The sequence below is a fragment of the Paramicrobacterium humi genome (assembly GCF_900105715.1).
Classification (GTDB): domain Bacteria; phylum Actinomycetota; class Actinomycetes; order Actinomycetales; family Microbacteriaceae; genus Paramicrobacterium; species Paramicrobacterium humi.
Genome location: NZ_FNRY01000001.1, coordinates 112,718 through 225,993, shown reverse-complemented (window position 1 = coordinate 225,993; position 113,276 = coordinate 112,718). Strand labels below are relative to the sequence as shown.

General features: G+C 65.6%; 105 protein-coding genes, 1 tRNA gene and 1 pseudogene (2 of these 107 running past the window's edge). 65 read left to right on the top strand and 42 right to left on the bottom strand.

Features of this window, described 5'->3' with window-relative positions; all coding sequences use genetic code 11:
* The 3 genes from rfbA to BLV49_RS01110 all read right to left on the bottom strand — a co-directional run.
* Positions 1-559 carry the 5' portion of a glucose-1-phosphate thymidylyltransferase RfbA gene (gene rfbA, locus BLV49_RS01120; RefSeq protein ID WP_091179001.1) on the bottom strand. 320 nt of this gene lie to the left of the window's left edge, so 559 of the gene's 879 nt are visible here — the first part of the coding sequence; the start codon lies at positions 557-559; its stop codon lies beyond the left edge, outside the window.
* Positions 560-656: 97 nt separating this feature from the next.
* Positions 657-1,841, bottom strand: a complete 1,185-nt coding sequence (locus BLV49_RS01115) for a MarP family serine protease (protein ID WP_091178999.1) — start codon at positions 1,839-1,841, stop codon at positions 657-659.
* Positions 1,842-1,908: 67 nt separating this feature from the next.
* Positions 1,909-4,173: a cell wall-binding repeat-containing protein gene (locus BLV49_RS01110; RefSeq protein ID WP_091178998.1), complete on the bottom strand. Its 2,265-nt coding sequence runs from the start codon at positions 4,171-4,173 to the stop codon at positions 1,909-1,911.
* A 143-nt stretch (positions 4,174-4,316) separates the two neighbouring features.
* On the opposite strand from BLV49_RS01110, the gene BLV49_RS01105 reads away from it, so the two are divergent.
* The 4 genes from BLV49_RS01105 to BLV49_RS01090 all read left to right on the top strand — a co-directional run bounded on the left by BLV49_RS01105 (position 4,317) and on the right by BLV49_RS01090 (position 9,409).
* On the top strand, positions 4,317-5,489 hold the full coding sequence (locus tag BLV49_RS01105) for a glycosyltransferase family 4 protein (protein ID WP_245723487.1): 1,173 nt from the start codon (positions 4,317-4,319) through the stop codon (positions 5,487-5,489).
* Between the two features lie 120 nt (positions 5,490-5,609).
* On the top strand, positions 5,610-6,542 hold the full coding sequence (locus BLV49_RS01100; protein ID WP_245723486.1) for a glycosyltransferase: 933 nt from the start codon (positions 5,610-5,612) through the stop codon (positions 6,540-6,542).
* Entirely contained in the window at positions 6,539-7,411 is an 873-nt protein-coding gene (locus BLV49_RS01095; RefSeq protein WP_091178991.1) for a glycosyltransferase, read from the top strand. Before BLV49_RS01100 ends, BLV49_RS01095 begins: the two co-directional genes overlap by 4 nt.
* Before the next feature lie 48 nt (positions 7,412-7,459).
* On the top strand, positions 7,460-9,409 hold the full coding sequence (locus BLV49_RS01090) for a DUF6541 family protein (RefSeq protein WP_091178989.1): 1,950 nt from the start codon (positions 7,460-7,462) through the stop codon (positions 9,407-9,409).
* Here BLV49_RS01090 and BLV49_RS01085 read toward each other — a convergent pair.
* Positions 9,406-9,771 (bottom strand): DUF2304 domain-containing protein, encoded by a 366-nt coding sequence (locus tag BLV49_RS01085; protein ID WP_091178987.1) that lies wholly within the window; start codon positions 9,769-9,771, stop codon positions 9,406-9,408. The genes BLV49_RS01090 and BLV49_RS01085 overlap by 4 nt on opposite strands.
* A gap of 8 nt (positions 9,772-9,779) precedes the next feature.
* Entirely contained in the window at positions 9,780-10,487 is a 708-nt protein-coding gene (locus BLV49_RS01080; protein ID WP_091178986.1) for a glycosyltransferase family 2 protein, read from the bottom strand.
* Between the two features lie 70 nt (positions 10,488-10,557).
* Between BLV49_RS01080 and BLV49_RS01075 the strand changes: the two genes are divergently transcribed.
* From BLV49_RS01075 to BLV49_RS01045, 7 genes are all read left to right on the top strand, one after another.
* The gene (locus BLV49_RS01075; protein ID WP_091178984.1) at positions 10,558-11,166 is read left to right on the top strand and encodes an acyltransferase; all 609 of its coding nucleotides are present in this window, start codon (positions 10,558-10,560) and stop codon (positions 11,164-11,166) included.
* Positions 11,163-12,263 (top strand): DegT/DnrJ/EryC1/StrS family aminotransferase, encoded by a 1,101-nt coding sequence (locus tag BLV49_RS01070; protein WP_091178982.1) that lies wholly within the window; start codon positions 11,163-11,165, stop codon positions 12,261-12,263. Before BLV49_RS01075 ends, BLV49_RS01070 begins: the two co-directional genes overlap by 4 nt.
* Complete coding sequence (locus tag BLV49_RS01065) at positions 12,263-13,255, top strand: Gfo/Idh/MocA family protein (protein WP_091178980.1); 993 nt, start codon at positions 12,263-12,265, stop codon at positions 13,253-13,255. The genes BLV49_RS01070 and BLV49_RS01065 overlap by 1 nt, the downstream gene beginning before the upstream one ends.
* A gap of 5 nt (positions 13,256-13,260) precedes the next feature.
* Entirely contained in the window at positions 13,261-14,424 is a 1,164-nt protein-coding gene (locus BLV49_RS01060) for a glycosyltransferase family 4 protein (RefSeq protein ID WP_091178978.1), read from the top strand.
* A 74-nt stretch (positions 14,425-14,498) separates the two neighbouring features.
* Positions 14,499-16,286, top strand: coding sequence for an ABC transporter ATP-binding protein (locus tag BLV49_RS01055; RefSeq protein ID WP_245723485.1), 1,788 nt, complete (start codon positions 14,499-14,501; stop codon positions 16,284-16,286).
* Between the two features lie 4 nt (positions 16,287-16,290).
* Positions 16,291-17,547 (top strand): glycosyltransferase, encoded by a 1,257-nt coding sequence (locus tag BLV49_RS01050; protein WP_143033922.1) that lies wholly within the window; start codon positions 16,291-16,293, stop codon positions 17,545-17,547.
* Positions 17,544-18,671, top strand: a complete 1,128-nt coding sequence (locus BLV49_RS01045; protein WP_143033921.1) for a glycosyltransferase family protein — start codon at positions 17,544-17,546, stop codon at positions 18,669-18,671. The genes BLV49_RS01050 and BLV49_RS01045 overlap by 4 nt, the downstream gene beginning before the upstream one ends.
* Here the strand turns inward: BLV49_RS01045 and wecB are convergent.
* The gene (gene wecB, locus BLV49_RS01040) at positions 18,668-19,735 is read right to left on the bottom strand and encodes a non-hydrolyzing UDP-N-acetylglucosamine 2-epimerase (RefSeq protein ID WP_091178973.1); all 1,068 of its coding nucleotides are present in this window, start codon (positions 19,733-19,735) and stop codon (positions 18,668-18,670) included. The genes BLV49_RS01045 and wecB overlap by 4 nt on opposite strands.
* 51 nt (positions 19,736-19,786) lie before the next feature.
* Between wecB and BLV49_RS01035 the strand changes: the two genes are divergently transcribed.
* Entirely contained in the window at positions 19,787-21,961 is a 2,175-nt protein-coding gene (locus tag BLV49_RS01035; RefSeq protein ID WP_091178970.1) for a glycosyltransferase, read from the top strand.
* On the opposite strand, the gene BLV49_RS16990 is transcribed toward BLV49_RS01035, so the two are convergent.
* The gene (locus BLV49_RS16990; RefSeq protein WP_218132578.1) at positions 21,953-23,752 is read right to left on the bottom strand and encodes a cell wall-binding repeat-containing protein; all 1,800 of its coding nucleotides are present in this window, start codon (positions 23,750-23,752) and stop codon (positions 21,953-21,955) included. The genes BLV49_RS01035 and BLV49_RS16990 overlap by 9 nt on opposite strands.
* A gap of 284 nt (positions 23,753-24,036) precedes the next feature.
* Here BLV49_RS16990 and BLV49_RS01015 point away from each other — a divergent pair, with 284 nt between their 5' ends.
* From BLV49_RS01015 to BLV49_RS00985, 7 genes are read left to right on the top strand one after another with little or no spacing between them, the layout of a single operon-like run.
* A complete protein-coding gene (locus BLV49_RS01015) occupies positions 24,037-25,935 on the top strand; it encodes a cell wall-binding repeat-containing protein (RefSeq protein ID WP_176980683.1) in 1,899 nt (632 codons plus the stop codon).
* Positions 25,936-25,970: 35 nt separating this feature from the next.
* On the top strand, positions 25,971-27,269 hold the full coding sequence (locus tag BLV49_RS01010; RefSeq protein ID WP_091178963.1) for a nucleotide sugar dehydrogenase: 1,299 nt from the start codon (positions 25,971-25,973) through the stop codon (positions 27,267-27,269).
* A 6-nt stretch (positions 27,270-27,275) separates the two neighbouring features.
* The gene (locus BLV49_RS16640) at positions 27,276-27,725 is read left to right on the top strand and encodes an RAD23 family protein (RefSeq protein WP_143033919.1); all 450 of its coding nucleotides are present in this window, start codon (positions 27,276-27,278) and stop codon (positions 27,723-27,725) included.
* 3 nt (positions 27,726-27,728) lie between these two features.
* Positions 27,729-28,763, top strand: coding sequence for a UDP-glucose 4-epimerase GalE (gene galE / locus BLV49_RS01000; protein WP_091178956.1), 1,035 nt, complete (start codon positions 27,729-27,731; stop codon positions 28,761-28,763).
* Positions 28,760-29,902, top strand: a complete 1,143-nt coding sequence (gene glf / locus BLV49_RS00995) for a UDP-galactopyranose mutase (protein ID WP_091178954.1) — start codon at positions 28,760-28,762, stop codon at positions 29,900-29,902. Before galE ends, glf begins: the two co-directional genes overlap by 4 nt.
* A gap of 8 nt (positions 29,903-29,910) precedes the next feature.
* On the top strand, positions 29,911-31,440 hold the full coding sequence (locus tag BLV49_RS00990; protein WP_143033918.1) for a class I SAM-dependent methyltransferase: 1,530 nt from the start codon (positions 29,911-29,913) through the stop codon (positions 31,438-31,440).
* Positions 31,437-31,646, top strand: coding sequence for a DUF6752 domain-containing protein (locus BLV49_RS00985; protein WP_091178950.1), 210 nt, complete (start codon positions 31,437-31,439; stop codon positions 31,644-31,646). The genes BLV49_RS00990 and BLV49_RS00985 overlap by 4 nt, the downstream gene beginning before the upstream one ends.
* 35 nt (positions 31,647-31,681) lie before the next feature.
* On the opposite strand, the gene BLV49_RS00980 is transcribed toward BLV49_RS00985, so the two are convergent.
* From BLV49_RS00980 to BLV49_RS00970, 3 genes are all read right to left on the bottom strand, one after another.
* On the bottom strand, positions 31,682-32,104 hold the full coding sequence (locus BLV49_RS00980; protein WP_245723682.1) for an acyltransferase: 423 nt from the start codon (positions 32,102-32,104) through the stop codon (positions 31,682-31,684).
* A gap of 11 nt (positions 32,105-32,115) precedes the next feature.
* The gene (locus tag BLV49_RS00975) at positions 32,116-32,442 is read right to left on the bottom strand and encodes a hypothetical protein (protein ID WP_091178946.1); all 327 of its coding nucleotides are present in this window, start codon (positions 32,440-32,442) and stop codon (positions 32,116-32,118) included.
* An 80-nt stretch (positions 32,443-32,522) separates the two neighbouring features.
* A complete protein-coding gene (locus BLV49_RS00970; protein ID WP_143033916.1) occupies positions 32,523-35,174 on the bottom strand; it encodes a bifunctional glycosyltransferase/CDP-glycerol:glycerophosphate glycerophosphotransferase in 2,652 nt (883 codons plus the stop codon).
* A gap of 235 nt (positions 35,175-35,409) precedes the next feature.
* Here BLV49_RS00970 and BLV49_RS00965 point away from each other — a divergent pair, with 235 nt between their 5' ends.
* A complete protein-coding gene (locus BLV49_RS00965) occupies positions 35,410-37,593 on the top strand; it encodes a bifunctional glycosyltransferase/CDP-glycerol:glycerophosphate glycerophosphotransferase (protein WP_091178944.1) in 2,184 nt (727 codons plus the stop codon).
* Positions 37,594-37,642: 49 nt separating this feature from the next.
* Here the strand turns inward: BLV49_RS00965 and BLV49_RS00960 are convergent, their stop codons facing one another.
* Both BLV49_RS00960 and BLV49_RS00955 read right to left on the bottom strand, forming a co-directional pair.
* On the bottom strand, positions 37,643-39,034 hold the full coding sequence (locus BLV49_RS00960) for a bifunctional cytidylyltransferase/SDR family oxidoreductase (protein WP_245723484.1): 1,392 nt from the start codon (positions 39,032-39,034) through the stop codon (positions 37,643-37,645).
* Positions 39,035-39,051: 17 nt separating this feature from the next.
* Positions 39,052-40,959: a glycosyltransferase gene (locus tag BLV49_RS00955; RefSeq protein WP_091178941.1), complete on the bottom strand. Its 1,908-nt coding sequence runs from the start codon at positions 40,957-40,959 to the stop codon at positions 39,052-39,054.
* 27 nt (positions 40,960-40,986) lie between these two features.
* On the opposite strand from BLV49_RS00955, the gene BLV49_RS00950 reads away from it, so the two are divergent.
* Both BLV49_RS00950 and BLV49_RS00945 read left to right on the top strand, forming a co-directional pair.
* Positions 40,987-41,997, top strand: coding sequence for an ABC transporter permease (locus BLV49_RS00950; RefSeq protein ID WP_091178940.1), 1,011 nt, complete (start codon positions 40,987-40,989; stop codon positions 41,995-41,997).
* A gap of 4 nt (positions 41,998-42,001) precedes the next feature.
* Positions 42,002-42,739, top strand: a complete 738-nt coding sequence (locus BLV49_RS00945; RefSeq protein ID WP_091178938.1) for an ABC transporter ATP-binding protein — start codon at positions 42,002-42,004, stop codon at positions 42,737-42,739.
* A 4-nt stretch (positions 42,740-42,743) separates the two neighbouring features.
* On the opposite strand, the gene BLV49_RS00940 is transcribed toward BLV49_RS00945, so the two are convergent.
* Positions 42,744-44,078, bottom strand: coding sequence for an O-antigen ligase family protein (locus BLV49_RS00940; RefSeq protein WP_091178936.1), 1,335 nt, complete (start codon positions 44,076-44,078; stop codon positions 42,744-42,746).
* Positions 44,075-45,412 (bottom strand): O-antigen ligase family protein, encoded by a 1,338-nt coding sequence (locus tag BLV49_RS00935; protein WP_091178934.1) that lies wholly within the window; start codon positions 45,410-45,412, stop codon positions 44,075-44,077. The genes BLV49_RS00940 and BLV49_RS00935 overlap by 4 nt, the downstream gene beginning before the upstream one ends.
* 163 nt (positions 45,413-45,575) lie before the next feature.
* On the opposite strand from BLV49_RS00935, the gene BLV49_RS00930 reads away from it, so the two are divergent.
* Positions 45,576-46,388 carry a DUF1206 domain-containing protein gene (locus tag BLV49_RS00930; protein WP_091178933.1) on the top strand — a complete coding sequence of 271 codons (813 nt, stop codon included), beginning with the start codon at positions 45,576-45,578 and terminating at the stop codon, positions 46,386-46,388.
* Between the two features lie 27 nt (positions 46,389-46,415).
* Here the strand turns inward: BLV49_RS00930 and BLV49_RS00925 are convergent, their stop codons facing one another.
* Together BLV49_RS00925 and BLV49_RS00920 are read right to left on the bottom strand one after the other, a co-directional pair.
* Positions 46,416-46,646, bottom strand: a complete 231-nt coding sequence (locus BLV49_RS00925) for a DUF2795 domain-containing protein (protein WP_176980682.1) — start codon at positions 46,644-46,646, stop codon at positions 46,416-46,418.
* Positions 46,647-46,834: 188 nt separating this feature from the next.
* The gene (locus BLV49_RS00920) at positions 46,835-48,013 is read right to left on the bottom strand and encodes an acyl-CoA dehydrogenase family protein (RefSeq protein ID WP_091178930.1); all 1,179 of its coding nucleotides are present in this window, start codon (positions 48,011-48,013) and stop codon (positions 46,835-46,837) included.
* A gap of 218 nt (positions 48,014-48,231) precedes the next feature.
* Between BLV49_RS00920 and manA the strand changes: the two genes are divergently transcribed.
* The 7 genes and pseudogenes from manA to msuE all read left to right on the top strand — a co-directional run bounded on the left by manA (position 48,232) and on the right by msuE (position 53,118).
* A complete protein-coding gene (gene manA, locus BLV49_RS00915; RefSeq protein WP_091178928.1) occupies positions 48,232-49,431 on the top strand; it encodes a mannose-6-phosphate isomerase, class I in 1,200 nt (399 codons plus the stop codon).
* A gap of 43 nt (positions 49,432-49,474) precedes the next feature.
* A complete protein-coding gene (locus tag BLV49_RS00910) occupies positions 49,475-49,678 on the top strand; it encodes an antitoxin MazE family protein (protein WP_091178926.1) in 204 nt (67 codons plus the stop codon).
* Positions 49,675-50,001: a type II toxin-antitoxin system PemK/MazF family toxin gene (locus BLV49_RS00905; RefSeq protein WP_091178924.1), complete on the top strand. Its 327-nt coding sequence runs from the start codon at positions 49,675-49,677 to the stop codon at positions 49,999-50,001. The genes BLV49_RS00910 and BLV49_RS00905 overlap by 4 nt, the downstream gene beginning before the upstream one ends.
* A 75-nt stretch (positions 50,002-50,076) precedes the next feature.
* A pseudogene (locus tag BLV49_RS00900) lies at positions 50,077-50,637 on the top strand (ribonuclease H family protein); the annotation flags it as partial.
* 78 nt (positions 50,638-50,715) lie between these two features.
* Positions 50,716-51,549: an aldo/keto reductase gene (locus BLV49_RS00895; protein WP_091178922.1), complete on the top strand. Its 834-nt coding sequence runs from the start codon at positions 50,716-50,718 to the stop codon at positions 51,547-51,549.
* 98 nt (positions 51,550-51,647) lie between these two features.
* On the top strand, positions 51,648-52,439 hold the full coding sequence (locus BLV49_RS00890) for a DUF1684 domain-containing protein (RefSeq protein ID WP_091178921.1): 792 nt from the start codon (positions 51,648-51,650) through the stop codon (positions 52,437-52,439).
* Between the two features lie 82 nt (positions 52,440-52,521).
* Entirely contained in the window at positions 52,522-53,118 is a 597-nt protein-coding gene (gene msuE, locus BLV49_RS00885; RefSeq protein WP_091178919.1) for an FMN reductase, read from the top strand.
* A gap of 97 nt (positions 53,119-53,215) precedes the next feature.
* Here the strand turns inward: msuE and BLV49_RS00880 are convergent, their stop codons facing one another.
* Positions 53,216-53,611, bottom strand: a complete 396-nt coding sequence (locus BLV49_RS00880) for a PIN domain-containing protein (protein WP_091178917.1) — start codon at positions 53,609-53,611, stop codon at positions 53,216-53,218.
* A 285-nt stretch (positions 53,612-53,896) separates the two neighbouring features.
* Positions 53,897-54,562 carry a TetR/AcrR family transcriptional regulator gene (locus BLV49_RS00870; RefSeq protein ID WP_091178914.1) on the bottom strand — a complete coding sequence of 222 codons (666 nt, stop codon included), beginning with the start codon at positions 54,560-54,562 and terminating at the stop codon, positions 53,897-53,899.
* A 49-nt stretch (positions 54,563-54,611) separates the two neighbouring features.
* On the opposite strand from BLV49_RS00870, the gene BLV49_RS00865 reads away from it, so the two are divergent.
* From BLV49_RS00865 to BLV49_RS00855, 3 genes are read left to right on the top strand one after another with little or no spacing between them, the layout of a single operon-like run.
* A complete protein-coding gene (locus BLV49_RS00865; RefSeq protein WP_218132577.1) occupies positions 54,612-55,349 on the top strand; it encodes a VC0807 family protein in 738 nt (245 codons plus the stop codon).
* Complete coding sequence (locus BLV49_RS00860; RefSeq protein WP_176980681.1) at positions 55,346-56,851, top strand: carboxylesterase/lipase family protein; 1,506 nt, start codon at positions 55,346-55,348, stop codon at positions 56,849-56,851. The genes BLV49_RS00865 and BLV49_RS00860 overlap by 4 nt, the downstream gene beginning before the upstream one ends.
* Before the next feature lie 4 nt (positions 56,852-56,855).
* On the top strand, positions 56,856-58,661 hold the full coding sequence (locus BLV49_RS00855; RefSeq protein WP_091178909.1) for a thioredoxin domain-containing protein: 1,806 nt from the start codon (positions 56,856-56,858) through the stop codon (positions 58,659-58,661).
* On the opposite strand, the gene BLV49_RS00850 is transcribed toward BLV49_RS00855, so the two are convergent.
* A complete protein-coding gene (locus tag BLV49_RS00850) occupies positions 58,662-60,017 on the bottom strand; it encodes an L-serine ammonia-lyase (protein WP_091178907.1) in 1,356 nt (451 codons plus the stop codon). It abuts the gene before it with no gap.
* 156 nt (positions 60,018-60,173) lie between these two features.
* On the opposite strand from BLV49_RS00850, the gene BLV49_RS00845 reads away from it, so the two are divergent.
* From BLV49_RS00845 to BLV49_RS00825, 5 genes are all read left to right on the top strand, one after another.
* A complete protein-coding gene (locus BLV49_RS00845; RefSeq protein ID WP_091178905.1) occupies positions 60,174-60,968 on the top strand; it encodes an SDR family NAD(P)-dependent oxidoreductase in 795 nt (264 codons plus the stop codon).
* A gap of 185 nt (positions 60,969-61,153) precedes the next feature.
* Positions 61,154-62,590 carry an HNH endonuclease signature motif containing protein gene (locus BLV49_RS00840; RefSeq protein ID WP_091178902.1) on the top strand — a complete coding sequence of 479 codons (1,437 nt, stop codon included), beginning with the start codon at positions 61,154-61,156 and terminating at the stop codon, positions 62,588-62,590.
* 296 nt (positions 62,591-62,886) lie between these two features.
* Positions 62,887-63,888: an ATP-binding cassette domain-containing protein gene (locus tag BLV49_RS00835; RefSeq protein ID WP_091178900.1), complete on the top strand. Its 1,002-nt coding sequence runs from the start codon at positions 62,887-62,889 to the stop codon at positions 63,886-63,888.
* The gene (locus BLV49_RS00830; protein ID WP_091178897.1) at positions 63,885-64,700 is read left to right on the top strand and encodes an ABC transporter permease; all 816 of its coding nucleotides are present in this window, start codon (positions 63,885-63,887) and stop codon (positions 64,698-64,700) included. The genes BLV49_RS00835 and BLV49_RS00830 overlap by 4 nt, the downstream gene beginning before the upstream one ends.
* Before the next feature lie 77 nt (positions 64,701-64,777).
* Positions 64,778-66,415 carry a cation:proton antiporter gene (locus BLV49_RS00825; RefSeq protein ID WP_091178895.1) on the top strand — a complete coding sequence of 546 codons (1,638 nt, stop codon included), beginning with the start codon at positions 64,778-64,780 and terminating at the stop codon, positions 66,413-66,415.
* Between the two features lie 7 nt (positions 66,416-66,422).
* On the opposite strand, the gene BLV49_RS00820 is transcribed toward BLV49_RS00825, so the two are convergent.
* Genes BLV49_RS00820 through BLV49_RS00805 form a run of 4 tightly spaced genes read right to left on the bottom strand, consistent with a single transcriptional unit; the run spans position 66,423 to position 70,227 of the window.
* A complete protein-coding gene (locus tag BLV49_RS00820) occupies positions 66,423-69,269 on the bottom strand; it encodes an ATP-binding protein (RefSeq protein WP_176980680.1) in 2,847 nt (948 codons plus the stop codon).
* The gene (locus BLV49_RS00815) at positions 69,217-69,549 is read right to left on the bottom strand and encodes an AfsR/SARP family transcriptional regulator (protein WP_176980679.1); all 333 of its coding nucleotides are present in this window, start codon (positions 69,547-69,549) and stop codon (positions 69,217-69,219) included. The genes BLV49_RS00820 and BLV49_RS00815 overlap by 53 nt, the downstream gene beginning before the upstream one ends.
* 23 nt (positions 69,550-69,572) lie before the next feature.
* Entirely contained in the window at positions 69,573-70,004 is a 432-nt protein-coding gene (locus BLV49_RS00810; protein WP_245723483.1) for a type II toxin-antitoxin system VapC family toxin, read from the bottom strand.
* Complete coding sequence (locus tag BLV49_RS00805) at positions 69,967-70,227, bottom strand: type II toxin-antitoxin system Phd/YefM family antitoxin (RefSeq protein WP_091178887.1); 261 nt, start codon at positions 70,225-70,227, stop codon at positions 69,967-69,969. Before BLV49_RS00805 ends, BLV49_RS00810 begins: the two co-directional genes overlap by 38 nt.
* A 241-nt stretch (positions 70,228-70,468) precedes the next feature.
* Here BLV49_RS00805 and BLV49_RS00800 point away from each other — a divergent pair, with 241 nt between their 5' ends.
* The gene (locus BLV49_RS00800) at positions 70,469-71,059 is read left to right on the top strand and encodes a class I SAM-dependent methyltransferase (protein ID WP_218132576.1); all 591 of its coding nucleotides are present in this window, start codon (positions 70,469-70,471) and stop codon (positions 71,057-71,059) included.
* Here BLV49_RS00800 and BLV49_RS00795 read toward each other — a convergent pair.
* The 3 genes from BLV49_RS00795 to BLV49_RS00785 all read right to left on the bottom strand — a co-directional run bounded on the left by BLV49_RS00795 (position 71,056) and on the right by BLV49_RS00785 (position 73,694).
* Complete coding sequence (locus BLV49_RS00795) at positions 71,056-71,643, bottom strand: CoA-binding protein (protein WP_091178885.1); 588 nt, start codon at positions 71,641-71,643, stop codon at positions 71,056-71,058. The two genes, BLV49_RS00800 and BLV49_RS00795, sit on opposite strands and share 4 nt — an antisense overlap.
* On the bottom strand, positions 71,640-72,938 hold the full coding sequence (locus BLV49_RS00790) for an O-acetylhomoserine aminocarboxypropyltransferase/cysteine synthase family protein (RefSeq protein WP_091178883.1): 1,299 nt from the start codon (positions 72,936-72,938) through the stop codon (positions 71,640-71,642). The genes BLV49_RS00795 and BLV49_RS00790 overlap by 4 nt, the downstream gene beginning before the upstream one ends.
* A 102-nt stretch (positions 72,939-73,040) precedes the next feature.
* Positions 73,041-73,694, bottom strand: coding sequence for a cyclodeaminase/cyclohydrolase family protein (locus BLV49_RS00785; protein WP_091178882.1), 654 nt, complete (start codon positions 73,692-73,694; stop codon positions 73,041-73,043).
* A gap of 69 nt (positions 73,695-73,763) precedes the next feature.
* Between BLV49_RS00785 and BLV49_RS00780 the strand changes: the two genes are divergently transcribed.
* Positions 73,764-75,005: a CynX/NimT family MFS transporter gene (locus BLV49_RS00780; protein WP_091178879.1), complete on the top strand. Its 1,242-nt coding sequence runs from the start codon at positions 73,764-73,766 to the stop codon at positions 75,003-75,005.
* Here the strand turns inward: BLV49_RS00780 and BLV49_RS00775 are convergent.
* A complete protein-coding gene (locus BLV49_RS00775; protein WP_091178877.1) occupies positions 74,995-75,561 on the bottom strand; it encodes a TetR/AcrR family transcriptional regulator in 567 nt (188 codons plus the stop codon). The two genes, BLV49_RS00780 and BLV49_RS00775, sit on opposite strands and share 11 nt — an antisense overlap.
* Positions 75,562-75,627: 66 nt before the next feature.
* On the opposite strand from BLV49_RS00775, the gene BLV49_RS00770 reads away from it, so the two are divergent.
* Positions 75,628-76,530 carry an alpha/beta fold hydrolase gene (locus tag BLV49_RS00770; protein WP_176980678.1) on the top strand — a complete coding sequence of 301 codons (903 nt, stop codon included), beginning with the start codon at positions 75,628-75,630 and terminating at the stop codon, positions 76,528-76,530.
* A 101-nt stretch (positions 76,531-76,631) separates the two neighbouring features.
* Here the strand turns inward: BLV49_RS00770 and BLV49_RS00765 are convergent, their stop codons facing one another.
* Positions 76,632-77,639 carry a YeiH family protein gene (locus BLV49_RS00765; RefSeq protein ID WP_434061445.1) on the bottom strand — a complete coding sequence of 336 codons (1,008 nt, stop codon included), beginning with the start codon at positions 77,637-77,639 and terminating at the stop codon, positions 76,632-76,634.
* A gap of 70 nt (positions 77,640-77,709) precedes the next feature.
* Positions 77,710-79,392, bottom strand: coding sequence for a dolichyl-phosphate-mannose--protein mannosyltransferase (locus tag BLV49_RS00760; RefSeq protein WP_245723482.1), 1,683 nt, complete (start codon positions 79,390-79,392; stop codon positions 77,710-77,712).
* Positions 79,393-79,450: 58 nt separating this feature from the next.
* Here BLV49_RS00760 and rsmI point away from each other — a divergent pair, with 58 nt between their 5' ends.
* Together rsmI and BLV49_RS00750 are read left to right on the top strand one after the other, a co-directional pair.
* Positions 79,451-80,266 carry a 16S rRNA (cytidine(1402)-2'-O)-methyltransferase gene (gene rsmI, locus BLV49_RS00755; protein ID WP_091178873.1) on the top strand — a complete coding sequence of 272 codons (816 nt, stop codon included), beginning with the start codon at positions 79,451-79,453 and terminating at the stop codon, positions 80,264-80,266.
* Positions 80,267-80,288: 22 nt separating this feature from the next.
* A complete protein-coding gene (locus BLV49_RS00750; protein ID WP_091178872.1) occupies positions 80,289-80,603 on the top strand; it encodes a hypothetical protein in 315 nt (104 codons plus the stop codon).
* A 5-nt stretch (positions 80,604-80,608) separates the two neighbouring features.
* On the opposite strand, the gene BLV49_RS00745 is transcribed toward BLV49_RS00750, so the two are convergent.
* From BLV49_RS00745 to BLV49_RS00735, 3 genes are all read right to left on the bottom strand, one after another.
* Positions 80,609-81,523, bottom strand: coding sequence for an MFS transporter (locus BLV49_RS00745; protein ID WP_091178870.1), 915 nt, complete (start codon positions 81,521-81,523; stop codon positions 80,609-80,611).
* A 70-nt stretch (positions 81,524-81,593) separates the two neighbouring features.
* Positions 81,594-82,115, bottom strand: a complete 522-nt coding sequence (locus BLV49_RS00740; RefSeq protein WP_434061444.1) for an ASCH domain-containing protein — start codon at positions 82,113-82,115, stop codon at positions 81,594-81,596.
* A gap of 9 nt (positions 82,116-82,124) precedes the next feature.
* The gene (locus tag BLV49_RS00735) at positions 82,125-82,982 is read right to left on the bottom strand and encodes an aldo/keto reductase (protein ID WP_091178868.1); all 858 of its coding nucleotides are present in this window, start codon (positions 82,980-82,982) and stop codon (positions 82,125-82,127) included.
* An 86-nt stretch (positions 82,983-83,068) separates the two neighbouring features.
* On the opposite strand from BLV49_RS00735, the gene metG reads away from it, so the two are divergent.
* From metG to BLV49_RS00705, 6 genes are read left to right on the top strand one after another with little or no spacing between them, the layout of a single operon-like run.
* Positions 83,069-84,649, top strand: coding sequence for a methionine--tRNA ligase (gene metG / locus BLV49_RS00730; RefSeq protein WP_091178866.1), 1,581 nt, complete (start codon positions 83,069-83,071; stop codon positions 84,647-84,649).
* An 11-nt stretch (positions 84,650-84,660) separates the two neighbouring features.
* Complete coding sequence (locus BLV49_RS00725; RefSeq protein WP_091178864.1) at positions 84,661-85,596, top strand: TatD family hydrolase; 936 nt, start codon at positions 84,661-84,663, stop codon at positions 85,594-85,596.
* The gene (rsmA, locus tag BLV49_RS00720; RefSeq protein WP_091178862.1) at positions 85,593-86,441 is read left to right on the top strand and encodes a 16S rRNA (adenine(1518)-N(6)/adenine(1519)-N(6))-dimethyltransferase RsmA; all 849 of its coding nucleotides are present in this window, start codon (positions 85,593-85,595) and stop codon (positions 86,439-86,441) included. The genes BLV49_RS00725 and rsmA overlap by 4 nt, the downstream gene beginning before the upstream one ends.
* On the top strand, positions 86,438-86,974 hold the full coding sequence (locus BLV49_RS00715) for a hypothetical protein (RefSeq protein WP_091178860.1): 537 nt from the start codon (positions 86,438-86,440) through the stop codon (positions 86,972-86,974). The genes rsmA and BLV49_RS00715 overlap by 4 nt, the downstream gene beginning before the upstream one ends.
* 35 nt (positions 86,975-87,009) lie before the next feature.
* A complete protein-coding gene (locus BLV49_RS00710) occupies positions 87,010-87,945 on the top strand; it encodes a 4-(cytidine 5'-diphospho)-2-C-methyl-D-erythritol kinase (RefSeq protein ID WP_091178858.1) in 936 nt (311 codons plus the stop codon).
* The gene (locus BLV49_RS00705) at positions 87,945-89,750 is read left to right on the top strand and encodes an ABC-F family ATP-binding cassette domain-containing protein (RefSeq protein ID WP_091178856.1); all 1,806 of its coding nucleotides are present in this window, start codon (positions 87,945-87,947) and stop codon (positions 89,748-89,750) included. The genes BLV49_RS00710 and BLV49_RS00705 overlap by 1 nt, the downstream gene beginning before the upstream one ends.
* Here BLV49_RS00705 and BLV49_RS00700 read toward each other — a convergent pair.
* The 3 genes from BLV49_RS00700 to BLV49_RS00685 all read right to left on the bottom strand — a co-directional run bounded on the left by BLV49_RS00700 (position 89,698) and on the right by BLV49_RS00685 (position 93,753).
* Positions 89,698-92,001: a heavy metal translocating P-type ATPase gene (locus BLV49_RS00700; protein WP_091178853.1), complete on the bottom strand. Its 2,304-nt coding sequence runs from the start codon at positions 91,999-92,001 to the stop codon at positions 89,698-89,700. The two genes, BLV49_RS00705 and BLV49_RS00700, sit on opposite strands and share 53 nt — an antisense overlap.
* 49 nt (positions 92,002-92,050) lie before the next feature.
* The gene (locus BLV49_RS00695; protein WP_091178851.1) at positions 92,051-92,260 is read right to left on the bottom strand and encodes a heavy-metal-associated domain-containing protein; all 210 of its coding nucleotides are present in this window, start codon (positions 92,258-92,260) and stop codon (positions 92,051-92,053) included.
* Positions 92,261-92,811: 551 nt separating this feature from the next.
* Positions 92,812-93,753, bottom strand: coding sequence for a GlxA family transcriptional regulator (locus BLV49_RS00685; RefSeq protein WP_091178849.1), 942 nt, complete (start codon positions 93,751-93,753; stop codon positions 92,812-92,814).
* 107 nt (positions 93,754-93,860) lie between these two features.
* Here BLV49_RS00685 and BLV49_RS00680 point away from each other — a divergent pair, with 107 nt between their 5' ends.
* From BLV49_RS00680 to BLV49_RS00660, 5 genes are all read left to right on the top strand, one after another.
* Positions 93,861-94,172, top strand: a complete 312-nt coding sequence (locus BLV49_RS00680; RefSeq protein ID WP_091178847.1) for a putative quinol monooxygenase — start codon at positions 93,861-93,863, stop codon at positions 94,170-94,172.
* A 594-nt stretch (positions 94,173-94,766) separates the two neighbouring features.
* Entirely contained in the window at positions 94,767-96,092 is a 1,326-nt protein-coding gene (locus tag BLV49_RS00675) for an ISL3-like element ISPfr2 family transposase (protein ID WP_091178846.1), read from the top strand.
* 220 nt (positions 96,093-96,312) lie between these two features.
* The gene (locus BLV49_RS00670; protein ID WP_091178843.1) at positions 96,313-97,317 is read left to right on the top strand and encodes an ABC transporter substrate-binding protein; all 1,005 of its coding nucleotides are present in this window, start codon (positions 96,313-96,315) and stop codon (positions 97,315-97,317) included.
* A gap of 21 nt (positions 97,318-97,338) precedes the next feature.
* Positions 97,339-98,346, top strand: coding sequence for an ABC transporter permease (locus BLV49_RS00665; protein WP_091178840.1), 1,008 nt, complete (start codon positions 97,339-97,341; stop codon positions 98,344-98,346).
* A 3-nt stretch (positions 98,347-98,349) separates the two neighbouring features.
* Positions 98,350-99,141: an ABC transporter ATP-binding protein gene (locus tag BLV49_RS00660; RefSeq protein WP_091178838.1), complete on the top strand. Its 792-nt coding sequence runs from the start codon at positions 98,350-98,352 to the stop codon at positions 99,139-99,141.
* Positions 99,142-99,162: 21 nt separating this feature from the next.
* On the opposite strand, the gene BLV49_RS00655 is transcribed toward BLV49_RS00660, so the two are convergent.
* A complete protein-coding gene (locus BLV49_RS00655; protein WP_091186529.1) occupies positions 99,163-99,381 on the bottom strand; it encodes a hypothetical protein in 219 nt (72 codons plus the stop codon).
* A 193-nt stretch (positions 99,382-99,574) separates the two neighbouring features.
* Positions 99,575-99,778, bottom strand: coding sequence for a cold-shock protein (locus BLV49_RS00650; RefSeq protein ID WP_091178836.1), 204 nt, complete (start codon positions 99,776-99,778; stop codon positions 99,575-99,577).
* 312 nt (positions 99,779-100,090) lie between these two features.
* Between BLV49_RS00650 and BLV49_RS00645 the strand changes: the two genes are divergently transcribed.
* The 3 genes from BLV49_RS00645 to BLV49_RS00635 all read left to right on the top strand — a co-directional run bounded on the left by BLV49_RS00645 (position 100,091) and on the right by BLV49_RS00635 (position 102,767).
* Entirely contained in the window at positions 100,091-100,990 is a 900-nt protein-coding gene (locus BLV49_RS00645) for a MetQ/NlpA family ABC transporter substrate-binding protein (protein WP_091178835.1), read from the top strand.
* A gap of 89 nt (positions 100,991-101,079) precedes the next feature.
* Complete coding sequence (locus tag BLV49_RS00640) at positions 101,080-102,108, top strand: methionine ABC transporter ATP-binding protein (protein ID WP_176980677.1); 1,029 nt, start codon at positions 101,080-101,082, stop codon at positions 102,106-102,108.
* A complete protein-coding gene (locus tag BLV49_RS00635) occupies positions 102,108-102,767 on the top strand; it encodes an ABC transporter permease subunit (RefSeq protein WP_091178833.1) in 660 nt (219 codons plus the stop codon). The genes BLV49_RS00640 and BLV49_RS00635 overlap by 1 nt, the downstream gene beginning before the upstream one ends.
* 10 nt (positions 102,768-102,777) lie before the next feature.
* On the opposite strand, the gene BLV49_RS00630 is transcribed toward BLV49_RS00635, so the two are convergent.
* Positions 102,778-103,278 (bottom strand): MarR family winged helix-turn-helix transcriptional regulator, encoded by a 501-nt coding sequence (locus BLV49_RS00630; protein WP_091178832.1) that lies wholly within the window; start codon positions 103,276-103,278, stop codon positions 102,778-102,780.
* A gap of 85 nt (positions 103,279-103,363) precedes the next feature.
* Here BLV49_RS00630 and BLV49_RS00625 point away from each other — a divergent pair.
* The 3 genes from BLV49_RS00625 (at position 103,364) to BLV49_RS00615 (ending at position 105,881) form a co-directional block, all read left to right on the top strand.
* Positions 103,364-103,435: transfer RNA gene (locus tag BLV49_RS00625), tRNA-Gln, on the top strand.
* A gap of 1 nt (position 103,436) precedes the next feature.
* Positions 103,437-104,867, top strand: a complete 1,431-nt coding sequence (gene glmU / locus BLV49_RS00620) for a bifunctional UDP-N-acetylglucosamine diphosphorylase/glucosamine-1-phosphate N-acetyltransferase GlmU (protein ID WP_091178830.1) — start codon at positions 103,437-103,439, stop codon at positions 104,865-104,867.
* A 36-nt stretch (positions 104,868-104,903) separates the two neighbouring features.
* A complete protein-coding gene (locus BLV49_RS00615; RefSeq protein ID WP_091178828.1) occupies positions 104,904-105,881 on the top strand; it encodes a ribose-phosphate diphosphokinase in 978 nt (325 codons plus the stop codon).
* A gap of 68 nt (positions 105,882-105,949) precedes the next feature.
* Here the strand turns inward: BLV49_RS00615 and BLV49_RS00610 are convergent, their stop codons facing one another.
* Positions 105,950-106,225, bottom strand: coding sequence for a hypothetical protein (locus tag BLV49_RS00610; protein WP_091178827.1), 276 nt, complete (start codon positions 106,223-106,225; stop codon positions 105,950-105,952).
* Between the two features lie 189 nt (positions 106,226-106,414).
* Here BLV49_RS00610 and BLV49_RS00605 point away from each other — a divergent pair, with 189 nt between their 5' ends.
* The 3 genes from BLV49_RS00605 to BLV49_RS00595 all read left to right on the top strand — a co-directional run bounded on the left by BLV49_RS00605 (position 106,415) and on the right by BLV49_RS00595 (position 109,839).
* A complete protein-coding gene (locus BLV49_RS00605; RefSeq protein ID WP_091178825.1) occupies positions 106,415-107,461 on the top strand; it encodes a D-2-hydroxyacid dehydrogenase in 1,047 nt (348 codons plus the stop codon).
* 14 nt (positions 107,462-107,475) lie between these two features.
* Positions 107,476-108,288 (top strand): IclR family transcriptional regulator, encoded by an 813-nt coding sequence (locus BLV49_RS00600; RefSeq protein WP_218132575.1) that lies wholly within the window; start codon positions 107,476-107,478, stop codon positions 108,286-108,288.
* Between the two features lie 135 nt (positions 108,289-108,423).
* Positions 108,424-109,839 (top strand): MFS transporter, encoded by a 1,416-nt coding sequence (locus BLV49_RS00595; protein ID WP_091178822.1) that lies wholly within the window; start codon positions 108,424-108,426, stop codon positions 109,837-109,839.
* Positions 109,840-110,063: 224 nt separating this feature from the next.
* Here BLV49_RS00595 and BLV49_RS00590 read toward each other — a convergent pair whose 3' ends face one another.
* Complete coding sequence (locus BLV49_RS00590) at positions 110,064-110,780, bottom strand: helix-turn-helix transcriptional regulator (RefSeq protein ID WP_091178820.1); 717 nt, start codon at positions 110,778-110,780, stop codon at positions 110,064-110,066.
* Between the two features lie 202 nt (positions 110,781-110,982).
* Between BLV49_RS00590 and BLV49_RS00585 the strand changes: the two genes are divergently transcribed.
* Entirely contained in the window at positions 110,983-112,320 is a 1,338-nt protein-coding gene (locus BLV49_RS00585; protein WP_245723481.1) for an MFS transporter, read from the top strand.
* A 59-nt stretch (positions 112,321-112,379) separates the two neighbouring features.
* On the top strand, positions 112,380-112,766 hold the full coding sequence (locus BLV49_RS00580) for a RidA family protein (protein WP_091178818.1): 387 nt from the start codon (positions 112,380-112,382) through the stop codon (positions 112,764-112,766).
* A gap of 58 nt (positions 112,767-112,824) precedes the next feature.
* On the opposite strand, the gene BLV49_RS00575 is transcribed toward BLV49_RS00580, so the two are convergent.
* Positions 112,825-113,232: a rhodanese-like domain-containing protein gene (locus tag BLV49_RS00575; RefSeq protein ID WP_176980676.1), complete on the bottom strand. Its 408-nt coding sequence runs from the start codon at positions 113,230-113,232 to the stop codon at positions 112,825-112,827.
* A 2-nt stretch (positions 113,233-113,234) separates the two neighbouring features.
* Positions 113,235-113,276, bottom strand: the end of a protein-coding gene (locus BLV49_RS00570; RefSeq protein ID WP_091178814.1) for a bifunctional 4-hydroxy-2-oxoglutarate aldolase/2-dehydro-3-deoxy-phosphogluconate aldolase. Its footprint extends 564 nt past the window's final position; 42 of the gene's 606 nt are visible here — the last part of the coding sequence; the start codon falls outside the window, past its right edge — the gene reads right to left on this strand; it ends in the stop codon at positions 113,235-113,237.

Genomic DNA, 113,276 nt, shown 5'->3' with positions numbered 1-113,276 from the left:
CGAGGTTCTCCGCGATGGCGACGACGTCGTTGTCGTAGAAGTAGAGGCCGGGCACGGCGAAGTGGCTCTTGGGGAACTCGGGCTTCTCCTCGATCGAGACGGCGTGCCCCGTGGCGTCGAACTCGACGACGCCGTACGCGCGCGGATCGGAGACCCAGTAGGCGAAGACGGCGGCCCCGTCGACCTCGGTGAAGGTCGTCAGCTGCTCGCCGAGCCCGCTGCCGTAGAACAGGTTGTCGCCCAGAATGAGAGCGACGTGGTCGTCGCCGATGAAGTCCTTGCCCAGCACGAACGCTTGAGCGAGGCCGTTCGGCTCCGGCTGCGTCACGTACGACAATGAGACGCCGAATTGCGAGCCGTCGCCGAGAAGCCGCTGGAACTGCTCGATGTCGTGCGGCGTCGTGATGAGCAGGATGTCCCTGATTCCCGCGTTCATGAGCGTGCACAGCGGGTAGTAGATCATCGGCTTGTCGTAGACGGGCATGAGCTGTTTCGACACACCGAGGGTGAGCGGATGCAGCCGGGTTCCTGAGCCGCCCGCGAGAATGATGCCCCTCATCTGACACCTCTCTAAACATGAGGAATAATCAGTTATGGGGCAACTATTGCACGATCCCTCACGTTTCGGTTACCCCCTCTCCGAGGGCAACCGCGGCTCAGTGCGCGGAACAGCTTCCGCTGGGCACGGCCGACGAGAACGAGCCGGCTTGCGCGAGCACCGGCGTGATCTCCTCCATCGACAAGGCGAAGCCGATGTCGTTTCCGCCCTCCGCGCGCGCGAAGATCATTCCCGCGACCGCCCCGTCCGAGGTCAGGAGCGGGCCGCCGGAGTTCCCCGGCTCGACGTGAGCGGCGAGGGAGGTGACCGAGCGGGTCACGTCCTTCTGATTGTAGATGTCCTGCACCTGGATCTCGCCCGTGCCCAGCACCCCTGCGCTTCGCGAGACGAACGGACCGCCGTACGGGTAGCCCTGGAAGAACGCCGTCGAGCCGGCATTCGGGTCAGGGGCGAACGGGAGAGCGGGGGCGTCGAGGCCTCGGACCGAGAGCACGGCGATGTCGTTCTCCGGATCGAAATAGACGAGGGATGCCGCTCGCGGGAGCTCGCCCGGAACCTCGACCACCGCGTCCGTGGCGCCCGCGACGACGTGCGCGTTCGTCATCACGAGTCCGTCGTCGATGACGAAGCCGCTGCCCGAGCTGCGCGTGCCGCACATGGGGGAGTTGGCCGTGATGCGCGTGACCGACTGCGCCGCCTTCCGGAGCGCCGGCGTGTTCGTGTCGGCATCCGGGATCTGCCCTTGCTGCGGTAGGCCGGCGGCGCCGAGCACCGTCGGGATGCCGTTGCTGATCACGAGCGCGCGGAAGCGGGCGATCCCGCCCTCGACGGGCGCCGGCGTGAGGCCCTCGAGCGTGCGCAGCACCGTCGAGGAGGCGACGGCCTGCGTGAGCGCTGGAACGCCGAGCCCGCTCGCGCTCGTCGCGAGCAGCAGCATGACGAGGAGAGCGACGACGCCGTTCGCGAGCGCGCCGAGCAGCCGGTCGACCGGACCGAGCTTGAGCTTCCGCACGGGCCGGCGCAGCAGGCTGCCGAACCAGGATCCGATGCTGACGCCCACCCCGACGATGAACAGCCCGACCAGCAGCGCGACGAGCACATTCCAGCCCGGCGCCGGAACGAACGACGCGACTACCGGCATGAGCAGCAGGGCTGCGAGCCCGCCCGCGACCAGCCCGATGAGCGAGCCGACCGTGCGCAGGAAGCCGCGCCGGAACCCCGCCACGATCGCGACGAGCAGCGCGACGACCAGCACGATGTCGAGGATGATTCCTGCGGTCACGGTGCTCCTCTCGCCCAGGCACTCAGCCTATGCGCTCGAGCCCAAGCGGAACCTTCGAGAACGAGCGTCAGCCGCAGATCTCCAGGCGTCCCACTTGGTCGCCGACGACGGCAGGCCCGCCGAGCAGCCGGACCGTCGTGGGCGACTGCTTGGTGATGGCGTTCTTGTTGCTTGCCGGGATGCAGGACTTTGTGGTGATGTACAACGGAGCACCGTCCGCTCCTGCTGCCGCACTGCCCGTGAGCGCATCAGCGAAATCCGTGCCTGTCGCGAAGTACGCGGCGTCCGCGGTCGGGAAGTACTTCGAGTTGATGGCCGCCGCCGTCGCGTACCGATCTGCACCGGAGAGTCGGGAGACGCCGTAGCCGGACTTGCTGAGCGCGGAGGAGATGCCAGAACTCACGACACCGGTTCCGCCGACGATCACGATGTTCTGCACCTTCAGCGTCTTCAGCACTTGCGACGTCTTCGCGTCAAGAGCGGACTTCTTGCCGTCCACGAGGATCACCGGGGCGCCCAGTGAGCCGGCGGCTGATCCGGCGGTCAGCGCGTCGGGGAAGTCCCAACCCGTGGAGATGAACGCCGTCTGAGCCCCCGCGGCGCCGAACTGCTTCGCGGTGTTGCGCGATGTCTCGAATCGATCGCTGCCCGAAATCCGTGAGACAGGCGCGTACGACTTCAGCGACTTCTCTACCGCGGAAGAAACCACGCCCGTGCCACCCACGATGACGATTTGCGAAGGTGCCAGCCGCTTGAGCTCTGAAGCAACCGTGCCGGGGACGGACGTCCTCGTCACGAGAAGCAATGAGGCGTCATTTTTACCCGCGAGGGCCGCCGCGCCGAGCGCATCCGGATAGTTCGCGCCCGTCGCAATGTAGACCTTGCCCTTTGTCTGCGCGGTCGAACGAGACACGCTCGCGCCCGTGGCGTAACGGTCGGCACCGTAGTGTCGAGTCGTGACGACGGGGCCGTGAGCGGAGGACCAATAGAGCGATCCGCTCTGGAACGTCTGCCCCGACATTCCATTCTTGAACGATCGCGTACTGTCAGTGGGGAAACCGAGTGCGCTCTTGACGCCGCCGAGCTTGTCGTACTCCGTCTTGATCTGCGCGCTCATGAAGTGAATGCCGAGCTTCGTCGAGTAGTACAGGGCACCCTTCACGAACGGCTGCATCGACATCCCGGTCCCGAGCGAGGACTCCGCATCCACCGGGTATCCGAGCTTACCGGAGGGGCCGCCCAGGGCGAGATACGACTTCAAGATCTGTCCGCTGAGGCGGTGGATGCTGTTGCCAGGGGACCAGTAGAGCGCACCCTTCTGGAACTGCTGGCTCAGACCGCCGCCCGTCTCGTTCTTGACGTCCCCTGTCGGGTATCCGAGAACTCCTTCAGGCCCCTTGAGGGTCGTGTACGACGTCAGGATCTGGTCCTGTGAGTAGTGCGCTCCGGTCGCCTTGCTCCAGTACGCCCAGCCGCGCTCGAAGGCCTGTGCGACACCCCCGTCCGCGTAGCGGATCGGGTTGCCCTGCGGCTTGCCGAGCTCAGAGTATTGCGATGTGTAGATTCCGGCGAGCTGGGGTGCGACGCCATCGTTCGTCCACGTCGAGCCGAACCATGCGTTGAAGTAATTGAAGAAGTTTCGGTTTCCGTAGCTCGAGCAGGTGTCGCCGGTGCCGTAGCCGGCGTTAAGGGCGGCGGTGTTCGGCGTGTATGGCGTGTAGTAGTACAGAGCAGCGGTAGCCTTCGTCTCGATGTAGACGGACTTCTTGCCGCAACTGGCATTCGGGTGATATTGGACTCCGACTGTTTTTCCAACAGGGAACCACGAGAAGTAACTGTCGACGGTGTACCTGTGAAGCTGTCGGGCAGCGTTGTAGACCTGATTGGAGAAGCCGTAGTACTTGGTGTCGCACGCAGCGGTGTCGGGGCATGCGTACCCCATCGCGATCCGGTACTTGCCCGCTGTCGGTGCCGTCGAGGTTACGAGCCCCTGCTCTTTCTGGAGGGTCACGAGGAGCACCTGAGGGTTCATTCCGCATGCACGCGCCACCTTGTAGATGATGCGGGCTGCGCTCTCGTTGCTTCCGCCGGTATAAGCCGAGCAGTACTTGTCCGAAGCGCGAGACTTCGTCGACTCCTTGTAGGACTTAAGGCAGGTGTAGCCGGACTTGCAGGTCGACACCTTTGAGTTCAGGAACGACTGGATCTCCGACTCAGTCATTGATGACGAATCGAAGAAGATCGCGTCGTCGATGATGCGTCCAGCGCTGAACGTCGCCGCATTCGCTTCGTCTTGCGTGAAGGGCAGTACCGAAATCACTGTCGCCGCCATTAACGCAATCGCGCCAATCGCCACAACGCGCAGACTTCTCCCCCTGGTTCGTGCCCCTGACATGCCCTCAATGCTATGTGCTGGCTCCGCGCGTATCGACCAGAAAGGCCAGATGGGGCCCAGATGTCCCGTAAATTAGGGTCATGCGTCGGTCCCTCGGCGCAGGAAGGGCTGTCGTTCTGATGACTACGCTTCGGGTGATCGTCGATCAGATGATTCCTCCTGTGCAAGGCGATTTGGGCGCCTACAGTCGTGACCTCGCTCGTGCTTTGATCCGGACCGCCCCGAGGGGCTGCGATGTCGAGGCGATCATCGCGGCGCACGGTGACGACGAAGTAGCGGACGTGCGTAAGCGCCTTGGCGGCCTCTCCGGTTTGCACAAGACGACGCTGAGGCGTCGTGAACTCTCGGCCGCGTGGCAACTGGGCGTTGCCTCGCCCCAGGTTTCGACAGGGCTCATCCATTCACCGACGCTCTTGGCCCCCCTGGTCAAGCACGATGTCGATCACGGCACTCAGATCACTGTTACCTTGCACGACCTCTTGCCGTGGACGCAGCCGAAGTCTCTCACGCCCGCGACGGTGTCGGGTCAGAAAGCACTGCTGAAACGAGCGCTGAAACACGCTGACGCACTCGTCGTTCCCACTCACGCACTTGCGAATCAACTCTCGGACATCGCCGATTTTGGGCAGCGAGTGCGAGTGATCCCCGGTGCCGCACCAAGCACGCTCCGCCTTCCCGTCAATCCCGACCAGCGTGCAAAAGAGCTCGGCCTGCCCCCTGATTACATCGTCGCCATGGGGTCTCTCGAGCCGCGGCGAGGAATCATCGAGCTGATCACAGCGATGGCGCGGTCCAACGCGCCGGACCTCCCACTGCTGATCATCGGTCCCGAGACATGGGGCGACGTCACGATCGAAGGTACAGCGGACGAGGCGGGCGTGAGCGAAGGGCGCGTCGCGGGCCTGGGCGAGCTCGCCGATGCCGACAAGGCACTCGTGCTCTCGCGCGCGTCGGCGCTCGTGGTGCCGAGCGTCGGTGAGGGATTCGGGATGCCGCTCGTGGAAGCCTTCACGTTCGGCACGCCCGTCATCCATTCCGACGATCCCGCACTCGTCGAGACGGCGGGTGGTGCCGGCTACGTCGTGGAAGCCGAAGGCAAGGGATATGCGGACCGACTCGCCGAGGCGATGAGTGCCGTACTCAGCGACGGCTCGCAACGCGATCGGCTGCGAGTCCTTTCGCACGACCGCGCTCGCGCCTTCACATGGGCGGACTCCGCGAGCTTGCTGTGGACGCTCCACAGTGACTTGTAAGCTGCCCTGGTAATCGGCCGGCGCGCTTCCTCAGGAGGTTCACGTCGGCCCAGCGGTAAACTTGCCCAGATTGCCTGCGAGAAGGAACGGTGGTTATTGGTGGCGAGGGATCCGCGCGTAGTGGCTGTGGTCGTCGCGTATAACCGGAGCGAGCTCCTCCGGGAAGTTCTCACAGGCCTGCAAGCGCAGAAGCGACCGGCAGATGCCATCGTCGTTGTGAACAACGCCTCTACCGATGACTCATCTCAGGTCGTCCGCGAGACGGCGCCGGAGTCGGATCTGATTGAGCTCTCCGAAAATACGGGAGGTGCCGGGGGGTTTGCCGTCGGCATGGCCGCGGCCATCACACGCCATGATCCGCAGTGGGTCTGGGTCATGGATGACGACACCGTTCCAAGTCCGCAGGCGCTCAGTGGCATGCTCGAAGCGGTCGCGACCTATCCGCGAACTGACCTGTACGCGGTCGGCTCGCGCGTTACCTGGGTCGACGGTACGGACCATCCCATGAACACGCCGCGGCAGCATCCGCTCGCGACCAAAGCCACGAAGGGCTGGGCAAGCGCGGCGGGGTCGCTTGCGGTGCGATCGATCTCCTTCGTTTCGTCGATGTACAACGCAGACCGAATCAGGACTCTCGGATACCCAATCGTCGATTACTTCCTCTGGAACGATGACTTCGAGTTCAGCTCGCGAATGATCCGGGGCGGCGTGGGTCTGTCCGTTCCAGCGAGCGTGGTCACGCATAAGACCAAGGCGCGCGCTTCGACCGACACAGACCCGGGCGAGCGATTTCGCTTTGAAGTGCGCAACAAGCTTTGGCTGTTCCGCTATTCGAAGGCGCTCCGGCCACTCGAGAAGATTCTCTACGGGGCATCCTCGCTCGCGCGCTGGGGAAGGACGTTTCTCAAATCGCCCGACCGGGCGACGCTTCGCGCTGCTTTCGTGCAGGGAGTGAAGGAAGCCCGGGAGCGAAAGCCGCGATTGAACGCGGAAGCGCTGCTTGGCGCAGGAGTCCCGGCTGACGTTCTGGAAGAAATACGGAGGGCAGCATGACCGGCAATTCAACCGGCCCGCAGTTCTCTCTCTTGCTTCCCGTTTACATGAACGATCGTGCCGACCACTTCGAACGCGCCTTTCTCAGCTCAACGCGGGACCAGACACTTCCTCCGTCCGAGGTGATCCTCGTCCAAGACGGGGAAGTGCCCGATCTGTTGGCTTCGTCCATCGCAAAGATGAAGCAGAGCACCAAGGTTCCGGTGCGCCACATCGAGATCGCGGAGCGCGGCGGACTCGCGAACGCACTCACCGTTGGACTGAATGCGTGCAGCTACGACATTGTGGCGCGGATGGACGCGGACGATGTCTCCCTGTCGTCGCGGTTCGAAAAGCAGATGGAAAAGATCGCCGACGGCTACGATCTCGTCGGCACGGGAATGCTCGAGTTCACGGACGACACGAGTGAGGTGATCGGCAAGCGCACGCCTCCGACCGGGACGGCGACGATCGCACGGTACTCACGCTTTCACGATCCCTTCAATCACCCGACGGTCATGTACCGGCGGCCAGCTGTCGCCGCAGCAGGCGGGTATGACGACATCGGGCTCATGGAAGACTATTGGCTCTTCGCCCGAATGATTCAGCATGGTGCCCGCGTTGAAAACCTGCCGGAGCCGCTTGTCATGTACCGGGTCGGTGCCGGAGCGTATGCGCGACGTGGCGGACGAAAGCAGTTTCGGGCCGAGTGGGATCTGCAGCGAGCGTTGCGACGAGCGGGGTTCACCACACGTTTCCAATTCCTGCGTAATTTCGTCGTCAGGGGCGTATATCGATTTGTGCCCGTGAGCGTGAGGCGCGTGCTCTACCGTCGCCTCATCCAGCGCGGGTTCAGAGACGACACAAGTGGCGCACAGGGACAGGCGTAGCGCAATAGCGCAGGTGAGAGATGCGACGACGTTGAGGAGATTTTGTCGATGACGTGGTTTTCGGCGATTGTTGTCGCTCTCGTGGCACTCGCCGTCGCGTACACACCGGGTGCGGTTATTGCGGCCGCTGCCGGTGCTCGCCGCCACCTTCTCATCGTCGCGGCTCCCGCCGTAACTGTGTCCACGTTCGCGACGGCAGGACTCGTCTTCCCCGCCTTTGGCATCGCATGGAACCCCGCGAGCGTCGGGGCATTCAGCATCGCGCTCGCGCTCATCGCCCTCGCCGTGCGCCTCCTCGTCGTCCGCGGGAGGCCGCGGCGTGAACGACCGAGTCCACGAAAGTTCCGTGGCGGTTTTGGAATCGCGCTGCCGATCTCGGCCGCCATCATCTGTACGCAGCTGGTCCTCGTGTACGGCCGACCCGACAGCGTGTCGCAGACCTACGATGCCGCGTTCCACCTCAATGGAGTCCGATACATCCTCGACACGCTCAACGGGTCGTCACTCCACCTGACGGGAATGATCCTTCCCGAAGGGCAATCGAGCTTCTATCCGGCCGGCTGGCATGACCTTGTCTCCATCGTCGCGATGATCACAGGCGGCGACGTTGTCACGGCAGCGAACATGTCCAACCTCGTTGTCGCGGCGGTCATCTGGCCAATCGGAATCCTGACCCTGGTCGAATTGCTTGCTCCCGCCCGCACCTCGGCACTCGTCGTCGCCGCAGTGCTCGCAACAGCGGCACCGTCATTTCCGTTAGGGATGCTCGATTATGGCGTGCTGTATCCCTACTTCTTGGCTCTCGCCTTCTTGCCCGGAGCCATCGCCCTGGGGCTGTCGATCACTCGGCTCACACGCACCGACCTGCTTGGGCCGATCCCGCTACAAGTGCTCGCCCTCATCGCAAGTCTCGGTGCGATGGCGATCTCACAGACTTCTGTCGTGTTCGGCTTCGCAGCGCTGGGCTTTGTGGGTGTCTGCGCACGCGTTCTGACACTCATGCGCACCTCACTCCCCGCCATGACGAAGGTGGCAGCCGGTGCGGGGGCGCTCGTTGCCGGCATCGTGCTGCTGGCTGCCTGGTGGAAGTTCGGGAGCGTCGGCTATACAGCTCCCTGGCAGCCATATGCGTCGCCACTGAGGGCAGCGTTTGAAGCCCTCACGAGCTCGCGCAACGGAACCCCGCCCGCGATTCTGCTGACGATTCTGCTGCTGGTTGGCATCGTGAGTGAGATTCGCCGCGGTCGCTGGTGGCTGCCCGTCATGTGGACGGTCCCCGCGTTTCTCTTTGCTCTGAGCGCCTTCCTACCATCGGGCAACCTCCGCAATGCGGCACTCGGGGTCTTCTACAAGGACCCGCCGAGGCTCGCTGCCCTGAGCGTTCCCTTGACTGTCGTTCTCGCTGCCCTAGGCGCGTTCGCGATATGGATGTTCATCTCCAAGCGAGTGGCTTCGCGCACCGCTGGTACGACGGCAGTTCGTGTGTCGGCGGCCGTATGCGCTGTTGTGCTGGTCGCGGGCGGTCAGGGAATCGCCATGCAGTCCGCCATAAGCCGCGCAGCTGCCAAATACGACCTCAGCAACTCCTCGCAGATCCTCTCCCAGGATGAGCGCTCCCTTCTCGAACGCATCGATGCAGAAGTGCCGAAAGATGCTGTCATCGTCGGCAACCCGTGGACCGGCACGTCGTGGGCATATGCGCTCGAGGATCGCCGGGTTCTCAACCCGCACTTCAACTCGTCCACGGCTCCTGAGAACCTCATGGTGAACAGGCACCTCAACGACGCGCTCGACGATCCTGAGGTCTGCGCTGCCCTGAAGAGAACGGGCGTCGACTACGTTCTCGACTTCGGTGCAGACCGCTTCGGTGGCCGCATAACCGTGGACACTTCCATCGGCTACGAGGGGCTACTCGATCTCGATCATTCGTCCGTGGTGGAGGAAGTCGACCGGGTGAATGACAAGGTCCTCTACCGCATCACAGCCTGCGGACTTTAGCTTTCGCCGTCGCGTTTGCGGTTGAGCTCCGCGTCTTCGACCGCGGCATGAGCAAGCGTGATCTGACGTGCCAGCTTGGTGATTCGGCGATTGACCTGAACATTCCGACGGTACGTCGTGGAAACGAAAACCAGGAAGGCGAGTACGAGCGCATAAAGGAGCAAGTCAGCGCCACGTCCGACGCCGACGAAGTTCGCGGCCCAGGTGAGCCAGCTCGGAAAGAGAATGGACAGAATCGCAACGACGATGAAGGCGCCAAGAAACAGTCGTCGCAGCGCGAGGTGGCTGTCACTGCCCGTGGGCCGCGTGAAGAAAAGCCCAACGGCGATCACGCCGATGACGAGGATAATCTGGATCCACATGATTGCTCCTACCGCACGACCAGGTCGACGAGGATGTTGATTGCATTGAGCACCGACTGCCCCTTTGCCCGGGAGTAATCCGTGTAGAGCAGCTCGACGGGGAATTCCTGCCACGGGAGACGCGTGCGCCCGAGCTGGAGGACTATCTCCGTGGCGTGCGCCATGCGATCTTGCTGCAGATTGATCTGTGACGCGGCGTCCCTGCGAACCACTCGCAGGCCGTTGTGGGCATCCGTGAGTTTCAGGCCTGTAGTCATATTCGTGACCCAGACGGCCGTCTTCAGAATGATTCGCTTGGCGATTCCCGGATTCGTCCGGGCATCGAGGAAGCGTGATCCGAAAACGATCGCGAGGTCGCGTTCGCGAGCGAGTTCGACCATGGCGAGTGCGTCGATGACACGGTGTTGTCCGTCGGCATCGAACGTGACGATGAAGCGCGCACCGCCCTGCTGCAGCACATACTCGAATCCGGTCTGAAGCGCTGCGCCCTGACCCAGATTGACGGGATGCTGCAGCACGCGTGCGCCGGACGCGCGGGCTGCGTCCGCTGAACCGTCAGTGCTCCCATCGTCGATGCAGACGACATGGCTGAAAGAACCAAGAAGTTCCTCGATGACTCCGCCGATGACAGTTGCCTCGTTGTACAGAGGGATGATCACCCAGGTGTCATCTGAAGAGGTCTCCGGAATGCGCTCGGGGATACCGGGTCGCGTCATGGTTCCATTCTGACAGACCCGTTACGCTGAAGTGTCAGCCACAGAGCCGAGCATGCAGGAATAGGAAGTCATGAGCCGAGACCCGAGCGTCCGCGTTGTTGATTCTGCTGATGTTTCGGATGCGGCGTCGGTTGGTGCGGGCTCGTCGGTGTGGCATTTGGCGCAGGTGCGCGAGGATGCGGTGCTGGGTGAGAACTGCGTGATCGGGCGGGGCGCGTATATCGGCACGGGTGTGACGCTTGGTGACAATTGCAAGGTTCAGAATTACGCGCTGGTGTATGAGCCGGCGCGGTTGGCGGATGGGGTGTTCATTGGTCCGGCGGTGGTGCTGACCAATGACACGTACCCGCGGGCGGTGAATCCGGATGGTTCGTTGAAGAGCGCGCACGATTGGGAACCGGTCGGGGTCACGGTCCGTGAGGGTGCGTCGGTGGGTGCGCGTGCAGTGTGTGTGGCGCCGGTGACGATCGGGGCGTGGGCGACGGTCGCTGCGGGCGCGGTGGTGACGAAGGATGTGCCGGATTTCGCGTTGGTGGCCGGTGTCCCGGCGAAGCGGATCGGCTGGGTCGGGAAGGCCGGGGTGCGGCTTGTCGAGGACGAGTCGAGCTGGCTGTGTCCGGTGACGGGGGAACGGTTTGCTGTGGTAGATGGTGTTTTGGTTGAGGGGTCTCGGGCATGAGTGACGGGTTTATTCCGGCGGCGAAGCCGTTGATTGGTGAGGATGAGCGTGCGGCGGTGGATCGTGTGCTGGCCTCCGGGATGGTGGCGCAGGGGCCTGAGGTTGCGGCGTTCGAGTCGGAGTTCGCGGAGCATTTCACGCCGGGCCGTGAAGTGGTGGCAGTGAATTCGGGGACCTCGGGTTTGCATGTGGGATTGCTGGCTGCGGGGGTGGGTCCGGGGGATGAGGTGATTGTTCCTTCGTTCACGTTCGCAGCGACGGGAAACTCGGTCGCTCTGACCGGGGCTGTGCCGGTGTTCGTGGATATCGAGCCGGAGCAGTTCAGTCTTGACCCGGTCGCGGTGGAAGCGGCGATCACCCCTCGGACCAAGGGGATCATGCCGGTGCATTTGTATGGGCATCCGGCGCATATGCGGGAGCTGTCCGCGATCGCGGACAAGCACGGCGTGCTCCTGTTTGAGGATGCGGCGCAGGCGCATGGTGCGGCGTTGGATGGCACCCCGGTGGGTGCGTTCGGGGCGTTCGGGATGTTCAGCCTGTATCCGACGAAGAACATGACCAGTGGTGAGGGCGGCATGATCTCCTTCGGGGATCCGGAACTGGTGCGGCGTGCGCGGTTGCTGCGGAACCAGGGGATGCAGACGCAGTATCAGAACGAGCTTGTCGGGTTCAATTACCGGATGACGGATATTCATGCGGCGATCGGGCGAGTCCAGTTGGGCAAGGTCGACGCGTGGACCAGGCAGCGGCAGGGCAACGCCGCGTTCCTGGATGCGCATCTTGCGGGTGTGGTGACGCCGCCGGTCGCTGAGGGTGCGGTGCATGTGTATCACCAGTACACGGTGCGGGTGCCGGAGGACCGGGACGGGTTCGTGCAGGCGTTGAAGGAGGAGTACCAGGTCGGGTCGGGTGTGTATTACCCGGTGCCGAATCACCGGCTTCCTTCCCTCGCGGCGTATGCGAAGGACCTGGAGTTGCCGGAGACGGAGCGTGCGGCGGCGGAGGTTGTGTCTTTGCCGGTGCACCCGTCCTTGGACGAGCAGGATTTGGAGCGGATCGTGTCCGCGGTGAACGCTCTGGCGAAGGCGGGCGCGTGATGGCAGAACAGGTGTTGCGGGCGGGTCTTCTGGGTGTGGGGCATATGGGCCGGCATCATGCCCGGGTGTTGCGGGAGACGCCGGGGGTGGAGTTGGTCGCGATCGCGGACCCGGGCGGTGATCCGCACGGTGTCGCCGGGAACCTTCCGGTGCTGCCCGATATTGATGCATTGATCGGTGCCGGCCTTGATATGGCGGTGGTGGCGGTGCCGACCCGGTTCCACGAGGACGCCGCGCTGAAACTCGCCGACGCGGGGGTGCACACGCTGGTGGAAAAGCCCATCGCGCACACCATCGAGGCCGGTCAGCGGATGGTGGACGCGTTCGCGGCGAAGGGCCTGGTCGGTGCGGTCGGGCATATTGAGCGGTTCAACCCGGCATTGCAGGAGATGCGCAGGCGGATCGCGGCGGGCGAGCTGGGTGAGGTGTATCAGGTCACCACCCGCCGGCAGGGCCCGTTCCCGTCTCGGATCGCGGATGTCGGGGTGGGCAAGGATCTCGCCTCGCATGATGTGGACTTGACGGCGTGGGTGGCGCAGTCGCCGTATCAGAGCGTGTTCGCGCAGACCCGGCACAAGTCCGGGCGGGAGCATGAGGACATGATCATCGCGACCGGGCGGCTCCAGAACGGGGTGATCGTGAATCACATCGTGAACTGGCTGTCCCCGATGAAGGAGCGCGTCACGATCGTGACCGGTGAACGCGGCGCGTTCGTCGCCGACTCCGCGACGAGTGATCTCACGTTCTACGAGAACGGCACAATCGCAACCGAGTGGGATTCCATCAGCGTGTTCCGTGGCGTGTCCGAGGGCAACGTCACCCGGTACGCGTTCGCGAAACGAGAACCCCTCCGGGTCGAGCACGAAGCCTTCCGCGACGCGGTCCTCGGAGAACGCCACGATGTCGTCACCATGGAAGAAGGCCAGCAAACACTCCGAGCAGTCGAAGCCATGCTCGAAGCGGCGAACGGTCGAGCCGTCAGCTCGCTCTGACCGGTATGCGCATCATTCTTGCGAGCCGTATCTTCGCGCCTGAGCCGGGTGCGGCCTCGTTGAGGCTGCGGGCTTTTGTGAACGCTGCGGCGCGGAATGGCCATGAGGTAACGGTCTTGACGTCGACAGCGCCTCCAGGACAGACGTCTTCATCCGCCGCTGTCCATCCAGGCGTGCGCGTGCGGCGAGCGCCGGTCTTGCGAGATCGCGCCGGCTACGTGCGCGGCTACCTGCAGTACCTGAGCTTTGATGTTCCTTTGGCTGTGCGACTCCTTTTTGCCCGGCGTCCGTCAGCCGTGGTCGTGGAACCACCGCCCACCACGGGCGCCGTTGTGCGGGTCATCTGCGCTCTGCGCAGATTGCCGTACTTCTATTACGCCGCGGATGTGTGGTCCGATGCGTCTGCCATGGCCGGCGCCCCGGCGTTTATCGTGCGCACAGTGCGGTGGCTTGAGAAGTTCGCCATCCGCGGCGCCACTCGGGCGCTCTCAGTCAGCGAGGGCGTGACCGAGCGACTCGCAGAACTCGGCATTCGCAATTCCGTCGCGACCGTGGGTAACGGGGTCGACTTAGGCGACTTCACTCCCGAGGGCGACGGGACGGAGACTGACGGGCCGTATGTCGTTTATACCGGTACTGCCTCAGAAGTGCATGGGGCCCGCATCTTCGCTGAGGCGTTTCGCTCAGTACACGCGCGGTTGCCGGGAGCGATCCTCGTCTTTATCGGCCAAGGGAGTGAACGGGCCGAAATCGAGCGACTCGCTGCCACCCTGCCTGTCGGCACGATTCGGTTCCTCTCGCGTCGCGAGCCCCATGAGATTGCCCGGTGGCTTCGCGGAGCGAGCGCGGCGCTTGCGTCCGTCAAGCCCGGCGGTGGCTATGATTTCGCCTTCCCAACGAAGCTGTATGCAGCGGCGGCCTGCGGCACCCCCATGATTTACGCGGGAGTGGGGCCGGGACGAACGTTCGTTGGTGAGGTGGAAGGTGGAGTAGCCGTCGAGTACGACGTCGACGCAATCGCTCAGGCACTTGAACATGCGCTGCGGCAACCTAGGAATGCTGAAGCGAGAGCGCGCACAGCGGCATGGGCGCACCTCAACATCGACATCGATGCCGTCGCTCGGCGAGCGATTCTCGAGACAGAAGCGGCGGCACGAACCGACCGCTGAAGTGGGCTGTCGTCCGCGCTCAGCTTCGCACGCCTTCAGTGTGGGACGATTGAGCCGCTAACCGCAAGAGGAGGATGCGTCCGGTGAAACTGATCTGGGACACGATGCGTTCGATCGTTCCGCTGTTGCCAGGCCGAGCCCGTCGTTTCCTCATCGCCTTCATGATCATCTCCAGCGCACTTGCAGTGCTCGACGTCGCTGCGCTGATGCTGCTCGCCATCTCGTTGACATCGATGATGGAAAGCGACCCGATCTCCATTCCGCTACTCGGTACAGTCGGCCCCGACGGCTACGTGTGGGTCGTGCTCGTCATCTCACTTCTCATCATCCTCAAGTCGGTTCTCTCGGTGATACTTCAGTGGATCGCGACGCGCCGCTTCGCTGTATACGAGCTCGAGATCGGTGACAAACTCTTCGACGCCTACATCAAGGCCCCCTGGGTCGAACGGCTGAACCGAAATACCGCCCAACTCGTCCGGCTCGCTGACGTCGGCATAGCCAACGCGATCGCCGGCTTTCTACTTCCTGTCATCGGCATCCCGCAGCTTCTCATCACGTCAGTAGTCGTGCTCGCGGTCATCGTCGTCGCGCAACCCCTGACCGCGCTCGTCACCGTGGTCTACCTCGGCCTCATCGCCGGCGTCCTGTATTTCTGGATGTCGAAGAAGTCCGTGCAGGCCGGCCGGGTCGGCCGCGACTACGCGTTCAAAGTCGCCTCGCTCATGACTGACATGGTCGCGGCTTTAAAGGAGGTCACGCTTCGCAACAAGACCGCTGAAGTGGCCCGCGTGGTCCACGACAACCGCATCCATTCGACGCGCGCACGAGCGAACGTCAGCTTTCTTGGAACATTTCCCAAGTTCGTTCTTGATTCGGCACTCATCGGCGGGTTCCTTCTCGTCGGCGGATCGGCGTATCTCTTCGGCGGTTCCGCAGCAGCAATCTCAGCTGTGGCGATGTTCGGAGTCGGCGGGTTTCGCCTTGTCCCGTCGCTTACAGGATTCCAATCCGTCATCACGATCGCCACGTCGAATGTCGCGCACGTCCAGAACGTGCTCGACGACATCGCGGCGGCGGAGAGCTACGTGGCCGACGCGGAGCGCATCGGCATGACGCCCATAGAGGGCGAGCCGCGTGCGCTCGAGCTTTCGAACGTCCAGTTCACGTATCCGAATGCCGGAGAAGCGGCATTGCGCGATATCGACCTGCGTCTCCCGATCGGCTCAACTCTGGCTTTCGTCGGACAATCCGGATCCGGCAAGTCGACCCTCGTCGACCTCATCCTCGGACTCCTGACTCCATCGAGCGGCAGTGTGAAGCTTGATGACCAGGACCTCGCCGACGTGCTCGCCGCCTGGCGCTCGCGCGTCGGATATGTACCGCAGGATGTGGCGCTGTTCGACGGTACGATCGCACAGAATGTCGCCCTGACATGGGGAGACGACATCGACGAGGCCCGGGTCGAGACGGCGCTGCGTCGAGCGCAACTGTGGAATGTGGTGCAGCAGCGCCCCGGCGGCATCCGCTCTCGTGTGGGGGATCGGGGGCTGTCCCTTTCCGGCGGCCAGCGACAGCGACTCGGTATCGCTCGAGCCCTCTACGGGGACCCGCTCGTTCTCGTCCTCGACGAAGCGACGAGCGCTCTTGACACGAAGACGGAGGCGGACGTCACCGAGTCCATTGCCGGGCTGAAGGGGCAGGTGACGCTCATCACCGTCGCGCACCGGCTCTCGACCGTGCGTGAGCACGATCAGATCTGCTACCTCGCCGACGGACAGATCGTTGCCCGCGGTACCTTCCCGGAACTTGTCGCGAAGGTGCCCGAGTTCGCAGTCCAGGCCTCGTTGGCCGGTCTCGCCTAGCGGAATGCGAAAACAGAGGACCTTTGCCGACCGGCTGCGGGCGCGCATGCCAGCCGCGGTCGTTGCCGCCGCCGGGTGGGTGCTGAGGATTCTGCCGCGCCGGCTTTCCGATGCCATCGGCGTCGACGCCGGCCACTTCAGTCCGGCGGAGGTGCCGCCGCCTCCGGTGGTTCCCTCTGCACCGGTGCGGCTCTACATCGCACCGGTCAACTTCGCTGGTCAGGGATACGAATGGGCTCGGGCTGCCGAACGCGTCGACGGTGTGGGTGCGATCGACATGCAGTACACGATCAAGGGTTCGTTCGGCTTCCCGACGGACAATCTCGTACCCGTCAACGTCTTCCTGCACTCACGCGAATGGCAGCGTCGGCAATTCCAGACTGTGAGTGCCGGATTCTCGCACGTGGTCATCGAGGCGGAACGATCGATCTTCGGTGGTCTGTACCACGGCAACGTGGAGCGGGAAGTGGCAGCGTTGCGTGACGCCGGAGTCGCCGTGGCGATGCTCTCCCACGGAAGCGACCTCCGTCTGCCAAGCAGGCACAGAACTATCGATCGTTGGTCGCCCTTTCATGAGCAATCGTGGGAATTGGTCCCGGTGCTCGAAGCTCAAGCTCGTCGCAATTTCGCCCTGCTACGCCGAATCGGTGCGCCGGTGTTCGTTTCCACGCCGGACCTGCTGCTGGACTACCCGGAAGCGAGTTGGCTGCCTCTGGCACTCGACCCATCGGCTTGGAAGACGGCGAACGAACCGCTCCGGCGCTCCGTCCCCGTTGTGGTGCATGCGCCCAGCAGCGCCGTCGTCAAGGGAACTCATCTGATCGACTCGGCTCTTCGCCGCATGGATGCCAAAGGGCGCATCTCCTACCACCGTATCGAAGGGGTTCCCGCCACTGAGATCCCGGCGCTATACCGCGACGCTGACATCGTGCTTGAGCAGTTCCGCATCGGAACGTACTCGCGTGCAGCGGTCGAGGGTATGGCCGCCGGGCGAATCGTCGTCGCCCATGTTCACGACCAGGTTCGGGAACATGTCGTGTCGGCGACGGGCCGGCAGCTGCCCGTCGTGCAAGCGACCCCTGACACGCTCGAGCAAGTCCTCGCCGACATTCTGTGCCGACGAGACTACTACCGCAGCATCGCTCGCGACGGGGTCGAGTTCGTTGCTGAGGTGCACGACGGTCGAGCGTCCGCTGCAGCGCTGCGTCCTTTTCTTCTCACGGCCAATCGCGCGTCTACTCGAGGGAGTACCCAACCGTGACACAGCCGACATTGCTGATCCTCTCGTTCTCGCGTATCGCATCGGATGCGCGCGTCCTCAAACAAGTCGAGAGATTTCGTGACGAATATCGCGTGGTGACGTGCGGCTACGGTCCCAAGCCGGACGGCGTTCATATGCACGTCTCGCTTACGGATTCGAACGAGATCTGGCGATACGACCGGGTCAAGGTGATCGCTCGGTTGTACACGTCGGCGTACTGGGGAAATAGGGCGATAGCTGAAGCGCGGGAGAAACTGGCCCCCATGCAATTCGACGTCATTCTCGCTAATGATGTGGACAGTGTGGGGCTCGCCCTCCGGCTCGAACCGCGGTTCGGCGTGCACGCTGACCTGCACGAATACGCGCCGCGACAAAAGGAGGACGTCACGCGCTGGCGCCTGTTTGTCGCGCCCTTCATGAGCTGGATGTGCCGGCGCTTCGTCACACGCGCCAGCTCTGTGACGACAGTCGGCGCGGGAATTGCCGCGGAGTATGGGAGGCAGTTCGGCATCACCGCATCTGTCGTGACCAATGCGGCGCCGTATCAAGAGCTATCCCCGCAGGCGGTCGGAGACACCATCCGTCTCGTCCACAGCGGAGCGTGCCTTCGCGATCGCAACATCGCAGCGATTCTCGACGCCGTCGAATCAACGCGCGCCGACGTGAGCCTCGACCTCTATCTCACTCCGAATGACCCTGCATTTCTCGAGCAGATCCGCGAACAGGCGGCGTCCTCCGATCGGGTCACGCTTCACGACCCGGTACCGTATTCCGAGCTCGCGAGCACGCTCAATTCGTACGACATCGGCGTGCACATTCTTCCTCCCGTGAACTTCAACAACCGGTGGGCCTTACCCAACAAATTCTTTGACTACGTGCAGGCGCGGCTCGGAGTGGTCATCGGGCCATCGCCGGAGATGACGAACGTGCTCAGCGAGTATGGCTTCGGCGCCATTGCCGACGACTTCACAGCGGCCGCACTCGCCCGAGCCTTCGATATGCTCGATCCGGCAACCGTCGCAGCTTGGAAGGTCGCTTCCGACGGCGCAGCCGGACCCCTCTCATCGGCGACACAGGTCGAAGAGTGGGCGCGGAAGATCGGCGCGCTCTGCGCTACGAGTTAGACGCGTTCGCGGAGGAGCGCGACCACGCGTTCAGCGGCATGGCCGTCGCCGTAGGGCGAGGCGTCCGTCTCGGACGGGCGCTCTCGTGTTGCGGCATCCTGAATCTCGTCGCGCGTGTTCGCGAGCGTGTTCCAGCCGAGTTCGATGGTCTCGATCCACTCGGTCTCTGTCCGAACTGTCGTGCACGGTACGCGCAGAAGGAACGCCTCCTTCTGCAAACCGCCAGAGTCCGTGACTACACCGGCGCTGTCACGAACGGATGCGATCAGGTCAGGATACGCGAGCGGGGCATGTGAGATGAGCGAGCCTCCGTCGAGGCGCAAGCCGTGCTCACTTGCCTTCGCGACCAGGCGCGGATGGGCGAGAAGTACCACCGGCCGGTCGAGGCCGGCTAGGGCGTCCACGATGCGGGCGAGCCGTTCGGGGGAGTCTGTGTTCTCCGCGCGGTGGATCGTGGCGACGCTGAACTCTCCAGGGTTGAGACCAAGTTCCGCGACAAGAGGCGAAGGAACACCGGATACGGAGTCACGCACCTGATAGAGGACATCGGTCATGACGTCGCCGACGACGATACTGCGCTCGCCGAGCCCTTCGTCACGGAGGTGCCTCAGCGCTTCGTCTGTCGGCGGCAGCAGAAGATCAGCGGCGTGATCGGTGAGCACCCGATTGTGCTCTTCGGGCATTCGCCGGTTGAAAGAACGGAGCCCGGCTTCGAGGTGAGCGACCGGGAAATGAAGCTTGACCGCGCTCAGGGCGGCCGCGAGTGTTGAGTTCGTGTCTCCGTACACGAGAACCCAGTCGGGCTGATGCTCGGTCAAGACAGCATCAAGGGCCCCGAGCATTGAGCCTGTTTGCACGCCGTGGCTGCCGGAGCCAATACCGAGATGGACATCCGGGTCCGGTATGCCAAGGTCGCTGAAGAAGACGTCCGAGAGCATCGGATCGTAGTGCTGCCCCGTGTGGACGATCACGTGCTCGATATCGGGAACGGATGCCGCCGCCTTGGCGATCGGAGCAAGCTTCACGAACTGCGGACGAGCGCCGACGACGCTAATGATCTTCACGGGGCATGATCCTATCGGGAGGCTCTGCGCGGGCGCTGGTAGCGTCAGATCGTGCGAGTTCTCGTAGTCACCACCTGGTACCCCAGCGACGGCGCGCCCACCACGGGAACTTTCGTCGAGCACGATGTGCAGTTGCTCGCGCTCGACCACGAGGTCACCGTTCTCCACCTGGCTCCGCCGCACGAGGTGCCGGAGCCGATGAGCGAGACGCGCAACGGTATCCGGGTCCGGCGTTTTCCTATGGCTCCGTCGCACCCAACTCACGTCGCGCGCGCCTCACGCGTCGCCGCTCGGCTTCTCGTTGACGCGGATGTCGTGCACACGATGGCCTTGTCAACACTCCTGCCGTTCGCACTTCTTCGCGTGCGTGTTCCGTGGGTGCACACGGAGCACTGGTCGGGGATTCTGGCCCCGGAAACTGTGCCGTTCGCCATGCGGAAGACTCTTCCCTTCACTCTGCGGCTGCTCGCCCGCCCGGACGTGGTGGTGGCGGTGAGTGAACTCCTGGCCGGCCGAATCCGTCGCGTACGTCGCAAGCCGACCGTCGTCATCCCCAACCACGTCGCTATCGCTGAGCGCCGCGACACTCGCCCCAGTCGGGCCAACGAGGTGAAACTCGTTTCGGTCGGTCGCGTCACCGAGGCGAAGGGCGCTCGCCTCGCGCGGGACACAGTCACTGAGCTGCGACGCCGAGGCGTCGCCGCGTCTCTCCGGTGGATCGGCGATGGGCCACTCCGCGACAAACTCGCGGAGTCGGGCGAGCACGAACATGTCACCTTTGTCGGTTCGCTGAGCCATGACGCCGCCCTCGATGAATTCGGTGACGCCGACGTCTTCATTCTCCCGACCGCGTCCGAAACCTTCGGCGTCGCCATTGCCGAAGCCCTCGTCGCAGGCTTGCCCGTCGTCGTCGGCGGCCATGGAGCACAGAGGGAATTTGTCTCAGAGCCCGATGGCGTACTGGTCACCGAACGCACATCTGCAGCGTATGCGGACGGAGTACAGCGCGTGCTCGAGCTCAACGCGAGCCGATCGGCAGATGAGATCGGCGCACACGCTCGCGCGCGCTTTTCCATGGCATCGCGGCGCAGCGCATACGCCGCGGCCTATGCTCGGGCCTGCGGCAGTGCAGTCATCGTCCCTGAGGGTGAGGACCCGGCGGTCGACGTCATCATTCCTGTGCACACACCGAAACGGCCGATTCGACGTGCCGCCGAATCGGTGTTCAACGGTACGCGAGCGAACGTTCGGCTGACGGTCGTGTGTCACAACACGTCGGTCGAGCAGATCGCCAACGCGCTCGGAGAGCGTGCAGCCGATCCCCGTGTGAGGCTGGTCGAGTATCGGGACGGTATACCAAGTCCTACAGGCCCGTTTAATCACGGCCTCGATCTCGCAACCGGCCTCTACTCGTCCGTCATGGGCTCCGATGACGAACTCGAGCCGGGGGCAATCGACTCTTGGCTCGCGTCCGCAGCAGAGAGCAGCGCCGATATCATCGTTCCTCGCGTGCGCTATTCAAGCGGTGGCTACGTGCCGACGCCCCCCGTGCGACCATTCCGCCGCAGGAATCTGCGACTCGTGGGAGACAGGCTTTCCTACCGAAGCGCGCCTCTGGGCCTGGTGTCCCGGACGATGTTCAGCGATCTACGGTTTGATGCGACGGTGGAAACGGGCGAGGACGTTGCCTACGTCACCCGGCTTTGGACGTCGGGAGGTACCGTCGCATACGACCGTAGTGGACCCGCTTATGTGATCCACGACGACGCGGGCGACCGGACGTCTGTTGCGGCTCGCCCGCTGGAGAAGGACCTCGCCTTCATCCCGCTGCTTCTGGGGGCTCCATGGTTTGCAGCCTTGCCGCGGAGCATGCGGCGAGCTGCAGCTACGAAGCTGTTCCGCATCAACGTGATCGGCGCCATATACAAACGGCGCGACGGGGCATGGGACCGCGACGATCGCATTGCGCTCTCGCGAATTGTAAGAGAGCTTCGAGAAGCGGTGCCAGGTTCGGAAGAACCTCTCTCGCGGATCGATCGCCGCGTCCTCGATGCAGCCGCTGACCCTGATGCAGACGATAGGGTTCTCAACCACGGAGCGGAGCAGCGGATGCGCCGACTACACCCTGCCTCCGTGCTCACGCGACGACCCTCAAAGCTGTTTCACCGGGAGGCGCCGATGCGAATGGGCTTCGCGACGGTGCTGCAGCTGATCCGGCTAGGGTAGCGTCTCGCAGACTCGGCGGTCGTTGTCGCGATCGAGTCTCGCGATGTCTCCATAGTGCGGGTAGTACGTGTCAAACCACTTCTGCGCCTCGCGTTGAGTCTTGAAGTCTGAGCAATTCTTCGTATCGCCGGGGTTTCCCGGCTTGCTCGGAGATGGTTTCGGCTTTGGTGTCGGCGCGGGTGGTTTCGGCTTTGCTGCCGGCGGTTTCGATGTGGCACATACCGTGCGCTTGGCAACGCCACTGCCGAGCACAGCACTTCCGCCAAGGAGTGTGAAGCCTGTGGTTCCCCAGTTCTTGACCTGAGTCGATACGGCGGCTGGTATGCAGGTCGCGGGAACCACGTACAACGGTGACCCAACGTGCCCTGCGAAGGCGGCACCGGCTAGCGCATCAGCGAAATTTGTTCCAACAGCGAAGAAGACTCGCTGAGCCTGAGAGAACTTCTTTCCGTTGATCGCGGCCGACGTCGCATAACGGTCGGTGCCGGAGAGCCGCGTGGTCGAGTAATACGAGCCTATCGATGCGGCTAGTGCGGACGAGAGGGCGCCCGTGCCGCCGGCAATTGTCGCAGAGCTCACATTGAGCTTCTTCATGAGTGAACGAGTGGCTGTGTCGAGTGACCGGGACGAGCCATTGACCAGGATTACTGGCGCGGATTGCGCTCCAGCCGCTGCTGAAGCACTCAACGCGTCGGGAAACGCAGCACCTGTAGCGATGAAAGCTGTCTTGGTCTTAGCGAAAGCACGCTCGGTTACGATTCTGCTCGTTGCATAGCGATCAGCGCCGCCGTCTCTCCGTATCGATGGGGCGAGCGATCGCAGTTGCGAGTAGACGCTGCTCGACACCGCTGCGGTTCCACCGACGACAACGATGCGCTTAGGCTTGAGCCGCTTGATCTCGGCCTTGACAACCGCCGGCATGGACCTCGGGCTTACGAGAAGCAATGGTCCCCCCTGTGCAGCGGCCGCCGGTGCAGCGCTGAGCGCGTCTGGAAAGCTTAAGCCGGTTGTGACGTATACGACAGGAACGCCGGAGGCATACTGCTTCGAAATTGCCAAGGCGGTGGCGAAGCGGTCATTGCCGGCTAGTCGCTGGACACCAGAAATAGGTTTGAACGACGTCGGAGCAAGGACCTTAACCGACGGTGCCTCGACCGGTGCTGAGCCGCACGCGCCCTGGAACACTGACGAAAGCGCGGCCTTCTCACGGGAGTCGATGCTCAGTCCCCATCGCAATTTCACGAGCACCCAATTGGTGGCATACGCGCAGCGAGCCTGTTCAAGCGGCGGGAGCCATTCCGCTGGGTCCCTCGAACCTTTTGAAGAATTCACGCTGCCGGTAACTGCGATGAGGGAGCCGGCGAAGTCGAGGTCGTTCGCCAAATCCTTACGCTGCTGATCATTCCACCCGCTCGCTCCTGAAGTCCACGCTTCTTGAAGTGGCACGAGATGGTCAATCTCTAACATCGCCGGATCAGTCCATGTTGCTCCGTCGTACGGAGATGTCCATGAGCCGCCCGTCAGGGCGCAACCGGCCCCGACACTCACGGTGGTCGTTGACTCCGCGATCAAGACTTCCCGTCGAGTGTCGCATCCGTTGCCGTCGGCATCGATCCAATGTGTAAAACGAGCCCTGTCATACTGCTCCGATCCCTTCTCGGGTGAGACCGCCAATTTGGCGAGAATGTCACTCGCTGTTAAGGCGGAAGCCGAGGCCGCAGGCGCTTGCGTTGATCCGCCCAGGATGGCCAATGCGGCAGCGAGAGCAATGACGAGAGAACGGAATTTCATAGGAACCATCCGGCACTGGGAGAGGACGCCATGGGCTCGGGCGGCCAATGGCAGACTGAGCGTATCGGTACTTCGTCCTTGCGCCGGTGAGGACCGGGGCCCCAGTAGAGGTGACGGATCTCCGGCGTGAATGCTGGCGTGTTCTGGCGCGCATGATACCGTCGAGCCGCGGCGTTGCTTCGTTGCGTCGTGCAGGTCAGGGGGATGCCGAGCCAATGGTGAAGCGGACACGTTTCAAGTTCTTGTTCATATGCTCGATGGTTGTCGGTGCGCTACTCGGGTCGATGATCACCCAGGTTTACCTCGCGCAACCTGCTGATGCTGCAACGCAGAAAGTTGACAGGCTGCAAGGTAGCGACCGGTATGCGACTGCGGTGGCGGTCTCGAAGGCTGGCTATGCCAACGGAGCCGAAGTCGCGTACCTGGCATCAGGCGAGAACTACGCCGATGCTCTTTCTGCAGCACCGGCCGCGGCCCTCGCCGGCGGCCCGCTCCTGCTCACTCGGACAAAGTCGCTGCCGGCCTCGACCGCAGCCGAGCTCAAGCGGCTGAAGCCGAAGTCCGTTGTCATCGTCGGCGCGGATGGTGCGGTGTCCGGAACCGTATGGAACGCGGTCAAGAAGATCGTTCCCAATATGAAGCGCGTCGGCGGCAAGGACCGTTTTGAAACGTCGCGTCTGATCGTCGAGTCCATGGGCGCAACATCGGGCGCCGCCTTCATCGCGACGGGCTGGGACTATCCTGACGCACTTGCAGCGTCGGCCGCTGCCGGTGCTCGCAAGGGCTTTGTTGTTCTTGTGCCGGGCAAGGACAAGAAAGAACCGACCGCAGTCCGAAACCTTCTCACAAAGCGTGCGGTGACTGACATTGTCATCGCGGGTGGAACATCCGTCGTTTCATCGGGAATTGAAGCGTCGCTCAAGGGAATCGCCACCGTCACGCGAGCAGGCGGCGGTGATCGCTACGGTACCGCCGTCGCGGTAAACAAGGCGTCCTTCGACGCTGCCGCCACTCGCGCGTTTGTCGCAACAGGCTCCGGCTATGCTGACGCTCTCACAGGGGCTGCCCTCGCTGGGACACTCGGCGCTCCGCTGTATACCTCCCGATCGAGCTGCATACCAGATGCGGCATTCGCCGACTTCGCCTCGCGGCTCAACGTAAACCAAGTGACGCTGCTCGGAGGAACGGGCGTCCTCAACAATTCCGTTGCTCAGCTCAAGACCTGCGGCAGCGCGAACGACGCCGCGACAAAGAAGGCATCAGAAGAAGCACTGCTGAAAAAGCTCAATGCACTTCTCCCTTCGCTCAAGGGCGTTCACAACGTGACAGTTCGTGAACTCGGGGGGCTCAAGCGCACTGTATCCGTCAGAGGCGGGAACCGGGATGAGCCGGCCAGCAGCATCAAGATCTTCGCGCTTTACGGTGCGCTCAAACGCATTGAACAAGGAAAGCTCTACTACTCCACGAAATTGCCCTCGGGCTACACGCTCGCTCAGTGCATGCGCGCCATGATCCACGTCTCCGACAACTATTGCCACACGGACCTGCTCCAATTGATGGGGAACAACAATCTGAACGCGCAGTTCGCGAGCGAAGGCTACACCGGCACACACTACGCGGGCACTTGGAAGGGCACCTACTACTCGTACAAGACGAGCACGACAAATGACATGACGGCGTTGCTCCAGAGACTTTACAACGGCATGCTCCTCAACAAGAGCAACAGCACTTACATGATCAGCTTGCTCAAGGAGCAGATCTACCGGATGAGCCTCCCAAGCGGTTTGCCCCCAGGCGTGGTTCAAGCATCGAAGCCCGGCGAACTGTGGATTTCCTCGGGAATGGTTCAAACGAGCGCGGCCATCGTCTACGCCCCTAAGGGCGCGTACACCCTTGCCATCATGGGGCACAACGGTTCCACGGATCCGAGCCTCGCTGCGATCTCAAAGCTCGTCTACGAGCACTTCAACGGTGCTTTCTCCAAGACGGCATCGTTTGCTGTTCAGCAGATGGTGACCGCGCACAGCGCGAAACTCCGATCGAGCGCGGGAGGCTCGGCAATCGCGACGATTCCCGCCGGTGCTTATGCGGAGGTCGAGGCGGGCGTGCGGCTCTGGTACCACGTGAAGGTGAACGGCAAGACCGGCTACATGTCGAGCGCCGACCTCAAAAACAGGTACTGACAGACCATCAACGACAGCAACCTAGGATTGGAACCATGCGCATTGCTGTTGTAGCCCTCGGCAAGATCGGCTTGCCGCTTGCCGTCCAGTTCGCCGACGCCGGTCACGACGTCGTCGGCGTGGACGTGAACCGAAGCGTCGTCGACCTTGTCAACGCCGGCCGCGAGCCATTCCCCGGCGAGGCGCACCTCGCCGAGAAACTCACTGCACTCGTGCCCGCGGGCAAGCTCAAAGCCACCACAGATTACGCAGATGCCATACCGGGCGCGGACGCGGTTGTCCTGGTCGTTCCCCTGTTCGTCAACGACGAGACGTGGGAACCTGATTTTGGTTGGATGGATGCCGCAACGAAGTCGCTCGCAGAGCATCTCACGCCCGGCACTCTCGTCTCCTACGAGACCACCCTCCCCGTCGGGACGACGCGAAACCGATGGAAGCCGATGCTCGAGCAGGGCTCCGGTCTACTCGAGGGAGTGGACTTTCACCTCGTCTTCTCGCCCGAGCGCGTCCTGACCGGTCGCGTCTTCGCTGATCTGCGTCGTTACCCCAAGCTTGTCGGTGCGCTGTCTCCAGAAGGCGCACAGAGGGCGACTGATTTCTACGACGCCGTTCTTTCCTTCGACGAACGCGATGACTTGTCCCGTCCCAATGGTGTCTGGGATCTCGGCTCCGCTGAAGCGGCAGAGATGGCGAAACTCGCCGAGACGACGTATCGCGACGTCAACATCGGCTTGGCGAACCAGTTCGCCGCGTATGCGGAGCGAATCGGCATCGACGTCTACCAGGTGATCGAGGCGTGCAACTCTCAGCCCTACAGCCACATTCACAGACCAGGAATCGCTGTCGGCGGACACTGCATCCCCGTGTACCCGCGCCTCTACCTTTCGACTGATCCGGATGCCGACATCGTACGTACGGCGCGACTTTTCAACGCGTCGATGCCTGAACGGGTCGTCGATCGCGCCGCGGAGCTATTGGGTGACCTCTCGGGCCTGTCCGCGGTTGTGCTCGGCGCGTCTTATCGCGGGGGCGTCAAGGAGACAGCCTTCTCTGGAGTATTCGCAACGGTGGACGCGCTCCGCGATCGAGGGGCAACCGTCGCCGTGCACGATCCCATGTACTCCGACGAGGAACTTGCCGGTTTCGGCTGGTCGGCATACCACCTGGGGGAGCCTGCGGATCTGGCGATCGTGCAGGCCGATCACGCGGAGTACAAGGACCTGTCGGCGGGCGATCTGCCAGGGATTCGCCTTCTCGTCGATGGACGCAACACGACAGAAGCGTCTCAGTGGACAGGAACGCCCCGAATCGTCATCGGGACGGCCACTGAGTAAGGGAGGGTGACCATGCTCGCTCGACGGATTGCCGTGACGAGTCTGTCGCTGATTGCGGCGGCAGCGCTCGCGGGGTGCGCCCCCGAATCACCCGCCTCGACGCCTTCTCCCTCCGCGACGTCGGCTTCCCCGATGCCGTCTCCGACGGACACAGAAACGTTGACGCCAACACCAGAGCCGTCCGCGACCAGCACCGCCGCCGAGGGGTGGACGAAGCAAGCCCTCTACGATGCCTGTGTGGACTACAACGGTGCTTGGGCGTCAGAGAACGGGTATGACCCTCAGCAGTTCACATGGGACCCCTATTCTGATGCCATGGTCGGCTCGGAAGGAGCCGTCTGGTACGTCTCGTTGACCGGCACGATCCGTGTCGATTCGAAGGATGTTCAGGCGGAATTCGAGTGCGCGATTACGGGAAAGCCCGCCAATCCGGTCGTCAAAGCGGTTGAGCGCTAGACCGTGACGGTACTGGTAACGGGAGGCGCCGGCTATATCGGCAGCCACATTGTTCGGGCTTTGCAACAACGGGCTGAGCACGTGGTGGTCGCCGACAACCTGCAGAGCGGTGATGCCGGGCGAATTGGCGACGCAACGCTCGTGCAGATCGATCTCACCGGCCCAGCCAGCGCCTCGGCGCTGAGCGAGGTGCTCAATGCCTACGATGTGACGGCTGTAGTTCACATGGCAGCGTTGAAGCGCGCCGACGAATCTGTTGGGTCTCCGTTGAAGTACTACCGCGAGAACATTTCGATGCTCGCCAACGTGCTGCGCGCGATGGACGGCACGGCTGCCGATAAATTCGTCTTCTCATCGTCCGCCGCGGTCTATGGGAACCCGCCAGAGGATCGCGTGACCGAACTCACGCCCGCCATGCCGATCAATCCGTACGGTTCGTCGAAACTCGCGGGGGAGTGGCTGGTGCGCGATGTCGCACGAGCCAGCGGAATCCGAGCCGTCAGCCTCCGATATTTCAATGTCGCTGGCGCGGGTGCTCACGATCTCGCCGACCCCGTCCCGATGAACCTCGTCACCAGAGCGATCGACGCGCTTGAGCGGGGGACCGTGCCCCAGATTTTCGGTGACGACTACCCGACGCCCGACGGAACCGGGGTGAGGGACTACGTTCACGTCGAGGACCTTGCGAATGCTCACATCGCGGCACTCGTCTACCTGGAGCATGGTCAGCGGTACTCGGTGTTCAACGTCGGAACGGGGGAAGGTGCGAGCGTACGAGAGGTGCTTCGCGAGCTTCGTGACGTCAGTGGAGACGACTTCGAACCGCAGATCGCAGCCCGCCGCCCTGGGGATCCAGCATCCGTTGTCGCGGATGCTTCAATGATTCGCGAGCACTTCGACTGGGCTCCGCAGCACGATCTCCGCAGCATGATCGCGTCGGCATGGGCGGCGAGCCAGCATCCGGCATCCCTTCATCCTGTGTCGTCTAAAGTCGAAAGCGACACCAGCGCCCCGAACAAGGAGAGTCGACCCTCGTGAATTATGACCTGCTCGTCGTTGGATCCGGCTTCTTCGGTCTGACGATCGCTGAGAGGGCTGCCGAAAGTGGGCAGAAGGTTCTCGTCATTGAGCGGCGACACCACATCGGTGGGAACGCGTACAGTTCTGACGAACCCGAGACTGGGATTGAGGTACATCAGTACGGTGCTCACCTCTTCCACACTTCGAACAAGACCGTGTGGGAGTACGTCAATCGCTTCACCGACTTCACCAACTACGTTCACAAGGTCTACACGACGCACAACGGCGTCGTGTATCCGATGCCCGTGAACCTCGGGACGATCAACCAGTTCTTCCAAGCTGCCTACTCGCCTGCTGAGGCCCGCGCCCTGATCGCGGAGCAGGCAGGCGAATTCGATTCGAAGACAGCCGCCAATTTTGTGGAAAAGGGCATCTCGCTTGTCGGACGGCCGCTCTACGAAGCGTTCTTCCGCGACTACACCGCCAAGCAGTGGCAGACCGACCCTGAGAAGCTGTCGGCCGACATCATCAGTCGTCTCCCGGTTCGCTACACCTACGACAACCGATACTTCAACGACACCTGGGAAGGCCTGCCCGTCGACGGCTACACGGCGTGGCTTGAGCGGATGGCTGATCACCCCAACATCGAGGTGCGCTTGAACACCGACTTCTTCGACGCGGATCAGCCGTTCAATAAGAAGGCAACCGTCGGGCAGCTTCCGATCGTATATACCGGTCCCGTCGATCGATACTTCGACTTCGAAGCCGGCGAGCTCTCATGGCGAACACTCGATTTCGAGCAGGAAGTCCTCCCGATCGGTGACTTCCAGGGAACGTCAGTGATGAACTATCCCGACACGGACGTGCCATACACTCGCATACACGAATTCCGTCATTTCCACCCTGAGCGCGATTACCCCTCAGACAAGACGGTGATCATGCGCGAGTTCTCCCGCTTTGCAACGCGCGATGATGAGCCGTATTACCCCGTGAACACCGCTCAAGATCGCGAGGGGCTTCTGCAGTATCGCGAGCTCGAGAAGGGTGAGCCGAATGTCTTCTTCGGTGGTCGGCTCGGCACGTATCAGTATCTCGACATGCACATGGCGATCGGTTCCGCACTCTCCATGTGGAACAACAAGCTTGCGTCCCTATAGGAGCGGACGTGAATAAAGTTCTGCTCACTCGGCGCGGAGTCGTTCTGCTCCCAGGCATCGCCGCAAATTCGCTCAGCGTCTCGATCGACGGCCGACGAATCTGGACGTTCTCGCCGACCGCTGCCCGGCGACTCGGTGTCGTCGTCCCATGGCCAGCGGAGCTTCTGAGAGCAATGGAAGGCCGCAGCCAATTCGAGGTATGGGACGACCACGGAACGCGACTTGGCTCGCGCACTCTCTCATTCGGCACCTCGACCGGCCCGATCATGCTGAAGGATGCCGACGGGCGAATGCTCACCGTGAACAAGTGGGGACGGCTCACCCAAGACTTTGAAGATCAATCAGAGGAGACTCGGGAACGGCTGATCGCTCGCACGGCTGAGGTTCTCGAACAACTACGCGATCTGGGGTTCGACGCCTTTATCGTGGGCGGCACATTGCTGGGAGCTATACGCAACGGTGACCTTCTCGCGCACGATGATGACGCAGACACCGCGTACGTAAGCAAATTCAGCCATCCTTCGGATGTCGCGCTTGAGAGCTTCAGACTTCAGCGTGACTTCGAAGATCGGGGCTACTGGATCGTGCGGCACAGCGTCTCTCACTTCCAAGTGATGTTCAAGACGGACTCAGGGCTCATCGACCATTTCGTCGACGTTTTCACCGCCGTGTTCAAAGAAGGCCGCTTCTATGAGCCAATTCACGTCGACACAGATGCTGTAGTCCCGGCTGACATCCTGCCCACCCGCCCCTTGCCGCTAGGGAATATGGAACTGCAGGCTCCCGCCGATCCGGAGAAGTGGCTGGCGGCTTGCTACGGACCGAACTGGAGGACTCCGGACCCGACATTCACATTCGAGACTCCGCGTGACACGGTTCGTCGCTTTCACTCCTGGTTCGGCGGAATGAGCACGCATCGGCTGTATTGGGACGCTCACTACCAGCGCACCGCTGACGCGTCGTCACCTTCCGAAGGCGCCAAACGGTTTGCACAGCTCCTCACGCCAGGCTCGCACGTCGTCGAGTTCGGTTGCGGGACGGGCGCGGACGCCAGGTACCTTGCGTCTCTTGGGCACACCGTCCTCGCGGTGGATTTCTCGTGGGTCGCCATCGAACGAGCGCGAGAAGCCGTTGAGGCTGACGACCTTAATGTCGAGTTCAGGGTTGCCAACCTCTACGACAGAAGGCAGATGCTGTCTCTGGCCATTGAGCTTCGGTCATTGACGCCATCCCACGTATTCATGAACCACTCCATCGAGGGCATGACGAACTCGGCCCGTCTCAACGCGGCACTGTTTTGCCGTGAGGTGCTCCGGGACGATGCGTTCGCGTACCTGGTCTCCTACGGAACCCCGGGCCGCGACTTCGACTACTCGCGACCCGAGACGTGGCACGTCGCCCCACGAGACATACTCAAGACGGCTCATGACTTTGGATTGAGCGCTCGGATTGTTCGGAGCGAAGTCGCGACTGAGCGCGGCGACCGGCGCCTCCTCACGGACGCAGTCATCAAACGAAACCAGAAAGGCCACGAATGAGGCTCAAGAACGTCATTAGACGCGCTGCATGGGCGACCGCTCCCCAGAGCATGATGGTGAGCGAAGAGCTTCAGGCTCTCCGAAACGAGGTCCTGGAGCTCCGCAGCGAGATTGAGAGACTAACAAAGGAAGTCGATGAGGCCCGCCGAGACAGCCTTCGCATCGCTGAACTGACTGATCTCGTGGTGACGAGGCTCTCTGAGTGATCGCCTGACGCGCCTCCTCTCGAAGCCCCGCAGGGTCATCGACGGCGTAACGTGCGCATGCGGCGGAGGGCGGCCTTTGCCATTCGGAAGCGCGGCGGCCTCTCTTCTTCGACCGTCATTGACCAGTAGCGAGATTTCGTCACCGTCGACGAGTCCGCCTTGCAATAGGGCGGCACTAAGCCCAAATGGGGCCGTTCCCAGGCGACATGCCTTCTGACAACTTTTGCCGGCGAACCCACCGCGACCGCGTTGTTCGGAATTCTGCGTGTCACGATGCTTGCCGCTCCCACGACACTGCCTGAGCCGATCTGAGCGCCGGCAAGGACGATGGCGCCGAATCCAAGCCATACGTGATCCCCGATGTGAACGCTTCGTGCGCGGTTCACTCGCTCGCCGGAGCGGACGTCGAATATCGGATGCCCGTCATCGGCCCGAACCTGATTCTGGCTCGCGAACATCACGTCGTTTCCTATTTCGACCGTAACGCCCTCCACGGCCGAGATTGTGACGCCAGCTGTGATGAAACCCCGTGGCCGATAATGACGCTGGCGTCCTCGCCAACCCGGACGCCCGCGCTGAAGCTGCGGCGGTTCGGGTTGCCGCCGAGCACGAAAGTGCCGTTATTGCTGTTGAAATCGACGTTGAGGCGAGAAGCACTGGCAGCGCTGTCGACCCTCGCGACGTTGTTGCTTCCCCTGAACGTGATCGCGATGTGCTCGCAGGGTGGACCGTCATACTCGATGCGGTTACCGGCATCGTCTTCATACGCGGCGAGGGGCACAGTAATGACGGACATTCAAAAGCCTAATCACGAAGGAATTGTTCTTTGAGCCACATGCGGCGGTGGATGTGCAAGCACGCTTCGGTACGACGCGGTCATCGCTCTGCGACAGTTTGCCATGTGTCGAGGGGGGCCGCGACTGCTGCCTCTTCGCACGAGAGGGGCCGATCCAACTGCTCGATTGCATTGAACACGCGTTCTGAATTCCTCCCGTCCCGCACGGGGAAGGTATTGCGTGCCCGCTCGATGTACTCAGAAGCGAAGTCGTCATCTGTCAGCAGCTTCCGGGTTGCGTTGAGGGCGTCTGACACGTTCTTCACGACAGGACCGAATCCATGCTGGTCGTACTCGAAGTAAGCGTCACCCTCGGTGTGCTCTGAGCGGTAACGCTCGGCATCGAACTGGAAGTAGACGACGGGTCGGTGCAGGTATGCGGCGTTGAACGCGATTGACGAGTAATCCGTGATGAGCAGAGCGGTCTTGCTGATCACAACTTGGATGTCGGCGCCCGCGTAGTGCTGCACTTTGACCCAGCTCGGAAGTCGGAACTCGTCGAGGTACGGCTGCACATTAGGGTGGGGCATGAAGACGATCTCGAGGTTATTCTCCTTCGCGACCTCATGCAGAGCGTCCGACGTGACGACAGCCTGCCAGTACTTGAGGTAGTCGCTTTCCGTGAAGTCCGTGTTGCGCTCACGAGTTGAGCCGCTTGAGAACTTTCCGACCAGGTACTGCCGCCACGTCGGCGCGATCACGATCTGATTCACCTCGGATGCTGGAACAGCGGCGCTCTTCTCGAGAAGAGCGTCGTAACGCGGCAGACCCGTCAGCCGTACTTGCGCCGTCCCAAGACTGTAGGGGGACTCTCCGACGATGTAGCGGTACTCGTCCTCTGTTGAGGTGACCATGAAGTCTATGCTCTTGCGGTTTAGCCAGGTTGAGAGGTCTCCCTTGATCACGCCGTGCTGCAAAAAGGAGAATCGCCACTGGGGCTTTCCGAAGCGGCCCGCTGGCAGGGGATTCGTGACGTAGACGTCGGCGTGGCTCGAGATGAGGTGTGCGGACAGGAGAAGGAGAAGCTTCCATTTGAAGGAACCGTAGTCGACGAGCGCAAAGCCATCGTTCTTGAGGCGTCTCCAATCTGGCGATTTCTTGCTCAGAACGAACCATCGCTTGATCTCGGGGCGGTTCGCGTCGATCCAGCGATATAGCTGCTCGGCGCTGTCGTTCGCCTCGAATTCGCGATCCATGATCGCCCATGCGGCGCCGAAGCGTCTCCGGTTCCAGAGCATGCGCATCGACGTCGACAGGAGCACGTCGAATACGCCCTCTTTTGTGAGCATGCCGCGCAAGGAACGCGCTGCGCGCTTTGCGCCTTGAGAGAGCTGGTCCACGGCTCTCGTGTCGTTCCGCCTATAGAGCGAAGGAACGGCCTTCTCGCGTTGCTCACGGTCAAAACGACGGATGTCTCCGGTCGTTAGCTTGAACTGGTGAGGCGTACGTTCCTTCGGTTCGATCTTGCGCATGCGGCCATTGACTTCGAGCCTGACGACTCCGCGACTAGATACCCACAGGCTACGTTCCTTGAGAAGGGTTCGGCCAAGGACATCGAGGTCCTTCACCTTCGAGAAATGAGGTTCGACGACTTCGCCTCTTACATAGAGGGCTTCCGACGGCAACGCCCCCGTGTATCGATAACGAATCTCGACCAGCTTGCGGCGCTTGTCGATGTTTCCGACGTGGGCCGAGCTGACATATTGCTCGTCCGAGTAGCCGAACGCAGCAGCCTCGAGCAGCCAAGCCGGGACTGTCATCATGTCGAAACCGAGTATTACTTCAGGCTCGAACATCTCGACGATCTCGGCGATACGTTCGTGGAATTTTTCGAGAGCAGGCTTTGGCACGGTGCGACTAGGGATCTTCGAGTGAACATCGCTCTTGAAGAGCCAGATGAAGTCGTACAGCACAAGAGTCTGCAGCCAGCGGGGAATCTCTCCCTTGAGCTCGATAGCCAGCCGTAGGACGCTCGTATAACCAAGGAGCGGGAGCGAATCGTAGGTGCGAACGTCGACGCGTGCTTGTTGCACTGTCGAAGAGCCGTCAGAGCGTTGCCGGTAGAAATACTGAGCTTCGTCAATCAGGCCGATTGTCGGACGATCGCAGCGGAGCAGATATTGCGACATGAAATGGCCGTCTTCGAACCGCGTCTTCAGGCCCGTATGAAAGCGCAGCCCAAACTGCTCGACGATGTCGCGTCTAAAGAAACTGAGGCACGCGTTCCCGTGGATGAATTTCGGTTCGCCGTACAAATCGACTGTCGTGCTGCCTTCCCGGAACCGGAATCCCGTCGGGTGGTCGTCGGCAACCACGTCTCGGTCTTCGAACCACTTGAGGATGTGAGCACCAAACAACCGGGTGTTACGGTTCCCCTCCAGCTGCATGAACGCTGCCACCGATTCGAAGTAGTTCGGGCTAAGCGCATCGTCAGGATCCGGAAAAGTAATCCACGGCGCGGAGGCATGCTCGATGCCGAGGTTTCGCGCGGAGGCCTGGCCGCCGTTGGCCTTCGTTAGGACTCGTACGTTCTCGTGTCGTGAAGCGAACTCGGTGCAAAGCGCGAGTGAGTCGTCAGTCGACCCGTCGTCCACGAGAATGATCTCGAGTTCTTCCATGCCGCAGGTCTGCGCCTCGAGGCCCGAAAAGAAGTCGCTCAGGTAATTCCCGACGTTGTAGACGGGTGAGATCACCGTGAAGCAGTATCCCAAGAAAGCATCCTTCCAATTCACAGGCCCGCTGTCCCGTTCACCGAGGTGCGGCAGGCGGAGACTTTGGCTCCGCCTCGTCGTAGGGGACGTCTGTCTTTCATATCAAATTCGGTTGGGAATTCCTTGCGGGGGATTGGCTGCGCAAGCGTAGGAGGAAAGAGTACCGGTCCAGTCTCGTCTCGACCTCTATGCGACTTCTACGGGATAATGACGCAGAATGAATATGCCCATCACTTTTAGCATCGTCGTGCCGGTTTTTAATTCCGAGCCGTATCTACCTGACCTTTTCGACTCTCTCGACCGACAATCTCTTGGGGACTACTCCCTTGAATGCGTTTTCGTCGATGACGGCTCGACAGATAAGTCGCAGACCTTGATCCGGGACTGGCTGGAGAGGACTGAGCACGCCGGAGTGGTGCTCGTCCAGGAGAACCGAGGAGTGAGCTCGGCGCGGAATCGCGGACTTGAGACGGCGTCGGGTGACTGGGTGGGATTCCCCGACTCTGACGATTTTCTGGGTCCAAACTATTTCTCGTCGATCGCGAGAAGCCTACGATCGGTGGGGGAGGATCGGACCGATCTCGTCTCATCGAACGTCATCCGATACTTCGAAGCGGCGAACACCTATGACCGTCGGCACAACCTCTCCTACAAGTTTCGAAGCGGTACGGTTCTTGTTGACCTAGATGAAGCGCCGGAATTCATTCAGACCCAGGCCGCATCGGCAATGTTTCGCCGAAAGCCTCTCCTCGACAACTCCGTGAGATTTATTACTGGGCTTCATGCTGCCGAGGACGCGCTTTTCGTCGCCAATTACCTGCGTTCCCTCCCGAGTCGGCGCATTCTTTGTGTAGCAGAAGCGGAGTACATCTACCGCAAACGCGCGGCGGCGAACTCGGCTGTCGATCGGTTCCGCGAGAATCCAGATTTCTACTTCGGCCGCTTCAGAGATGGATACCTACCTCTCTTAGAGCAGGCACATCAGTCGACTTCGGTGCCCGACTGGCTCGCGAATCTCTACTTGTATGACCTGCGCTGGTTCTTCCCCCGCGAGCAATCGGTCATCGATAAGGCTCGGCATCTTGACGAGGATGAGAAGGCAGAGGTCATTGAGCTGGTGGGCGCGTGCCTTCGCCATATCGAAGAACGCACAATCGTGAACTACCGTGTCACCTCCCTATCTGCCGAGCTTCGCTACCTTTTTCTCGCGCTCAAGGGGTCTGCGCTTCTCAGCGACCATCCGGCCAAAGTAGTGAGCATGGACAGTCGATGCGTCGAGATCCGCTATCTCTTCATGGGTGAGGCACCAGAAGAGCGACTTGACGGTCCGGCATCCGCGCTCACCCCCTTCGCCGCGAAAACGCGACAGCTTGATTACTTTTCTCAGGATGTCCTCAAGGAACGTGTGATCCGTGTTCCGCGAGCTGGTACGGTGACTCTCACGCTGGGGGGACGTGAAACGCCTCTCGCGAGCGGCGAGTACGAGATCCCGAGGACAGACGCCGTCGGTCAGGCGCTCCTGAAGCACGCGCTGCTTGACTGCGCCGAATCCCAGCCCACGTCACCAGCACAGCCCTTTGCGAGGCGGTTGAAGGCCAGACTTCGTCGCGAGATCGCATTCTGGATGCCGGCCAAATTCGCGAACACGCCGGACTTCCAAGCCGGCATGGACCTTAGAGAGCGGAGGCACACGGCATTCGTCAGACTCACAGCCCGTCGGACGGCCGTCGGCCGGCGCTTCTTGAATGCATGGGTATTCATGGACGGTGTTGAATCTGCGAACGGGAGCGGAGAGGCCTTCTATTGGCAGGTTCGGGACGGCTTTAATGACGTGAACGCCTGGTTCGTCATTCGCGAGGGGACCTCCGATTGGAGCCGACTCTCGGCTCGCGGCGCAAAACTGGTCGCATACGGCTCGGTCGCGCATAAGCATCTTCTTTCGTACGCGCGAATCGTCTTCAGCTCTGAGGCCGGCCCTGGCATAGTGGAGCCGATGCCGAGCCGGTACTACACCGGCTCACGGCCTTGGCGCTTCGTCTGCCTGCACGACCACCAGACTCGGGAAGACTGGTCGATCGTGTACAACCACGCCCCGATTGACCTCTTGGTGACGGCGACCGCCGACGAGCGCGACGCAATCGTGCACGATGGTTCTCCATATACATTGACGGAAGACAGTGTAAGGGTGACGGGATCTCCGAAAGTTGACGCGCTCGGAGCGTTAGCGGAGCCGCCCATGAAACGGAGCAGGCCGGTACTCCTCGGGTCGGAGACGGGCGAGCAGACCGCAACGCTCAAGCGCGCGCACGGTGAACAGGAACCACCCTCGGCGAGGCTGATTGCGGATGGCAGAAGCTGCGAGCGCATTTTGGCTGCCGTGCGAGAGCTTCAGCTTATCTGAAGGCTGAGGGTGAACGGCCTGTGTACCGGGCCGACAACGGCATCCTCGCTCAGAGCCGTACGCTTATGACCTGTCCCGTAAGGGGGCCGGCCATTACCCGGGCAGTCACTTCGGCAACCGTGTCCGCAGCGAGAAGCGTTTCAGCCGGCTCGTCGCCGAACGCAGCCGTCCTCATCGGCGTATGAGTTCGTTGAGGGTTCACGCAGTTGACCCGAACGTTGCTTTCGCCCCACTCTTCAGCAAGGGCTTGCGTGAGGTTCACGACGCCGGCCTTCGTCGCTGAGTACAGGCTGTAGCCTGCGCGACCACGGGTATATGAACTCGACGTGAAGAACGTGAGCGAGCCGTGCGTCTCGCTGAGGAACTCGAAGGACTCTTGCGCGATAATGGCTGGTGCCGTGAGGTTCGTCTTTATCGTTTGCTTGATCTGCTTCTTTGCGGCGTCGGCCAATGGAGACACCGTCAAGACGCCTGCGGTGACGACAATGTAGTCGATGGAACCTGCTTCGTGGTGAGCTTCGCGTAACGCGGCACGCACTTGCTTCCGCGACGTAACATCGGTCTGTGTCGTGCTTCGGCTGTAAGCGAAAACGCGTGCTCCTCGGTCGCTGCACAGCTCTACTACGCTCTTGCCGATTCCGTAGCTGCCGCCGAAGACGACTACGCACTTCCCCATCAGGTCAGGCACGTCGGCTGGATCGTTGGAGAGGGTCGCCGACTGCAACTGGAACACCTTGTCGGCGATGTGAATGTCTATCGGTTCCGTCACCTTCATGTTCTCTGCGGTGCCATCAACGACGAAGATCTTGACTTGGGGAAGGTACTTGAAAACGACCCCACAGTCGTCAGTGGCGCGAAAGTCAGGATCGTCCTGTGCGAGCGCGTAAGCTCTGCGGATCACGGAGGCGGTGAAGGCCTGCGGCGTCTGGCCGCGGCGCAGGAGCGACCTGTTCGGGATGTCGGTGATGCAGCCGTCGTCGCCGACCCGGATGATCGTGTCAGCTGAGGGGATCGCGGTGTCCACGGCGTCGTACGTGTCAAGCGCATCGATACAGTCATCAATGATCCGGCTATCGATGAACGGGCGAACTGCGTCGTGGAACAGGACCTTGCAATCTTCGTCTCCGAGCGCGGCGAGGGCAAGCTGTGTTGTGTCGTTACGCGTCGCACCACCTGGCAGGATACGGGTGAGCTTCGGGAAATGGTCTCCTTCGCGGAGATAGTCGAGTTCGCTAATCGCATCGGCGTTCATCATGATGATGATCTCGTCGACACGTGCGTTTCGGCTCATGGCCTCCAGTGTGTGCTCGACTATTGCTTTGCCCGCGATCTTGATCAGCTGCTTGGGGATTCCAAGGCCGACCCGGACGCCGACGCCGCCGGCCAGGATAACCGCAACTGTTCGCATTCTCTTTCTCGTTGGTCTCTCTGAAGAGCCCATTTCGCCCTCCACGGTTCTTACTTCGTGAATGTGTCCTGCCACACGTCTGGCCTTGTCAGCTCAGGCATCTCTTGCCTGTACTGAGCAGCTAGTGCCGGCCAATCTCGGCGCAGTCTGCGGTGCAAAACGATGCTCTCCCGCAGGAGGTAACGGAATGTCGCGCGGTCTCGCTGGTACCAGGACTTGCCGGACCCGTCTGCCGTGGAGACAAGTGCGCTGTCGTAGTAGGGTGTGCGGAACCACGTCGCATCGCGCTTAGCGAGCTCGACCTCAGGGCGGGAGACGTTGGCGCTGCTGGGCTTCGTAAGCCAGTGACGGACTGTCATCTTGGCCGTGAAGACGGCAAGACGCGCGCCGTGTGGGCCACCGCCGCCTTCGAATGGTGATGCAACCGGAAACACCTGTTTGCCGCGATTCGTCGGGGGTATCTCCTCGTCGGTCCTGAGGACGTTCATCTCCCGAAAAGAACGAGCAGCATCGCGAAGCACGCCGAGTTGGGTTGGCAGTGTGCGGTGCATGTGCTCGGGTCCGCGGAGCACATCGCGCAGCGCCATGTGCCGAAGCGTGACAGCGTAGTACTGCATCGATAGCAGGTGCTTGAGATCAAGGCGCCAACTGTCGCGAACCAAGAGTCCTCCGTTGCGGAAACGGGAGTGCAGAAGGGCGGTAACGACCCTATTGCGCGCGTGGAAGTATGCCTGCCAGTCGATGGAATCGTCCTTGTCGAGCCACGAGACGTGCCAAAGGGCGACGCCCGGCAGTGAGACGGTGGGGTAGCCGTTGGCGCGGGCGCGCAGGCTATATTCCGCATCGTCCCATTTGATGAACGCGGGGAGTGAGAGGCCGATTGTCTCAATGACGTCCTTGGGAATGAGGCAGAACCACCACCCGTTGTAGTCCGCGTCCATTCGGGTGTGCATCCAGCGCGTTTGACGAAGGTTCGTCACTCGGAAGTCGTGCGGAAACTGCTCTCTGTACTGCGGCCGCCAGATGAATGGCTTCTCGTCGACGATCTCCGCGAATGCATGCAGCACCGGCCGGTTGAGGAGATCGAACATGTGCCCGCCGACGATAGCTGAGCGCTTGCTGTGCCGAGCGAACGCGAGCGCTCGAAGAATGCTCTCCGGCTCGATCTTCACGTCGTCGTCGAGCAGGACCAGAAAATCGCTCTCGGGACGCTTGAGGGTTTCAGCCATAGAACGTGCGAAGCCGCCGGACCCGCCCAGATTGCTTTGCGAGATGACCTCGAGCTTGTCGCCGAGAGCGTCGGCGACGTCGGTGAAGCCGTCTTCATCCGCGACCTTCTGGGTTCCCTGGTCGATGATGAATATGCGGTCTATCGCATCCACCACCTCGGGACTCTCGGCTATCGCACCAAGGGTCGCCACGCAGTAGTCAGGCTTGTTTAGCGTCGTCGTCCCGAGTGAGACCTTTCCTTCGCGCTTCTGCTTGGCATCGGTCGTCCACTTGCCCTGTTTGAGGACCAGCCCGTCGACATCAGCTTCGAGTTCGAACCAGTACCAGCCTCCGTCGCCGAAGGATTTCAGCGGAAGGACGAATTCACTCGTCGCGGTTCCCTCGACGCGCCGGGATTCCACGCGCTGTTGCGCACCCTGGGAGTTCGAACGGTAAACGAGGATCGTTCCATTGCCGGTCGTCGACAGTTCGAGCCGAATGCGCTTGAGGTTTGTCCAATGTTGCCAGTATGAGGCCGGAAACGCGTTGAAGTAGCTTGCAAACGAAATCCTTCGACCTGAGGTCACTCTCAAACTGCTGCGCGACAGAATGTTCTCGACATGAGCGTGTGCGCTTACTTTGAAGGTCTCGGAGCCAATCGACGTCCACGTCTCGGGGTCTGCATAGAGAGGCAGAACATCCGGATCGCGATCGAGGGGGAACACGACATTCTGAATGGTCGTCCACATGCGCGAAAGAGTGCTCCTTAGAATCACATGACAGAAGAGGTTGGCCAACTCGAGCCTAGTGCTCGCCCAGGTTCGCTGCCTGCTAGTAACCTGCAATGGGTGAGCTTGCAGGTGAGCGGCGCTATTATTCGAGTTGGCCAAAGGGCCGCACCCAAACAAACAAAATTGGCAGACGTATTGACTACCGCTGATCTGAGCGAATTCCGAACCCCTGGCCGTGGACACGGCGTCCTCGACATTTTCACGCGGCGATACCTACTCAAGGTACTCGTAAAGAAGGATGTTTCGACGCGGTATCGCAACTCGGTCTTCGGTTGGCTCTGGTCCTATGTGAAGCCGGCCGCACAATTCGCCGTTTACTACGTCGTGATGGGATTCATTTTCAATCTCCATCGAGGCATCGACAACTTCCCTGTCTATTTGTTCGCGGGAATCGTTGTCGTCAATCTCTTCAACGAGTCGTTTAGCAACGCGACGACATCCATTGTCAATAACAAGGCGCTGGTCAAGAAGATTTATTTGCCACGCGAGCTATTTCCAGTGGCTACTGTCATTGTCGCCTTTGTTCACTTCTTACCTCAGGTCGCCATTCTCCTTGCCGTATGCCTATTGACGGGCTGGGTTCCCTCTTTTTTGGGTATCGTCGCGATCCTTGGCGGGATGCTCCTGATCTTGCTCTTTTCTACCGGCCTGGGTCTGTTCTTTGGAGCATTGAACGTGGCCTTCCGCGACGCTCAGAACTTCGTCGAAATTATTCGAACCTTCGCCACCTGGACGGCGCCTGTCCTTTATTCATGGACAATGCTCGCTGACAAAGCACCGGCATGGCTATTCCACATATATATGTGCAATCCACTCACCGCCGGTGTTGAATTGTTCCATTTCGGGTTCTGGCTTCCAACTTCGAACGGTGAGCTGCAAACCCCTCCCCACCTCGCTGTGTATGTCGCCGCGGCATACCTTGCTGCAATATTCGTCATCTTGATAGGTCAATATGTCTTCCGTCGCTTCGAGCGCAACTTCGCCCAGGACCTCTGAGCACATGTCGAGTCGCCCTAGCATCATTGTCGAGAACGTGCGCAAGACGTTTCTGATTCGGCACAGCCACTCGATGAAGGAAGCTGTAGTGGGTAAGATCCGCGGCCGTAAGGTCGGATCCACTCCGTTCCAAGCCTTGGACGACATCAGCTTTACGGTTAACGAAGGCGAGTCCGTTGCTCTCCTTGGGCACAATGGTTCTGGTAAATCGACGATGCTCAAACTCATCTCGGGTGTCCTGGAACCGAACGCAGGGCGAGTGCTTGTGCGGGGACGCCTAGCGGGCCTCATCGAAGTCGGCGCAGGCTTTCACCCTGATCTATCAGGTCGAGAAAATGTCTACCTCAACGGCGCAATTCTCGGAATGACCGAGAAGGAGACCGACGAGCGTTTTGAAGACATCGTAGAGTTCTCCGGTATTAGGGAGTTCATCGATCAGGAAGTAAAGCACTACTCGTCGGGGATGTTCATGCGGCTCGCGTTCTCGGTCGCCATTCACACGGAGCTTGACATCCTTCTTGTCGATGAGGTTCTTTCCGTCGGCGATGCACCCTTTCGCGAAAAGTGCACTCAGAAGATCGAGTCGTTAAGCAAGCAAGGAAAAACGATGGTCGTCGTCAGCCACTCCGCCGGTACGGTCAAAGAGCTTTGCCAGCGCGGCATTGTCCTGCGCAAGGGCAAGATGATCTTCGATGGGCCAATAGACGAGGCTCTTGAAGTTCACAAAGAGAAGAACAAGTAGGCTCTTACGACATTCGGTCGGTGTGGTTCTCTGGAGCCCTGGGCCCTGTCGAACGACTGCCGCGAATTCGCTCGCGCCAGCTCATGTGCTGCGACGCTTTCGCAGCACAGATGACCAGCAGCATCCACCCCACGCCGGTGAGAATGTAGCTTTCGGCGGCCGAGCCGGCGAGCAAGGTGACCAGCACGAGCGCGGGCCACGCGTAGACGACGCTGCGGCGGTTCGATGCAAGCGTCCAGGAGCGGAGGAACGCGAAGACGCAGAGCACGAGGAACAGGAAGATGCCGACCAGTCCGACCTGCAGGTAAACGTCGAGGTAGGCGTTGAGCGCGGAGGAGTGGTGCCGCGCAACCTGGATGTTGATGCCGAGGTAGGGGAAGACGTCACCCCGCCAAGCGCCAAGCCAACCCCAGCCTTCGATCGAGTTGTCCTTCACGAAGTCCCAGGCCGCGCGCCAGAGTCGGTAGCGAACACCGAATTCGCTGCCGGCGTTCAGCCAGTCGATGATGCGCGTGCGGACGATGTAGATCGCGATCACTCCCACCATGCCGACGGCGAGCAGCCCGGCCTGGATCAATGAGCGGCGCTCCGGAGGAGACTTTCGCAGCCAGACCAGAGCAAGCGTGGCCACGAGCACCACCAGGGTGAGTAACTGGTTCACGGGCGATTGCGAGAGAAGGAGGCACAGTACGGCGAGGCTCATCGAGAACACGGCGACAGGTCGGTCCACCGAGCGAGTGCGCCATTCGATGACGAACGTGATCAGTGCGATCACGGACACCAATCCCAGCAGGTTGCGGGTGACGAAGATGCCTTGGATCGGGCCGCCCTCGGCGATATTTCCCTCGATGCTGAGGAAGGGGAACGGGATGTCGAAGAAGATTCCGCTCAGCATCTCGAGCACGAGTGAGAGCGACAGCAGCGCGCGCAGAACTCCGCCAGTCGCCCGCACGATCTGGATCATGTCGCGGCTGAGCGCGATGGTCATGGCGAGTATGAAGACGATGACCTGATAGCCGACGCCGACAAGTCCGAAGCCCGTGTAGTCGCTCCACAGCGTGCTGATGGCGCACCAGACGACGAAAGCGAAGATTGAAAGCGGCCACCAGCCGCTCCACTCGATGTAGTGTCGGCGACCGATCAGAACCACGACGGCGAGTGCCAGCAGCGTGCAGAGCACGCCGACGACCCCCGGCCAGCCCATCAAGTTGCGCAGCAGCGGCACCATGAACGCCGCCGCGATCGCGCACACCGTGAAGGCCTGGGCGAACGGAGCGGAGCCCAGCAAGCTGCTGAGCGGCGGCGGAACCCGACTGCCTCGACCGTTGGCGGGCTTCACGACGCGGTGTCTCCCATGATCACGCGGTGCTGTTTGGTCTTGAGCGCGAACAGCACGATGAGGACCCAGCCCGACTCGATCAGGATGCGGCTCTCAGCGACGCTCTGCACGACGAGCACGACGACCGTGAGGAGCGGGAGCAGGGCGATGGGGGAGTAGGGGCGGTCTTCGCGCAGGTCAAAGCGCGGGCGATCGACCGCGCAGAACCAGGAACGCCAGAGCAGCGAGAGGATGAGCGCTCCGAAGATGATCAAACCGAGGATCCCGAGTTGGAGCCACACATCGAGCCACGCGTTGTGGGCATGAAGCTGCTCGACGTGGTGGCGAACTAGAGGCTCGTCAAGGGGTAGCTGACCCGGAACCCACGGACTCGAGTAGCCCCATCCGAACCACGGGCGTTCCGAGGCGCGGTGAATCACTCGCTGCCAGAACTCGGTTCGGCCGGTGAGATCCTCGCTCTTGCCGAACAGGTCGAGCAGTCGATCGGAGAAGACGATCGCGACGCTGACGCACGCGGCGGCAATGGCGGCGAGTGCCGCGTACAGGGCGATACGTCCGCGTCCCGCCGTGTGCCTCGCGATCACGACCGCCGCCACGGCGACGATCACGGCCACGGCGGCGACGATCATCGTGCTCGAGCGAGTGAGCACGAAAGCCGCAGCCGACAGGACGACCCAGAACCAGCCCCAGCCTCTGCGCACGGTTCCAGCGGCGAGCTGGATGCCGACGACGAGGAGCGCGAGTAGTGCGCAGATCGCGAGCAGGTTCGAGTTGCCCAGGATGCCTTGGATCTTGCCGCCGTCAAACAGAAGGTTGCGTGACCAGTATGCGAGGAGCGGGGGCTTGTCGCCGACGTAGACCGCCCCGGAGAGGGGAAGCACCATGTGGCGGATGAACAATGACACGAAGAGTTCGAACGCGAGCGAGAGCCCGACCACCCATTTCAGAGCGTTGGCGATGCGCGTGAGCACTTGCTGCCATGTGAACATGAGCGCCAGGTATACGCCCGCGACTGTGCACATCGCCATTCCGAGGTACGTCAGCATGGTGGCTCCCGGGTAATGGGACCACGTGACCGAAATCAGTGCGAGCGCGAGGTAGGCGATCAGCGAGAGGGGCAGTTGCCGAAGCTTCACTCGCGGTCGTGAGACGAGGAGCACACCGAGGCTTGCCAGCGCGATGAGCGAGACGAGCACGACGTATGCCGGCCAGCCGATGAGGTTCCGCACCCCGTCGCCGCCGAACGTGACGAACAACGCGAGCGTGCCGAGGGCGGCTTGAAGTCGGCGCCTCGTGGACAGAGCCGCGGGAGGGGCGACGGCGGGCGAGCTCATTGCTCCAATCTATCGTGAGCAGGCCCGCGTACCCGCTGGATCACCGCGAACTACACGATTCGGTCCCCGAGCGCGACCCCGGGTCTGGCCGACCGCGATCGGGGCGGACTCTGCGATGATTCAGTCATGAACGAGTCGACGATCACGAAGGCGGAGTCGCGGCATGGCACCGCCTGAAGACGCCGCCGAGGATGTCACACGGAGTCCCTTCGTGCGCGTCCTCGCCCGAGTCGGGTTCGTGGCCAACGGTTTTGTGCACGGACTGACGGGCGTCATCGCCCTCGTCGTCGCGTTCGGCGGCAGCGCATCGAGCGATCAGTCCGGGGCGTTGAAGGTCATCGTCAGCGCGCCGCTCGGATTCATCGCGCTGTGGGTCATCGCTATCGCGTTGTGGGGACTTGCCGTCTGGTACGCGTTCGACGGCATCCTGAAGTACGGCGGCGGTGACGCGGTCAGCGCTGCGAAGAAATGGGGGCGCCGGTTCGGCTCGTGGATTCGCTCGATCGTGTACGCCTCGCTCGGCGTGCTCGCGGCCTCGGTGGCGATCGGTTCGCGATCGGACGGTGAGACGACAGCGGAATCGGCAAGCCGCGGAGTACTCGTGCTTCCCGGCGGACCGCTCATGCTCGGCGCGGTGGGACTCGCGATCGTCGGTATCGGAATCGGCTTCGGCGTCATCGGCGTACGTCGAGGATTCCGTAAGCAGATGAATCTGCCGCACGGGGCTGTCGGTCGGACCGTTGCGACGCTCGGTCTGGTCGGCTATCTCGCGAAGGGGATCGCGCTTCTCGATGTGGGCGTCCTGCTTGTCGTCGCCGCCGTGAAGGTCGATCCGGACGCCGCCGGCGGTCTCGATGGCGCGCTCCAAGCGTTGCGTGAGGCCAAGTTAGGTCCGCTTGCCGTCGCCGTCATCGGCGTCGGGCTCGTCGCGTACGGGGTGTTCCTCGCGCTGAGAGGTAAGTATCAGCGGCTCTGACCGTCGTGGTCGCCGCCGCGGACGGTCTCACGAGACCGCGACAAGCCTCTCCTCCTGGCTGAGCGGGAGTTGGGGGCGTCGGAAGGCTCGGGTGATGTCACGTCGACTCGAGTAGGTTCTGTCGTCGAGGGAGGAAAGCATGTCGCTGTCGCGAAGTGGCAGTCCCTCTCGTGCGGCCTGGCGGAGGAGATCGTCGCGGTCGCATGGATACTCCATGCCGCGCAGGAAAGCTGAGAGCGAGGGCGAGAGCGTGACCATTGTCATTCCTTTCTCAACGAGTGCGAATCGAAAGTGTTGACGCGCTTAAGCGTGTCTCCTGTTCCGTTGTCTGCGGGCTACCGGAGCGCTCCGCTCAGGTTTTCGTGGCTGAGATGTTAGCACTCTGGTATCGAGAGTGCCAAGCGGTCGAGCCGGTCGTGTAGTGCCGCCTGATCCGCCGCCGTCGATCACACGAAGGCGTTCACGCCCGTGATCGCACGGCCCACGATGAGAGCGTTCATCTCGTGGGTGCCCTCGTACGAGTACAGCGCCTCGGCGTCGGCGAAGAAGCGCGCCACCTCGTAGTCGAGCACGATGCCGTTTCCGCCCATCGCCTCGCGCGCCCACGCCACGGTCTCGCGCATTCGCGCCGTGCAGAAGCCCTTCGCGAGCGCCGAGTGCTCGTCGCGCTGCGTACCCTCGTCGAGCATCTGCGAGACGCGCACGCACATCGCGATCGACGCGGTGATGTTACCGAGGCAGCGGGCCAAGTGGTCCTGGATGAGCTGGTGGCTCGCGATCGGCTTGCCGAACTGCTCGCGCTCCTTCGCGTATTTCACGGCGCCCTCGTAGGCGCCCATCGCGACGCCGATCGACGACCACGCCACTTGCGCGCGGGTCAGGCGCAGAACCCGGGCAGTGTCGCGGAACGAGTTCGCGTTCTGCAGCCGCAGCAGCTCGGGCACGCGCACATTCTCGAGCGTGATGTCGGCGTTCTGCACGGCCCGCAGGCTGATCTTCCGCTCGATCTTCGTCGCCGTGTAGCCCGGGGTCGACGTCGGCACGATGAAGCCCTTCACCTGCCCGTCGGCCTCGTCCTTCGCCCAGATGATCGTGATGTCGCTGAACGTCGCGTTTCCGATCCAGCGCTTCGCGCCGTTGATCACCCACTCGTCGCCCTCGCGCCGCGCCGTCGTGCGCAGGCCGCGCGCGCTGTCGCTTCCCGAGAGCGGCTCGGTCAGCCCGAACGCGCCGGTGACCTCGCCGCTGGCGAGCTTCGGCAACCACTCATCGCGCTGCTCCTGCGACCCGGTCACACCGATCGTGCCCATCACGAGTCCCTCCTGCACGCCGATGAACGTCGCCGTCGACGCATCGACGCGGGACATCTCCATCGCCGCCATGCCGCGGAACACCGCCGAGTTCTCGAACGGCGCCGTCTCCGGCCACGCGAAGCGGGCCGCATCCGTCGCGAGAAAACCCTTCACGAGGTGCAGCGGAAACTCGCCCTTCTCCCAGTACTCGTTCGCGATCGGCCGCACTTCGTGCTCCATGAAGTCGCGAATCGTCTGCAGAGCCTCCCTCTCCTGCTCGCTCAGCAGGCTCGAAAACCCGTAGAAGTCGCTGGTGAGAGGTTCGAACGTCATTGGTGTTCTCCCGTTGTGAAGAAGGCAGGGTCGGATGCCGCGACCGCAGCGGCGCGGTACTCGCGAGCCTAGAAGCGGCGTTCCGCGGCCGGGCAATCGATTGGTAGGTTGATGCAAGTGCTTCTCGCGGCGTCCGCGCCAGATTGTGGGGAGCCGACAAGCCCGCTTCGCCCGCCGACGCCGCGCGCGGGATCACGCCGACCTCCCGAGGAGCCGCCATGTTCGTCGCCCTTGAGAACACCCCTCGCCCCTACGCCTGGGGGTCGCAGACCGTCATTGCGATCCTGCAGGGCCGCGCGCCGTCCGGCGAGCCGGAAGCCGAGCTGTGGCTCGGCGCGCACCCCGCCTCGCCCGCCCGGGTCGCCGCCGGATCCGGCGTGGGCCACCCCGATCTCGCCGCGTGGATCGAGTCCGACGCGGCATCCGCCGGCCTGCGCCAGCCGCGCCTGCCGTTCCTGCTCAAACTGCTCGCCGCCGAGGCCCCGCTCTCGCTGCAGGCGCACCCGTCGCCCGAACAGGCCGTGGCGGGGTTCGAACGCGAGAACGCCGCCGGCGTGCCGCTCGACGCTCCGCACCGCAACTACAAGGACGCCTTCCACAAGCCGGAGCTCATCGTCGCCCTCAGCGAGAGCTTCGATGCGCTGTGCGGCTTCCGCCGCGTGGCCGAGACAGCCGAAGACCTCGACGCTCTCATCGCCGTTGCGGACAAGGAGGGCATGGCGCTCGCCGTCACGGAGCTGCGCGCTCTGCGCGAGAGGCTGACCGGCGCCGACGACGAGGTGCTGCGCGACGTCGTGCAGTATCTGCTCGGCTCCGAGATCTCCGCGCTCGTCTCCGCCGTCACGGATTCCGCGGCACTCGCATCGCCCAGCCCCGCCGTTGACACTGTCCGCCTGCTCGCCGAGCACTACCCGGGCGACCCCGGCATCGTCGTCTCGCTCTTCGTCAACCGCGTCACGCTCACCCGTGGCGAGGCTCTTTACTTGCCCGCCGGCAACGTGCACGCGTACCTCCGCGGCTTCGGCGTCGAGCTCATGGCCGCGAGCGACAACGTGCTGCGCGGCGGGCTCACGCCCAAGCACGTGGACGTCCCGGAGCTGCTCAGCGTACTCGACTTCGAACCGCTGCCGGTCCCGTACTTGCAGCCGACGCGCGTGTCGACCGGCGTCGAGCTGTTCGCGCCCGGCATCCCCGATTTCGAGCTGTTCCGAGTCGAGGTCGCCGACGACGGCCCCGACGCGACCGTCGAACTGCCCGGTGTCGCGATCGCCGTCGTCACGCGCGGCGAAGTCGACGTCACTGGCGCGCAGGGCGCTGCGACCCTCCGTGCGGGACAAGCGCTCTACGTCACTCCCGACGAGACAGCGCTCGCCGTCTCGGGCGACGGTGAACTCTTCGTCGCGACGACGCTGCTGTGACTGATTCTGTAGACACATTCTCTGTTACATGTAACGATTAAGCATGGCTGTCAAGGATCGCGTCGGCGCACACCGCGACCGAATGCGAGAGCGAGGATTCCGTCTCATGCAGGTGTGGGTGCCGGATGTGAGATCGGAAGAGTTCTCGCGCGAGGCGCACCGCCAGTCGAGGCTTGTCGCCGACGCAGAGCAGCGGTCGGACGACCAGGACTTCATCGAGGCTGTCTCTGCGGACTGGGACGAGTGAGCAGGGGCGAGATTTGGTCCGTCGCTGGCGGTGTCTATGCGACGAAGCCACGTCCGGCCGTTGTCATCCAAGATGATCGATTCGACGCAAACAGCTCGGTCACGGTCTGTCCGTTTACTTCTATGCCTGTCGACGCGCCCCTGCTTCGGCTTCGGGTGGACCCCGACCGCCTGAACGGACTGCAAACGGCCAGTTGGGTGATGATCGACAAGGTCACGACAGTCCGCCGAACTCACATGACGAACCGAATAGGTCGGCTGGCTTCGGCGCAGATGCTTGACCTGGAACGCCTGCTCATGGTGTTTCTTGGCCTCGCCGATTGACGTCTCTCGGTTTCACGCGAGTAGGACGGACGCTGCTGTGACAGGCTCGCCCGCGCCCATGAAAAGATGGAGGACATGACGATCACGGCTGCCGCGGACGGCTCGGCACTCGGCAACCCCGGCCCCGCCGGCTGGGCCTGGTACATCGACGACTCCTCGTGGGCGGCGGGCGGCTGGGCGCACGGCACGAACAACATGGGCGAGCTCATGGCCGTGCTCGACCTGTTCCGCGCGACGGCGCACATCCCGCAGGAGCCGCTGCACATCCTGTGCGATAGCCAGTACGCCATCAACTGCATCTCGAAGTGGATGCCGGGCTGGAAACGCAAGGGCTGGCGCAAGGCCGACGGCAAGCCGGTCATGAACGTCGACATCCTCAAGCAGATCGACGAGGCGATCCAGGGCCGCACGTACCGCTTCGAGTGGGTCAAGGGGCACGCGGGCCACGAGCTCAATGAGGCCGCCGACGACCGCGCTCGCGCCGTCGCGCTCGCCTACCAGGGCGGACTCGCGATCCCCTGCGGTCCCGGCTTCGCGGGCCGCGGCCAGGTCGACCGCGCGGACGAGACGCCAGCGGCATCCGACCCCTCGACCCCGCCGGCGCCGGCCGAGCCCGACCTGTTCTCGGGGCTCGAGGGCTTCGAGCTCGGCCGCTGACGTTCGCCGAGCGCGCAACGCTCTGCGGCGGCATCCGTTCGGTGGTTAGCTGGGAGCATGGCAAATTCTGTTCCCACCATCGAACTCAATGACGGTCACCGCATCCCCCAGCTGGGATTCGGCGTGTTCAAGGTCGACCCGGCCGAGACCGAGCGCATCGTCACCGACGCGCTGAACGCCGGCTACCGGCACATCGACACGGCCGCGATCTACGGCAACGAGGAAGGCGTCGGCGCGGCGCTGAAGAAGAGCGGCATCCCGCGCGACGAGCTGTTCATCACGACGAAGCTGTGGAACACGGAGCACGCCACCGACCGTGCGCTCGCCGCGATCGATGAGAGCCTCGAGAAGCTCGGCCTCGACTACGTCGACCTGTACCTCGTGCACTGGCCGAGCCCCACGCAGGACCGCTACGTCGAGGCGTGGCACGCGCTCGAGCAGATCAAGGCCGACGGGAAGGCGCGCTCGATCGGCGTCTCCAACTTCCTGCGCGAGCACCTCGACCGCATCCTCGCCGAGAGCGACACGGTCCCCGCGATCGACCAGATCGAGCTGCACCCCGCCCTCCAGTCCCGCGAGCTGACCTCGTTCGCCCGCTCCAAGGGCATCGCGATCGAGGCGTGGGGGCCGCTCGGGCAGGGCAAGTACCCGCTCTTCGACGAGCCGGCCGTGGCCGACGCGGCATCCGCCCACGGCAAGACACCCGCGCAGGTCGTCATCCGCTGGCACCTGCAGCACGGCAACATCGTGTTCCCCAAGTCGAACCACGCCGAGCGCATCGCGGCGAACTTCGACGTGTTCGACTTCGAGCTGAGCGGCGACGAGATGGCCGGCATTGACGAGCTCGAGCGCGACCAGCGTGTGGGTGGGCACCCGAACGACGTCGAGTGACCCCCTCCCCGCGCGCCGCCCGGCTGTCATAGGCTGGGCGGTGCGCGTTCGCGGGTGCGGGGAATCCGCCCGCCGCGCCGACCCCTTCGAGGAGAGCAATGACTGAACCTACAGACTTCGTCGCCGCGTGGAACGACTGGCACGAATCGCGCGTGCGCGCCACGACGTCGCCGCTCGGTCTCGCGTCGCTCGTCGCGACGCACTGGCTCACGACCGAACCCGCCGCGTACCAGGGACTGCCCGGGGTCTGGCACGCGAGCGGGGGCAGCATCCTCGGCACGGCGCCCGAGCTGCACGACAAGACGATGCTGCAGGACGGCCGCCCGTACGACACCGTCTCCGGCGCCGAGATCGTGCTCGAGGCCGGGCAGGACATCGAGTGGGGCGATAAGCGCATCCGCTACTTCGAACGCGACGGCGCGCTCGCCCTTCGCCTGATCGACCCGGATGCCGCGACGCGCTCGAGCCTCACCGACATCGACGCCTTCGAACCCGACCCCGCATGGGTGCTGAAGGGCCGCTTCACTCCCGCGGAGCCCGACGCGACGCGCACCGTCGAGGCGATCGACGGGCACGTGTCGGAGGATGCCGTCGCCGGCACCGTCGACGTCGACCTCCCGGGCGGCGAGCACGCCACGCTCACCGTGAGCGCCGACCCGCGCGGCCTCGCCGTCGTGCTGAGCGACGGCACGAGCGGCGACGAGACGTACCGCTTCCGCTTCCTCACGATCGCCTCGCCCGCCGACGACGGCACCGTCACCGTCGACTTCAACCGGCTGTACCTGCCGCCGTGCGCGTTCGCGGACTTCTACGTGTGCCCGCTGCCGCCCGCCGGCAACCGGCTCGCGACGCCGATCCGCGCGGGCGAGAAGAACGTCGTTCGCGCGTAGCGGTGGCCGCGGTCGGCGGCATCCGTTACGTCGTATTGCGCGACGTCTTCTCCGCCGCTGACCGCTGGCGTACCGTCGCTGTATGCCGCACAACGAATCCAGTCCCCTGCGCGTGGTCGCGGTCTCGGGCAGCCTGCACGAGCCCTCGAAGACGACGGCGCTGATCCGCGCGATCGTCGACGAGGTCGCCACGCGCACGCCGGTCGCCGCGGAGCTCATCGAGCTCACCGCGATCGGACCCGAGCTCGCGGGCGCGCTGCGTCGCGACCAGGTGGGGCCGGGGGCGGAAGCGGCGCTGCGCTCGATCGAGACCGCGGACCTGCTCGTCGTCGGCAGCCCCGTGTACCGGGCCTCGTTCACGGGGCTGTTCAAGCACCTCTTCGACTTCGTCGGCCAGTACGAGCTCGTGGACAAGCCCGTTCTCGTGTCGGCGACCGGCGGGGGAGAGCGGCACGCGCTCATTCTCGAGCACCAGTTCCGACCGCTGTTCGGCTTCTTCCAGGCGCTCACGCTGCCGCTTGGCGTGTACGCGTCGAACACCGACTTCGACGGCTACGAGCTCACGTCCGAGCCGGTGCGGCAGCGCATCCAGCTCGCTGTGCAGCGCGGCCTGCCGTTCGTGCGCCAGCAGGGCATTCCCGCCGAGGTTCGTCCCTCAAGCTACGTGGGAGCCTGGTAGCGCTTCAATCACCGTGCCGAGGGACCGCCAGCGCCCACACGACGGCTGTTCACCGCAGCGGGTTGCAGCGTTCCCGAGGCCCAGCCTGCGAACGGCGTCAGGGAATGAAAGTCACGGTCTTCGGCAGATCCCTCGCGAGCGCCTGGTCGAATGTCGCGAGGCGCGCTCCGCTCGCGGCCGCGAGGCTCGCGAGATACGCGTCCGTGAGTTGCCGATAGCCGCGCACATGTGAGAGGTCCGCGTCGAGATACGAGATCGCATCGGCCACGTACTCGCATCGTTCAAGGCGCCGAACTGCGCCGAGGATGCGGAGGCCGGAATCGACGCTCTCGCCGATGCGAACGAAGTATCTGAGGAATGCTCCTTCGACAACGGGACACAGCGCGAAGCGTTCAACGCCTTCGGCCCACGCTGATGCGCGGGCATGGTGCTCGTGCTCAGCGACAGTGAGAGCGATGAGTACGTTGGCGTCGAGGAGGTACGCGCTACTCATCGTCGATTGCGTCGGCCACGTCCTGCGATGTGACTCGTCGCCCGATACTGACAACTGGGAAGCCTGAGAGGGGGTCGCTCGAGATCGTTAGCGGCGTGTCTATCTGCGCGAGGCCCCGAGCGGTGAGCTCAGCGAGTACCGAAGACAACGATGTCCCGCGAGCGCGCGCGATTTCTGCAGCTCTCCGGTGAAGGGACGGAGGTAGGTCGACCGTGGTTCTCATGCCTACAGCATAGTTGCATCACTTGTGATTCACGGTGCGCTTCGCCCAGCTCCTGTGGTGGCTCAACGACGCGAGCGTCCCCTCGGGAAATGTCCATATCGGGCATCACCGGTCGCCATCGCCCGTGCGAAGATCTCCGCGAGCTCTTCGGCATCGGCCATGACGTCGTGACGGGGGTCCGCGCGCAGGTCGTGCAGCAGCCCGTCCAGAGCGCTCCGGATGCTGCGGGCCATGACGCGCGTGGAGAAATCGCGGAACTCGCCCGCCTGTTTGCCGCGCTCAAGGAGCTCGCCGACCGCGCTGAGCTCCTGCTCGGTCGCGCGGCGCGCCTCTGACGTGGCTGCGTTGTCGTCGCCGCGGGAGTGGCTCACGATCTCGTGCAGCGCAGCCATCTGCGTGGGGAAATCGCGGTAGAACTCGGCGCTTCCCGTGATGAAGGTGCGGATCGCCGCTGCCGCCGTCGGCTGCGCGTCGATCTTGGGGCGCAGCTCGCTCGTCGCGATGCGGTACACCTCGGCGACGACGGCGTCGAGGAGCTCATCGCGGTTGGCGAAGTGGTAGGGGATGACGCCTCGGCTCACGTCTGCGCGCCGCGCGATCCGCGACAGCGAGGCCTGCGCGTACCCCTCTTCCGCGAGCACGGTGATGGCGCACTCGACAAGCTGCGCGCGCCGGGTGCGCTGGATGAACGTGAGCTTCGCCGGCTCCTGCATCGTCTGATCTGCCATGTCGATAAAAAAACTATCACCCCTGCTAATTTTTTGCTAGCCTGCCCGAATGCGAATCACACCACGCTCCGAAACCCGCCCAGAAGCGGAGGCCCCGCAGCCGCGAGCTGAGCGAGAGGACTCGCGCTTGGCGCTCTTCGGCACGGTCGCGATCGACCTCGTGGTTCCCGTCGCCGGCTACTACGTCCTGCGCGGATTCGGTCTCGACCAGCTTCTCGCGCTGATCCTCGCCGGCTCTCCTACGGCCGTCGTGATCGTCTACCGGGCAGTGCGCCGGCGCGCGGTGAACGCGCTCGGCATCTTCGTGCTCGCGGTTCTCGGCGGCAGCATCGCCCTCTCCTTCATCACGGGAAGCCCGCGCTTCCTCCTGGCGAAGGAGGGCTGGTTCACGGCGGCCATCGGAGGCGCATTCCTGGTGAGCCTGCGCTTTCGGCGTCCGCTCGCGTTCTCGTTCGCCCGCGCGATGGTGCAGCCCACGCGACTGGGCGAGAGGCTCAACGTGAGCTCATGGGACGCCCTACGGGAGAGCGACGCCCGGGTGCGCCGCATCTGGAGGACGGCGACAGTGCTGTGGGGTGTCGTGATGATCGCCGACGCCGTCGTGCGGGTCGTCATCGCATACGTCTTGCCTGTCGACGTCGTCCCGCTCGTCGGCGGTGTGCTCTGGGGCGTCACCTTCGTCGTGGTGCAAGTGGCGCAGCACCGATACTTCGAGCATTCCGGACTCTGGCGGCGGCTCGCACAGCCATCGAACCGGCCCGAATCGTCGGAAGGACCGGCCGCGTGACAGACGCTCCGCTCGACGTCACGACCGACGCTGGCCCGGTGCGCGGCCGCGCCACGAAGACCGCGCGCGTCTTCCTCGGCATCCGATACGCCGAGCCGCCCGTCGGCAGCCGGCGGTGGACGCTCCCGCAGCCGCCGCGGGCCTGGGACTGTGTCGCGGACGCCACGCGGCCGCCCGCGCTGTGTCCGCAGCCCGGCATGCCGACGACCATGGTCGACGAAGACTGCCTCTTCGTCAACGTCACGACGCCCCGTCGCGCATCGCGAGACCCGCTTCCGGTCATGGTGTGGCTGCACGGAGGAGGCTTCACGACCGGCGGCGGCCACCTCTACGACGCTGCTCGGCTCGCCAATCAGGGAAACGTCGCTGTCGTCACCGTCAACTACAGGCTCGGCGTCTTCGGGTACTTCGGATTCGAGGGCCTGCCCGGCTCCGGAAACTTCGGCCTCGCCGACCAGATCGCCGCCCTCGACTGGGTGAAGCGGAACGCCGCCGCCTTCGGAGCCGACCCCGACAACGTGACGGTCTTCGGCCAGTCCGCCGGAGCCATGAGCATCGGCGCGCTGCTGGCAAGCCCCGCGGCGCCGCGACTGTTCCAGAGGGCGATCCTGCAATCCGGGTCACCCCTCCTGCACTGGCCCAGGGGAATCATGTTCCCCCGATCGCCCGAGCACACGCCGTACCTGCCGCTGCCGGCTGTGGAGCAGAACGGCGCGGCTCTCGCGGAGCTTCTGGAGTGCGGCGACGGCGACGTCGTCGCACGGCTGCGCGAGGTTCCCGCGAGCCGGCTTGTGGAGCACACCGGCCTGTTCGCGAACTCCCTCGCGTTCGGCACGCCGCTCGTGCCGCTCGACCCCGCCGAAGCGACCCGCACCGGCAAGGTGCACGCGGTGCCGATCATCTCCGGAGCGACTCGAGACGAGATGCGCCCGTTCATCGCCGGTGCCGCGCAGAAGACGCCCCTCACCGAGAGCCGGCTCGCCGAGCTGAGGGAGAACTCGTTCGCACAGCAGGCGAGCGTCGTCGCGGAACGCTATCCCGTGGCGGATCACGGCTCGCCCGCCCTGACCTGGGCCACGATCGCCACCGATGTCTCGTGGGCATTCGCGGCGTTCGACGAGCACCGGCTGTGGAGCCGCAGCGCGCCGGTCTTCGCATACGAATTCGCGGACCGCTCAGCTCCGGACGTCAACGGCATCGCGGCGCCCCGGCTCCGGATGGGAGCGGCCCACGCGACGGAGCTGCCGTACCTCTTCGACCTGGGCGGCGAGAACCGCCTGTCGCCCGCGCAGCGGGAACTGGCCGACACGATGATAGCGTCCTGGACGTCGTTCGCGCGCACCGGAACGCCGACGCTCGACGGCACGCCATCGTGGCGCGACTTCGGGGACGACGAGTCCGTTCTGCAGTTCGACGAGACCGGCATCCGCTCGATCGACTACCGCGAACGCCACAAGCTCGATTTCTGGAGGAGCGTCCGAGAGCGCCTCGCCGTAGGGTGAAGGCATGCCGAATCGTCTCGCCGGAGCGATGAGCCCCTACCTGCGCGCCCACGCGGCCAATCCCGTCGACTGGCACGAGTGGGGTGAGGAGGCCTTCGCCGAGGCGACCGAACGCGACGTGCCCGTGTTCGTCTCGATCGGCTACGCCACCTGCCACTGGTGCCACGTCATGGCTCGGGAATCGTTCAGCGACCCCGAGCTCGCCGGCTACCTCGATGCCAACTTCGTGAGCGTCAAGGTCGACCGCGAGGAGCACCCGGGCGTCGACGCGAGCTACATGGCGCAGGCCGCCGCGTTCACGCAAGGCCTCGGCTGGCCGCTCAGCGTCTTCGCCACGGCGGACGGCGCCGCCTTCTTCGCCGGAACCTACTTCCCGCCGCAGCCGGTCGCGGGCCGGCCCTCCTTTCGGCAGGTGCTCGAGGCCGTCGTCGACGCCTGGCGGAACCGTCGCGACGAGGTGCGCGGCAGCGCGGCCGCGATCGGCGAGGCGGTGCGCTCCGCGGGGCAGGCCGCGCTCGCGGACACCCCGCTTCCCGGCCGCGAGCAGCTCGCGGCATCCGCCGACGCCCTCGCCCGGCACGAGGACGCCGCGTTCGGCGGCTTCGGGGCGGCGCCGAAGTTCCCCGTCGCACCCGCGCTCGGCTTCCTGCAGGCGATCGACCGCGGCGAGCTCGCGACGCGCACCCTGCTCGCGATGGCGCGCTCGCCGCTGCGCGACACGATCGAGGGCGGCTTCTTCCGCTACGCCACGCAGCGCGACTGGTCCGAGCCCCACTACGAGCGGATGCTGTACGACAACGCGCTGCTGCTGTCCGCCTACACGCGGGCCTGGCAGGACGGCGCGGATGAGGCCGCCGAGGTCGCGGCGGGCATCGCCTCGTTCCTGCTCGAGGTGCTGCAGCTGCCCGGCGGCGGCTTCGCGAGCGGGCAGGACTCCGAGAGCCTCGTCGACGGCGTCCGCACCGAGGGCGGCTACTACCTCGCCGCCGATCGCACTGACGTCGAGCCGCCGCCGCTCGACGAGAAGGTGCTGACCGGGTGGAACGGCCTGGCGATCGAGGCGCTCGCCCGCGCGGGAACGGCGTTCGCGCAGCCGCACTGGATCGACGCGGCGCGCTGGGCCGCTGACTACCTGCTCGAGAACCACCTCAGGGGCGACGGCACGCTGCTGCGCGCCTCGACGGCCGAGGCGCGGTCGGACGCGGCCGCGGCGCTCGAGGACTACGGCATGCTCGCGGGCGGGCTCCTCGAGCTCGGCTGCGCGACCGGCGACGAGCCCTACGTCCGCGTCGTCCGGCGGCTTCTGCAGAGCGTGATGACGGATGCCGGCTTCGCGGAGCCCGCGGCCGACCCTGTTCTCGCAAGCCGCGGCCTCGTGCTCGAGGGCGACCCGAGCGAGGGCGCCTATCCGTCGGGACTCAGCGCGAGCGCCCGCGCCGCGCGCCGACTGTACCTGCTGACCGGCGACGCCGCCCTCCGCGAGCACGCGGAGCGCGCCCTCGCCCCGTTCGCCGAGCGGGCGCTGCAGAACCCCGTCGCCTTCGGGGCGCTGCTCGAGGAGCTCACGCGCCTCGCCTCCCCGGCCCGGCAGCTGGTGGTCGTGCTCCCGGATGCCGCCGACGGCGCCGTTCCGGAACGCGTGCGCCGCACCCCCGCGGACCTCGTTCTCGTGGTGCGCGAATCGGCCGCGCGGCAGCTCGCGGCATCCGGCATCGACCTGCTCGAGGGGCGCACCGCCGTCGACGGCGAACCCACGCTGTACGACTGCGCCGACTTCACCTGCCGCCTGCCCGAGACTCTCGCGGGCTGATCAGCACTCGATGACGTTGACGGCGAGGCCGCCCTCGCTCGTCTCCTTGTACTTCGTCGACATGTCGATGCCCGTCTGCCGCATCGTCTCGATCACCGTGTCGAGCGAGACGAGGTGCGTGCCGTCGCCGTTGAGCGACAGCCGCGCCGCCGTCACCGCGGTCGACGACGCGATCGCGTTGCGCTCGATGCACGGCACCTGCACGAGTCCCGCGACGGGATCGCACGTGAGGCCGAGGTGGTGCTCCATCGCGATCTCCGCCGCGTTCTCGACCTGGTGCGGCGTGCCGCCGAGCACGGCGCACAGCCCGCCCGCGGCCATCGCGCACGCCGAGCCGACCTCCGCCTGGCAGCCGCCGACCGCGCCCGAGATCGACGCGTTCGCCGTGAACAGGGACCCGATCGCCGCCGCCGTGAGCAGATAGCGACGGATGCCGCTCGCCGAGGCGCCGCCGATGAAACGCCGGTAGTACGCGCCGACCGCGGGGATGATGCCCGCCGCGCCGTTCGTCGGCGCCGTCACGACGCGCCCGCCCGCCGCGTTCTGCTCGTTCACCGCGAGGGCGAAGGCGAGCAGCCATTCGCCGGGCAGGGAACGGCCGTCATCGCCCTCCGCGTTCTCGAGCCTCGCGCGGACGCGGGCGGCCCGGCGCGGCACTTTGAGCACGCCGGGCAGGATGCCGTCGGCCGAGAGCCCCGCCGAGATGCAGTCGTCCATGACCGCCCAGATGCGATCGAGCTCCGCATCGACCTCGCCGGCCGGCCGCAGCGCCTCCTCGTTGACGCGCGCGACCTGATCGATCGTGAGCCCGCGCGCATCGCAGATCGCGAGCAGCTCCGCCGCATCGCGGTAGCCGAGCGGAACTGCCGCCTCCTCAGCGGCCGCCTCGTCGCCCTCGCGCTGGATGAACCCGCCGCCCACCGAGAAGTACGTGTGCTCGACGGCCGGCACGGGCCCAGCGGTCCACGCGGCGAGCGTCAGGGCATTCGGATGCTGCAGCCTCGTGCGCGGCTCGAGGGCGACGTCGTCGCGCTCGAAGTCCACGGCGTGCCGACCGAGCAGCGCGATCCGGCGCGCGCCGGACGCGGCATCCCATGCGCCCCTGACCTCATCGGGGTCGCACGTCGTGGGCTCGAGCCCCTGCAAGCCGGCGACGACGGCGTCGGGCGTGCCATGGCCGAGCCCCGTCGAGCCGAGCGAGCCGTAGAGCGTGCAGCCGATGCGGCGCACGCGGGGGAGAGCTCCCGCGGTCTCGAGGACCCTGGCGAAGTCGAGGGCGGCGCGCATCGGGCCCACGGTGTGCGAACTTGACGGTCCGATGCCGATTGAGAACAGGTCGAAGGCCGAGACGTACATGCTCCTCCTTGCAGCGACGCTTCAAGGGTACGCTCTCGTTCGCTCGGGGCGGATGCCGCGTGCCGGAAACCCCCTGGTTATTCAGCGTTTGATGACTAACGTTGGAGGTGAGGGCACGGCGATCTTGTCGGCGGCTCAGACGCCCTCCACGAAGCCATTCGTCCAACGAGATCGGAGAGAAAGGCAAGGTTCGGCACGTCATTTGAAGGCAGAGTTGCGCTCGTCACGGGCGGCGGATCGGGTCTCGGCGAGGCTATCAGCAAGGAGCTCGCTTCGCTCGGCGCGAAGGTCGTCGTCACCGACATCAACCTCGACGCGGCCAAGCGCGTCGTGCAGGAGATCACGGACGCCGGCGGCACCGCCTCCGCGTTCGAGCAGAACACGGCGAAGAAGGAAGACTCCGAGAAGGCCGTGCAGTTCGCGATCGACACGTACGGCGCTCTGAACTACGCGGTGAACAACGCGGGCATCGGAGGCAAGCAAGCGCCGGCGGGGGAGACCGACCTCGAGGACTGGGACCGCGTCATCGACATCAACCTCAACGGCGTGCTCTACGGCATGCGCTACCAGATCCCGGCAATGCTGAAGGCGGGCGCCGAGTCCTCTGCGATCGTGAACATGGCGTCGATTCACGGCACCGTCGCGGCGATCGGGAACGGCGCCTACACCGCCGCGAAGCACGGCGTCGTCGGCATCACGAAGAACGCCGCAGCCGAGTACGGCGCCCAGGGGCTGCGCATCAACGCGGTCGGCCCCGGCTACATCGACACGCCCCTCGTGCGCAGCAGCCTGAGCGAGGATATCCGCACGGCGCTCGAAAGCAAGCACCCGCTCGGCCGTCTGGGTCGACCGGAGGAAGTCGCTCACGTCGTGCGCTTCCTGCTCTCGGATGATGCGTCCTTCGTCACGGGTGGCTACTACCTGATCGATGGCGGCTACACGACCGTCTAACCGCCACCGCATCGAACGGCCGGCATCCCGAACGGATGCCGGCCGTTGTTCTCTCACGTCGATTTCCGCATCCGATTCGGGCCATTTCGACCTCACTTCTCGCCCACAGGGCGGGCTCCCTCGGAGTTGCTTAGATTCGTAGATGTGTTCGACCCAATGTCAGTGGGTGGTGGAACACTACACGCATGGTACCAATCAACGATGATGAGAAACCCCCGCCCGACAATCCCGATTCGAGGATCGGCAAACTCGACCTGATGGTCGAAGAGATTTCCGAACAGTATCAGCTGCTGGCCGTGGTGAACGCCCAAGTGTCGATGATGCTGTCCGATCTCGTCGATCATGCCCTGGCGAACCGGGACATGTTCGTGGCCTCGGAGACGGACACCTCGAAGACGCAGGAGGTGGTGCGGCGGGCGCTGTCTCCGGTGCTGGCGACGAAGATGCGTGTGTCGGAGCGGATGGTCGACTCGCTGATCGCCCAGGCCGAGACCCTTACCCGGGAACTGCCCGCCACGCTCGAAGCGCTCGCTGAGGGGGCGATTTCGGTTCAGCACGCCCGGACGCTGATCGATCACGCCACTGGGCTGCACCCGGAGGACCGGGCGGAGTTCGAGCAGGTCGCCCTCGACTTGGCGAGAACGTCGACGCCGCCGGAGTTCAAACAGAAGGCCCTCGCCCTGCGCGAGAGTCTGCACCCGGAGACCAGTGTTGAACGCCACGAGGCGGCAGCGGAGGATCGGCGGGTGGAGCACTGGAACGCTCCCGACGGAATGGGCTGGCTCGCGTTGTATGCCCCGGTCGAGGTGACCCAGAGCATCTACAACGCCTGCCACACCACCGCGAAGAGCCTCCGCAAGACCGGAGACGAGCGCACGATCGGGCAGCTCACCGCCGACGTGCTCACCGACGCCGCCATGCTGGGACTCACCACCGGCACCGGCGGCGAGAGCAACGGTGACGGGCAGTCGACGTTCACCGGTCGGACCGGGGCGATCCGCCCGACCGTGCACGTTACCGTTCCTGTGATGACGCTGCTGGGTCACTCGGAGGAACCGGCGCAGTTGGACGGGTACGGGCCGATCAACCCAGAGACCGCCCGCCGGCTCGCAGCACAGGCGCCGAGCTTCACCCGGCTGCTGACGAACCCGGAAACCGGAGCCATCCTCTCCGTCGGCCGCGACCGGTACGCGGTTCCGGCGGATCTGCGGAAAGCGATCGAAGTCAGAGACCAGACCTGTCAATTCCCCGGCTGCAACCGGTCCGCGAGACAGTGCGACATCGATCACCTCGTGGCATGGCAAGACGGTGGGCACACCGATCTCGACAACCTGGCGAGTGAGTGCAAACGCCACCACGTGCTGAAGCACACCAGTACCTGGCAGGTCGAACGAGCTGAGGATGGGGCCATCATCTGGACCTCACCTCTCGGGAGACGGTACCGAATCCGACGATCCACGAATGTCGGATTCCAAGCCCTCGATGAGGACACCGAGCCTTCCGAACCGGACCTCGAACCCGACATCGACGATGACGAGTTCGAGAACGCGGAACCCGACCCCGACGAGAGATGGGCCGACGACACGGAACCCAAGAATTACCCGGAAGATCCGCAGTTCTGAGGCCGCGACAGGGTCAGTGACGATGCTGCCCCGCTGAAAACGAACTGTCAGCGGCGGACACGACGCCCACGTGGGCGCACGCTCGAGCGAGTTGGGCGCCGGTGACGCTTCGGCGCGCCCACTTGAGAATTCGGCCTGCTCGCAAAACAGCCAATCAAAGATCTCGAGCGCCAAACAAGCGCCGAATTCGAGAATCCCCATCGCACGCTTACAGCCGCTTCCGAGCGTGTAAGCGACGTGCAAGTGCCGTGTAAGGGGCGGGTTCCACGATGGGATCACATCGAAAGGAACCCCTTATGACACCTGCAGCATTCTCGCCTCGCGGCGAGCTTGCCGTTGAGGCTCGTGGCCTCGTCAAGACCTTCGGAGCCAACCGCGCCGTCGACGGCGTCGACCTCACCGTCCGCACCGGCACCGTGTACGGCGTGCTCGGACCGAACGGCGCAGGAAAGACCACGACAATCAGCATGCTCGCGACACTTCTGCGCCCCGACGCCGGCGACGCGAGAATCTTCGGATACGACGTGCAGCGCGACGCCGGCATCGTGCGCCAGCTCATCGGCGTGACCGGGCAGTACGCCTCCGTCGACGAGACCCTGAGCGCCACCGAGAACCTCGTTCTGTTCGGCCGCCTGCTCGGCCTCGGCCGCAGCGAGGCCAAGCGCAAGGCCGACGAACTCCTCGAGGAGTTCTCCCTCACGGATGCCGCCAAGCGCCCGCTCAAGAAGTTCTCCGGCGGCATGCGCAGGCGCCTCGACCTTGCCGCAAGCCTCATCGCCCAACCGCCCCTCATCTTCCTCGACGAGCCGACGACCGGTCTCGACCCGCGCACGCGCAACCAGATGTGGGACACCATCCGCCGCCTCGTCGCCGACGGGTCGACCGTGCTGCTCACCACGCAGTACCTCGACGAGGCAGACCAGCTGGCCGACCGCATCGCCGTCATCGACACCGGACGCGTCGTCGCCGAGGGCACGGCCGACGAGCTGAAGGCGCAGATCGGCACGACCTCGCTCCAGCTGCGGCTCGAAGACCCGACAGACACGGATGCCGCCTTGCGCACGATCCGGGAGATCCTCGGCAGCCACGGCGTGCTCTCGCCCGAGGCCGCACGCATCAGCGCACCCATGGCCGACGCCGACCGCGTCACCGACCTGCTCGTGTCGCTGCGCGATCGCGGCATCCGCTTGACCGAGATGAGCGTGCAGAAGCCCACCCTCGACGAGGTATTCCTCGCCATCACCGGACATGCGTCCGCCGACGAGGCCGACGCCGAACTCGAAGGGAGCCTCGCATGAGCGCCACCACTCTTGACACGCGCCTCGGACGCGAGCTCACCAACCACGTCAGTCTCGCCGACAGCGTCTCTCATTCGCTCACCATGGCGTACCGCGGGCTGCTGAAGATCAAGCGCACCCCGGAGCAGCTTGTCGACGTGACCTTCCAGCCGATCATCTTCACGCTCATGTTCACGTACATCTTCGGCGGCGCGATCTCGGGCGACGTGCAGAGCTACCTGCCCGTCATCATCCCGGGCATCCTCGTGCAGACGGTCATCACGACCTCCGTCGTGACCGGCGTGCAACTGCGGGAGGACATGGACAAGGGCGTGTTCGACCGGTTCCGCTCGCTGCCCATCGCGCGCATCGCGCCGCTCGCCGGGGCCCTTCTCGCCGACACCGTGCGCTACGGCATCGCCACGACGCTCACGTTCGTGATGGGATTCATCATGGGCTGGCGCCCTGGGGGCGGCCTCGGCGCCGTGATCGTCGCGGGCCTCGCCGTGATCGCGTGCGCGTGGGCGATCAGCTGGATCTTCGCGTTCTTCGGCGTCATCGCCCGCACCGCATCGAGCGTGCAGGGCATCTCGATGATCATCCTGTTCCCGCTCACGTTCCTCTCGAACGCGTTCGTGCCCGTCGACACCATGCCCGGCTGGCTGCAGTGGTTCGTGAACGTCAACCCCATCTCGCACCTCGTGACGGCCGTGCGCGACCTCGCGAACGGCGGCGTCGTCGGCGGCGACCTGGTCATCTCGCTCGTCGGGGCGGGGGTGCTCGTCGCGATCTTCGCGCCGCTCACGGTGCGCGCCTACATGCGCAAGGCGTAAGAATGAGAGGGCGGATGCCGCGGCTGCGGCATCCGCCCGATTCGTGCGCTGCCACCCGACGAACCGAAGGAGACCCGATGGACGCTTTCCTCATCGTCGCCGTGCTCGGGCTTCTCGTCATCGCGGCCGCCGCCGCGCTCGCGCCCAAGATCGGCGTCGCCAACCCGCTGCTGCTCGTCGTGCTCGGCTTCGCCGTGAGCCTCGTGCCTGCCGTGCCGGAGATCGTTGTCGAACCCGAGTGGATCCTCGCCGGCGTGCTGCCGCCGCTGCTGTACTCGGCGTCGGTGTCGATGCCGTCGATGGATTTCCGCCGCGAGTTCACGGCGATCGGTGGGCTCTCCGTCGTTCTCGTCGTGCTCAGCTCCCTCGTGCTCGGCGTGTTCTTCTGGTGGGTCATTCCCGATCTGTCGCTGCCCTGGGCCATCGCGCTCGGCGCCATCGTGAGCCCGACGGATGCTGTCGCGACATCGATCGTGAAGCGCCTTGGCGTGGCGCCCCGCGTCGTGACGATGCTCGAAGGCGAGAGCCTTCTGAACGACGCGACCGCGCTCGTGCTGCTGCGTTCGGCAATCGCCGGGGCGGCGGCATCCGTCTCGCTCTGGTCCGTCGTCGGCAGCTTCGTGTTCTCTGTCGTCGTCGCCTCCGTGATCGGCGTGATCGTTGGCATGCTCAACCTCGCCGTGCGCTCACGCGTCACCGACTCGACCGTGAACACCGTAATCTCGTTCACGATCCCGTTCATCGCGGCGGTGCCGGCGGAGCTGCTGGGTGCGTCCGGCCTCGTAGCGGCTGTCGTCGCCGGGCTCGTCACGGGGGCCGGCGCAGCCGCGAAGCTCTCGCCCCAGCATCGGCTCTCGGAATCGCAGAACTGGCACACGATCGAACTGCTGCTCGAGGGCGCCGTGTTCCTCATCATGGGGCTTGAACTCACGAAAGTCGTCGGAGACGTCGTCGACGACCACGGCGGCATCGTCCCGGCCCTGCTCACGACAGCCGGTGCGCTCGTGATCACCGTGCTCGTGCGCGCGGCGTATGTGGGACCGCTCGTGCTCTCCATGCGTCGGCGCGCCGAGCGCAAGGAGCGCATGCGACCGAAGATCGACAAGGTGACGCAACGGCTCGCGGAGCCGGGCGCCGCGGAGGCCTTCATCGCGGCGCGCGGCGCGCGAGGCCCGCGCACGGCCGGCGCCCTCGAGCGCTTCACCGCGCGACTGCGTCGCATGTCGGCGGATCTGGACTTCTTCCTCAGCAGACCCGTCGGCTGGCGCGAGGGAACCGTCGTCGTGTGGGCGGGCATGCGCGGCGTCGTGACGCTCGCGGCGGCGCAAACGCTGCCCGAGAACACGCCGAGTCGCTCGACGCTCATCTTCATCGCGTTCGTCGTCGCGGCCGCGTCGCTCGTGCTGCAGGGCGGCACGCTCGGCGCCGTGATCCGCGGGGTCCGTCCGCACGTCGAGGACCCTGCGGACGCCGCGGAGGAGCGCCGGCGGCTGCGTGAGCTCGTCGACGAGGCGGCGTCCACCGTGCCGCGAACGGACGGCGACGGGCTCCCGGCGGCGGGCTACGCGCTCAAGGTCATCGACGCCCAGCGGGCGGCGCTTCTTGCCGCGCGCACGGACGGGCTCTTCACCTCGCAGTCGCTCAACAGCGCGCTCGAGGTGCTCGACGCGGACCAGATCCGGCTCGAGCTGCGCGGCGCGGCGACGGAACGCTGACCGCGCGTCAGCGCTCGCGCCAGCGCGGGTCGGCGAGAAGCTCGTCGGCGCGACGGACCCGGCCAAGGATGCCGAGCTCGGCCGTGTGCGCTCGCACCGCTGTGACGGCGGCCTCGCCGAACGTGCGCTCGGCGTAGGCAAGGTGCGCCTCGCGCCGCAACGGCGTGAAGTCCTGGCGACTCGTCATGACCTCCGCGAGGGCGAGCAGCTCGAGGCTGAGCGTGGGAACCGCGTCCAGCGCCCAGCGGGAGAGACCGAGGAGCGCCGCGCCGAGGATCGGCTGATCGGCGCCGAGAGGACGCAGGCGCAGGGTCGCGCGAACGCGCGAGCGCAACCGACGCACGTCGGCGGCGACCCCGTCGCGAGGTGCTCCCGCATCGAGTGACGCGATGATGTGCGTCGCCAGGGCCATGGCGAACCACGGCGACGAGCGCTCACGCGGAGCGGCGAAGCTTCGGACGGCCGCGTCGTACAGCGCCGCCGCGGCATCCGGGCGTCCTTCTCTCATGTCGATCTCGGCGAGGACCGCCGAGCCGATCGAACGCAGCTCGCCGCCGAGATCCGCGTCGTCATCGAACAGCTGATGGGCGAGGGCGTCGTCGCCGCGCTGGACGCGCGCGACCGCGAGCATCCACTCGACCTGGCGCACGTCCTGCAGCGCGCCGATCGCCGTGAGGCCCTCACGCGCGACGAGGCACCACTTCTCGGCGTCGCCAGGGCGGGCGTTCTCGCAATACAGCTGCGCGAGCGTCATCGCCGACCCCGCCGCGAGCCACGTGTCGCCGAGTGTTCCCGCGAGCCGGTTCGTGCGGTGCGCGAGCCGCAGCGCCGTCTCGAGCTCGCCGTTGTTCTCAGCGATGTTCGCGCCGAACATGGCGGCGATGGACGCAGCCGCGGCGTCATCGCCCGCCGCAATGGCCTCGAGCGTCTCGGCGACGTGCGCCATCTGGGGCTCGTCGTGGATGCCGCCGATCGCGAGGATGAGCGCGAGCAGCGCGCCGACCCTGCTGTCGCGAGCGAGGCCCGCGCGCCACAGCCGACGAACGGCTCCGACCGCGGGCATCGCGACGCGCGGCTGCTCCATGAACTGGAACGTGAGCGCTGCGATGAGCAGTCCGATGGATGCGGCGTCCGCGTCCGCGGCCGTGAACTCGGCGCGGCGGGCGAGCCGCACGACGTCGCCGCCGAACGAGACGACCTCCTCGTGATCGCCGCGCATCGACCAGAACGTCGCGAGCGCGCCGAACATCGCGAGCGCGACCTCGGCGGACTCGCTCGCGACGGCACGGCGCAGCACCGTGATGAGGTTCTCGGTCTCGGCGGTCATCGCGCGCATCGTCTCGAGCTGCGCGTGACCGAACAGGAGCGGCTGCCTCTCGAGGCAGAACGCCCGGGCCCACTCCAGATGTGCGCGCTCGACCCGCTTGGACTCGCCCGAGTCGGCGAGCCGGTCGCGTCCGAACTCCCGCACGGTCTCGAGCATGCGGAAGCGCACGCCTCCCGACTCCTCGCGCACGGTGACGAGCGACTGCATGACGAGCGCATCGAGGTCGTCGATCACATCGCCCGCTCCCGAGACCGCGGCCGCGGCATCCGCCGTGAACCCGTCGGAGAACAGCGAGAGCCGCTGCAGCAGGGTGCGCTGCGCGGGTTCGAGGAGCTTCCAGCTCCAGTCGATGACGGCGAACAGGGTGCGGTGCCGCTCGGGCGCCGCGCGATCGACTGTGGTGAGCAGCGCGAAGCGGTCGCGCAGCCGGCGTTCGATGTCATCGAGGCTCATCACGCGCACGCGCGCCGCGGCGAGCTCGATTGCGAGCGGCAGGCCGTCGAGGCGCTCGCAGATGCGCACGACCGCGGCGATGTCGAGCTCGGCCTGCGGCCGGACGGCGCGTGCCCGTTCGAGAAACAGTGCGACGGCCGCGCTGTCGGCGTCGGATGCCGCGAGCGGAAGCAGCGGCAGAACCTGCTCACCCGCGATCGAGAGCGGCGCGCGGCTCGTCGCGAGGATGCGCAGGCCCGGCACGTCGGCGAGCAGCTCGCGCGCGATCGCCGCGGCCGCGTCCACGAGGTGCTCGCAGTTGTCGAGGACGAGCAGCGTCTCGGTCTCACCGAGCGCGGTGGCGACGCGCGTGCGGAGATCGGTGCGGATGAGCGGGTCGGCGAGGCGCTTCACGGACGTGACCGTGCGGATGCCGAGCGTCGCCGCGACCGTGAGCATGATGTCATCGGCCGAGGAGGTGCCGGCAAGCTCGACGACGGCGACGCGCGGCAGTGTGCTGCGACGCGCGACCTCTTGGGCGAGACTCGTCTTGCCCAGGCCGCCCACCCCGAGAATGGTCGTGAGGCGGTGCTGCCGCACGTCCGCCTCCACCGCCGCGACATCGGCGGCCCGACCCAGGAGCGGTTGAGTCGCCGCTCGAACACCGATGCGCACACGCGGCGCATCGCTCGCGCGCAGCAGCGCTGCGTTCGCGGCGACCGCCTCCGGACCCGGATCGGTGCCGAGCGCATCCGCGAGGGCGTCGCGCAGCGCGGCGAACGCGGCAAGGGCATCGTTTCGGCGACCCGCGGCGTCGAGCGCGCGCATGCGCAGCACCGCAATCGGCTCGTCGAGCGGAGCCGCTCGGACGAGAGTCTCGAGAATGGTGGCTGCCTCGTCGAATCGCCCGTCCGCGAGCAGCTCCTCGGCGTGACGCTGCTCGAGTCGATGCCGCAGCCGGTCTGCTTCGGTACGCAGATCCGCGGCGACCGGAGCATCGCCGAGGTCGGCGCCCGGCTCACCGCGCCAGAGCGCGAGGGCATCACCCAGCTCGGAGTCGCTGGCGGCGCGGGCGCGGGAAAGATCGGTCGTCACGTCGAGGCGGTACCCGGCCGGGCGTGAGCTCGATCGCGTCGTGGCCCGTGAGGCTTCGTGTGCGGGAGACGAGCGTCTGCAGCGCGGCACGCGAATTGGCGGGCGCATCGTCGCCCCAGAGCGCGTCGATGAGCTCGTCGGCTCCGACCGATCGCCCGCCGGCGAGGGCGAGGGCGGCGATCAGCCGGCGGGGGAGAAGCCCTGCGACGGCCGTGCCGTGCACCGTGACGGGGCCGAGCACGCCGATGTCGGGCGGGTCGGATGCCGCAAGCTCAGCCACCCGGCCAGTGTAGTGCGCGGCAGTCAGGAGGGTGCGAGGGTGGGGATGCCGTACCCGTGCGCGGCCTGGCTCAGGCGCTCGTCGTACACGATCATGGCGTCAAGGTCGGATCCGATCTCGAGAGCGGATGCCAGGTGGAGAGCATCGAGCGTACGAAGAATTGGCGGGTCCAGACGCGCAGCGGAGTCGTACGTCTCGGTTGTGAGGGAAAGCACGTGCATGGCATCGATAACCTGACGCGCCCTGACGGCGAGGTCAGGCGCGATTCGGCGGACCGCCCGCATCAGCTCCGTGCGTGCGAGATCTGAGGTGACGGGTTCACGCTCGTCTTGGGTAAGCCAGGAGCGCAGGGCCGCGGATTCGCGTTCAGAAACGATGAGCTTCACCAGTGCCGAGGTGTCCAGGTAGTGGGCCATCTCAGAACCGCTCGTCGTCGCGAGCCGCCCGAAGGTCATCGCTCAGGTTGCCCTCCGCTGGGAGAGGCAGGTCGTCAATGCGTCGACGCGCTGGGCGGAGGCGCCCCGAGGACCGTAGTCTTTCGAAAGAGCTCGATGGTATGGGCGAGAGCTGGGCGACAGCGCGGCCGCGATCCGTGATCGTCACCGTCTGGCCGGAAGCCGCGGACGCGACGACCGCTGACGCGTTCTGCTTGAGAGCCCGGATTCCTACTTGGTTCATGTACTACATTGTAGAACAAAGGCGTTTCGTCGTCGATATCTCGGCTGTCCTAGCGACGTGTTGACGATTGTTTGGCGCGGGAGGTCTTCGGTGAGCTCTGGCAATGAACGGCACCGTACGAAACGGAACACGTCAAGGTAAGCATTCACTCGGTACAAGCTCGCCTCCGCTCTATCGTTACTGCGAGATTCGGATCCGCCCATTCTCTTGAGTGATCGGAGCAAGATGCGACGATGAAAAGGTGAGCGAGTTCGACTGGGACGGCTACTACGCCGCGATGCGCGGGCGTTCGCCGCGCCCGAACCTGCTGCTCGCCCTCAAAGCGTGGGGCGATCGGCCACCGGGCAACGCGATCGACCTTGGCGCCGGCGACGGTGTGGATTCACGCGCGCTCGCGGAGGCGGGCTGGCGAGTCACCGCGCTAGACGGCGAGCCGCGCATCGCGCAGGAGCTGCGCGACGTGTCGGGCGTCGAGATCGTCGTGCGTCGTTTCGAGCAGCTTGACGAGCTGGCGGCATCCGACCTGGTCTTCTCGGGTTTCGCCCTGCCGTTCTGCCCACCCGAGCACTTCGAGGCGCTGTGGCAGAAGATCCGCGCGAGCCTGCGGCCGGGTGGCCTGCTCGCCGTTGAGCTGTTCGGCGTGAACGACGAGTGGGCGGGCCGTGCGAGCATGACCTTCCACTCGCGCGCGCAAGTCGAGCGGATGCTGGACGGCCTCGAGATCGTGCACCTCGAGGAGGCCGAGCGCGACGGTCGTTCGTTCGACGGACCGAAGCACTGGCACGTCTTCCACGTAGTCGCGCGCCGGCCCGACGGGACGGATGCCGCTTAGCGCAGCCCCTTCTTGGCGCTGATGACGCCCGTGTCGAAGCCGAACAAGTTGAGCTTGCCGTGGAAGCGTGCGTGCTCGACCTTGATGCAGCGGTCCATGACGACGGTGAGGCCCTTCGCCTCGGCGTCGTACGCTGCCTCCTCGTTCCAGATCCCGAGCTGCACCCAGATCGTCTCGATTCCAGCGGCGACGACCTCGTCGACGACCTGCGGGATGTCGCTCGGCTTGCGGAACGCCACGGCGATGTCCGGCTTCTCGGGCAGCGAGGCGAGGTCGGGGTACGCCTTCTCGCCGAGGATCTCGTCGGCGCGCGGATTGACGAAGTACAGCCGGAAGTCGCTCGACTGCTGCAGGTAGGTGCCGACGAAGTAACTTGCGCGCGCGGGGTTCGCCGAGGCGCCGATGATCGCGACGGACTTCGCGGCGCGCAGGATCGCGAGACGCTGCTTCGCGTCGGGGCCGACCCACGTGCGCTGCGACTTCAGCAGCTTCGCGAGCGGCGAGTCGGCCGGCAGCTCGCAGCTGAGGCCGTTCTGAAGGGTGACGATGTCGGTTGCGGCATCCGTCGTCTGAGTCTCGGTCATGCTGCTGCCTCCTCCACGGCCGACTCGAGCGCCTGGTCGAGGTCGTAGATGATGTCGTCGACGTCTTCGATGCCGACGCTGAGCCGGATGAGGCCCGACTGCACACCCGCGTCCTCGAGCTGCTGCTCGCTCAGCTGCGCGTGCGTCGTGGAGCCGGGGTGGATGATGAGCGTCTTCGTGTCGCCGATGTTGGCGACGTGGCTCGCGAGGTTCACCGACTCGATGAGCTTCTGCCCGACCGCGCGGCCGCCCTTCACGACGAAGCTGAACACGGAGCTCGGGCCGAGCGGCAGGTACTTCTGCGCCCGCTCGTAGTGCGGGTGGCTCGGCAGACCGGCCCAGTGCACCGACTCGATGCGGTCGTCGGCCTCGAGCCACTCAGCGACGGCGCGAGCGTTCTCCACGTGCGCGGTCATGCGGAACGGAAGCGTCTCGATGCCTTGCGCGAGCTGCGCCGCGGACTGTGCCGACAGCGCCGGCCCGATGTCGCGCAGCTGCTCGGCGCGCAGCCGGGTGAGGAACGCGTACTCGCCGAAATTGCCTGCCCACTGCACGTCGCCGTAGGTGTGCACGGGCTCGTGGAAGAGCGGGAACTTCTCGCGGCCGAACTCGAAGCGGCCCGACTCGACGACGATGCCGCCCATCGTGGTGCCGTGCCCGCCGAGGAACTTCGTCGCCGAGTGCGTGACGATGTCGGCGCCCCACTCGATTGGCCGGTTGAGGAACGGCGTGGAGATCGTCGAGTCGATGATGAGCGGGATCTCGTGGGCGTGCGCGACGTCGGCGAGTCCCTCGATGTCGGCGATCTCACCCGACGGGTTCGCGATCGTCTCGGCGAAGATCGCCTTGGTCTTGTCGGTGATCGCGGCGGCGTAGTCGGCGGGATCGGTGGAGTGCACGAATGTCGTCTCCACGCCGAAGCGACGCAGCGTTACGTCGAGCTGGGTGATCGAGCCGCCGTACAGGCTGGACGAGGCGACGATGTGGTCGCCCGCCCCCACGAGGCTCGCGAACGTGATGTACTGCGCCGACAGGCCGGAGGCGGTCGCGACGGCGCCGAGACCGCCCTCGAGGCTCGCGACCCGCTCCTCGAGGCTTGCGACCGTCGGGTTCGCGAGGCGCGCGTAGATGTTGCCGTACTTCTGCAGCGCGAAGCGAGCGGCGGCGTCCGCGGCGTCATCGAAGACGAACGCCGTCGACTGGTAGATGGGCAGCGCTCGGGCGCCCGTCTCCGGGTCGGGGATGTTGCCGGCGTGGATTGCCCGCGTGCGGAAGCCGTACTCGCGATCTGCCATACGGCAACGCTAACCGAGCGGATGCCGCTGCCGCATTCGGCCGCGTAACACTCCGTCGCACGCGGGCTGAGCCTCCGGGCGCCGCCACGTTCCGCGTCTGCGCTACGCGACGTCCGTCGGGGCCGCACGATGATCGACCGCGGTCGTGACGGAGTCGATGCGGTCGATCGCGTCGTTCAGGCGCGTGATCGTGTCCCACAGCTGCGGATGCTGCTCCCGAACCTCCTCGAAGGAGACGCCCGAGGAAGTGACGGAGGCCAGGTCGAAGCTGACGTTCGTGCGGGCACCGGTGATCGCCGCGCGGAGGGCGCCGAACGCGACGACGACGTCGGCGATCAGTGCCGGATTGCCGTGCTCCGCGAGCCAGACCAGGTCGTCGACGGCATCGATCGCGTACTCGCCGAGCGCTGCGGATGCCTGCGCCGCCTCGACAGACGCTTCGGCGATGGCCTTGTCGCGCTCCGCTCCCTTATCGAGTCGGAACGCAGCGCCGAACGCGGCGGACGCCGACGCGTCGTCGTCGGCGAGCTGGAGCGCGACGGATCTCCGCTCGCGCGCTCGAGAGAGAACCCCCTTGAGCTGTGGATCGTCGCTCGCGTCCGTGTAGCCGGCGACCATCGAGGTCAACGAGGCCCCGATCGCGAGCATGACCCCCGCTCCCGCGCCGCCGCCGGGCGACCCGATGGATTCCGCGAGCGCGCGCGTCCACTCGTCGACGGTGGAGACATGGGTAGTGATCACGGTGCGGTCGGCCATGTGTCAAGTCTGGCGCGTGACGCGACCCCGTCGCGAGGCGGCAGACGGGAGTCTCCTAGACTTGACGGGATGCCGCAAGACGACCGTGAACCCCAGAGCGTGTCGGTTTCGCGACCCCGGAGCGCGGCGAACCGGCTTCGTCCGGGCTTCATCGTCATCGGCATCCTGCTCGTCGCCGCCAACCTGCGCGCCTCGATCACGGCGGTAGGCCCCGTCCTGGACCAAGCCAGCGCCGACGCCGGGCTTTCCGTGTTCGAAGCGTCGATGCTCATCAGCGTGCCGCTGTTCGCGTTCGCGGCCTTCTCTCCCATCGCACCGTTTGCAGCGCGACGGTTCGGGCTCGAACGCACCATCGGCGGCTCACTCGTGCTGCTGGCCGCGGGCATCGTGCTGCGGTCCGTTCCCGGCGATGTTCCGCTGTGGATCGGCACGGTCGGTCTCGGGGCCGCGATCGCCGCGATAAACGTGCTGCTGCCTTCGCTGCTCAAGCGGGACTTCCCGCGCGAGATCGGGCGGCTGACGGGCGTGTACTCGGCCGTGCAGACGGCTTTCGCGGCAGCATCCGCCGGTCTCGCCGTGCCGATCGCGGGTCTCGCGAACGAAGGCTGGCGCCTCGCGTACGGCATCTGGGCCGGACTCGCGATCATCGCGCTCGCGGTGTTCGCACCGCAAATGCGTCGGCACAGCCCGCCGACGGACGAGCTGCCGGTCATCACCGGTCGCACGAGCGTCCCGCACGTATCGCCGTGGCGCCGGGCTCTCGCCTGGCAGGTGACCGTATTCATGGGGCTGCAGTCCACGATCTTCTACGTCGTCATCACCTGGGTGCCCGCCATCGAGCACTCCGTCGGCATCGACGCGTTCACGGCGGGCTGGCACCAGAGCGTGTTCCAGGTGTGCGGAATCGCCGGCACCCTCACGTGCGCGGCCCTGCTGCAGAAGTGGAACCGCGACCAGCGCATCATCGTGAGCGTGTACTCGCTGTGCTCGGCCGCCGGTTTGGCCGGCATCCTGCTCGCCCCCTCGGGGATGCTGCTGTGGCTCGGTCTCATCGGCATCGCACAAGGCGGGCTCATCGTGCTCGCTCTCGCCCTGTTCGGGCTGCGCACCTCGAACCACCTGGTCGCGGCGTCGCTGTCGGGGATGGCGCAGTCCGTGGGCTACCTGCTCGCGGCGATCGGACCGATCCTCATCGGCACGCTCCACGACGCGACCGGAGCATGGGAGCTGCCGCTTGTCGTGCTGCTCGGGGTCGTGGTCGCTCAGTGCATCATGGGCTACCTCGCGTGCCGGGATCGCGTCATCCGCTGAGTTCGAGGCACGCCCGGACGAGCGCGCGCATGGGCCGCTCGAGAGCGGCATCCGGATCCACGGTGATGCGGTGCAGCAGCAAGCCGTCGAGACCGGCCATGAGCAGCCTCGTTGCCTCGTCGGCGTTGACGGCGCCCGCTTGTCTGAGCACTCGCGTCGTCCACGCTTCGAAGTCTCGGCGGGCCGACAGAAGAGGCGCGAGCGCTCCGGCGTCGTTGGCCGCGTCGATGAACAAGGCGTAGCGGGCCCGCGTGCGAACGCGATGCCTCGTTGACTGTGCCTCCAGCATCCCGATCAAGGCGACGATGAGCGACTCACCATCAACGGGAGCCTGTGCGGCGGCGAAGTCAGCTTGCTCCTCAGCGGCGAGGCGCTCGACAAGGCCCGTAAGCAGTGCCTGACGGGTGCGGAAGTAATTGGACGTCGAGCCGGCGGGAAGATCCGCGGCCGTGTCGACACGGGCATGCGTCACCGCGCGAAGACCGTCTGTTCCCAGCAGCTCGAGCGCGGCAGCGAGAGCGCGGTCGCGAAGGGGAGAGGCTGCTCTTGACGACATACTATAAACGTAGTACAACGGACCCAAGTGGTCGACGCTGGGGTCGGCCTGTCGCAGGAGATCGCTGTGGACGCGAATGATGGCGTGGCGGCGCCGGCGCTCGCCGGAACGGCTGCGCGCACTGTCGAGGTCGAGGGCGGCCGAGTGCGGCTCAACGTGCTCGAAGCCGGCTCGGGAACGCCGCTTCTGCTCCTGCACGGTGCGCCCCAGAACCATCTCGAGTGGCGAGAGCTGCTGCCGCGATTCGCAGCTACGCACCACGTGATCTGCCCCGACCTGCGCGGCGCCGGCTGGTCCGACGCGCCTCGGCGCGGTTACGACCGGGGCCGCCTCGCCGCCGACGTCCTCGACCTGCTCGATGCCCTCGGCATTCGCCGCACCGCGATCATCGCCCACGACTGGAGCGCCCTCGTCTCCTTCGACATCGCAATCAGACATCCCGACCGGGTGTCGGCGCTCGTGGCGCTGAGCGCGCCCGATCCGTTCGTGCGCGTCGACGCACGCGCGATGGCGCTCATGCGCTCGGGATGGTTCATGCCCCTCGTGCCGCTTCCGGTTGTGGGGGAGCGGTTCGTGTCCCGCGGGCGCCAGCTCGTGCTGAGGCCGATGCTCGCGTCGGCGGGCGGCGAGGTGCCGAACTCGGAGATCTACCGGCGGCTGCTGCGGAATCCCGCGCGGGCGCACGCGCTCTCGCTGCTGTATCGGCACACGATCATGCCGTCCCTTGTCGGCCTCATGACGGGGCGGCGCCGCCCGACGAGGCTTGAGGTTCCGACGCTGGTTCTCATGGGCGGGCGCGACCCGGCAGCGGCGTTGCTTCGCATGCGTCGCACTTCAGCAGAAGTCCGCGAACTCCGTCACGAGATCGTGCCGCGAGCCGGACACTTTCTCGTCGATGAGGTTCCCGACGAGGTGTTCGACCGGGCTGCCGCGTTTCTCGATGTGCGATCGACAGACCGACGCGGCTAATTTCTGCAAAACCGGAACGCGGGCGGCGTGTTGCGGCTGCGCAGCGGCGTGTCGGGACGTTGTGCAGAAATTGTTCGAGACGCGTGTGCGGAGGGCGAGGCTCAGCTGAGCTGAACGGCGCCGAGCGCGAGCGCGGCGATGAGCACCCACGACAGCAGCCCGACCACGAGCGCCCGCCAGCCCGCCGTGAGCAGCCGCTTGATGTCGACGGCGGAGCCGAGCCCGAACAGCGCCATCGCGAGCAGCGCCGTCTGCACGATGTCCGCGCCGTTCAGCACGGCCTCGGGAAGCGGAACGAACGAACGCACGAGGATCGCGACGATGAAGCCGGCGACGAACAGGGGGACGATCGGCGGGCGCTTCGCGTCAGTGACGGCGACGTTGCGGCGCCGCTCGACCACGCCGGCGACCGCGACGATCGGCGCGAGCATCAGAACACGCGTGAGCTTCACGACGAGGGCGACGGCGAGGGCAGAGCCGCCGGCGATCTGAGCCGTCGCGACGACCTGGCCCACATCGTGCACGCCGGCGCCGACCCAGTGCCCGAACTGCAGATCCGTCAGACCGAGCGGCTCCCACAGGGCGGGAAGCACGAAGATCGCGAGCGTGCCGCACAGCGTGACGAGAGCGACGGGGTGCGCCTGGTCCTTGCGCTTGGCGTTCACCACTCCGGACATCGCGCCGATCGCGCTCGCGCCGCAGATCGAGAAACCCGTTGCCATGAGCAGCGGCTCATGCCCGGGCAGCTTCAAGAGCCGGCCGAGCCCGTAGGTCCCGGCGAAGGTGATGAGCACGATCGCGATGGTCGTGAGCAGGGTCGCCCAGCCCAGCCCCGCGATGTCGACGAGGCTCAGCTTCAGCCCGAGAAGAACGACGCCCGCGCGCATGAGCTTCTTCGACGAGAACGCGAGACCGGGAGCGAGGATGCCGCGCAGCAGCGTTCCCATGCCGGGAAGCTGCGCGAAGACGATGCCGAGCACGACGCACACGGTGAGCAGGGGAAGCGTCGGGAGTCCGGTCGAGACGCCCCACGCGACGAGGGCGGCCGCACCCGCGGCGGCGACGCCGGGAAGGACCGAGATTGTGGTCTTCACCGACAGTGCGCTCACGTGTTCTCCTCACTCTCGGGCCGATTCGGGCCCTGTGAAAGGCTAGCCCCGCTTCGCGCGCGGTGCCGAATCAGATCCAGCTCGGCAGCCAGTAGTGCAGCATGACGAACCACGTGGGCACCGGCGTCGCCGTCCACAGCGGGTACCAGAAGGCGGAGAGCAGCACGCACGCGATCCCGAAGACGGCGACCGCCCGGATGCCGCCAACCCGCCGGTACCTCTCGTCGGTGCGGCGGCCGAGCACGAGGCCGATGACGAGAGTGAGCGCGAGCAGCAGGTAGGGCTCGAACGCGATCGTGTAGAACTGGAACACCGTGCGGTGCAGGTACAACAGCCACGGCAGATACCCGGCTGCGATTCCTGCGAGGATCAGGCCGGCCTGCCACTCGCGCTTCAGCACCAGCCGCACAACGAGGAAGAGCGCCGCGAGTCCCGCCGCCCACCAGATGAGCGGGTTCGCAATCGAGGTGATGTCGGTGACGCAACCGCCGTGGCAGCCGCCCGTGCCGTCGGGAACACCCTCGTACCACATCGCCACGGGCCGGATCATGAGCAGCCAGGTGAGCGGATTCGACTGGTACGGGTGCGGCGTCGACAGGCCGACGTGGAATGCGTACATCGACTCGTGGTAGTGGACGAGGCTCTGCAGCGGCAGCGGCACCCACGAGAACGGCCCCGTCCACGCGTTGCCGTCGACCGCGGCCCACTGCCGGTCGTAGCCGCCCGAGGTGCTGAGCCAGCCGGTCCAGCTCGCGAGATACACGGCGAAGGCGACGGGCACGAGAAGCAGGAACGTCGCGGGGCCCTGCTTGAGGATCGACGCCGAGGCCCAGAACGGGATGCCCGCCCGACGCCGGGCGAGCATGTCGACGACGACGAGGTACAGCCCGAACGCCGCGAGGAAGTACAGCCCCGACCACTTCGTCGCCGTGCACAGCCCGAAGCACACGCCCGCGGCGACCACCCAAGGACGCGCCCAGATCGCGGGACCCCACGTGATCGGACGATCGGATGCCGCCCGGCGGGCGATCGCGGCGGCGAGCCGCTCCTCGTGCCAGCGCCGGTCGAGCAGCACGCAGCCGAAGCCGCACAGCGCGAAGAACATGACCGTCGTGTCGAGGAGGGCGACGCGCGACATCACGATCGCGTGCCCGTCGATGGCCATGAGACCGCCCGCGATGACGCCGAGCAGCGGAGAGTCGAACAGGCGCCGCGCGATGAGGGTGACGAGCAGCACGGCGAGGATGCCGACCACGGCCGTGGAGATGCGCCAGCCGACGCTCGAGTCGGGGCCGAACAGCTCCATTCCGGCGCCGATGAGCCACTTGCCGATCGGCGGGTGCACGACGTACGAGCCCGTCGTCGTGAAGATGTCGGTCTGCCCCGCGTTGAAGAGCGGGTCGGCCTTGTCAGGCCACGTGGACTCGTAGCCGTTGTTCCAGAGCGTCCACGCGTCCTTGACGTAGAAGGTCTCGTCGAACACGAGCGCGTGCGGCTGGCCGATGTTCCACAGCCGCAGCACGGCGGCGAGCAGCGTCACGGCGGCGGGGCCGCCCCAGCTCCAGGCCCTCCGCCGCGCGGGGGTGCGCAGCATCCGCCCCCACCAGTCGTCGAGTCGCGAACCGCGCTCCACATCGTCGCCCGCGTCGTCGGCGCGGACATCGTCTGAGGCGCGCGCGGGGGCGCCGACGAGGTCGTCGAACGGCTCGTCGAGGGAGGAACCGCCGGTCGCGGGAGGCTGGGACGCGCGCACCCTGCCATGCTAGCCATCGCCGGCTATCCGCCCACTGAGCCGGTGGCAGACTGGCAGCATGATCATTCTCGCGGCAACGCCGATCGGCAACCTCGGCGACGCCTCCGCGCGCCTCGTCGAGACGCTCGAGTCGGCGAGCCTCGTCGCCGCCGAAGACACCCGTTCGACGGTGCGGCTGCTCAAAGGGCTCGGCATCGCGAACAAGCCGAAGCTCGTTCCGCTGCACGACCACAACGAGCGCGAGAAGAGCGCCGAGCTCGTCGAACTCGCGCGCGACGCCGACCTCGTCGTCATGAGCGACGCGGGAATGCCGACCGTCTCCGACCCCGGCTACCACCTCGTGCAGGCCGCCATCGCCGCGGGCGTCGACGTCACCGTCATCCCCGGTCCGAGCGCCGTTGTCACCGCGCTCGCCGTCTCGGGGCTGCCCACCGACAGGTTCACGTTCGAGGGCTTCCTGCCGCGGAAGCCCGGCGAGCGCCGCCAGGCTCTGCGTCAGCTCGCGGGCGAGCGCCGCACGATGGTCTTCTTCGAGTCCCCGCAGCGCATCGCCTCCGCGCTCGCCGACGTCGCGAGCGAGCTCGGCGACGAACGCCGCGTGGCGGTGTGCCGCGAGCTGACCAAACTGTACGAGCAGGTCAAGCGCGGCGCCGCCGCAGAGCTCGCCGCGTGGGCCGCTGACGGCGTCAAGGGGGAGATCGTTCTCGTCGTCGCGGGTGCGCCCGCGGCATCCGCCGACCCGGCCGACGCGCTCGCGCAGGTGCAGGCGCGCGTCACGGCGGGGGAGAGGCTCAAGGATGCCGCCTCCGCCGTCGCCGCCGAGACGGGGCTCTCGAAGCGCGAGCTGTATCAGGCGGCTCTCGACGCGCGGTGACGCCGTCGTCTATCGTGGCCGGATGGCACATCCCGCACGCTCCTTCGTCGCCGGTGTCCTCGTCGCAAACAGCGCTCCGCACTTGGCCACCGCCGCCAGCGGGCGCCGGCACCTGACGCCGCTCGGCGGTCGCGACTCGGGACCGCGCGTCAATGCCGTGTGGGGGCTGCTCAACCTCGGCGTGGGGCTCGCCCTCCTGCTCCGGCGGCGAGGCGCGCCCGCGCGCTGGAACGCTGACCTGCCGCGCTTCGAGGCCGGATTCCTCGTCTTCGCCGTGTGGATGGCGCTCGCGGAGCGCATCAAACCCGTCAACTGGATGCCGGACGAGAAGCGCTGACGCCGTCACGCCGTCGAGACGCCACGCCGAAACGGCGCCGCGGCCGCGAGCACGACAGCGAGGCCGCCGCACCCGGCGAGAGCGAGTCCGGCGCCGACTTCGTCGATGACCACGCCCGCGCCGGCGGAGGCGAGCGCCGCCCCGAGGTTCACCGCCGTGTTGATCCACGTCGACGCCTCGGTGCGGCTGCCCTCGGGAACGAGCGCGTCCGCCATGAGATAGCCCGTGATGAGGGAGGGCGCGAGAAACGCTCCGATCGCGACGAGGAGCACCGCGAACACGGGAATCGCCGTGACCTGCGAGGCGATGAGAGCGGCGAGTCCCATGCCGACGCTCAGCACGACGAGCCGCACTCCGAGCGACGACGAGTGCTCGCGCTGCCCATAGACGAGGCCGCCGATCGCGCTTCCTCCCGCGAACGCCGCGAGCAGCCATCCCGAGAGCTCGAGAGCGCCCTGATTCGTCGCGAGAGCGGGCGCGGCGATCTCGACGGTTCCGAGAACCGCTCCGACGCCGAGCAGCGCGACGAGCGTGCGCGCGAACCCGGGCTGAGCGAGCGGCCGGTGCTCCCGCAGGGTCTGCGCGCGGCTGCCGCGCTGCGACGCAGAGACCGCGCTCGTCGTCATGCCGAGGGTCCCGAGGAACACCGCAGCGGCCGTGACGACGAGGCCGACCGCCGGCGAGGACGCGACGATGACGGCGGTGATCACGACGGGGCCCGCGACGAAGAGCAGCTCTTCCGCGACGGCGTCGAGGCTGAACGCGCGAGAGCGCTGCGTGCCCGGCGTGGTGAGCGAGGCCCACAGCACGCGCATCGCGGCGCCGAGCGGGGGTGCGCTGAGCCCGAGCGCGGCGCTGAGCGCGAGCACGAGCGCGCTCGTCGCGGCATCCGCATGCCGAGTGGCGAACGCGAGCCCCACGCACGCCGCCGCGTTGACGCTCGCGAGACGCGGGCCGTCAGAGGAACATCACGATGTGCACCGTGCCAGCCTACTGCGCGTGGTGCCGCCGATCGGCCACCTCGGGCGGCCACACGACGGCGAACCGTTCGAGGATGATCTCGTCCTGCTCGCTGAAGCTCTCTCCGCGCGCGGCGCACGTGCGCTCGAAATAGCGTCGGTGCTCGACGCGCCAGCTCTCGAGACTGCGGTCGTCCTCGCCCTCGTCCCAGGCGAACCGCTCGTCGACCTCCGGGAAGGTGGCGACGCGCAGCTCGATCGTGCGAAGGATCGCGCGCGGTGTGCCGTTGCCGTCGCACGCGACCCAGTGGGAGCCGATCTCGGGCAGCGGCTCACCGGCCGCGCGAAACTCGGCGGCGAGCGTCGCGGTCGCCCGCTTGGGACCGTTGATGACGACCTCGAGGAGCTCGTTCGCGAGCTCGAGCGAGTCGCCGAACCGGTCGACGGAGAACGTGTCGGACGTGCGCAGCGCCTGCGGGTGCGCGGCCGCGTACGCGTCCCACATCGCCTGGGCCGCCCGGCGGTCGAACGGGCGCGGAAGCGTCGGGGTCACGTCTGGAGTCTAGATGCCGAGCCGCTGCAGCTGTTCGTCCGTCAGCTCGAGGTCCGCGGCCTTCGCCGAGTCGACGATGCTCTGCGGCCGGCTCGCACCCGGGATCGGGATGACGTTCTCCGCGAGAGCGAGCTCCCACGCGAGCGCGATCTGCTGGGGGCTCACCTCGAGCTCGAGTGCGAGGTCACCGAACGCCTCATGCTCGGTCGCGAGATCACCGGCCTTTCGGATGCCGCCGAGCGGGCTCCACGGCAGGAACGCGAGACCGAGCTCGAGGCACACGTCGAGCTCGCGCCGGCTGTCGAGGTGCGCGGGCGAGAACTGGTTCTGCACCGAGACGAGGTCGTCGCCCAGGATGTCGCGCGCCTCGCGGATCTGCTCCTCGTTCGCGTTCGAGATCCCGGCGTGCACGATGACGCCCTCCGCGACGAGGTCCTTCAACGCCCCGATCGAGTCCGCGTACGGCACGTCCGGGTCCGGCCGGTGGAACTGGTACAGGCCGATCGCGTCCACGCCGAGCCGGTCGGCCGAGCGCCGCGCGGCATCCTTCAGATGAGTGGGGGAGCCGTGCTTCTCCCACGGCCCCGGTTCCTTGTAGACGAGCCCGCCCTTCGTCGCGACGAGCACGTGCGACGTGTCACCGCCGTACGAGCGCAGCGCCTCGGCGATGAGCAGCTCGTTGTGGCCTTGCCCGTCACCCGTCGACGTGTACGCGTCGGCGGTGTCGATGAGCGTCACGCCCGCGTCGAGCGCCGCATGCACTGTCGCTATCGAGGTGTCGTGGTCCTTGCGGCCGGGGATCGACATGGGCATGCCGCCGAGGCCGATCGCGCTGACCGTGAATGATCCGATGCGTCGCGTCTTCATGCTGCGAGACTAGCGCCGCGACGCGCCTCGCGCAGGGGCTTGTCACCGGCGGAAACCGCATGCACGCGCGCCGTAGGATGGAAGCCATGTCCTCAGGCGATTCCTTCTACATCACGACTCCCATCTTCTACGTGAACGACGCCCCGCACATCGGGCACGCGTACACCGAGGTGGCCGCCGACGTGCTGGCGCGCTGGCACCGCCAGGCGGGGGACGACACGTGGATGCTCACGGGAACCGACGAGCACGGTGAGAAGATCCTGCGCACCGCCACCGCGAACGGCGTGAGTCCGAAGCAGTGGGCCGACACGCTCGTCGAGACGAGCTGGCGTCCGCTTCTCGAGACGATCAACGTCGCGAACGACGACTTCATCCGCACGACCGAGCCGCGTCACGAGGAGGCCGTGCAGACCTTCCTGCAGAAGCTCTACGACGACGGCTTCATCTACGCCGGCGAGTACGAGGGCTACTACTGCGTCGGCTGCGAGGAGTACAAGCAGCCCTCCGAGCTCGTCGACGGCACGGGAGCCTACGAGGGGCAGCTTGTCTGCGCCATCCACTCGAAGCCCGTCGAGCTGCTGCAGGAGCGCAACTACTTCTTCCGCATGAGCGACTTCGCCGAGCGCCTCCTCGCCCTGTACGAGGAGCGGCCCGACTTCGTGCAGCCCGAGTCGGCGCGCAACGAGGTCATGCAGTTCGTGCGGCAGGGGCTCTCCGACCTGTCCATCTCCCGCTCGAGCTTCGACTGGGGCGTGAAGGTGCCGTGGGACGACACCCACGTCGTGTACGTGTGGTTCGACGCGCTGCTCAACTACATCACCGCGATCGGCTACGGCCAGGGCGAGGCGAAGTTCGAGCGGCTGTGGCCCGCCGTGCACATCGTCGGAAAGGACATCCTCCGCTTCCACGCCGTGATCTGGCCGGCCATGCTCATGGCCGCCGGGCTCGAGGTTCCGCAGCGCGTGTTCGGACACGGCTGGCTGCTCGTCGGCGGCGAGAAGATGTCGAAGTCGAAGCTCACGGGCATCGCGCCGACCGAGATCACCGACACGTTCGGCTCCGACGCGTTCCGCTACTACTTCATGCGCGCGATCGCGTTCGGGCAGGACGGCTCGTTCAGCTGGGAGGACCTCTCCGCTCGCTACCAGTCCGAGCTCGCGAACGGCTTCGGCAACCTCGCCTCGCGCGTGCTCGCGATGGTGAGCCGCTATTTCGACGGCGTCGTGCCAGCGGCATCCGACTACTCCGATGACGATCGGGCCATTCAGAAGGTCGTGGCGGATGCCGCGGCGGCGGCGGATGCCGCGATCGGCACGCTCGCCGTGCACGACGCGCTCGCGCACATCTGGACGATCGTCGACGAGCTCAACGGGTACATCACCGACCAGGAGCCGTGGGCTCTCGCGAAGGATCCCGCCAATCGCGACCGGCTCGCGACGGTGCTCTACACGGCGACCGAGGGGCTGCGCGCCCTCGCCGTGCTGCTCGCTCCGGTGATCCCGATCGCGACGGATAAGCTGTGGACGGCACTGGGGGCTGCCGACGCTCTCGGCGACCTCGCGAGCCAGCCCATCCGGGACGCGGGTCGCTGGGGCCAGCTTCCCGCCGAGACGAGGGTGCACCCGCTCGAGGCGCTGTTCCCCCGCATCGAAGCCGCGAACGCCTGACCGGAGGAGACATGAGCACCGAGCCTCGCACGACGAAGAAGAGCGGCAGAGATCGCAGCTACCCGCCCGTGCCCGAGAGCCTCGTCGTGCCGGTCTACGACAACCACACGCACCTCGACCCGTCGATAATCGACGACATCGAGGTGGACGGGGAGCCGCTCAGCTATCCCGAGCAGCTCGACCGCGCGTCCGCCGCAGGCGTGCGCGGCATCGTGCAGGTCGGCACCGACGTCGCCTCCTCGATCTGGTCGGCGGAGGCCGCGGCGACCGAGCCGCGCATGGTCGCCGCCGTCGCGATCCACCCGAACGAGACCCCGCGCCTCGACCGTGAGGGGACCCTCGACGACGGCATCGCGACGATCGCGGACCTCGCGACTCGGCCGCGCGTGAGGGCCGTGGGGGAGACGGGACTCGACTACTACCGCACCGACGAGAGCGGCCGCGATGCGCAGATCCGCTCGTTCGAGCAGCACATCGAGATCGCGAAGCAGAACGACATCGCCCTGCAGATCCACGACCGTGACGCCCACGAGGACGTCGTCGCGACCCTCAAGCGCGTCGGAGCGCCCGAGCGCACGGTGTTCCACTGCTTCTCGGGCGACGTGCAGCTCGCCGAGATCTGCACCGAGAACGGCTGGCACATGTCGTTCGCGGGAACCGCGACGTTCAAGAACGCGGGCAACCTGCGTCGCGCCCTCGAGGTGGCGCCGCGCTCGCTCCTGCTCGTCGAGACCGACGCGCCGTTCCTCACCCCCATGCCGTTCCGCGGCCGCCCCAACTCGTCGTACCTGCTTCCGCTCACCGTGCGCTTCATCGCCGAGCACCTCGAGACGGACGTCACGATGCTCGCCGCCCAGATCTCCTCCAACACGGAGTACGTGTACGGGCAGTGGGACAGCGATCCCGTCGCGTCCCAGCGGGACCCGTTCGAGATCGCCGACCGATGAGCGAGGTGCGTCTGCTCGGTCCCGCCGAGATCCGCGATCTCGCCGAGCTGCTCGGCGTGCAGCCGACGAAGAAGCTCGGCCAGAACTTCGTCGTCGACGCGAACACGGTGCGCAAGATCGTCGCGACAGCGCACGTCGCGCCGGGCGACCACGTCATCGAGGTCGGGCCCGGTCTCGGGTCCCTCACCCTCGGCCTGCTCGAGGCCGGCGCGCGCGTGCTCGCCATCGAGATCGACAGACGCCTCGCCGAGCAGCTGCCGAAGACCGTCGAGCTCATGGCGCCCGGCACCGCGCTCACGGTGCTCGCCGAGGACGCGCTCGCCGTGCGCGACCTGCCGGGCGAGCCGAGCCGCCTCGTCGCGAACCTGCCCTACAACGTGTCGGTCCCCGTGCTGCTGCACCTCCTCGAGACCGTGCCGAGCCTGCAGGCCGGCGTCGTCATGGTGCAAGCCGAGGTCGGCTACCGGCTCGCCGCGACTCCCGGTTCGAAGGTGTACGGCAGCCCGAGCGTCAAGGCAGCGTGGTACGGCGCCTGGCGCATCGCCGGCACCGTGAGCCGGCAGGTGTTCTGGCCGGTGCCGAACGTCGACAGCGTGCTCGTCGAGTTCGAGCGGCACGCCGAGCCGTTCGGCAGCGAGGCCGAGCGCGCGCTGACATTCCGGCTCGTGGATGCCGCCTTCGGGCAGCGTCGCAAGATGCTGCGGCAGTCGCTCGGCGCCGTTCTCGGCGGTTCGGCGGCGGCATCCAAGGCTCTCGAGGCGGCGGACGTCGCGCCCACCGCCCGCGGGGAGGCGCTCACGGTCCACGACTTCCGGCGCATCGCCCGTCAGGCGGCGACCGCATGAGCGGGGCGACCTCGGACAGCCGGCGCACGGCGGGAGACGACGCGGTGCGCGCCGCGACCGGTCGCGGCAGGGACGAGTGGCATGCGATTCTCGACGAGGCGGGCGCTCGCGCGTGGGATCATCCGACGATCGCCGCGTACCTCGTCGCCGAGCACGGCGTCGGCGACTGGTGGGCGCAGGGCGTCACCGTCGGCTTCGAGCAGCACATCGGCCGCCGGCTGCCCGGTCAGCGCGCCGACGGCAGCTTCGAGGGCAGCGTCAGCCGCGGCCTCGGCGTCGGCACGGCCGACGGGCTCGATGCGCTCCTCGACGCGGTGCGCTCCGCGACCGGTTGCGAAGCGGCATCCGTCAACCCGACCGCGAAGAACCCCTCCGTGCGCTGGAAGCTGCCCGACGGGCGCACCCTGCAGGGCATGGTCAGTCCCCTCGGCGAGGATCGCTGCCGCGTGGTGCTGACGATGGCGAAGCTCGCGAGCGCCGACGAGCTCGAGCAGGCGAAGCGGCAGATGAAGCAGTGGCTGCCCGGCTCGTGACGATGCTCCCACGCGACCTCGACTAGGTTGGATGCATGACCGATCTGCGCGCAGCCCCGCACGTTCACGTGCGCGCGCCGGGCAAGATCAACGTCTACATGAACGTGGGCGAGCGCACCGCCGACGGCTACCACGACGTCGCCACGGCATACCAGGCGGTGTCCCTGTTCGAGGACGTGCGCGCCTACCCCGCCGACGAGATCAGCGTCGCGTTCGGCGGCCCCGTCGACACGAGCGAGCTCCCGCTCGACCGTCACAACCTGGCCGTGAAGGCCGCGCGGCTGCTCGCGAAGAAGACCGGCTACACGGGCGGCGTGCACTTGCACATCGACAAGCACGTGCCGATCGCGGGCGGCATGGGCGGCGGGTCGGCGGATGCCGCCGGCGCCCTGCTCGCGTGCGACGCGCTGTGGCAGACGGGCCTCGCGCGCGACGAGCTCCTGCGGCTCGCCGCGCGGCTCGGCGCCGACGTGCCGTTCTCCCTCGCCGGCGGAACCGCGGTCGGAACCGGCAGGGGCGACCAGCTGAGCCCCGCTCTCGCGCAAGGCGTCTTCCACTGGGTGCTCGTCGTCGCGGACTTCGGCATGTCGACGCCGCAGGTCTACGGCGAACTCGACGCGCACAGGGAACGGCACGCCGCCGACATCGCTCCCGTGCAGTCCTCGCCCGTCGTCGACGCGGGGGTGCTGCAGGCGCTGCGCGCCGGCGACGCGGAGATGCTCGCCGAGGCCGTGCACAACGACCTGCAGGTCGCTGCGCTGCACATCCGGCCCGAGCTCACCGCGACGCTCGAGCAGGGCGAACGATTCGGCGCCCTCGCCGGCATCGTCTCGGGTTCCGGCCCGACCGTCGCGTTGCTCGCCGCGGACGCCGACGCAGCGCTCGAGCTGCAAGTGAGCCTCGCGGCATCCGGTCTCGACGCTCGCCACGTCACGGGCCCCGTCGCCGGCGCGCGGGTGATGGGCGACTGATGGCGCACTTGCTCGGTGCGGAGAACCTGCACCTCGAATTCCCCACGCGCGTGATCTTCGACGCCGTCACGATCGGCATCGACGAGGGCGACCGCATCGGCATCGTCGGCCGCAACGGCGACGGCAAGTCGACGCTGCTCGGCCTGCTCGCCGGGCGGCTGGAGCCGGACAGCGGCCGCGTGACGCATCGCCGCGGGATCACGATCGGCGTGCTCGACCAGCGCGACGTGCTCGACGACGACGCGACCGTCGCGGGCGCGATCGTCGGCGAGATGGCCGAGCACGAATGGGCGGGCGACGCGCGCATCCGCGACGTCATCGCGGGACTCGTGTCCGACATCCCCTGGCAGGGCAGGATCGGCTCGCTCTCGGGCGGGCAGCGCCGGCGCGTCGCGCTCGCGGCCCTGCTCGTCGGCGATTGGGACGTGCTGTTCCTCGACGAGCCGACCAACCACCTCGACGTTGAGGGAATCGCCTGGCTCGCCGACCACCTCAAGCGGCGCTGGTCGCCCGGCAGCGGCGGGCTCGTCGTCGTCACGCACGACCGCTGGTTCCTCGACGAGATCTGCACAGCGACGTGGGAGGTGCACGACCGCATCGTCGAGCCGTTCGAGGGCGGCTACGCCGCCTACATCCTGCAGCGCGTCGAACGCGACCGCATGGCCGCCGTCGCGGAGCAGAAGCGGCAGAACCTCGCCCGCAAGGAGCTCGCGTGGCTGCGGCGCGGAGCGCCGGCGCGCACCGCGAAGCCCAAGTTCCGCATCGACGCGGCGAATGAGCTCATCGCTGACGTGCCCGAGATCCGCGACCCCGTCGAGCTGCAGTCGCTCGCCGTCTCACGCCTCGGCAAGGACGTCGTCGACCTGCTCGAGGCGGGAGTGAGCTACGGCGACAAGGTCGTGCTGCGCGACATCGAGTGGCGCATCGCGCCGGGCGAGCGCACGGGCATCCTCGGCGTCAACGGGGCGGGCAAGTCGACCCTGCTCGGCCTCATCGACGGCTCCGTCGCACCGAGCACAGGTCGCGTGAAGCACGGCAAGACGGTGAAGGTCGCGACGCTCACGCAGCGACTCGACGAGCTCGAAGAGCACCTCGACGACCCCGTGCGCATCGTCATCGGGCGGCTCCGCACGACGTACACGATCGGCTCCGGCTCGAAAGCGACCGAGCTCACGCCGGGGCAGCTGCTCGAGCGGCTCGGCTTCTCGTCCGCGCAGCTCTCCACGCCCGTGCGTGATCTCTCCGGCGGGCAGAAGCGCCGCCTGCAGCTCCTGCTGATCCTGCTCGAGCAGCCGAACGTGCTGATCCTCGACGAGCCCACGAACGACCTCGACACCGACATGCTCGCCGCCATCGAGGACCTGCTCGACTCGTGGCCGGGCACGCTCCTCGTCGTGAGCCACGACCGATACCTCATCGAACGCGTCACCGACCAGCAGTTCGCGATCCTCGACACGCACCTGCGGCACCTGCCGGGCGGCGTCGACGAGTACCTGCGGCTGCGAAAGAGTCAGATGGCGGATGCTGCGACGCAGCCATCCGCGCCCGCCGCGTCGGCGGCATCCGTCTCCACCGCCCTCACGGGAGCGGAGCGGCGGGCCGCCGAGAAGGAGCTGTCGGCCATCGATCGGAAGATCACCAAGCTCGGCACGCAGATCGCCGGCACCCACGAGAAGCTCGCGGCGCACGACCAGAGCGACTACGAGGGGCTCGGCGTGCTCAGCGGGCAGCTGCGGGAGCAGGAGAACGAGCTCAGCGAGCTCGAGACGCGGTGGCTCGAGCTCTCGGAGCAGCTGGAGACGTAGCGGTGCTGCGGAAGCCCCGCAGGCGGAGGCTGTTGCCGACGACGAACACGCTCGAGAACGCCATCGCCGCCCCCGCGAGCATCGGGTTGAGCATGCCGAGCGCGGCGATCGGGATCGCCGCCACGTTGTAGGCGAAGGCCCAGAACAGGTTCGTCTTGATCGTGCCGAGCGTCTTGCGCGACAGCCGGATCGCGTCGACGGCGCCGCGGAGATCGCCGCGCACGAGCGTGATGTCGGCTGCCTCGATCGCGACGTCGGTTCCGGTTCCCATCGCCAGGCCCAAGTCGGCCTGCGCGAGCGCCGGTGCATCGTTGACGCCGTCGCCGACCATGGCGACGACCTTGCCCTCGCGCTGCAGTCGGGCAATGACATCGACCTTGTCCTTCGGCAGGACTTCGGCGTAGACGCGCTCGATGCCCACGTCGCGAGCGATCTGCCGGGCGACCGCTTCGTTGTCGCCGGTGAGGAGCACGGGGGCGAGCCCCATCCGCTTCAGCTGCGCGACGGCCTCGGCGCTCGTGGGCTTGACGGTGTCGGCGACGACGAGGATGCCTCGAGCCCGACCGTCACAGCCCGCGGCCACGACCGTCTTGCCCTCGCTCTCGGCGCTCGTCTTCGCCGCGGCGAGCTCGGGGGAGAGCGCCTGCGACCAGGCGGCGAGGAGCGACTCGCGGCCGACGATGACCGCTGAGCCCTCGACGACGCCCTGCACTCCCGTGCCCGCGACGTTGGCGAACTCGTCGGGAGCAGGCAGCGGGCCCACCTCCTGGGCCGCCGCCCTCGCGATCGCCTGCGCGATCGGGTGCTCGGAAGCGTTCTCAAGGGCACCCGCGAGGCGCAGCAGCTCGGCGCGGTCGACACCCGGTTCGGTGATCACGTCGACGAGGGCAATCGTCCCCGTCGTCACGGTGCCCGTCTTGTCGAGCACGACAGTGTCGACCGTGCGGGTCGACTCGAGCACCTCGGGTCCCTTGATGAGGATTCCCATCTGCGCGCCGCGCCCCGTTCCGACAAGAAGCGCCGTGGGCGTCGCGAGTCCCAATGCGCACGGGCACGCGATCACGAGCACGGCGACGGCGGCGGTGAACGCGGCGGCGACCGGGAAGCCGGCCACGAGCCATGTGCCGAGCGTGACGAACGCGATGACGATGACGATCGGCACGAAGACACCGGAGATCCGATCGGCCAGGCGCTGGACTTCGGCCTTGCCGGTCTGCGCGTCTTCGACGAGCTTCGCCATCTGCGCGAGCTGCGTGTCGGCTCCGACGCGCGCGGCTCGAACGACGAGCCGCCCTCCCGAATTCACGGTGGCGCCCGTGACCGTGTCGCCGGCGGCCACTTCGACGGGAACCGATTCGCCGGTGAGCATCGACATGTCCACCGCCGACGTGCCCGATACGACGACGCCGTCCGTCGCGATCTTCTCACCCGGGCGCACGATGAACTCGTCGCCCACGCGCAGCTCCGCCGTGGGAATGGTGACTTCGACGCCGTTTCGCAGCACCGATACGTTCTTCGCGCCGAGCTCGAGGAGGGCGCGCAGCGCGGCGCCGGCTCGGCGCTTGGAGCGCTTCTCGAAGTAGCGGCCGGCGAGGATGAACATCGTCACTCCTGCGCCGACCTCGAGGTAGATGTTGCCGGCACCCTCGGACGGCGCGATCGTGAACTCGAACGGGTGGGTCATGCCCGGTACGCCCGCCGTGCCGAAGAACAGCGCGTAGAGCGACCACAAGAACGCCGCGGAGGTGCCCATGGAAATGAGCGTGTCCATTGTGGCCGTGCCGTGCCTGAGGTTCGTCCACGCCGCTCTGTGGAACGGCCACGCGGCCCACACGATCACGGGAGCGGCCAGGGTGAGCGAGGCCCACTGCCAGTAGGTGAACTGCAGCGCCGGGATCATCGCCATCGCGATGACCGGAATTGTTAGCGCTATCGAACCGGCGAGCCGGTGTCGCAGAGCAGTCAGCTCAGGATCCTCGGTCTCTGCAACCGTCGACGTGGGACCTGCTGCAGGCGGCTGGGGGAGCGCCGCGGTGTAGCCGGTCTTCTCGACTTCGGCGACAAGGAGCGCGGGGTCGTAGCCGGCCGGCACGGAGACCTTCGCCTTCTCCGTCGCATAGTTCACGGTCGCCGACACGCCGTCGAGCTTGTTGAGCTTTCTCTCGATGCGGTTCGCGCACGAGGCGCAGGTCATCCCGCCGATCTCAAGCTCGATGTCGGGTCCGCCCGAAGGCGGCGCTGATGTGCTCATTCTCGTCCTTCTCAGTCAGCACTCTAGCGACGGGCAAGCGCCGTGCGCTCTAAACGCGAACCGCGGAGTAGCCGGCCTCTTCCACCGCCGCGAGAACCGTCGCGTCGTCGAGTTCGCTCGACGCTGTGACGACGAGCGAGCCGGATTCCGCGCTCACGCTGATGTCCTCCACGCCGGCGATCTCGCTGACCTCCTCGCGAACCGACATCTCGCAGTGCGCGCAGGTCATTCCGGTCACTCGGTACTCGTTCGTCGTCATTCTCACTCCTTGCTTTATACCCCAGGGGGGTATCGTCGTCTGGTTCAACCGTATACCCCGCGCGGGCATTCCTGCAAGGACGGCCCCGCCGGCGTTGCTCACAGACCATCACGGTTTGGCAACGACAGCGCCCGAAGTCTCGCTCAGGGGCGAAAACAGCTCTTCCCAGATGAGGGTGTAGGTCGGCCGGGAGCGTCGGTCCGCAAATAGACGTCGAGGTCTCCCGACGACGGAGGTTCCTACGCCATCCGTCCGAAAGACCTCGACGTGTCCGACGCTACCCCGCCGGCCGGCTTCGGCCGCCCTGACCTGACCGCCTTCGCGTCTCATCCCAGTCGACCCTGATCGAGTCTGCTGACCCCCTCGACGAGAACGCAGCGACATCACAGCCACCCAACCCCGACCGTCCGGGAAGCCGGGACACGTCACATGACCTGTGCTGCGGGCGTGTCGAGTGGGTCGTCCAGGGGCGACGCAGGAGCGTCGACGCGACGTGCTGAGAGGTGGTTCCAGTCGAGCGCTAGGACACCGGCTACAGGCATGGCGATAGGTCAGGAACGGCGTCGCTCCCTGCGCAGGAGGGAGCGCAGAGTCTCGGCGTTCGCGTAGCCGACCCGTAGCGCGATCTCGGCGGAGGTGAAGTCCGTGGTTGCTGAGAGGTGCCGAGCCCGTTCGATGCGAAGCCGTTGGACGAAGCCGAGCGGAGTGAGGTTGAGCGCCGCACGGACTCGTCGTTCGAGGGTGCGCCGGCTGGTGCCGAGCGACTGCGCGACGGAGGCGACGTTGAACGGTTCGTCCAGGCGGGCGCGCACGAAGCGTTCGAACTCGACGACGATCGGGTCCTCGTGCCGGAGATGTTCGTAGGCGACGAAGGCCGCCTGCGACGGACGCTCGTCGATGATGAGGAGCTTGGCGACATGTTGGGCCAGGTCGGGGCTGATCGATCGCACGAGTGAGAGCGCGAGGTCGATGTGGGCGAACGCGGCGCCGGCGGTGACGAGGTTCCCGTCGACCACGACCATGGTGTCGAGATCGAGGGCGACGGTCGGATAGCGCTTCAGGAACTCCGGCCCCAGGAACCAGCTGGTCGTCGCCCTCCGATGATGCATCCGTCCGGTCTCGGCGACAGCGAACACGCCGGTGCACGCCGCGGCGATCCGGGTGGTCGCCTCGTCGAGGCGCCCGAGCGAGGCGATGACCGAACGAGCATCTCGGCTCTGGAGGACGTCGTTGGTGGCGGCGGCCGTAAGGGTTCCAAGCGCAGGGACGACGACCACGTCGAACTCTCCGGACTCCGACAGCGGGTGGTCCACCGACAGGGTCATCGATGCCGTCGTGGTCACTCGCCGTTTCGGTCCGAGGATGGCGAGTTCGATCGGGTCGATCCGCGGGTCGACATCGCCGCGGGCTCCGTCGGCCACCCGCACGATGTCGATGATCGACGCGATAGCCGAACCGAAGCAGCCGTCGATCGCGATCAGTCCGATACGCATGACGTAAACAATAGCAATACTGCCGTATACGCCACTCCCCACCGGCCCTCGCTCGTCATACGCTGAACTCGTCCCACGAAGAACCCCGACGTCAAGGAGAGTCCCTCATGCCCACACCCGCATCACTCCCGTATGCCTTCGTCGCCAAGATCGTCGCGGCCGATGGACAGCACGACGCGGTCGCCGATCTGCTCGCCGGCGCTGTCGCACTCGCCAACGAAGAAGTAGGAACGATTGTCTGGTTCGCGGTCAGGACCCACGCCGACACCTTCTGGATCTTCGATGCATTCCCCGACGAAGCCGCTCGCGACGCCCACGCCAACGGCGCCATCGTCGCAGCCCTGATGGCCAACCAGCACCTCCTCGACGCAGCACCCGAGATCCTGGCGGCCGACGTCCTCGCGTCCAAGCTCCCGTAGTCCGCCAACGCACGAGACGATCGCGCCCCGCCGAGCCGTCGCCAGGTCGCGACGCAACGCCACGTTGCGTTGCCGAGCGGTGCGAGGCCTATCGGCACACGGACAGGATGCCGGCCGCGAGCGCTCAGCCGGCGAGGGGTCCGTCGCAGAGGAGAGCGACGTCGGTGTCGGGCAGAGCCGTGAGGCCAGCGCATCGCGCGACCACCAGAACGGTTCGCCGGAGCCGCCTGTCGGAATCGAACCGACGACCTAGTCACTTCGGCTTTGCGTCTATCGCTTGATGCGCCCACTGGGCGAACGAGCCGCTGACCTGCGCAAACGCCGAGCGTGGAGGACGCCGCCATCCGGTGGTGACCGACGACGACCGACCAGTACCGACCGTTTCACCGGAGCTTGCGGCGGTGTCGAAGCCGAGCAAGCTCCATTCTTTTAGCTCACCGCGCCCTCCTCCTCGCCGGTCCCGTCGTCGGCGAAGATGTTTCAGGGGTCTTCTCAGATGAGGGTGTAGGTCGGCCGGGCGCGTCGGTCCGCAGATAGACGTCGAGGTCTCCCGACGACGGAGGTTCCCACGCCATCCATCCGAAAGACCTCGACGTGTCCGACGCTACCCCGCCGGCCGGCTTCGGCCGCCCTGACCTGACCGCCTTCGCTCGACTCGACGGCCTCGGTCTGAGCGTGACCGGACAACGACTTGAGCCGGATCGTGCGGTCCTCGCGTGCCGCGTGGTGGAACCAGATCAGTGGTGCCGACGGTGCGGCAGCGAAGGCGCTGCTCGTGACACCGTGATCCGGCGGTTGGCCCACGAGCCGCTGGGCTGGCGACCGACCGTGCTGGAAGTTGTAGTGCGCCGCTACCGCTGTGCCGACTGCGGACACGTGTGGCGCCAAGACACCAGCGCCGCGGCGGAGCCACGCGCGCAGCTCTCGCGCACCGGGCTGCGGTGGGCGCTGGAAGGGATCGTGGTCGCACACCTCACCGTCGCACGTGTCGCCGAGGGACTCGGGGTCGCGTGGGACACCGCCAACAACGCGGTCCTGGCTGAAGGCAAGCGGCTGCTGATCAACGACCCCACGCGGTTCGAGGGCGTGAAGGTCATTGGCGTCGATGAGCACGTCTGGCGCCACACCAGGCGTGGCGACAAGTACGTGACCGTGATCATCGACCTCACCCCGGTCCGCGATGGCGCCGGCCCAGCAAGGCTGCTGGACATGGTCGAGGGCCGGTCGAAGGCGGCGTTCAAGACCTGGCTCGCCGACCGCGACGACGCCTTCCGTGACGCGGTCGAGGTGGTCGCGATGGACGGGTTCACCGGGTTCAAGACCGCCGCTGCAGAGGAGATCCCGGACGCGGTCACGGTGATGGATCCCTTCCACGTCGTGCGCCTGGCCGGTGACGCCCTCGACAGGTGCCGGCGCCGGGTCCAACTCGCGATCCACGGGCACCGTGGGTTCAGGGACGACCCGCTCTACAAGTCGCGGCGCACGCTGCACACCGGCGCGGACCTGCTCACCGACAAGCAGAGCGACAGGCTACGCGCGCTGTTCGTTGATGACGCTCACGTCGAGGTCGAGGCGACCTGGGGTGTCTACCAGCGCATGATCGCCGCCTATCGCCACGAGGACCGGCAACGTGGCCGCGAGCTCATGGAGAAGCTGATCACCGACCTCAGCGCCGGCGTCCCCAAGGTGCTCACCGAGCTCACCACCCTGGGCCGGACCCTGAAGAAGCGAGCCGCTGACGTGCTCGCCTACTTCGAACGACCCGGCACCAGCAACGGGCCGACCGAGGCGCTCAACGGACGGCTCGAACACCTGCGCGGCTCCGCACTCGGGTTCCGCAACCTGACCAACTACATCGCCCGAAGCCTGCTCGAGACCGGCGGCTTCAGACCCCAACTCCTACACCCCCGATTGGGATGAGCCGCGAAAACCGCGCCGCCGATGCGGGGACGACGCCGAAAATCTGGCAGACTTCCGGGAGAGCATGAGGCCGCTGCGTCCACCCGGCGGACGGCCCCGCCACCCCGAGCGGAGGTCGCGTGACCCCTGCGTTCCTCGCCGAGGTCTGCGCTCTGACCCGTGGGGTGCCTCGCGGTCTTGCGAGATCGCGTACCCGATCCATTCAAAGGAGAACTACAGCATGACGACCACAAGGGTGATGGCGGGCCTCGCGCTCGCCGCCGCGAGCGCGCTCGCCCTCGCCGGATGCGCCAGCGGCGATTCCGGTGACTCAGGCAGCGCGGACGGAGGGAAGCAGAAGCTCTCGATCGGCATCAGCCAGCTCGTGCAGCACCCCGCGCTCGACGCGGCGACCGAAGGCTTCAAGAAGGCGTTCATCGACGCCGGCTACGTCGACGGTGACACCGTGAACTTCGACGTGCAGAACGCGAACGGCGAGCAGTCGACCGCCGTCACGATCGCGCAGAGCTTCGCGTCCCAGGATCTCGACATGGTGCTCGCCGTCGCGACACCCGCCGCCCAAGCCGCGGCCCAGGCGATCACCAACATCCCGGTTCTGTTCACCGCCGTTACCGACGCCGAATCGGCAGAGCTCGTCGACTCGAACGAGAAGCCGGGCGGAAACATCACGGGCACGAGCGACGCCGCGCCCATCGGCGACCAACTCGACCTCCTGCAGCAGATCGTTCCCGACGCGAAGGTCGTCGGCATCGTCTACAGCTCTGGTGAGGTGAACTCCGAGGTGCAGGTGAAGGCGGCGGAGGCCGCGGCCGACGAGCGTGGCATGACCATCAAGTCGCAGACAGTCACGACGGCGAACGACATCGCGCAGGCCGCGGCAGCGCTCGGCGACGTCGACGCCATCTACGTGCCGACGGACAACACTGTCGTCTCGGGCATCTCCGCCCTCGTGCAGTACGCCGAGGGAAAGCAGATCCCGATCATCGGAGCGGAAGCGGGAACCGTCGAGGGCGGCGCTATCGCGACGCTCGGCATCGACTACGAGAAGCTCGGCCACCAGACCGGCGAGATGGCGCTCAAGATCCTCGAGAACGACGGGGACCCGGCAACGATGCCCGTCGAGGTCTCAAAGGAGTTCTCGTACGTCGTGAACCCGGGAGCAGCCGAGCGCATGGGCGTCACGATTCCCGAGGACATCCTCGACAAGGCCGAAACGGTCGAATAGACCAACGCAGTTAGGACCCCCATGATCGGCGCACTCGAGCTCGGGCTCATCTACGGTGTGATGGCGCTCGGCGTGTACCTCACGTTCCGCGTTCTCAACTTTCCCGACCTCACGGTCGACGGAAGCTTCACGACCGGAGCCGCCGTCGCGGCGGCGCTGATCACGAACGGACACAACCCCGTCCTCGCCACCCTCGCCGGTGGCGGGGCGGGGCTCGTGGCGGGAGCCATCACGGGCCTGCTGCACACCAAGGGCCGAATCGACGGCCTTCTGGCGGGAATCCTCACCATGATCGCTCTCTGGTCGGTCAACCTCCGCATCATGGGAACAGCGAAAGAGGGAGCGTCGGTAGCGGCGAACCTTCCCCTGCTGCGTGCCGACACCGTCTTCACTCCGCTCAAGGACGCGCATGTGCTCGGTACGTGGCCGAGCATCGGCATCCTCTTCGTCGCCGTCATGGTGTTCAAGCTCATCGTGGACTGGTTTCTCTCCACGAACCTCGGTCTCGCCATCCAGGCGACCGGCGACAACGGACCCATGATCCGCAGCTTCGGAGTCTCGACGGACGGCACGACGATTCTCACGCTCGCGCTGTCGAACGGTCTCGTCGCGCTCTGCGGCGCTTTCGTCGCGCAGTATCAGGGATTCGCCGACATCAGCATGGGCATCGGCCTCATCCTCGTCGGCCTCGCCTCAGTCATCCTCGGTCAAGCGGTGCTGGGGCAGCGATTCATCTGGATCGCGAGCTTCGCGGTCGTCTTCGGCGCGGTGCTCTACCGTCTCATCATCTTCTTCGCCATGCGCGTGGGACTCGACCCCAACGACATGAAGCTCGTCACGGCCGTGCTCGTCGTGCTCGCGCTGCTGCTGCCGCGGTGGGGGTTCCTCAAGCGCGTGCCGTCATTGCGGGGCCGCGGCGGGCGCGTGCCACCTCGCGAACCCGCTCCTGAACGGGAAGACGTGGCGGCGGATGCCGGAACCGCTGAGCTCTCTGGGGCCGCAGAATCATCGACGAACGAGGGAAGGTAGCCCATGCTCGCGATCGACTCCATCTCCAAGACCTTCTTCCCGGGAACGCTCAACGAGCGCCGCGCGCTCGTTGAGCTGAGCCTTCGGCTCGACGAAGGAGACTTCGTCACCGTGATCGGCTCGAACGGCGCCGGCAAGTCGACGCTCCTCAACGCGATCTCCGGGCGCTACACCGTTGACTCCGGCTCGATCGAGATCGACGGCAAGCGGGTCAACCGGCTCAAGGAATTCCAGCGTGCCAAGTTCATCGGCCGCGTGTTCCAGGACCCCATGGCGGGCACCGCCCCGAACCTCACGATCGAACAGAACCTGGCCCTCGCGCTCCGCCGCGGTCGCACTCGCGGCCTCGGGTTCGCGCTCACCGCAAAGCAGCGCGAGCGCTTCCGCGACGAACTCGCCTCCCTTGAGCTCGGTCTCGAGAACCGGCTCCCGGCGAAGGTCGGCCTGCTCTCCGGCGGCCAGCGACAGGCGCTGTCGCTCTTGATGGCCGGGTTCACCCGGCCGCGCATCCTGCTGCTCGATGAGCACACGGCCGCGCTCGACCCGCAGCGCGCCGCCCTCGTCGCGGACCTCACTCAGCGCATCGTCACGCAGGGCCGGCTCACGACACTCATGGTCACTCACAACATGGAGCAGGCGATCAAGCTCGGCAACCGGCTCGTCATGATGCACGAGGGCCGCATCGTCTTCGAGGCGTCGGAAGTCCAGAAGCGAACGCTCACCGTTCCGCGACTCCTCGAGGAGTTCTCGAAGATCAAGGGCGCCGCCCTCGACGATCGGACCCTGCTGACCTGAACGGGTGGCGGTAGAGAACCTCTACTCGACGCCGTAAATGCGCTTCGTCAGCGCCTGGACGTCGCGGTCCAATGAGTCGATCTTGTCGTGCACGCGACCGAATTCGGCGCGCATCTCTGCACGAAGGCCGCCGATCTCGGCGCGAATGACTCGCAGGAACATCGTCGACATCAGTGTGAGCACGCCGAACAGCGCAGCGGCGAACACGCCGATGAGCGTCCACACCTGAGGTTCGGTCATCTCGATCACATCCCCATACTCGCTCGCCACCAGTGAGAATGCCACCTCACGTGGTGCGGCGAGCAGATCCGCCGAATGGCCGGGGAGAACCGACCCCGCCCTCAGATTGTGGACGGCGAATGACCTGCGTCTGCCGACGACGAAGGCTCCGCGGATCACATCCGCGGAGCCTTCGAGGGTCAGCTGTGTCAGCTCACAGAGGACGAATGTTCTCGGCCTGCAGGCCCTTCGGGCCCTGCGCGACCTCGTACTCGACCTGCTGGTTCTCGTTGAGCGTGCGGTAGCCGCTCGTAGCGATCGCCGAGTAGTGAGCGAAGACGTCGGACGAGCCGTCGGCCGGAGTGATGAAGCCGAAGCCCTTTTCGGCGTTAAACCACTTGACGGTGCCGGTTGCCATGGGTGTTACTCCTTGAGTTGTGCGGGCCCCGACTGTCGGGACGCGCTAAGTGCCGCGTTTCTGTCCGCTCCCTCAAGAGCATCAACCGTCACCCTTCGACGGGCGATGCGCAAAAAATCACTGCGTCCACAACTACTGCGGGACTCAACCTAGCGGAGCGGGGGCCGAAATTCGAGAGTTGTAACAAATCCGTCATCAGAAAGTGTCTCCGTGGCGCCATTCGGGCAGATTTCGGTCTGTTACGGCGCCGTTTTCGTGTTCGCAGGTCGCGACCTAACGTTGAGGGGCACCCCTGGAGAAGAAGGAATACCCGTGTCCAAGAAGAAGATCCTCGCAGCGCTCGCCGCTCTGCCCCTCGTCGCCGCACTCGCCGCGTGCTCAGGCCAAGCCGCATCGGACGATGCGGAGAAGGGCAGCGCCGACAACCCCGTCAAGATCGGTGTCATCGGTGCGAGCGACCCCGAGTGGGACATCTACAAGAAGGCCGCGGCGGACGAGGGCATCTCGGTCGACATCATCGACTTCTCCGACTACGCGCAGCCGAACCCCGCGCTGAGCGAGGGCGACATCGACATCAACCAGTTCCAGCACATCATCTACCTGGCACAGTACAACGAGGCTTCAAACGATGACCTCACGCCGATCGGAGCCACGGCGATCTACCCGCTCGGACTGTACTCGACGAAGTACGACTCGGTCGCCGACATCCCCAAGGGTTCGGAGGTAGCCGTTCCCAACGACGAGTCGAACCAGGCGCGCGGACTCCTCGTGCTGCAGTCCGCCGGTCTCATCACTCTGAAGGACGGCGGAAGCGTCTTCTCCACCGTGTCTGACGTCGACGAAGCGAAGTCCAAGGTCAAGGTCACGGCACTCGAGGCGAGCCTCACGCCTACGTCGCTCCCTGATCTCGCCGCCGCGATCATCAACAACGACTTCATCGAAGACGCCGGCCTGAAGGCCTCCGACGCTCTCGCGCAGGACGACCCGAACGACCCGAACGCGGTTCCGTACATCAACATCTTCGTCACCCGCGCGGCTGACAAGGACAACGAGGTGTACAACAAGCTCGTCGACATCTACCAGAGCAACCAGGACGTGCTCGACGCCGTCCAGGAGAAGTCCGGCGGCACCGCCGTGTTCGTCAAGACGCCCGCCGCTGACCTCCAGTCGTCCCTCGACGACGTGGTCGCCGACATCAAGGCGAAGGGCTGAGCACCTAAACTCTCCCCATACTGCAACGTCGCGTGTCCGGCGGGTGAACTCCACCCGCCGGATTCGCTGTGAAACCCGAAGGACACATCGTGCCGATCGTCAGCCTCAAGGATGTGACGAAGTCATATCCCTCTCCATCAGACAAGGGGCAGCTCATTCATGCCATCGACGGCGTCAGCCTCGACATCGAAGCGGGCGAAGTGTTCGGCATCATCGGCTATTCGGGCGCAGGGAAATCAACGCTCGTGCGGCTCATCAATGCGCTTGAGCCGGTCACGAGCGGACACGTGATCGTCGACGGCACCGACATCACGACTCTCGCCGAAAGCGAGCTGCGTAAGCTGCGCCTCGAGATCGGCATGATCTTTCAGCAGTTCAACCTCTTCAATTCCAAGACCGTCGCGAAGAACATCGCGTACCCGCTCGTCGTCGCCGGAGTCGGGAAGGCAGAGCGCAAACGCCGCGTCGCGGAGCTCCTCGACTTCGTCGGCCTCGCCGACAAGGGACGCAGCTACCCCGACCAGCTCTCGGGCGGTCAGAAGCAGCGCGTGGGCATTGCGCGCGCGCTCGCGTCGTCGCCGCGCATCCTCCTCGCCGACGAGGCCACGAGTGCCCTTGACCCTGAGACGACGCACGAAGTTCTGGGCCTGCTCGACCGGGTGAACCGTGAACTCGGCGTCACGATCGTCGTCATCACACACGAAATGGACGTCATCCAGTCCATCGCGACACGCGTCGCCGTGATGGAGAAGGGGCGCATCATCGAACAGGGCGACGTGTTCGACGTCTTCTCACAACCGCAGCATGCGGCATCCCGTCGTTTCGTGTCGACGGTCGTGAAGGGAGTTCCGGATGCCGCCGAAGTCGCGGCTCTGCGGGAGCGCCATCCTGGCCGCATCGTCACGTTCTCGTTCCGCGATGGCCATCGCTCGCAGGGCGACGTCTTCCTCGAACTCGCCCGCGCCGGCGTCGGCTTCGAACTCGTCTATGGCGGAATCAACGACATTCGCGGTCGCGCGTTCGGCCACCTGACGCTCGCGCTCACGGGCGATGACGACTCAATCGAGGCAGCCCTGCGCCGGATCGGCGAGGCGATCGACGTGGTGGAGGCCGCCTGATGGACCGGTTGATCGAGCTGCTGCCCAACCTTCTCGAAGAGACGGGCGCGACGCTATACCTCGTCGCGTTCAGCCTCCTGTTCGGCGGCGCCGGAGGCCTCATTCTCGGCCTCGCGCTCTACGTCACCCGCCGCGGCGGCATCTACGCCAACTCGGCGGTGTTCACCATCCTCAACGTCATCGTCAACTTCTTCCGCCCGATCCCGTTCATCATCTTCATTCCCGCGATACAGCCGCTCGTGCGCCTTGTGATCGGCAAGGGAATCGGAAACGATGCGATGATCATGGCGATCTCCCTCGCCGCCATCTTCGGCGTCAGCCGAATCGTCGAGCAGAACCTCGTCACCGTCTCGCCCGGCGTCATCGAGGCATCGCGCGCGGCGGGAGCAAGCAGACTGCGGACGATCTGGTCCGTCGTGCTTCCCGAGGCGCTCGGCCCGCTCATCCTCGGCTACACCTTCGTGTTCGTCGCCATCGTCGAGATGTCGGCCCTCGCCGGGTACCTCGGCGGCGGCGGGCTCGGAACCTTCGCCATCCAGTGGGGCTACCGCCAGTTCGAGCCCGTCGTCACCTGGGCCGCCGTCATCGTGATCGTCATCATCGTGCAGATCGTGCAGTTCGTCGGCAACTGGCTGGCGCGGAAAGTGCTGCGCCGCTGAGGCGACCGGCTCAGACCTCGTCGAAGCCGAGGATGAGCTTGCGCAGGAGGCCCGCGAGCTTCGTCTGCTCCGCGGGGGAGAGCACGGCGAGCAGCTCCGCCTCAGCGTCGACGAGCCGCGTGATGGCGGCATCCACTTGAGCCAGCCCCGTCGCGGTCATAACCACGAGGATGCCGCGACCGTCATTCGGGTCCGTACGGCGCTCGACGAGCCCCCGAGTCACGAGCCGGTCGATGCGATTCGTCATCGTCCCGCTTGAGACGAGCGTCTGCAGCAGCAGCTGCTTGGGACTGAGCGTGAACGGTTCCCCCGCGCGCCGAAGGGCCGACAGCACGTCGAACTCCCACGACTCGAGCTTCGAACGCGTGAACGCGTTGCGACGCGCGAGCTCGAGGTGACGGGAGAGCCGGCCGACGCGGGAGAGCACCTGAAGAGGCGAGAACGTGAGGTCGGGGCGCTCGCGCTCCCACGCGTGGACGATGCGGTCCACCTCGTCATCCTGCTCGGGCATTCCTCCATTATCGTGGGTCGAGTGCGGCGGGCGCACAGCGTGACATCTGGCAGACTGGAACCTGCGCGTTTTTCACGACGCGTGGTCCGCCTTGGTGTAATGGCAGCACGACAGCCTTTGGAGCTGTTAAGTCCAGGTTCGAGTCCTGGAGGCGGAGCATGAGCGATAACAGGCTGGCCGTCGTCATTCTCGCCGCAGGACAGGGGACGCGCATGAAGTCCTCGTTGCCGAAGCTGCTCCATCCTCTCGGGGGAGTGCCGATGATCGGCCACGTTCTCGCCACCGCTCGAGCGCTCGACGCCGCGCACGTGATCACGGTCGTGCGACACGAACGTGACCGCCTCGTCGACGTGATCGAGGCGGAGCTGCCGCAGAGCGAGATCGTCGACCAGGACGAGGTCCCCGGCACCGGCCGCGCTGTCGAGCAGGCTGTGGACGCGCTTCCCGGCGACTTCGACGGCGATGTTCTCGTCGTCAACGGCGACGTTCCGCTTCTCGACTCGGGCACCCTCTCCCAGCTCATCGAGCGGCACAGAGAGAAGGCCGCTGCCGCGACACTGCTGTCGGCGGTTCTCGAGGACGCGCACGGCTACGGCCGCATAGTGCGCCAAGCCGACGGTCTGCTCGACCGCATCGTCGAGCAGAAGGATGCCGCCGACGCCGAACTCGCGATCACCGAGATCAACGCAGGCGTCTACCTGTTCACCCGCCAGGCCCTGCGTGACCAGCTTCCGAAGCTCACCACGGCCAACGCGCAGGGCGAGAAGTACATCACCGACGTGATCGGCCTGCTCCGCGCCGACGACGCACACGTGGCCGCAATCCCCGTCTCGCAGCCGTGGGTCGTGGAAGGCGTCAACGACCGCGTGCAGCTGAGCGTCGCGGCGGCCCGTCTGAACAGCCTCATCGTGCAGGGCTGGCAGCGGGAGGGCGTTACCGTTCAGGACCCGGCGACGACGTGGATCGATGTGAAGGCGCGGCTCGCCCCGGACGTCACGATCAAGCCCGGCACACAGATCCTCGGCGCGAGTGTCATCGAATCCGGCGCAGAGATCGGTCCCGACACGACCCTCGTGGACTGCGAAGTCGGCGAGCACGCTGTCGTGAAGCGCACCGACGCCACTCTCGCGGTGATCGGCGCAAGCGCCTCCGTCGGCCCCTTCTCCTACTTGCGCCCCGGAACCTACCTCGGCGAGGACGGCAAGATCGGTACGTTCGTCGAGACGAAGAACGCGCGAATCGGCGCGGGATCGAAGGTTCCGCACCTGTCGTACGTCGGCGACGCCGAGATCGGCATCCAGTCGAATATCGGCGCCGGAACGATCTTCGCCAACTACGACGGCGTCAACAAGCACGCCTCGACGATCGGCTCGCACGTGCGGACCGGCTCGCACAACGTGTTTGTTGCGCCGATTACAATTGGTGACGGCGCATACACGGGCGCCGGAACAGTGGTGCGGAAGAACATTCCTGCGGGTGCCCTTGGCATCAGCGTCGCACCGCAGCGGAACATGGACGGCTGGGTCAAGGCCAACCGTCCGGGCTCAGCGGCCGCCGACGCAGCGGACGCGGCGGCGCCGGCAGAGTAACGATGCACGTCGAAACAACGACAGAAAGCAGGGGTTGTGTCCGGTATTAAGATCTCGGGGCAGAAGCGGCTCGTCCTCGTATCCGGGCGCGCGCACCCGGAGCTCGCACAGCAGATCGCCGATGAGCTGGGCTCGGAACTTGTCCCGACGGATGCCAGGACCTTCGCGAACGGCGAGATCTACGCGCGATTCGACGAGAGCGTGCGCGGCTGCGACGCCTTCGTCATCCAGTCGCACTCGACGCCGATCAACGAGTGGCTCATGGAGCAGCTCATCATGGTCGACGCGCTCAAGCGGGCCTCCGCGAAGCGCATCACTGTCGTCGCGCCGTTCTACCCCTACGCGCGTCAGGACAAGAAGGGCCGCGGCCGCGAGCCGATCTCGGCCCGCCTCGTCGCCGACCTGTTCAAGGTCGCCGGCGCCGACCGGATCATGTCCGTCGACCTGCACGCCGCGCAGATCCAGGGCTTCTTCGACGGGCCGGTCGACCACTTGTTCGCGATGCCTGTTCTGCTCGAGTACTTCAAGAAGCGCCTCGACCCCGCGAACCTCACTGTCGTGTCGCCCGATATGGGGCGCGTGCGCGTCGCCGACAACTGGAGCGACAAGCTAGGCGCGCCTCTCGCGATCATCCACAAGCGCCGCGACCCGCTCGTGCCGAACCAGGTGTCGGTGCACGAGATCGTAGGTGATGTGAAGGGCCGCGTGTGCCTGCTCGTTGACGACCTCATCGACACGGGACGCACGATCGTCAAAGCCGCTGAAGCGCTCAAGGCGAACGGCGCGACCGGCGTCGTGGTCGCGGCAACTCACGCCGTGTTCAGCGACCCCGCCGTCGAGCTGCTGCAGTCGTCGTCGATCGACAAGGTCGTCGTCACCGACACCCTGCCGCTGCCCGAGGAGAAGCGGTTCGAGAAGCTCGAGATCCTCTCGATCGCGCCGCTTCTCGCCCGAGCCATCAATCAGGTCTTCGAAGACGGCTCGGTCACGAGCCTGTTCGACGGCGCCGCGTAACGCCGCGCCCACGCAAGGAGGCCATGGCAGCGGGGCTGCCATGGCCTCCTTCTTGCGCGCGTACCGACTCAGCCGTTCGGCTCTTGCGTGTCGTGGCCGCTCAGCGGATACTCTGAGATCTCTTGCGCCTGCTCGCTGACGAACTCGTCGTCCACGTCGAGCCCGGCCTCCCGGAACCGCTCCCGGAGCTTGTACTCGATCTCTGCCGCGTTCGCTCCTGCCATGTCGAGGCGCTCTTGCGTCACGATCCCGCTGATCTTGTCATCGTCGCTCGCCTCATGCATGTCCATGATGGGCTCGTCTTGGACGCCGTTGTGAACGGCGCGCTCCTGGTTGTCCGTCATGTCTCCTCCACCTGTCGAACCTCCCACCATTCTTCGACACGCGCGAGCGTGGGCCAATGGGTTGCGTGCACGTGGGGGAGCGCGTAGTGCGCAGCCGGAGGTCAAAGACACTATACAGAACGTTGTTCAGTATTGTGAATACTCGGTAGGCTAGGGAGAACAACCGATGCAGAGGAGCGGATCTGCCCAATGGAACAGCTGAAAGTCGCCGTTGCGACGCCGCTGAGTGAAGAACTGTGCAACCTGATCGAAGAGCGAGAACCGCGCGTGACGCTCCTACGTGATCAGTCACTCCTCCCGCCCATGCGGCATCCTGCCGACTTCTCCGGTGACCCATCATTCTCGCGCACTCCCGAGCAGCAGGCCCGCTTTGAGGAGCTTCTCGACGGCGCCGACGCCCTGTACGGGATCCCGGACGTGAGCCCAGCAGCACTCAAACGGACAGTCGAGCGCAACCGAGGGTTGCGATGGGTGCAGGTCATGGCGGCCGGTGGCGGCGGACAGGTCAAGGCGGCGGAGCTTGACTCCGAGTCGCTCGCTCGGGTTGCGTTCACGACCTCGGCCGGAGTGCACGGCGGTCCCCTCGCCGAGTTTGCGCTGTTTGGGCTTCTCGCAGGCGCGAAGACGCTGCCGCGACTGCAGCAGCAGCAGCGCGCTCATGAGTGGAGTGGGCGATGGGAAATGGCGCAACTCGCTGAGCAGACAGTTCTGGTTCTCGGGCTGGGTGGAATCGGAATGGAAGTTGCTCGGCTCTTGAAGGCATTTGGTGCTACGGTGATCGGCACAGCCCGGCATGAGCGAGCGGTCGATAACGTCGATGAGTTCGTCCACCCCGACGATGTCGTGTCTGTCGCCTCCCGGGTCGACGCGGTCGTTGTCGCATTGCCCGGTACGTCGGCGACGGAGAAGCTCGTCGGCGAGGAGTTCCTCGCCGCGGCGAAGCGAGGGCTCGTTGTCGCCAATGTCGGTCGGGGTGCGGTCATCGATGAAGATGCGCTCCTTCGAGCGCTTGACAACGACACGGTCGCCTTCGCGGCGCTTGACGTCGTCGCGGTTGAGCCGCTCGCGACTGAGAGCCCGCTCTGGGATCACCCCCGCGTCCTGCTCAGCCCCCACACGGCAGCGCTCAACGTTGCGGAGGACCGGCGCATCGCCGAACTCTTCGTCGAGAACGCGACGCGCTTCCTCGACGGCAAGCCCCTGCTCAATCGTGTCGATACGGTGGACTTCTACTGAGGGGAGGGGGGTGCGTGGCAACTGAACCGTCGGCCGACAAGGCGCCCGCTGTGGCCCGTGCGGTACGGATCCTCGACCTCCTTGGCAATGCGCAAGGCGATCCGCTCTCGCTGACGGTCATCGCCCGAGAACTGGGTGCTGCGAAATCATCCACACTCAACGTCTGCGCTGCTCTTGAAGACGGGGGCCTGATACGGCGAACGGAGGCGGGATACGTGCTCGGGCGTCGGGTGCTCGAGCTCGGGGGAGCCTTTCTTCACTCCTTCGATCCTGTACTCGAGTTCTATCGCGCCTGCGCTGAATCAGATGTGCTGCGCCACGAGCGCTGCCAGCTGGCCGTGCTAGAGGGTACGCACGTGCTCTACCTCGCGACCCACGTCGGACGAGCACCGTTCCGACTCTCTGCGGGAATCGGCTCTCGCTATCCCGCGTCGATCACGGCAGTCGGCAACGCTCTGCTCGCGGCGCTTCCCGACGTAGAGATCGAGCGTCGCTTCGCGTCTCCGGAGTCGCGCCCGGCCTTCACGGAACGGTCGACGACGTCGCTTGAGGGGCTGCGCCAGAAGCTAGCCGACACAAGAGAGCGCGGCTACAGCCTCGATCACGGCGAGGTGTATCCCGGACTCGCCGGATTCGCGATCGTCGTCCCTCCGCAATCAAGCGGAGAGGTCCCCATCGCTCTCGGTGCGTCGGTTCTGGAAGCAGAACTCTCCGAGGAAGTGCTGGAGCGACTCCTTGATGCTTTGGCTGAGGTTGGACGCCGCATGTCCAACCCGCTGAATCTCGCCCCCGAGGTGCAAATGCACGATCACGCAGCACGTGATTGAGTTCAACATATTGAACTGAGTTCAGCAGAGTGTTATCGTCGTCTGCGGTGGGCGGCACTGCTCACGCTCGTCGGTCTTTGTCAACGGTGACGCACTGTCTCCCGCGGCGATGGACCACCCGGCAGGAGGTACACCATGGCTCTCGAGAACTCCCGCGATGATCGGCGTTCGTCGGATCCTGAATACGCCGCAAACCTGCGTCGCGCCACGCTCGCCTCGAGCGTCGGAAGCGCGCTCGAGTACTACGACTTCGCCCTCTATGGCTTGGCGTCCGCACTCATCTTCGGTGAGCTGTTCTTTCCGGCCTTAGGCGCAGGTGCCGGCACAGCCGCCGGTTTCGCGACTTATGCTGTCGGCTTCTTCGCCCGACCATTCGGTGGCGTCATCTTCGGTACGATCGGCGACAAGCTGGGACGTAAAGGTGTCCTGATAGCCACGATCGGGCTAATGGGAGCGTCGACCACTCTGATCGGTGTGCTCCCGACCGGAGAGCAGATCGGGATCTGGGCGCCGATTCTATTGGTCGTTCTGCGCATCCTCCAGGGCCTCGGCGCGGGAGCGGAGCAGGCGGGCGCAACTGTTCTCATGGCGGAGTACGCTCCGGTACGGCGCCGCGGATACTTCTCGGCGCTGCCGTTTGTAGGCATCATGATCGGAACGATCATCGCCTCGATCGTCTTCTTTTTCCTCGGTCTCGTCGACCGCCAAATCGTGCACGACTGGCTGTGGAGGTTGCCCTTCCTCGCGTCGATCCTCCTGATCGCAATTGCGATCTTCATCCGCCTCCGTTTGCGTGAGAGCCCCGCTTTCATCAACCTTGAGAAAAACGAGCAGGTGGCGCGCAACCCGCTCGCCGTTTCCTTCACGAAGTCGTGGCGCACCATCGTTCGAGGCATCGGTCTTCGCATGGCCGAGAACGGCGGGTCGGCCATCTACCAGACGCTTGCCGTCAGCTACGTCACGAAGATCGTTGCGGCGGAAGAATGGGAAGGTCCGCTTGCGATCGCGATCGGCGCTGCGATCGGCGTTTTCGTGATCCCGATCGCTGGTGCACTGAGCGACCGGTTCGGCCGCATGCGGGTCTACCGCATCGGGTCGATCATCCAGCTGGTGCTCGCTATTCCCGCGTGGTGGCTCATGTCGCTCGGCTCTATGTGGCTCATCATCCCGGTTCTCGCGATCACATACGGCGTCGGCGTAAACGTGATGCTTGGCGCGCAATGCGCGGCCCTTCCCGAGTTGTTCGGGAACCGCGCGCGCTACATCGGCGTCGCGATCACGCGAGAGTTTAGCGCGGTCATCGCGGGCGGCATAGCGCCGCTGATCGGCGCACTGCTGCTGGTTGCGTTCAGCAACTCCTGGTGGCCCCTGGCCGGCTACGTCGTGGTGCTCTCGGGCATCACGCTGTGGGCGACCATCGTGACCCCGGAAACTCGCGCACGCGATCTCGACTTGGTCACCGACGCGATCGATGACAGCTATGACGACCTGAGCAGCAGGCCTCTGCCAACCGTCTCGCGTCGTCAGTTCAAAGCGCAGAATCGCGCATGATATTGACGGCAGCATCACCACGGTTGTCTGAGGAACAGGGCGCGGCAGCGCTCACCTGAAGCCGCGATCGTTCTTGGTGCCGGAGACCTTCACTAGGAGGACCCCGGACCACACGAACGGCGATGTGCTGGTGCGCTACGCGGCGGAGGATTTCGCCGACGCATTCGACGTTGCTCCAGATCTATCTGCGTCGCGGAAGGTCCTGCTGAAGTTCTGACTACGGGCTAGTTACCCTCCGTGCGCGCATCGTCGAGGTATGAATAGGCCGTGACGCGAGAGATTCCGAGGCGGCTCGCGATGTGATCCATGCCCTTGCGCATCTGCAGGGCACCCTGCTGGTCGAGCTTCCTCAGCACCGCGACACGATCATCCCTTGTCATGTGCGCAACCGGCTTGCCGACGGAATCGATAGCGTCGGTGACCATGGCGTCCATGACGGCCATGAGATCCTGTCCGAAGAATTCGTTCGGCTGCCCTGGCGCATCGGCCGCCGGCTCGGGGAGCAGCGTGTCAAGGAGCACCTTCGCCTGCTGGAGTGCGCTCACGTCCACGTTTATGCACAAGGCGGCGATGATCTTTCCCGCGGGGTTCCGGAAGTAGATCGACGAGCAGCGCAGCTGGCGGCCGTCGCTCGTGAAGCCGCGGTAGCCGAAAGCATCGTGGTCGGCGCCCTGGTTGTGGATCACGCCGGCGCCAAGGCTGCTGGAAGGACCGCCCACCTCACGGCCGGTGACGTGGCCGTTCTCGATAGCGACGATCGTGTGCTCGAGGTCCGGGTCCTCTGCGGAGAGATCATGCAGGACCACCTCGCAGCCGGGTCCGGCCGCGGCTGCCATCGCCTTCATCGCAGGTTCGTAAACCTCGAGAATCGCGTCGATGGACTCGAAGATCCGGGCCCGCTCGTCGTTCTCGATCAGGACTGCCTCAGCATTGGCGGACATGCACGCTCCCTCGTCATGATGTACAGACTGTCTCTGGCCTAGACAAACTGTTTGCTAGTTGTTAGCTTAACACTTTGTCTACGCCGTTCCACTGTACGTGAACCCCGCCAGATTCGCTCTTTGCCCGGCTATTGCTGAGGGAGAGCAGCGGACCGAGTGGGGCGTGACGACCCCGGATCATACAAAGAGTAAGGAAGCTCTCATGGCCAACTCAACGATGCAGCCGACTCGCGGGCTGCGTGCGATTCCGCCCAAGGATCGCCGGACCATTGCCGGTGGCGCCATCGGTACCATGATGGAGTACTACGACTACTACCTCTTCGGTCTCGGCGCCGCTGTCGTGTTCCCCGCCGTCTTCTTCCCCGGCGATGACCCGGTGACCGGAATGCTCGCCTCATTCGCGAGCTTCGCCGTCGGCTTCCTGCTGCGCCCGATCGGCGGAATCGTCTTCGGCTACGTCGGCGACCGCTTCGGCCGCAAACGGTCCCTCATGATCACCGTGATCGGCATGGGAATCTGCACCACGCTCATGGGGCTCATCCCCTCGGCGGCATCCATCGGTCTCGCGGCCCCGATCCTGCTCGTGATTCTGCGCATGGCGCAGGGACTGTTCGTCGGCGGTGAGATGGGACCCGCGGCGACGATCGTCGTCGAATACGCGCCGCCGGGACGCCGGGGACTGTTCGGCGCCCTCCTCATCACGGGCGCCGGCGTTGCCAACGTGTTCTCGGCCGGCCTGATGTCGATTCTCGGCGCGGGATCCGACTCGTTCTTCATGACATGGGGCTGGCGCATCCCGTTCCTGTTCGCCGCGGTGCTCACGATCGTCGCCGTCGTCCTGCGTCGCAAGCTCGAGGAGTCCGAGGAATTCAAGACCTACACGAAGACCATCGAGCTCGGCGCAGTCAAGCGCAAGAACCCCATCATGGAGGCGCTGCGGCATCCCAAGAACCTCGTCCTCGGCATCTTCATCGGCCTGCCGCAGAGCATCGCGGGCTACGTCGTTCTCACCTTCGGCCTCGCGCACATGGTCAACAACGGCGTCGATCCCGAGATCGGGTTCATCGGCACGATGATCGTCGGCTTCCTGCAGATCGGCATGGCGCCGTTCTGGGGTCACATCTCCGACAAGGTCGGCCGACGCCGGTTCTACATCCTGGCGTGCATCGCATTCGCCGTGCTTCTGTACCCGGCCTTCGCGCTGTTCAGCGGCGGAACCGCCATTCTCATCTGGCTCGGCATGATCGTCGGCTTCGTCATCCCGGGCGTCGCCATGCAGGGCACCCTGCAGACGCTGCTCACCGCGATGTTCGACGTCGAAGCGCGCACGACGGGCGTCAACGTCGGCTACCAGTTCTCGAACACCCTCGGCGGCGGGTTCGCCCCGCTCATCTGCGCGGCGCTCGTCGCGTGGGCGGGTAGCATTTGGCCCGTCATCGTCTACGCCGCCGTCATCGCGCTCGCGGGAGTCATCGCCACCGCCTACGCGAAGGTGCGGCCCGACGTCGAGAACGCCGGTCGCCTGCACGAGCTGGGCTGACCGCTCGCGGCATCCGACCCTCTACTCGCACGATCCGAACGAAACATAAGGAGAACACCATGTCGAAGAAGGCATTCCACACCACGAGCGCCCCGCAGCCTGCGGGACCGTACAGCCAGGCGGTCGAGGCGAACGGCTTCGTCTACACGGCCGGCTTCGGACCCCAGGACGCCGCAAACGGCAACGCCGTGGCCGAGAGCGTCGGGGACCAGACCCGTCAGGTGCTCCGCAACGTGCAGTCCGCCCTCGCCGAGCGGGGGCTCACGCTCGACGACTGCGTGAAGACGACAGTGCACCTCGCTGACCTCGCTGACTTCACCGAGTTCAACGAGGCGTACAAGGAGTTCTTCAGCGAGCCGTACCCCGTGCGCACGACCGTCGGATCGCAGCTCGCGAACATCCTCGTCGAGATCGACGCCGTAGCGGCTATTCCCGAGGGCAAGTAGGCGAAGACGGAAATGGCGGATGCTGCGCTCGCAGCATCCGCCATTTCCGTCGGTCCCGTCAGCCCTCGGCAGTCACGAGCGGGTCGGCTGGCCGCGTCGCATCGCCGTTCGCGTCCTCGACGGGAAAGCCGTTGCGCGCCCAGTACTCGAAGCCGCCGATCATCTCGCGCACATCAAAGCCGCGCTCGAGCAGCACGCGAGCCGTGTGCGCGGCGCCATTGCAGCCGGGACCCCAGCCGTACACGACGAGCGTGCGCTCGCGCGGAAGGAACTCAAGGTCGCCGTCGAGCGCGCTTGAGGGAAGATGCAGTGCGCCGGTCACGTGCCCGTTGTCCCACGACCGCGCTTTGCGCGTGTCGACGATCACGGCCGAGCCCTCGGCCTGGGCCTGGAACGCTGCGACCACGTCGATCTCGTAGGCGAGTCGCGCCTCGACGAAGGCGAGGCGCTCGGCCGGGGTCGCCACGCTCAGCGCCCCAGCAGCTGCGCGAGAAGCGGCAGCTGCGACTC

Excerpts from the sequence above, each read along its gene's own strand:
- BLV49_RS01110 (WP_091178998.1), bottom strand. The coding sequence starts at position 4,173 with ATGGCGGCGACAGTGATTTCGGTACTGCCCTTCACGCAAGACGAAGCG.
- BLV49_RS01105 (WP_245723487.1), top strand. The coding sequence starts at position 4,317 with ATGCGTCGGTCCCTCGGCGCAGGAAGGGCTGTCGTTCTGATGACTACG.
- BLV49_RS01095 (WP_091178991.1), top strand. The coding sequence starts at position 6,539 with ATGACCGGCAATTCAACCGGCCCGCAGTTCTCTCTCTTGCTTCCCGTT.
- BLV49_RS01090 (WP_091178989.1), top strand. The coding sequence starts at position 7,460 with ATGACGTGGTTTTCGGCGATTGTTGTCGCTCTCGTGGCACTCGCCGTC.
- BLV49_RS01085 (WP_091178987.1), bottom strand. The coding sequence starts at position 9,771 with ATGTGGATCCAGATTATCCTCGTCATCGGCGTGATCGCCGTTGGGCTT.
- BLV49_RS01080 (WP_091178986.1), bottom strand. The coding sequence starts at position 10,487 with ATGACGCGACCCGGTATCCCCGAGCGCATTCCGGAGACCTCTTCAGAT.
- BLV49_RS01075 (WP_091178984.1), top strand. The coding sequence starts at position 10,558 with ATGAGCCGAGACCCGAGCGTCCGCGTTGTTGATTCTGCTGATGTTTCG.
- BLV49_RS01070 (WP_091178982.1), top strand. The coding sequence starts at position 11,163 with ATGAGTGACGGGTTTATTCCGGCGGCGAAGCCGTTGATTGGTGAGGAT.
- BLV49_RS01065 (WP_091178980.1), top strand. The coding sequence starts at position 12,263 with ATGGCAGAACAGGTGTTGCGGGCGGGTCTTCTGGGTGTGGGGCATATG.
- BLV49_RS01060 (WP_091178978.1), top strand. The coding sequence starts at position 13,261 with ATGCGCATCATTCTTGCGAGCCGTATCTTCGCGCCTGAGCCGGGTGCG.
- BLV49_RS01055 (WP_245723485.1), top strand. The coding sequence starts at position 14,499 with ATGCGTCCGGTGAAACTGATCTGGGACACGATGCGTTCGATCGTTCCG.
- BLV49_RS01050 (WP_143033922.1), top strand. The coding sequence starts at position 16,291 with ATGCGAAAACAGAGGACCTTTGCCGACCGGCTGCGGGCGCGCATGCCA.
- BLV49_RS16990 (WP_218132578.1), bottom strand. The coding sequence starts at position 23,752 with ATGAAATTCCGTTCTCTCGTCATTGCTCTCGCTGCCGCATTGGCCATC.
- BLV49_RS01015 (WP_176980683.1), top strand. The coding sequence starts at position 24,037 with ATGATCACCCAGGTTTACCTCGCGCAACCTGCTGATGCTGCAACGCAG.
- BLV49_RS01010 (WP_091178963.1), top strand. The coding sequence starts at position 25,971 with ATGCGCATTGCTGTTGTAGCCCTCGGCAAGATCGGCTTGCCGCTTGCC.
- BLV49_RS00985 (WP_091178950.1), top strand. The coding sequence starts at position 31,437 with ATGAGGCTCAAGAACGTCATTAGACGCGCTGCATGGGCGACCGCTCCC.
- BLV49_RS00980 (WP_245723682.1), bottom strand. The coding sequence starts at position 32,104 with ATGTTCGCGAGCCAGAATCAGGTTCGGGCCGATGACGGGCATCCGATA.
- BLV49_RS00975 (WP_091178946.1), bottom strand. The coding sequence starts at position 32,442 with ATGTCCGTCATTACTGTGCCCCTCGCCGCGTATGAAGACGATGCCGGT.
- BLV49_RS00965 (WP_091178944.1), top strand. The coding sequence starts at position 35,410 with ATGAATATGCCCATCACTTTTAGCATCGTCGTGCCGGTTTTTAATTCC.
- BLV49_RS00960 (WP_245723484.1), bottom strand. The coding sequence starts at position 39,034 with ATGGGCTCTTCAGAGAGACCAACGAGAAAGAGAATGCGAACAGTTGCG.
- BLV49_RS00955 (WP_091178941.1), bottom strand. The coding sequence starts at position 40,959 with ATGTGGACGACCATTCAGAATGTCGTGTTCCCCCTCGATCGCGATCCG.
- BLV49_RS00950 (WP_091178940.1), top strand. The coding sequence starts at position 40,987 with ATGACAGAAGAGGTTGGCCAACTCGAGCCTAGTGCTCGCCCAGGTTCG.
- BLV49_RS00945 (WP_091178938.1), top strand. The coding sequence starts at position 42,002 with ATGTCGAGTCGCCCTAGCATCATTGTCGAGAACGTGCGCAAGACGTTT.
- BLV49_RS00935 (WP_091178934.1), bottom strand. The coding sequence starts at position 45,412 with ATGAGCTCGCCCGCCGTCGCCCCTCCCGCGGCTCTGTCCACGAGGCGC.
- BLV49_RS00930 (WP_091178933.1), top strand. The coding sequence starts at position 45,576 with ATGGCACCGCCTGAAGACGCCGCCGAGGATGTCACACGGAGTCCCTTC.
- BLV49_RS00925 (WP_176980682.1), bottom strand. The coding sequence starts at position 46,646 with ATGGTCACGCTCTCGCCCTCGCTCTCAGCTTTCCTGCGCGGCATGGAG.
- BLV49_RS00920 (WP_091178930.1), bottom strand. The coding sequence starts at position 48,013 with ATGACGTTCGAACCTCTCACCAGCGACTTCTACGGGTTTTCGAGCCTG.
- manA (WP_091178928.1), top strand. The coding sequence starts at position 48,232 with ATGTTCGTCGCCCTTGAGAACACCCCTCGCCCCTACGCCTGGGGGTCG.
- BLV49_RS00910 (WP_091178926.1), top strand. The coding sequence starts at position 49,475 with ATGGCTGTCAAGGATCGCGTCGGCGCACACCGCGACCGAATGCGAGAG.
- BLV49_RS00895 (WP_091178922.1), top strand. The coding sequence starts at position 50,716 with ATGGCAAATTCTGTTCCCACCATCGAACTCAATGACGGTCACCGCATC.
- BLV49_RS00890 (WP_091178921.1), top strand. The coding sequence starts at position 51,648 with ATGACTGAACCTACAGACTTCGTCGCCGCGTGGAACGACTGGCACGAA.
- msuE (WP_091178919.1), top strand. The coding sequence starts at position 52,522 with ATGCCGCACAACGAATCCAGTCCCCTGCGCGTGGTCGCGGTCTCGGGC.
- BLV49_RS00880 (WP_091178917.1), bottom strand. The coding sequence starts at position 53,611 with ATGAGTAGCGCGTACCTCCTCGACGCCAACGTACTCATCGCTCTCACT.
- BLV49_RS00870 (WP_091178914.1), bottom strand. The coding sequence starts at position 54,562 with ATGGCAGATCAGACGATGCAGGAGCCGGCGAAGCTCACGTTCATCCAG.
- BLV49_RS00865 (WP_218132577.1), top strand. The coding sequence starts at position 54,612 with ATGCGAATCACACCACGCTCCGAAACCCGCCCAGAAGCGGAGGCCCCG.
- BLV49_RS00855 (WP_091178909.1), top strand. The coding sequence starts at position 56,856 with ATGCCGAATCGTCTCGCCGGAGCGATGAGCCCCTACCTGCGCGCCCAC.
- BLV49_RS00850 (WP_091178907.1), bottom strand. The coding sequence starts at position 60,017 with ATGTACGTCTCGGCCTTCGACCTGTTCTCAATCGGCATCGGACCGTCA.
- BLV49_RS00840 (WP_091178902.1), top strand. The coding sequence starts at position 61,154 with ATGGTACCAATCAACGATGATGAGAAACCCCCGCCCGACAATCCCGAT.
- BLV49_RS00835 (WP_091178900.1), top strand. The coding sequence starts at position 62,887 with ATGACACCTGCAGCATTCTCGCCTCGCGGCGAGCTTGCCGTTGAGGCT.
- BLV49_RS00830 (WP_091178897.1), top strand. The coding sequence starts at position 63,885 with ATGAGCGCCACCACTCTTGACACGCGCCTCGGACGCGAGCTCACCAAC.
- BLV49_RS00825 (WP_091178895.1), top strand. The coding sequence starts at position 64,778 with ATGGACGCTTTCCTCATCGTCGCCGTGCTCGGGCTTCTCGTCATCGCG.
- BLV49_RS00810 (WP_245723483.1), bottom strand. The coding sequence starts at position 70,004 with ATGACCTTCGGGCGGCTCGCGACGACGAGCGGTTCTGAGATGGCCCAC.
- BLV49_RS00805 (WP_091178887.1), bottom strand. The coding sequence starts at position 70,227 with ATGAACCAAGTAGGAATCCGGGCTCTCAAGCAGAACGCGTCAGCGGTC.
- BLV49_RS00795 (WP_091178885.1), bottom strand. The coding sequence starts at position 71,643 with ATGACCGAGACTCAGACGACGGATGCCGCAACCGACATCGTCACCCTT.
- BLV49_RS00790 (WP_091178883.1), bottom strand. The coding sequence starts at position 72,938 with ATGGCAGATCGCGAGTACGGCTTCCGCACGCGGGCAATCCACGCCGGC.
- BLV49_RS00785 (WP_091178882.1), bottom strand. The coding sequence starts at position 73,694 with ATGGCCGACCGCACCGTGATCACTACCCATGTCTCCACCGTCGACGAG.
- BLV49_RS00780 (WP_091178879.1), top strand. The coding sequence starts at position 73,764 with ATGCCGCAAGACGACCGTGAACCCCAGAGCGTGTCGGTTTCGCGACCC.
- BLV49_RS00775 (WP_091178877.1), bottom strand. The coding sequence starts at position 75,561 with ATGTCGTCAAGAGCAGCCTCTCCCCTTCGCGACCGCGCTCTCGCTGCC.
- rsmI (WP_091178873.1), top strand. The coding sequence starts at position 79,451 with ATGATCATTCTCGCGGCAACGCCGATCGGCAACCTCGGCGACGCCTCC.
- BLV49_RS00750 (WP_091178872.1), top strand. The coding sequence starts at position 80,289 with ATGGCACATCCCGCACGCTCCTTCGTCGCCGGTGTCCTCGTCGCAAAC.
- BLV49_RS00735 (WP_091178868.1), bottom strand. The coding sequence starts at position 82,982 with ATGAAGACGCGACGCATCGGATCATTCACGGTCAGCGCGATCGGCCTC.
- metG (WP_091178866.1), top strand. The coding sequence starts at position 83,069 with ATGTCCTCAGGCGATTCCTTCTACATCACGACTCCCATCTTCTACGTG.
- BLV49_RS00725 (WP_091178864.1), top strand. The coding sequence starts at position 84,661 with ATGAGCACCGAGCCTCGCACGACGAAGAAGAGCGGCAGAGATCGCAGC.
- rsmA (WP_091178862.1), top strand. The coding sequence starts at position 85,593 with ATGAGCGAGGTGCGTCTGCTCGGTCCCGCCGAGATCCGCGATCTCGCC.
- BLV49_RS00715 (WP_091178860.1), top strand. The coding sequence starts at position 86,438 with ATGAGCGGGGCGACCTCGGACAGCCGGCGCACGGCGGGAGACGACGCG.
- BLV49_RS00710 (WP_091178858.1), top strand. The coding sequence starts at position 87,010 with ATGACCGATCTGCGCGCAGCCCCGCACGTTCACGTGCGCGCGCCGGGC.
- BLV49_RS00705 (WP_091178856.1), top strand. The coding sequence starts at position 87,945 with ATGGCGCACTTGCTCGGTGCGGAGAACCTGCACCTCGAATTCCCCACG.
- BLV49_RS00700 (WP_091178853.1), bottom strand. The coding sequence starts at position 92,001 with ATGAGCACATCAGCGCCGCCTTCGGGCGGACCCGACATCGAGCTTGAG.
- BLV49_RS00695 (WP_091178851.1), bottom strand. The coding sequence starts at position 92,260 with ATGACGACGAACGAGTACCGAGTGACCGGAATGACCTGCGCGCACTGC.
- BLV49_RS00685 (WP_091178849.1), bottom strand. The coding sequence starts at position 93,753 with ATGCGTATCGGACTGATCGCGATCGACGGCTGCTTCGGTTCGGCTATC.
- BLV49_RS00680 (WP_091178847.1), top strand. The coding sequence starts at position 93,861 with ATGCCCACACCCGCATCACTCCCGTATGCCTTCGTCGCCAAGATCGTC.
- BLV49_RS00670 (WP_091178843.1), top strand. The coding sequence starts at position 96,313 with ATGACGACCACAAGGGTGATGGCGGGCCTCGCGCTCGCCGCCGCGAGC.
- BLV49_RS00665 (WP_091178840.1), top strand. The coding sequence starts at position 97,339 with ATGATCGGCGCACTCGAGCTCGGGCTCATCTACGGTGTGATGGCGCTC.
- BLV49_RS00660 (WP_091178838.1), top strand. The coding sequence starts at position 98,350 with ATGCTCGCGATCGACTCCATCTCCAAGACCTTCTTCCCGGGAACGCTC.
- BLV49_RS00655 (WP_091186529.1), bottom strand. The coding sequence starts at position 99,381 with ATGACCGAACCTCAGGTGTGGACGCTCATCGGCGTGTTCGCCGCTGCG.
- BLV49_RS00650 (WP_091178836.1), bottom strand. The coding sequence starts at position 99,778 with ATGGCAACCGGCACCGTCAAGTGGTTTAACGCCGAAAAGGGCTTCGGC.
- BLV49_RS00635 (WP_091178833.1), top strand. The coding sequence starts at position 102,108 with ATGGACCGGTTGATCGAGCTGCTGCCCAACCTTCTCGAAGAGACGGGC.
- BLV49_RS00630 (WP_091178832.1), bottom strand. The coding sequence starts at position 103,278 with ATGCCCGAGCAGGATGACGAGGTGGACCGCATCGTCCACGCGTGGGAG.
- glmU (WP_091178830.1), top strand. The coding sequence starts at position 103,437 with ATGAGCGATAACAGGCTGGCCGTCGTCATTCTCGCCGCAGGACAGGGG.
- BLV49_RS00610 (WP_091178827.1), bottom strand. The coding sequence starts at position 106,225 with ATGACGGACAACCAGGAGCGCGCCGTTCACAACGGCGTCCAAGACGAG.
- BLV49_RS00605 (WP_091178825.1), top strand. The coding sequence starts at position 106,415 with ATGGAACAGCTGAAAGTCGCCGTTGCGACGCCGCTGAGTGAAGAACTG.
- BLV49_RS00595 (WP_091178822.1), top strand. The coding sequence starts at position 108,424 with ATGGCTCTCGAGAACTCCCGCGATGATCGGCGTTCGTCGGATCCTGAA.
- BLV49_RS00590 (WP_091178820.1), bottom strand. The coding sequence starts at position 110,780 with ATGTCCGCCAATGCTGAGGCAGTCCTGATCGAGAACGACGAGCGGGCC.
- BLV49_RS00585 (WP_245723481.1), top strand. The coding sequence starts at position 110,983 with ATGGCCAACTCAACGATGCAGCCGACTCGCGGGCTGCGTGCGATTCCG.
- BLV49_RS00580 (WP_091178818.1), top strand. The coding sequence starts at position 112,380 with ATGTCGAAGAAGGCATTCCACACCACGAGCGCCCCGCAGCCTGCGGGA.